Annotated in this window: 101 protein-coding genes and 1 pseudogene (2 of these 102 cut by a window edge); 54 read left to right on the forward strand and 48 right to left on the reverse strand. The window is 64.9% G+C overall.

The window, feature by feature from the left end:
- The 5 genes in view from BUB39_RS17565 to BUB39_RS17585 are tightly spaced (at most 10 nt apart) and all read left to right on the forward strand, a layout consistent with a single transcriptional unit that may run on beyond the window.
- Window positions 1-485: the final stretch of a DUF6282 family protein gene (locus tag BUB39_RS17565; RefSeq protein ID WP_073055995.1), read on the forward strand. The gene continues 523 nt to the left of window position 1, outside the view; only the last 485 of its 1,008 coding nucleotides appear in the window; the start codon falls outside the window, past its left edge; the stop codon is at window positions 483-485.
- Window positions 486-495: 10 nt separating this feature from the next.
- On the forward strand, window positions 496-1,491 hold the full coding sequence (locus BUB39_RS17570; RefSeq protein WP_073055997.1) for a DUF6282 family protein: 996 nt from the start codon (window positions 496-498) through the stop codon (window positions 1,489-1,491).
- Window positions 1,488-2,882, forward strand: coding sequence for an allantoinase AllB (gene allB / locus BUB39_RS17575; protein WP_073055999.1), 1,395 nt, complete (start codon window positions 1,488-1,490; stop codon window positions 2,880-2,882). Before BUB39_RS17570 ends, allB begins: the two co-directional genes overlap by 4 nt.
- Window positions 2,882-5,155, forward strand: coding sequence for a GAF domain-containing sensor histidine kinase (locus BUB39_RS17580; protein ID WP_073056001.1), 2,274 nt, complete (start codon window positions 2,882-2,884; stop codon window positions 5,153-5,155). Before allB ends, BUB39_RS17580 begins: the two co-directional genes overlap by 1 nt.
- Window positions 5,136-5,783, forward strand: a complete 648-nt coding sequence (locus BUB39_RS17585) for a response regulator transcription factor (RefSeq protein ID WP_073056004.1) — start codon at window positions 5,136-5,138, stop codon at window positions 5,781-5,783. Before BUB39_RS17580 ends, BUB39_RS17585 begins: the two co-directional genes overlap by 20 nt.
- A gap of 45 nt (window positions 5,784-5,828) precedes the next feature.
- Here BUB39_RS17585 and BUB39_RS17590 read toward each other — a convergent pair whose 3' ends face one another.
- The 12 genes from BUB39_RS17590 to BUB39_RS17645 all read right to left on the reverse strand — a co-directional run bounded on the left by BUB39_RS17590 (window position 5,829) and on the right by BUB39_RS17645 (window position 19,906).
- Entirely contained in the window at window positions 5,829-6,749 is a 921-nt protein-coding gene (locus tag BUB39_RS17590; RefSeq protein ID WP_073056006.1) for an ABC transporter permease, read from the reverse strand.
- Window positions 6,739-7,764: an ABC transporter permease gene (locus BUB39_RS17595; protein WP_073056008.1), complete on the reverse strand. Its 1,026-nt coding sequence runs from the start codon at window positions 7,762-7,764 to the stop codon at window positions 6,739-6,741. Before BUB39_RS17595 ends, BUB39_RS17590 begins: the two co-directional genes overlap by 11 nt.
- Window positions 7,761-9,263 carry an ABC transporter ATP-binding protein gene (locus tag BUB39_RS17600; protein ID WP_084527580.1) on the reverse strand — a complete coding sequence of 501 codons (1,503 nt, stop codon included), beginning with the start codon at window positions 9,261-9,263 and terminating at the stop codon, window positions 7,761-7,763. Before BUB39_RS17600 ends, BUB39_RS17595 begins: the two co-directional genes overlap by 4 nt.
- Window positions 9,260-9,742, reverse strand: coding sequence for a RidA family protein (locus tag BUB39_RS17605; protein ID WP_073056010.1), 483 nt, complete (start codon window positions 9,740-9,742; stop codon window positions 9,260-9,262). The genes BUB39_RS17600 and BUB39_RS17605 overlap by 4 nt, the downstream gene beginning before the upstream one ends.
- Window positions 9,739-10,554, reverse strand: coding sequence for a cysteine hydrolase family protein (locus BUB39_RS17610; protein WP_073056012.1), 816 nt, complete (start codon window positions 10,552-10,554; stop codon window positions 9,739-9,741). The genes BUB39_RS17605 and BUB39_RS17610 overlap by 4 nt, the downstream gene beginning before the upstream one ends.
- 63 nt (window positions 10,555-10,617) lie before the next feature.
- Window positions 10,618-11,706 carry a BMP family ABC transporter substrate-binding protein gene (locus tag BUB39_RS17615; protein WP_073056014.1) on the reverse strand — a complete coding sequence of 363 codons (1,089 nt, stop codon included), beginning with the start codon at window positions 11,704-11,706 and terminating at the stop codon, window positions 10,618-10,620.
- Window positions 11,707-11,938: 232 nt separating this feature from the next.
- A complete protein-coding gene (locus tag BUB39_RS17620) occupies window positions 11,939-12,610 on the reverse strand; it encodes a TetR/AcrR family transcriptional regulator (protein ID WP_073056016.1) in 672 nt (223 codons plus the stop codon).
- A 182-nt stretch (window positions 12,611-12,792) separates the two neighbouring features.
- Window positions 12,793-13,653, reverse strand: a complete 861-nt coding sequence (gene ppk2 / locus BUB39_RS17625; protein WP_073056018.1) for a polyphosphate kinase 2 — start codon at window positions 13,651-13,653, stop codon at window positions 12,793-12,795.
- 28 nt (window positions 13,654-13,681) lie between these two features.
- Window positions 13,682-13,924 (reverse strand): hypothetical protein, encoded by a 243-nt coding sequence (locus tag BUB39_RS17630; protein WP_073056020.1) that lies wholly within the window; start codon window positions 13,922-13,924, stop codon window positions 13,682-13,684.
- On the reverse strand, window positions 13,921-15,735 hold the full coding sequence (locus tag BUB39_RS17635) for a SulP family inorganic anion transporter (protein WP_073056022.1): 1,815 nt from the start codon (window positions 15,733-15,735) through the stop codon (window positions 13,921-13,923). The genes BUB39_RS17630 and BUB39_RS17635 overlap by 4 nt, the downstream gene beginning before the upstream one ends.
- On the reverse strand, window positions 15,732-18,884 hold the full coding sequence (locus BUB39_RS17640) for an efflux RND transporter permease subunit (RefSeq protein WP_073056024.1): 3,153 nt from the start codon (window positions 18,882-18,884) through the stop codon (window positions 15,732-15,734). The genes BUB39_RS17635 and BUB39_RS17640 overlap by 4 nt, the downstream gene beginning before the upstream one ends.
- Window positions 18,881-19,906 carry an efflux RND transporter periplasmic adaptor subunit gene (locus BUB39_RS17645; RefSeq protein ID WP_084527584.1) on the reverse strand — a complete coding sequence of 342 codons (1,026 nt, stop codon included), beginning with the start codon at window positions 19,904-19,906 and terminating at the stop codon, window positions 18,881-18,883. The genes BUB39_RS17640 and BUB39_RS17645 overlap by 4 nt, the downstream gene beginning before the upstream one ends.
- Window positions 19,907-20,310: 404 nt before the next feature.
- Between BUB39_RS17645 and BUB39_RS17650 the strand changes: the two genes are divergently transcribed.
- The 14 genes from BUB39_RS17650 to BUB39_RS17715 all read left to right on the forward strand — a co-directional run bounded on the left by BUB39_RS17650 (window position 20,311) and on the right by BUB39_RS17715 (window position 34,303).
- Window positions 20,311-21,657 carry a V-type ATP synthase subunit B gene (locus BUB39_RS17650; protein ID WP_073056028.1) on the forward strand — a complete coding sequence of 449 codons (1,347 nt, stop codon included), beginning with the start codon at window positions 20,311-20,313 and terminating at the stop codon, window positions 21,655-21,657.
- A 2-nt stretch (window positions 21,658-21,659) separates the two neighbouring features.
- Window positions 21,660-22,265, forward strand: coding sequence for a V-type ATP synthase subunit D (locus BUB39_RS17655; protein WP_073056030.1), 606 nt, complete (start codon window positions 21,660-21,662; stop codon window positions 22,263-22,265).
- Window positions 22,262-24,055, forward strand: a complete 1,794-nt coding sequence (locus BUB39_RS17660; protein ID WP_073056032.1) for a V-type ATP synthase subunit I — start codon at window positions 22,262-22,264, stop codon at window positions 24,053-24,055. The genes BUB39_RS17655 and BUB39_RS17660 overlap by 4 nt, the downstream gene beginning before the upstream one ends.
- Window positions 24,052-24,498 carry an ATP synthase subunit C gene (locus BUB39_RS17665; protein WP_073056034.1) on the forward strand — a complete coding sequence of 149 codons (447 nt, stop codon included), beginning with the start codon at window positions 24,052-24,054 and terminating at the stop codon, window positions 24,496-24,498. Before BUB39_RS17660 ends, BUB39_RS17665 begins: the two co-directional genes overlap by 4 nt.
- A 10-nt stretch (window positions 24,499-24,508) precedes the next feature.
- On the forward strand, window positions 24,509-25,201 hold the full coding sequence (locus tag BUB39_RS17670) for a hypothetical protein (protein WP_073056036.1): 693 nt from the start codon (window positions 24,509-24,511) through the stop codon (window positions 25,199-25,201).
- On the forward strand, window positions 25,198-25,887 hold the full coding sequence (locus BUB39_RS17675) for a DUF2764 family protein (protein ID WP_084527588.1): 690 nt from the start codon (window positions 25,198-25,200) through the stop codon (window positions 25,885-25,887). Before BUB39_RS17670 ends, BUB39_RS17675 begins: the two co-directional genes overlap by 4 nt.
- Entirely contained in the window at window positions 25,884-27,680 is a 1,797-nt protein-coding gene (locus BUB39_RS17680; RefSeq protein ID WP_073056039.1) for a V-type ATP synthase subunit A, read from the forward strand. Before BUB39_RS17675 ends, BUB39_RS17680 begins: the two co-directional genes overlap by 4 nt.
- Before the next feature lie 294 nt (window positions 27,681-27,974).
- Window positions 27,975-28,877, forward strand: a complete 903-nt coding sequence (locus tag BUB39_RS17685; RefSeq protein ID WP_139251527.1) for an ABC transporter substrate-binding protein — start codon at window positions 27,975-27,977, stop codon at window positions 28,875-28,877.
- A 23-nt stretch (window positions 28,878-28,900) separates the two neighbouring features.
- On the forward strand, window positions 28,901-29,770 hold the full coding sequence (locus tag BUB39_RS17690) for an amino acid ABC transporter permease (protein ID WP_073056043.1): 870 nt from the start codon (window positions 28,901-28,903) through the stop codon (window positions 29,768-29,770).
- Window positions 29,771-29,775: 5 nt separating this feature from the next.
- Window positions 29,776-30,552, forward strand: coding sequence for an amino acid ABC transporter ATP-binding protein (locus BUB39_RS17695; RefSeq protein ID WP_084527703.1), 777 nt, complete (start codon window positions 29,776-29,778; stop codon window positions 30,550-30,552).
- Window positions 30,553-30,574: 22 nt separating this feature from the next.
- Window positions 30,575-31,681: an L-tyrosine/L-tryptophan isonitrile synthase family protein gene (locus BUB39_RS17700; protein WP_073056047.1), complete on the forward strand. Its 1,107-nt coding sequence runs from the start codon at window positions 30,575-30,577 to the stop codon at window positions 31,679-31,681.
- A complete protein-coding gene (locus BUB39_RS17705; RefSeq protein ID WP_073056049.1) occupies window positions 31,678-32,553 on the forward strand; it encodes an ROK family protein in 876 nt (291 codons plus the stop codon). Before BUB39_RS17700 ends, BUB39_RS17705 begins: the two co-directional genes overlap by 4 nt.
- Window positions 32,550-33,398: a FadR/GntR family transcriptional regulator gene (locus BUB39_RS17710; protein ID WP_073056051.1), complete on the forward strand. Its 849-nt coding sequence runs from the start codon at window positions 32,550-32,552 to the stop codon at window positions 33,396-33,398. Before BUB39_RS17705 ends, BUB39_RS17710 begins: the two co-directional genes overlap by 4 nt.
- A 134-nt stretch (window positions 33,399-33,532) precedes the next feature.
- Window positions 33,533-34,303 carry a 6-phosphogluconolactonase gene (locus BUB39_RS17715; RefSeq protein ID WP_073056054.1) on the forward strand — a complete coding sequence of 257 codons (771 nt, stop codon included), beginning with the start codon at window positions 33,533-33,535 and terminating at the stop codon, window positions 34,301-34,303.
- A 125-nt stretch (window positions 34,304-34,428) separates the two neighbouring features.
- Here the strand turns inward: BUB39_RS17715 and BUB39_RS17720 are convergent, their stop codons facing one another.
- The 4 genes from BUB39_RS17720 to BUB39_RS17735 all read right to left on the reverse strand — a co-directional run bounded on the left by BUB39_RS17720 (window position 34,429) and on the right by BUB39_RS17735 (window position 38,391).
- Window positions 34,429-35,181, reverse strand: coding sequence for an RraA family protein (locus BUB39_RS17720; RefSeq protein WP_244540294.1), 753 nt, complete (start codon window positions 35,179-35,181; stop codon window positions 34,429-34,431).
- A gap of 117 nt (window positions 35,182-35,298) precedes the next feature.
- On the reverse strand, window positions 35,299-36,183 hold the full coding sequence (locus tag BUB39_RS17725) for a carbohydrate ABC transporter permease (protein ID WP_073056058.1): 885 nt from the start codon (window positions 36,181-36,183) through the stop codon (window positions 35,299-35,301).
- The gene (locus BUB39_RS17730; protein WP_084527596.1) at window positions 36,180-37,106 is read right to left on the reverse strand and encodes a carbohydrate ABC transporter permease; all 927 of its coding nucleotides are present in this window, start codon (window positions 37,104-37,106) and stop codon (window positions 36,180-36,182) included. Before BUB39_RS17730 ends, BUB39_RS17725 begins: the two co-directional genes overlap by 4 nt.
- 1 nt (window position 37,107) lies before the next feature.
- The gene (locus BUB39_RS17735) at window positions 37,108-38,391 is read right to left on the reverse strand and encodes an ABC transporter substrate-binding protein (RefSeq protein ID WP_175561898.1); all 1,284 of its coding nucleotides are present in this window, start codon (window positions 38,389-38,391) and stop codon (window positions 37,108-37,110) included.
- An 839-nt stretch (window positions 38,392-39,230) separates the two neighbouring features.
- Here BUB39_RS17735 and BUB39_RS17740 point away from each other — a divergent pair.
- The 4 genes from BUB39_RS17740 to BUB39_RS17755 all read left to right on the forward strand — a co-directional run bounded on the left by BUB39_RS17740 (window position 39,231) and on the right by BUB39_RS17755 (window position 43,518).
- The gene (locus tag BUB39_RS17740; protein ID WP_073056061.1) at window positions 39,231-39,938 is read left to right on the forward strand and encodes a FadR/GntR family transcriptional regulator; all 708 of its coding nucleotides are present in this window, start codon (window positions 39,231-39,233) and stop codon (window positions 39,936-39,938) included.
- Between the two features lie 231 nt (window positions 39,939-40,169).
- Window positions 40,170-41,147 carry an aldo/keto reductase gene (locus BUB39_RS17745; protein WP_073056072.1) on the forward strand — a complete coding sequence of 326 codons (978 nt, stop codon included), beginning with the start codon at window positions 40,170-40,172 and terminating at the stop codon, window positions 41,145-41,147.
- Between the two features lie 235 nt (window positions 41,148-41,382).
- Window positions 41,383-42,540, forward strand: coding sequence for a mandelate racemase/muconate lactonizing enzyme family protein (locus tag BUB39_RS17750; protein ID WP_073056074.1), 1,158 nt, complete (start codon window positions 41,383-41,385; stop codon window positions 42,538-42,540).
- A 72-nt stretch (window positions 42,541-42,612) separates the two neighbouring features.
- On the forward strand, window positions 42,613-43,518 hold the full coding sequence (locus BUB39_RS17755) for an NAD-dependent epimerase/dehydratase family protein (protein ID WP_073056077.1): 906 nt from the start codon (window positions 42,613-42,615) through the stop codon (window positions 43,516-43,518).
- Window positions 43,519-43,560: 42 nt separating this feature from the next.
- On the opposite strand, the gene BUB39_RS17760 is transcribed toward BUB39_RS17755, so the two are convergent.
- Both BUB39_RS17760 and BUB39_RS17765 read right to left on the reverse strand, forming a co-directional pair.
- Window positions 43,561-44,970, reverse strand: coding sequence for a UdgX family uracil-DNA binding protein (locus tag BUB39_RS17760; RefSeq protein WP_073056089.1), 1,410 nt, complete (start codon window positions 44,968-44,970; stop codon window positions 43,561-43,563).
- Window positions 44,967-46,181, reverse strand: coding sequence for a putative DNA modification/repair radical SAM protein (locus tag BUB39_RS17765; RefSeq protein WP_073056091.1), 1,215 nt, complete (start codon window positions 46,179-46,181; stop codon window positions 44,967-44,969). Before BUB39_RS17765 ends, BUB39_RS17760 begins: the two co-directional genes overlap by 4 nt.
- Before the next feature lie 237 nt (window positions 46,182-46,418).
- On the opposite strand from BUB39_RS17765, the gene BUB39_RS17770 reads away from it, so the two are divergent.
- The 5 genes from BUB39_RS17770 to BUB39_RS17790 all read left to right on the forward strand — a co-directional run bounded on the left by BUB39_RS17770 (window position 46,419) and on the right by BUB39_RS17790 (window position 50,579).
- The gene (locus tag BUB39_RS17770) at window positions 46,419-46,634 is read left to right on the forward strand and encodes a hypothetical protein (protein ID WP_073056093.1); all 216 of its coding nucleotides are present in this window, start codon (window positions 46,419-46,421) and stop codon (window positions 46,632-46,634) included.
- Between the two features lie 6 nt (window positions 46,635-46,640).
- Window positions 46,641-47,075, forward strand: coding sequence for a DUF1801 domain-containing protein (locus BUB39_RS17775; protein ID WP_073056095.1), 435 nt, complete (start codon window positions 46,641-46,643; stop codon window positions 47,073-47,075).
- A 198-nt stretch (window positions 47,076-47,273) separates the two neighbouring features.
- The gene (locus tag BUB39_RS17780) at window positions 47,274-47,978 is read left to right on the forward strand and encodes a GntR family transcriptional regulator (protein WP_073056097.1); all 705 of its coding nucleotides are present in this window, start codon (window positions 47,274-47,276) and stop codon (window positions 47,976-47,978) included.
- A gap of 31 nt (window positions 47,979-48,009) precedes the next feature.
- On the forward strand, window positions 48,010-49,335 hold the full coding sequence (locus BUB39_RS17785; protein WP_244540295.1) for a mandelate racemase/muconate lactonizing enzyme family protein: 1,326 nt from the start codon (window positions 48,010-48,012) through the stop codon (window positions 49,333-49,335).
- Between the two features lie 47 nt (window positions 49,336-49,382).
- Complete coding sequence (locus BUB39_RS17790) at window positions 49,383-50,579, forward strand: mandelate racemase/muconate lactonizing enzyme family protein (protein WP_073056100.1); 1,197 nt, start codon at window positions 49,383-49,385, stop codon at window positions 50,577-50,579.
- A gap of 16 nt (window positions 50,580-50,595) precedes the next feature.
- Here the strand turns inward: BUB39_RS17790 and BUB39_RS17795 are convergent, their stop codons facing one another.
- Window positions 50,596-51,645 (reverse strand): mannonate dehydratase, encoded by a 1,050-nt coding sequence (locus tag BUB39_RS17795; protein ID WP_210187103.1) that lies wholly within the window; start codon window positions 51,643-51,645, stop codon window positions 50,596-50,598.
- A gap of 514 nt (window positions 51,646-52,159) precedes the next feature.
- Here BUB39_RS17795 and BUB39_RS17800 point away from each other — a divergent pair.
- From BUB39_RS17800 to BUB39_RS17905, 22 genes are all read left to right on the forward strand, one after another.
- Entirely contained in the window at window positions 52,160-53,959 is a 1,800-nt protein-coding gene (locus BUB39_RS17800; protein WP_073056103.1) for an ABC transporter substrate-binding protein, read from the forward strand.
- A gap of 105 nt (window positions 53,960-54,064) precedes the next feature.
- Window positions 54,065-55,063: an ABC transporter permease gene (locus BUB39_RS17805; RefSeq protein WP_073056105.1), complete on the forward strand. Its 999-nt coding sequence runs from the start codon at window positions 54,065-54,067 to the stop codon at window positions 55,061-55,063.
- 12 nt (window positions 55,064-55,075) lie between these two features.
- Entirely contained in the window at window positions 55,076-55,984 is a 909-nt protein-coding gene (locus BUB39_RS17810; RefSeq protein ID WP_084527602.1) for an ABC transporter permease, read from the forward strand.
- A gap of 5 nt (window positions 55,985-55,989) precedes the next feature.
- Entirely contained in the window at window positions 55,990-57,024 is a 1,035-nt protein-coding gene (locus BUB39_RS17815; protein WP_084527604.1) for an ABC transporter ATP-binding protein, read from the forward strand.
- A gap of 1 nt (window position 57,025) precedes the next feature.
- Window positions 57,026-58,030 (forward strand): ABC transporter ATP-binding protein, encoded by a 1,005-nt coding sequence (locus BUB39_RS17820; protein WP_073056107.1) that lies wholly within the window; start codon window positions 57,026-57,028, stop codon window positions 58,028-58,030.
- A gap of 68 nt (window positions 58,031-58,098) precedes the next feature.
- The gene (locus BUB39_RS17825; protein WP_073056861.1) at window positions 58,099-59,061 is read left to right on the forward strand and encodes a mannonate dehydratase; all 963 of its coding nucleotides are present in this window, start codon (window positions 58,099-58,101) and stop codon (window positions 59,059-59,061) included.
- Between the two features lie 22 nt (window positions 59,062-59,083).
- Window positions 59,084-59,971 carry an NAD-dependent epimerase/dehydratase family protein gene (locus BUB39_RS17830; RefSeq protein ID WP_210187104.1) on the forward strand — a complete coding sequence of 296 codons (888 nt, stop codon included), beginning with the start codon at window positions 59,084-59,086 and terminating at the stop codon, window positions 59,969-59,971.
- A 48-nt stretch (window positions 59,972-60,019) separates the two neighbouring features.
- A complete protein-coding gene (manD, locus tag BUB39_RS17835; protein WP_073056109.1) occupies window positions 60,020-61,231 on the forward strand; it encodes a D-mannonate dehydratase ManD in 1,212 nt (403 codons plus the stop codon).
- A gap of 39 nt (window positions 61,232-61,270) precedes the next feature.
- Window positions 61,271-62,017 (forward strand): ribonuclease activity regulator RraA, encoded by a 747-nt coding sequence (locus BUB39_RS17840; RefSeq protein WP_073056111.1) that lies wholly within the window; start codon window positions 61,271-61,273, stop codon window positions 62,015-62,017.
- Between the two features lie 42 nt (window positions 62,018-62,059).
- The gene (locus tag BUB39_RS17845) at window positions 62,060-63,211 is read left to right on the forward strand and encodes a mandelate racemase/muconate lactonizing enzyme family protein (RefSeq protein WP_073056113.1); all 1,152 of its coding nucleotides are present in this window, start codon (window positions 62,060-62,062) and stop codon (window positions 63,209-63,211) included.
- Complete coding sequence (locus BUB39_RS17850; RefSeq protein WP_244540296.1) at window positions 63,205-64,131, forward strand: SMP-30/gluconolactonase/LRE family protein; 927 nt, start codon at window positions 63,205-63,207, stop codon at window positions 64,129-64,131. The genes BUB39_RS17845 and BUB39_RS17850 overlap by 7 nt, the downstream gene beginning before the upstream one ends.
- A gap of 21 nt (window positions 64,132-64,152) precedes the next feature.
- Window positions 64,153-65,328 carry a galactonate dehydratase gene (dgoD, locus tag BUB39_RS17855; RefSeq protein ID WP_073056115.1) on the forward strand — a complete coding sequence of 392 codons (1,176 nt, stop codon included), beginning with the start codon at window positions 64,153-64,155 and terminating at the stop codon, window positions 65,326-65,328.
- A 4-nt stretch (window positions 65,329-65,332) separates the two neighbouring features.
- Window positions 65,333-66,109, forward strand: a complete 777-nt coding sequence (locus BUB39_RS17860; protein ID WP_073056118.1) for an SDR family oxidoreductase — start codon at window positions 65,333-65,335, stop codon at window positions 66,107-66,109.
- A 331-nt stretch (window positions 66,110-66,440) separates the two neighbouring features.
- On the forward strand, window positions 66,441-67,766 hold the full coding sequence (locus tag BUB39_RS17865; RefSeq protein ID WP_073056120.1) for an efflux RND transporter periplasmic adaptor subunit: 1,326 nt from the start codon (window positions 66,441-66,443) through the stop codon (window positions 67,764-67,766).
- Window positions 67,763-70,909: an efflux RND transporter permease subunit gene (locus tag BUB39_RS17870; RefSeq protein ID WP_073056122.1), complete on the forward strand. Its 3,147-nt coding sequence runs from the start codon at window positions 67,763-67,765 to the stop codon at window positions 70,907-70,909. Before BUB39_RS17865 ends, BUB39_RS17870 begins: the two co-directional genes overlap by 4 nt.
- A gap of 181 nt (window positions 70,910-71,090) precedes the next feature.
- Window positions 71,091-72,701 (forward strand): peptide ABC transporter substrate-binding protein, encoded by a 1,611-nt coding sequence (locus tag BUB39_RS17875; protein ID WP_139251528.1) that lies wholly within the window; start codon window positions 71,091-71,093, stop codon window positions 72,699-72,701.
- 61 nt (window positions 72,702-72,762) lie between these two features.
- Window positions 72,763-73,743: an ABC transporter ATP-binding protein gene (locus BUB39_RS17880; protein WP_073056126.1), complete on the forward strand. Its 981-nt coding sequence runs from the start codon at window positions 72,763-72,765 to the stop codon at window positions 73,741-73,743.
- Window positions 73,740-74,669 carry an ATP-binding cassette domain-containing protein gene (locus tag BUB39_RS17885; RefSeq protein ID WP_073056128.1) on the forward strand — a complete coding sequence of 310 codons (930 nt, stop codon included), beginning with the start codon at window positions 73,740-73,742 and terminating at the stop codon, window positions 74,667-74,669. The genes BUB39_RS17880 and BUB39_RS17885 overlap by 4 nt, the downstream gene beginning before the upstream one ends.
- A 2-nt stretch (window positions 74,670-74,671) precedes the next feature.
- Complete coding sequence (locus BUB39_RS17890; protein ID WP_073056130.1) at window positions 74,672-75,604, forward strand: ABC transporter permease; 933 nt, start codon at window positions 74,672-74,674, stop codon at window positions 75,602-75,604.
- Window positions 75,601-76,503, forward strand: a complete 903-nt coding sequence (locus tag BUB39_RS17895) for an ABC transporter permease (RefSeq protein WP_073056133.1) — start codon at window positions 75,601-75,603, stop codon at window positions 76,501-76,503. The genes BUB39_RS17890 and BUB39_RS17895 overlap by 4 nt, the downstream gene beginning before the upstream one ends.
- Window position 76,504: 1 nt before the next feature.
- Entirely contained in the window at window positions 76,505-77,713 is a 1,209-nt protein-coding gene (locus tag BUB39_RS17900) for an aminotransferase class V-fold PLP-dependent enzyme (RefSeq protein WP_073056135.1), read from the forward strand.
- Window positions 77,710-78,471 carry a FadR/GntR family transcriptional regulator gene (locus tag BUB39_RS17905; protein WP_084527606.1) on the forward strand — a complete coding sequence of 254 codons (762 nt, stop codon included), beginning with the start codon at window positions 77,710-77,712 and terminating at the stop codon, window positions 78,469-78,471. The genes BUB39_RS17900 and BUB39_RS17905 overlap by 4 nt, the downstream gene beginning before the upstream one ends.
- 39 nt (window positions 78,472-78,510) lie before the next feature.
- On the opposite strand, the gene BUB39_RS17910 is transcribed toward BUB39_RS17905, so the two are convergent.
- The 9 genes from BUB39_RS17910 to BUB39_RS17950 form a co-directional block, all read right to left on the reverse strand.
- Window positions 78,511-81,114, reverse strand: coding sequence for a glycoside hydrolase family 38 N-terminal domain-containing protein (locus tag BUB39_RS17910; protein WP_073056137.1), 2,604 nt, complete (start codon window positions 81,112-81,114; stop codon window positions 78,511-78,513).
- Between the two features lie 41 nt (window positions 81,115-81,155).
- The gene (locus BUB39_RS17915) at window positions 81,156-82,394 is read right to left on the reverse strand and encodes an enolase C-terminal domain-like protein (RefSeq protein WP_073056139.1); all 1,239 of its coding nucleotides are present in this window, start codon (window positions 82,392-82,394) and stop codon (window positions 81,156-81,158) included.
- A gap of 37 nt (window positions 82,395-82,431) precedes the next feature.
- On the reverse strand, window positions 82,432-83,280 hold the full coding sequence (locus BUB39_RS17920; protein ID WP_073056142.1) for a carbohydrate ABC transporter permease: 849 nt from the start codon (window positions 83,278-83,280) through the stop codon (window positions 82,432-82,434).
- Window positions 83,277-84,203, reverse strand: coding sequence for a carbohydrate ABC transporter permease (locus tag BUB39_RS17925; protein WP_073056143.1), 927 nt, complete (start codon window positions 84,201-84,203; stop codon window positions 83,277-83,279). The genes BUB39_RS17920 and BUB39_RS17925 overlap by 4 nt, the downstream gene beginning before the upstream one ends.
- Window positions 84,204-84,348: 145 nt before the next feature.
- Window positions 84,349-85,596, reverse strand: coding sequence for an ABC transporter substrate-binding protein (locus tag BUB39_RS17930; RefSeq protein ID WP_073056145.1), 1,248 nt, complete (start codon window positions 85,594-85,596; stop codon window positions 84,349-84,351).
- Window positions 85,597-85,676: 80 nt separating this feature from the next.
- The gene (locus tag BUB39_RS17935) at window positions 85,677-88,310 is read right to left on the reverse strand and encodes a glycoside hydrolase family 38 N-terminal domain-containing protein (protein WP_139251529.1); all 2,634 of its coding nucleotides are present in this window, start codon (window positions 88,308-88,310) and stop codon (window positions 85,677-85,679) included.
- An 81-nt stretch (window positions 88,311-88,391) separates the two neighbouring features.
- Window positions 88,392-89,081, reverse strand: a complete 690-nt coding sequence (locus tag BUB39_RS17940; RefSeq protein WP_073056149.1) for a GntR family transcriptional regulator — start codon at window positions 89,079-89,081, stop codon at window positions 88,392-88,394.
- A gap of 233 nt (window positions 89,082-89,314) precedes the next feature.
- Window positions 89,315-89,683, reverse strand: coding sequence for a DoxX family protein (locus BUB39_RS17945; protein ID WP_073056151.1), 369 nt, complete (start codon window positions 89,681-89,683; stop codon window positions 89,315-89,317).
- Window positions 89,684-89,809: 126 nt separating this feature from the next.
- Window positions 89,810-90,313 (reverse strand): DUF4142 domain-containing protein, encoded by a 504-nt coding sequence (locus BUB39_RS17950; RefSeq protein WP_073056153.1) that lies wholly within the window; start codon window positions 90,311-90,313, stop codon window positions 89,810-89,812.
- Window positions 90,314-90,461: 148 nt separating this feature from the next.
- Between BUB39_RS17950 and BUB39_RS17955 the strand changes: the two genes are divergently transcribed.
- The 3 genes from BUB39_RS17955 to BUB39_RS26015 all read left to right on the forward strand — a co-directional run bounded on the left by BUB39_RS17955 (window position 90,462) and on the right by BUB39_RS26015 (window position 92,692).
- Window positions 90,462-90,665 (forward strand): hypothetical protein, encoded by a 204-nt coding sequence (locus BUB39_RS17955; RefSeq protein ID WP_073056155.1) that lies wholly within the window; start codon window positions 90,462-90,464, stop codon window positions 90,663-90,665.
- Window positions 90,658-91,095 carry an NUDIX domain-containing protein gene (locus BUB39_RS17960; protein ID WP_073056157.1) on the forward strand — a complete coding sequence of 146 codons (438 nt, stop codon included), beginning with the start codon at window positions 90,658-90,660 and terminating at the stop codon, window positions 91,093-91,095. The genes BUB39_RS17955 and BUB39_RS17960 overlap by 8 nt, the downstream gene beginning before the upstream one ends.
- Window positions 91,096-91,168: 73 nt before the next feature.
- Window positions 91,169-92,692, forward strand: a complete 1,524-nt coding sequence (locus tag BUB39_RS26015) for a phospholipase D-like domain-containing protein (protein ID WP_073056159.1) — start codon at window positions 91,169-91,171, stop codon at window positions 92,690-92,692.
- 52 nt (window positions 92,693-92,744) lie between these two features.
- Here the strand turns inward: BUB39_RS26015 and BUB39_RS25810 are convergent.
- The 19 genes and pseudogenes from BUB39_RS25810 to BUB39_RS18060 form a co-directional block, all read right to left on the reverse strand.
- Window positions 92,745-93,521 (reverse strand): annotated as a pseudogene (locus tag BUB39_RS25810) (lysylphosphatidylglycerol synthase domain-containing protein); the annotation flags it as partial.
- Window positions 93,522-93,699: 178 nt separating this feature from the next.
- Window positions 93,700-94,449, reverse strand: a complete 750-nt coding sequence (locus BUB39_RS17975; RefSeq protein ID WP_175561899.1) for an endonuclease/exonuclease/phosphatase family protein — start codon at window positions 94,447-94,449, stop codon at window positions 93,700-93,702.
- Window positions 94,450-94,511: 62 nt separating this feature from the next.
- Window positions 94,512-95,978, reverse strand: a complete 1,467-nt coding sequence (locus BUB39_RS17980) for an NAD(P)-binding domain-containing protein (RefSeq protein WP_073056166.1) — start codon at window positions 95,976-95,978, stop codon at window positions 94,512-94,514.
- Window positions 95,979-96,111: 133 nt separating this feature from the next.
- The gene (locus BUB39_RS17985) at window positions 96,112-97,098 is read right to left on the reverse strand and encodes a LysR family transcriptional regulator (protein WP_073056168.1); all 987 of its coding nucleotides are present in this window, start codon (window positions 97,096-97,098) and stop codon (window positions 96,112-96,114) included.
- 174 nt (window positions 97,099-97,272) lie between these two features.
- Complete coding sequence (locus BUB39_RS17990) at window positions 97,273-98,283, reverse strand: LLM class flavin-dependent oxidoreductase (RefSeq protein ID WP_073056170.1); 1,011 nt, start codon at window positions 98,281-98,283, stop codon at window positions 97,273-97,275.
- Between the two features lie 14 nt (window positions 98,284-98,297).
- A complete protein-coding gene (locus BUB39_RS17995) occupies window positions 98,298-99,143 on the reverse strand; it encodes an ABC transporter permease (RefSeq protein ID WP_073056172.1) in 846 nt (281 codons plus the stop codon).
- A 12-nt stretch (window positions 99,144-99,155) separates the two neighbouring features.
- Entirely contained in the window at window positions 99,156-99,989 is an 834-nt protein-coding gene (locus BUB39_RS18000; protein WP_073056174.1) for an ABC transporter permease, read from the reverse strand.
- Between the two features lie 100 nt (window positions 99,990-100,089).
- Window positions 100,090-101,133 (reverse strand): ABC transporter substrate-binding protein, encoded by a 1,044-nt coding sequence (locus BUB39_RS18005; RefSeq protein WP_073056176.1) that lies wholly within the window; start codon window positions 101,131-101,133, stop codon window positions 100,090-100,092.
- A gap of 9 nt (window positions 101,134-101,142) precedes the next feature.
- Window positions 101,143-101,973, reverse strand: coding sequence for an ABC transporter ATP-binding protein (locus tag BUB39_RS18010; RefSeq protein WP_084527612.1), 831 nt, complete (start codon window positions 101,971-101,973; stop codon window positions 101,143-101,145).
- A 351-nt stretch (window positions 101,974-102,324) separates the two neighbouring features.
- Window positions 102,325-103,233, reverse strand: a complete 909-nt coding sequence (locus BUB39_RS18015) for a S1C family serine protease (protein WP_073056180.1) — start codon at window positions 103,231-103,233, stop codon at window positions 102,325-102,327.
- Between the two features lie 107 nt (window positions 103,234-103,340).
- Complete coding sequence (locus BUB39_RS18020; protein ID WP_073056183.1) at window positions 103,341-104,450, reverse strand: Gfo/Idh/MocA family protein; 1,110 nt, start codon at window positions 104,448-104,450, stop codon at window positions 103,341-103,343.
- On the reverse strand, window positions 104,447-105,529 hold the full coding sequence (locus tag BUB39_RS18025) for a Gfo/Idh/MocA family protein (RefSeq protein WP_073056185.1): 1,083 nt from the start codon (window positions 105,527-105,529) through the stop codon (window positions 104,447-104,449). Before BUB39_RS18025 ends, BUB39_RS18020 begins: the two co-directional genes overlap by 4 nt.
- 30 nt (window positions 105,530-105,559) lie before the next feature.
- The gene (locus tag BUB39_RS18030; protein WP_073056871.1) at window positions 105,560-106,546 is read right to left on the reverse strand and encodes an ABC transporter permease; all 987 of its coding nucleotides are present in this window, start codon (window positions 106,544-106,546) and stop codon (window positions 105,560-105,562) included.
- Between the two features lie 13 nt (window positions 106,547-106,559).
- A complete protein-coding gene (locus BUB39_RS18035) occupies window positions 106,560-107,534 on the reverse strand; it encodes an ABC transporter permease (RefSeq protein ID WP_073056187.1) in 975 nt (324 codons plus the stop codon).
- Window positions 107,531-109,063, reverse strand: coding sequence for a sugar ABC transporter ATP-binding protein (locus BUB39_RS18040; protein WP_073056874.1), 1,533 nt, complete (start codon window positions 109,061-109,063; stop codon window positions 107,531-107,533). The genes BUB39_RS18035 and BUB39_RS18040 overlap by 4 nt, the downstream gene beginning before the upstream one ends.
- A gap of 88 nt (window positions 109,064-109,151) precedes the next feature.
- On the reverse strand, window positions 109,152-110,189 hold the full coding sequence (locus tag BUB39_RS18045; RefSeq protein ID WP_073056876.1) for an ABC transporter substrate-binding protein: 1,038 nt from the start codon (window positions 110,187-110,189) through the stop codon (window positions 109,152-109,154).
- 100 nt (window positions 110,190-110,289) lie between these two features.
- On the reverse strand, window positions 110,290-111,204 hold the full coding sequence (locus tag BUB39_RS18050; protein ID WP_073056190.1) for a sugar phosphate isomerase/epimerase family protein: 915 nt from the start codon (window positions 111,202-111,204) through the stop codon (window positions 110,290-110,292).
- Between the two features lie 19 nt (window positions 111,205-111,223).
- The gene (locus BUB39_RS18055) at window positions 111,224-112,732 is read right to left on the reverse strand and encodes a mannitol dehydrogenase family protein (RefSeq protein ID WP_073056192.1); all 1,509 of its coding nucleotides are present in this window, start codon (window positions 112,730-112,732) and stop codon (window positions 111,224-111,226) included.
- A 136-nt stretch (window positions 112,733-112,868) separates the two neighbouring features.
- Entirely contained in the window at window positions 112,869-113,810 is a 942-nt protein-coding gene (locus tag BUB39_RS18060; RefSeq protein WP_073056194.1) for a MurR/RpiR family transcriptional regulator, read from the reverse strand.
- 149 nt (window positions 113,811-113,959) lie between these two features.
- Here BUB39_RS18060 and BUB39_RS18065 point away from each other — a divergent pair, with 149 nt between their 5' ends.
- On the forward strand, window positions 113,960-115,150 hold the full coding sequence (locus BUB39_RS18065; RefSeq protein ID WP_073056196.1) for a Gfo/Idh/MocA family protein: 1,191 nt from the start codon (window positions 113,960-113,962) through the stop codon (window positions 115,148-115,150).
- Window positions 115,151-115,258: 108 nt separating this feature from the next.
- Here BUB39_RS18065 and BUB39_RS18070 read toward each other — a convergent pair whose 3' ends face one another.
- Window positions 115,259-115,343: the final stretch of a hypothetical protein gene (locus BUB39_RS18070; RefSeq protein WP_139251530.1), read on the reverse strand. The gene runs 623 nt beyond the window's last position; 85 of the gene's 708 nt are visible here — the last part of the coding sequence; the start codon falls outside the window, past its right edge; its stop codon occupies window positions 115,259-115,261.

Here is a 115,343-nt window from a genome sequence, read left to right on the forward strand (position 1 = left end):
ACCATCCCGACGTCTATCTCAACACCGGCCATGTCTCCGGACCGGAGGTGATGCGCATCCTTGATCTCGCCGAGGAATTTGGCATCCGCAAGGTCCTGATCGCCCATCCGGCGCGCCAGCAGCTTTCGATCGAGCAGCAGAAGGATGCCGCGCGGCGCGGCTTTTTCCTGGAAGGTTGCCTCGTCGACTGGCTCTATCCGCATGCGCCGCGCACGCATTATTACGTCGAGAAGAAATACATGGACCGCTCAGGCGATATCCCGCGGCCGCGCCGCACCGCCGCGCAGTGGATGGCTGATATCCGCGAGGTCGGACCGGAGCATTTCGTGCTCGGCACCGACTACGGCATCCGCGCCGCCTCGACGCCGGTGCAGGGCATGCGCACGCTGATCACGACGCTGCTCGACTACGAATTCAGTCCGGACGAAATCCGCACCATGACGGCGCACAACCCGGCCCGTCTCATTGGCCTCGACCCGGTCTAGGAGCAAAGCCGTGGCAACCTACGAGCCCTTCTACAACCGCACCATGGAACTGCCCGAGGAACTCCTCGTCGGCGCCATCGACAGCCATGTCCATGCGGGGCCGGTGCTCCGCTCCAATCCCGGGCATTTCGACCCGATCCAGGTCGCCGAGATGGCCCGCGCGGCCGGCATGCGAACCATCCTTTACTACGATGTGTTCGGCTGGGCCTCCGGTACCGCCTGGATGGTCAACCGCTACATGAAAGATTTCCGCACCTATGGCGGATATCTGATGAATTCCTCGCATGGCGGAATGAACCCACGCGCGGTGCGCACGGCGCTCAATCTCGGCGAAGGCTGCCGGATGATCTCGTTCGGCTCGCATTGCACCTGGCATTCGGCGACGACGGAATCGACTCTGGTCGACGGCAAGCTCGTCCCCTTCAAGGATGCGATCCCCGGCTTTGCCGAGAAGGAACTGTCGCGTGCCATCCGCATCCCGCTCGACGGGCCGGTGCCGGATGCACTGAAGGAGATTCTCGACATGGTCGCCGAGCGGCCCGAGGTCTATCTCAACACCGGCCATGTCTCGGGACCTGAGGCGATGCGCGTCGTCGATCTGGCCGAGCAATGGGGCATCCGGAAGGTGCTGGTCGCCCATCCAGCCCGGGCGCTTCTCACCGTCGAGCAGCAGAAGGACATCGCGCGCCGCGGCTTCTTCCTCGAGGCTTGCGCCGTCGACTTCGGTGGGCCATGGATGCCTCAGACGCACTACTATGTCGAGCGTGAGCTGATGGATATGAGTTCGCTCGTGCATGGCCGAGCCATGAGCTGGCTGCAGGGCATTCGCGATGTCGGACCGGAACAGTTCGTACTTGCGACCGACTATGGCGTCAGGGTGTTGCCCTCGCCGATCGAGGGCATGCGGATGATGATCTCGATGCTTCTTTATTTCGGCTTCTCGATCGAGGAGGTACAGACGATGACGGCGACCAATCCGGCCCGGCTGATCGGGCTCGACGGATGAGCGCAGCGTTCGACCTCGTCATCCGCAATGCACGCGTCGTGACGGCGGAGCATGACTTCACGGGCGGGGTGGGGGTAAGCGGCGGACGCATTGCCTCGGTCTTCGAGGGCGAGAGCGCTGCGTTGGCCAGCGAGACCATCGATGCGGGCGGGCGCGTGCTGATGCCGGGCCTCGTCGACGCGCATGTGCATTTCTCCGAGCCAGGGCGCGGTCATTGGGAGGGGTTCGAAACCGGCAGCCGCGCCGCGGCGGCCGGCGGCATCACGACTTTCGTCGAGATGCCGCTCAATGCCCATCCGCCGACCGTGAATGCCGAGGCCTTGCGCCTCAAGCAGCAGGCCGCGGCGACAAGCATCGTCGACTATGCACTCTGGGGCGGCCTCGTCGATGACAACCTGTCCGACCTCGCCGACCTGCAGGCCGGCGGCGTCGTCGGCTTCAAGGCCTTCATGTGCACGGCGTCGGATTTTCCGCGCGTCGATGCACGGCTGATGCGGGCCGGCATGGGCGCGATCGCGACATTCGGTTCCTTCCTCGCCGTCCATGCCGAGGACGAGGCGATGACCGACCGCCTCACCGCGACGCTGCGCGCCGCCGGCCGCACCGACCGCGCCGCCTGGGGCGAAGCAAGGCCGATCGACGCCGAGCTTGCCGCCATCGATCAGGCGGTCGCCATCGCCGAGGAAACCGGCGCGCGGCTGCATATCGTTCACGTCTCCTCCGCCGCTGGGATCGACCGGATCAGCGCCGCCAAGGCTCGCGGCCTTGCGGTCACCGCCGAGACCTGCCCGCATTATCTTTTCTTTGACGAGCGCGATCTCGAACGCATCGGACCGCTCGCCAAATGCGCGCCGCCACTGCGCGCGCCCGCCGAGCGCGAGGCATTGTGGGAGCGGGTATTGGCGGGTGCCGTCGATGTCATCGCCTCCGACCATTCCCCCTGTCTGATCGCGGACAAGACCGCCGGCGATGCCGACATCTTCAAGGCCTGGGGCGGGATCTCCGGGCTGCAGTCGACACTGCCGGTTCTGCTCACCGAGGGATCGAAGCGCGGCCTCGCCCTCTCCGACATCGTCCGCATGACCGCGACCAATCCGGCCCGTCTGTTCGGCCTGTCGCCCCGGAAGGGCTCGCTCGCTATCGGTGCCGACGCCGATCTGGTGCTGGTCGACCCCGATGCCGAATTCACGCTCGCCGAGGAGGATTTGTTCTATCGCAACCGCCACAGCGCCTATGTCGGCGCGGCGCTCCGCGGCCGCATCGAGCGGACCATCAGCCGGGGCGAGACCGTTTTCGCAGCGGGCGCCGTGACGGCGGCTGCAGGACGTGGCCTCCGTCTGGACGGGGTCGGTGTCGCGGCCGATCACCAGCTGCTGGGCGAGACGGCCTGATGGGCTTCTCGGTCGGTGATATGGCGGAGACGGCGGACCAGCCGCTGGCACGGCCGCTCTATCGCGACGATGACGGCACCCACATGCTGCGCCTGCAGCGCATCTTGGCCGTTGACCTCGCCGCCACCGATCGCGCCCGCCTCGACGAAAGACTGCAGCGCGCACTCGCCGTCACCGGCGCCGGCTGGATCGCCGTGCTGCTGTCGAGCGAGCGCGGTGCCGAAATCTTCGTCGCCGGCGAGATCCCGCCGCTGATCCACCGGCATCTCGGCGATCTGCGCCTGCAAGCCGCCGGCGCTGTGACGATGCCGACCTTCATGGTCAACAGGGCTGCCAGCCAGGGTTTTGCCCTGGAGGCCGCGCCGCTTGCCGGCCGCGACGGGCCGCGCGGCCATGTGCTGCTCGGCTTCCCGCGCTCGGAGCGGGCGCGACCTCAGCGCGCTGAGCTCGTGCGCCTCGTCGCGGACGATCTCGTCGGCTTCCTCGACAGCAACAGCCTCTCCGCCCAGATCGAGCGGATCAAGAGTCATCTCGCCTTGGTGCATCGGCTTGGCCAGCAGGTGACGGCGATCCACGACCGCACCGAGCTCTTTGGCGAGATCACGCGCCTCATCCATCATTCGCTCGGCTACGACCATATCCAGCTGCTGCTGATGGACGAGGAGACGCGCCGGATCGAGCTGGTCCACGCCTCCGGCCCCTTCGCCGGCCAGTTGCTTGCCGCCGGCTTCAGCGAAGCGGCCGGGCGCGGCATCATCGGCCGCGTCGCCGAGACGGGGCAGTTGCGCATCTCGGCCGACGTGACAATGGATAGCCATTTCGTCTCGCATGTGATGCTGCCCAACACGCAGTCCGAGCTGGCGCTGCCGCTCCGCCTCGGCCAGCGCGTTATCGGCGTTCTCGACATCCAGAGCGACCGTCGCGACGCCTTCCGTCGCGACGATGTCATCCTGCTACAGACCATCGCCGACCAGATCGCGCCGGCGATCGAGCAGCATCGCCTGTTCGCTGCCGAGCGGCACGAGCGCGCGCTCGCCGATACGCTGGCCGACGTGTCGCGCATCATCTCGTCCAGCCTCGATCCCGATCAGGTGCTGGAGGCAGTTCTGAAGGAGCTCGAGCGCGTCGTGCCGCATCGCGGCTGCCGCGTCACGCTGCGCGGCGAGGACGGCATGATGCGGGTTGTCGCCGCCAAGGGCTATCCCGACAACGACAAGGTGCGCGCCGTCACGTTCGATCCGGCCGAGACCCCGCTGTCGCGCCCGGTACTGGAGGAGCATCGCACCATCATCCTCCCCGATGTGCGCCGGGAGCCGGACTGGGTGGTGCAGGCCGGCACCGAGCAGGTCCGCTCCTGGTGCAGCGCGCCACTCGTCCTCGGGGGCGAATGCCTCGGCTGGCTCTGCATCGACTGGCCAGAGCCTGGCTTCTATGGACCCGAAAGCGGCCGCATCGTCCGCACCTTTGCCGACCAGGCCGTAGTCGCGATCGCCAATGCCCGCCTGTTCACCCGCGTTCGCGATCTTTCCGAAGCGCTGGAGCAGAAGGTCGCCGACCGCACCACGGAGTTGCGTGCCGCGCGTGACGAGATCGAGCGCAAGGCTGTCGAGCTGCGCGCGCTGCTGCGCCGTCTCGTCGGCGTGCAGGAAGAGGAGCGGCGCCGCATCGCCTATGACCTGCATGACAGCGTCGCGCAGTCGATCCTCGCCTCGACCTACGAATTGCAGGCCCTGCGCCGCCGCGTCGGCGACCGCCCCGATCTCGACGCGCGGCTGACCGAGTGCCAGCGCATGCTCGATACGACGCTGCGCGAGATGAAGCACATCATCTATGCGCTGCGCCCCACTGTGCTCGACGAACTCGGCCTCATCCCGGCCCTCGAGAACTATCTCTCATCACTGCCTTCCAACGTGCCGCTTGTTGCCGAAATCCGTGTCGACGGCACGCCCTTCGCGCTCGGCCCCGACGTCGATCTCGCCATTTATCGCATCGTGCAGGAGGCATCGCAGAACGCTGTTCGTCACGCCGGTGCGCGCAACCTCAACCTCACCCTCGCCTTCCGGCCGTCTCGCCTCGATGTCGCCATCCGCGACGATGGGCGCGGCTTCGTTCTCGACGCCGCGGAACTTGGTCTCGGCCTCGTCGGCATCCGCGAGCGCGCCCATGCCGTCGGCGGCGATGTGGCGATTGAGAGCCGCCCCGGCGGCGGAACGACCATCTTGATCGGGATCGGAGGCATTATCGGAGCATCGGATGGAACAGCCGCGCATTAGGGTCATGATCGTCGACGACCACGAGATCTTCCGCCGCGGGGTCAAGAGCCTGCTGCAGGACGAGGAAGACATGCGCGTGGTTGCCGAAGCCGGCAACGCGTCCGACGCGCTCAACGAGCTCGCGGGCAAGCGGCCCGACGTCGTCACCATCGACATCCGCCTCGGCACCATGGACGGCATCCAGTTGACGCGGCTCATCAAGAGCCGGCCGGACGCGCCCAAATGCATCATCCTGTCGACCTATGATGACCGGCAATATCTGGTCGGTGCGCTCGAGGCCGGCGCCGACGCCTATCTGCTCAAGACCAATTCCTACGAAACCCTCGCCAAGGCTCTGCGCGCCATCCATGGCGGCCAGCGCATGCTCTCCGCCGAGCTGATTCCGACCATGATGGAGGAATACAAGCGCGTCGCGGCCCAGCAGATCCAACGCGACAGCGGACTGACCGCGCAGGAAGTGCGGATGCTGCGGCTCCTCGCTGATGGCGCCCGTACGCAGGACATCGCCGACGAGATGGCGCTGACCGAGATCACCGTGAAACGCAAGGTTCAGGAGATCACGACCAAGCTCAACGCCAGCAACCGCGTCCAGGCAGTGGCCGAAGCGGTTCGTCGCGGCGTGATCTAGCGGCCCGGATTGCCTTTCGGCGATGCGGGCACAGCCGCGCACCGCTCACGAGAAGATCGACCTGAGATCGGCCGGCATCGTCCGGCTCCTTCGGGCGCTGCGATGCCCGACGACGAGCACGATCAGGACGGCCGCATAGGGGGCGGTGGCGATCAGATAGGACGACGCCTCGACGCCAGCCGCCTGGACACGCAACACCGCGACCTCGGCAAGGCCGAACATCAGGCACACCGGAAGGACCAAGATCGGCCGCCAGCGGGCTACGATGACGAGGCCCACCGCGATGAGACCGCGTCCCTTGGTGATTTCCTGGGCCCAGGTCTGCGTGTAGTCGACCGAGAGCACCGCGCCGCCGAGACCGGAGAGCAGGCCGCCGAGCACGATCGCCTGCAGGCGTATCCAGGTCGGCCGCAGACCATTCTCCGCCGCTACGCGGGCGGATTCCCCGGCGACGCGCCAGGCGAGGCCGGCGCGGGTGTTGGCCAGCCACCATGCGGCCAGCACCACGGCCAGGAAGGCGAGCGGTGCAGGCGCGGTCAGCTGACGAAACAGAACCCCAAGCAACCCATCTCCGGCACCCGGCCCGACGAGCTGCGGCAGCGGTGTCACCTTCTGGCCGACGAAGCCGCGGCCGACATAGGAGGTCGTGCCAAGCGCGATCATCCAGACCGCGATGCCCGAGCCGATCTGATTGGCGCGAGCCCCAAGCACCAGCCCGGCATGCAGCAGTGAAAGCGTCCCGCCCGCCAGAGCGCCTGCGGCGAGGCCGAGCCACGGGCTGCCGGTGGTGACCGCGACTGCAAAGCCGAAGCAGGCTCCTGCCAGCATCTCGCCTTCGACGCCCAGATTGATGACGCCGGTTCGCTGGGTCAGCGTCTCGCCGAGCGTCACGAAAAGAAGCGGCGTCGCGCTGCGCAGCGTGGCAACCAGCCAGCCGGCGAGCAGAATCCAGAGATCAGTTTCCATCGGAGCGCCTCCAGCGGGCGATGAGGCCGGGGACGGCGAGTGCCGTGGCGAAGAGCAGACCTTCAAGGATGGTCGCACTCGCCGCCGGAACCTTCGCGAACAGCTGCAGCGCGTCGCTGCCGGCGAGGAGGCCTCCGACGAGAAGAGCGATGGGCAGTATGACCAGCGGCCGGTGGCGCGCGAGCCAGGAGACGAGGAAGCCGGTGAGCCCGTAGCCGAGCGAGATCGAAGGTTGCAGCCGGCCCTGGATGGCTGCGACCTCAATGATGCCGCCGATCCCCGCGATCGCGCCACCCGTCGCCATCAGCGCCGTCACCCAAAAGGCGAAGTCGAGGCCGAAGGTGCGCCCCACCTTGCGATTTCCAGCGAGGATCCGGATATGCACCGCTGCGCGGCCGCGCGTGAAGAAGACGTGGAGGGCAAGAGCGAGAAGAACGCCGATCAGCAGCCCGAGATGAACCTTGCCGTCCACTGCCGGTGGCACGGCTGCGGGTGGAAATGGCGCAGTCGCAGGCCATCCCTGATTGGCAGGGTCGCGCCACGGCCCAAAGACGAGGGCCGAGGCGAACAGAACGGCGCAGTAATTGAGGATGAGGGTGACGATCGTCTCGTTGATGTCGAGACGCGCTCTGAGCAGACCGGGCACGAGCCCCCAGGCCGCGCCGCCAAGCGCCGCCGCCGCGAGCATCAGCGGGATCATGGCCAGCGGCGGCAGCTCGGGAAAACCGAGGACCAAAGCCGTGCCGGTGATGGCGCCGATATAGAGCTGGCCCTCGGCGCCGACCGAGATCAGGCCGAGGCGGCCGGGAACCGCGACGGCGAGCGCGCAGAACAGGATCGGCGAGGCCTTGGCCAGTGTTTCGGAAAGCGAATAGGCGTCGCCGAACGCGAACTCGACCAGGGAAAGACCCATTTCGAGTGGCGGCTTACCGAGGAGCAGGAAGAAGATCGCCGAAAGCATCAGGAAGGCGGCGAGCGTCGCCGCGAATGTGATCCAGCCCTCGCGCGCGCTCATGCTGCCGCCTCCGCCGGAGCGCCGGTCATGAAGGCCCCGAGACGATCGCGCGTCAGCGTTCCATCATTCTCGACGAGCGCGACGATGGCGCCGCCGCGCATCACCGCGATCCGGTGCGCACGGGCGAGCAGGTCATCGAGATCCTCCGAAATCCAGAGAACCGCGGCGCCGGCCGCCGCCTGTGCGAACATCGCCTCATAGACGGTGCCGACCGCCCCGAGATCGAGGCCCATGGTCGGATAGCAGGCGAGAACAGCGGGGCGCGGCACGCCGAGTTCACGTGCCGCCACGAGCTTCTGCAAATTGCCGCCGGAGAGCGTGCCGGCGCGGCGCGTCGGCTCGGACGGCGCGATGTTGAAGCGGCGGATAAGCGCCGCGACGTCATAGGCCCCATCTGCCTCGCCGGCCGCCAGCGCGCGGAGGCGAAGATTGGCGGAAAGGTCCATCGTTTCAACCACCGCATTGTCGCGCGGCTGCTCGGGAATATAGCCGATGGGCGTGGCGTGCGGCTCGTCGCCTCGGCGCGCGATGCTCTCACCATCAAGCAGGACATCGCCGCCGGAAGGCGCCTCGACGCCAGCCACCACTTCGGCGAGCAGGGTCTGGCCATTGCCGGCGACGCCGGCAATTCCAAGCACCTCCCCGCCTGCGATCTCCAGCGAGATGCCCTTGAGCACATGGCCGGCGGCGCTGGCGGTGATCTCGCGCAGCACAAGGCGCGCCGGCCGGCCGGCAAAACGGTCGGGCGCTGGCTCAGCTGTCGCGGCCGGCCGGCCCATCATCAGCGCCACGGTCTCGGCCGTCGTGCGCTCGCCCTTCGCGAAATCCGCGACGAGCATTCCGCCGCGCATCACCGCGATGCGATCCGCGCACGCCTCGACATCCGCGAGCTTGTGCGTGATCAGCACGACCGCCCTTCCCTCGGCGGCGAGGCGGAGGACGAAGTCGTAAAGCCGCTGCGCCTCGGCCGGCGTCAGCACGGAGGTCGGCTCGTCGAGGATGACGACACGGGCCTCGAGATTGACGACCTTGCACAGCTCGACAAGCTGCTGTTCGCCCACTGACAGCGTGTCGACGCGGCGCTCGGGATCGATGTCCGGCGCGATGACGCTGAGCCTGTCGAGAACGCGGGCCGCGCGCTTGCTGCGGCGGCCGATATAGGCCGGGGTCGCCGGCCAGGCGGCGAGCAGATTGTCGCGCACGGAGAGCGCGGGCAACAGGGAGAAATGCTGGAACACCATGCCGATGCCATTGCGCATCGCATCGGCGGGTCCGCGGATCGGGCTCTCGCGCCCGTCCAGCAGAATTCGCCCGGCGCTCGGCGGATGGATGCCGTAGAGCAGCTTCATCAGTGTCGACTTGCCGGCGCCGTTCTCGCCGAGCAGCGCCAGCACCTCACCAGCGCGAATGTCCAGCGACACGTCGGAGACGGCCGCCAGCTCGCCGAAGCGGCGCGTCAGATGCTCGAAGCGAACAAGCGGCTCTCGATCCATGATCATGCCACTGCGAAGATCGCGTCGACCTCGACCGAGGCGCCCTGCGGCAGTTGCGCGACGCCAATGGCGGTCCTCGCATGCGCGCCGATGACGCTGCCGAAAAGCGCATGGAAGAAGTCGGAGGCGCCGTTCACGACATGTGGCACGAAGGGGAAGTCCGGCACGCAATTGACGAAGCCACCGATGCGGACGCAGGCGCGCACACGGTCGAGATCGCCGCCGAGCGCCTCGCGCAGCGCCGCCGTCAGGTTGAGCGCGCAGATCCGTGCGGCTTCCTGCGCGGCGACGAGGTCGACGGCATCCCCGACCTTGCCTTTGTGCGTGACGCGGCCATTCCATTCACAGACCTGGCCGGCAAGGAAGACGAGGGCGCCGTCTCGCCGCCAGGGGACGAAATTGGCTATCGGCTTCGGAACATGAGGCAGTTCTATGCCAAGCTCGGCGAGGCGCCGCTCGGCCGTGGTCGCGATCGGAGGCGTCATAGCGTTGCTCCTTGCGAAAGCGCCTCGATTACGGCTTCCGACCGTGTCACGAAGCCGAAGAGCAGCTTGACGTTGTAGAGAACCGCTTCGACGCAGAACCGCGGCGACGTGGTCGCCGTGCAATCCTCAATGAGGACGACGTCGTAGCCGAGGAAACTTGCATCCTCGAGCGTCGTCATCACGCACTGATCCATGTTGACGCCCGCGATCATGAGCGTGGTGACACCGAGATTGCGCAGCACGGAATCCGTCTCGCAATCCCAGAACGCACTGAACCGATGCTTGGTGATCTGGATGTCGGCAGTGCCGGGATTGATCTCATCGACGACCTCGGCACCCCAGCTGCCCTTGGCGATGACTTCCGAGCGCGTGCCGGGAACTGGTTCCGCGAGGCCGGGCTCGTCACCGCGCGGGCTGTGCGCATGGCGCAGCGACGGGAAGATGTTGAGAAGGTCTTTGCGGACGCCCCAGTTGACCCAGACGACGGGGACCGCGGCGGCGCGGCAGGCCTTGATCATGCGCTGGAGCGGCGCGATCGGCGCGCGATTGGGCGTGATGTCGATGCCGCGTGAGGACAGCCAGCCGCCGACCGTGCAGAAGTCGTTCTGCATGTCGACGATCAGCAGCGCGGTCTTGCCTGCATCGATGGTGACTGACTGCGGCTCGGCGGCGAAGACGGCTGGTCGGTAGGGCCGCGGCGGCCGGCTCATGTCGACATGGTCGCGGCCGACCAGCCAGCCCTGTGCCGGGGACGTGCCCTGCAGGACGGTGCCGTCTGCCGGGGCGTCCGGCCTCCTGGTATTCGTTGTCATTCTTGTCCGGTCCCGATGCGGGTTCAGGGGCCGACGGCAGGGCTGCCGCCGGCCGGATCCATCTCAGTTCGTCGAGCCGACGACGCCCTTGACGAGAAAATCCATCGTCTCCACGGCTTCCATCCCGAGGGCTTCGCCTGATTTCACGACCTCGGTGCCGTCCTGGCGGACGATCGGGCCGCTCCAGATGTCCTTCTTGCCGGCAATGATCTCGGCTTTGATGGCCAGCACCTTCTCGCGGACCGGCTCTGGCACCGCTTCGCCGAAGGGATCGAGCACCGCAGCCCCGCTGGCGAGATCGCCTCGCACATGGGAGGGCTTCCAGGTACCAGCGTCGATCTCCTTCACCAGCCCTTCCATCATCGGGCCCCAGTTCCAGGACACGCCGGTAAGCCAGGCCTTCGGGGCGCGATCCTTGACGTTGACGTCCTTTCCGACGATGTGGATGCCGCGCTTCTCGGCGGTCTGGGCAATCGTGATCGGGCTGTCGACCTGTTCCGCGACCACGTCGATGCCCTGATCGGCGAAGGCGCTGACCGCTTCGGTCTCTTTCTGCGGCTCCCACCAGCCGCCGGTCCACACCACGGTGACGGTCGCGGCCGGATTGACGGACTGGGCGCCAAGCGCGAACGCATTGATCGAACGGAAAAGCTGCGGGATCTGGAAAGCGCCGACAAAGCCAAGCTTGCCGTTCTTCGAAACCGACGCGGCGGTCATCCCGGCCAGATACATTCCGTCATCGCTGTCGGCCCAATAGGTGCCGACATTGTCCGACGTCTTGAGGCCGCCCGCATGCAGGAAGCGGACGTCAGGATATTTCTTGCCGAGGGCAATCGCGTAGTCGAGATATCCGTAGCTGGTGGCGAAGATGATCTTCTGGCCGGACCGGATCATCCGCTCCATCACCCGCTCGACTTCGGCCGTTTCAGGCACAGCCTCGAAGAAGGAGGTCGACACGCCGGGAACATGCTCTTCAAGATATTTCCGGCCGAGATCCATCGACATGTTGTAGCCCTCGTCGGCAGCCGGTCCGACATAGATGAAGCCGATCTTCTGCTCATCGGCGGCGGCGGAGGCGGTTGCAGTCAGGGCGAGGCCGAAGGCGGCGCACGCGAAGCGTCGGATCGAATTTGCAAGGCTCGGGCGGGACATGGCGGGCTCCGGCAAGGGTTAATAGTAATTGCCCACTTACTAAAGCAATCAGCGTGCCATGTTTCCTGGCCGCCACGCGGCACCCATCTTCAATTAGTAAATGTTCACATACTTTATGGGATTGGCTGTCGGCGCCGCGGCGCATGCAGACGCGCGGTGCCTTCAATGGCGACGACGTGCGATCGTATTTGCGCAGAAATGCGGCAGTCTGCGCCCGTGAACTAGGCTGACTTCAGTGCTGAGCCGGCGGCGCCAGATAAGCGGCGAGGACGGCGCGGGCCATCGCGAAATGCTGCTGCTGCCAGTCCTCAGCGCCGATATCGGTTCGGAAGATCGCGCTCAGCGTGTAGGCATTCGACTTGTGGAAATAACAGAGCGCGACCATCGTCACATAGAGATGCACCGGATCGAGGCCCGGCCGCAGGGCGCCGGTGGCCTCGCCGCGCGCCAGCAGCGTGCCGATGTGCCCGATCACCGGCGAGGCGACCATCGGCGTCGATTCCGATCCCTTCAGATACTGCCCTTCCAAGAGGTTCTCGGCGGACAGCAGGCGCACCAGTTCGGGATGCCGCGCAAAATGGCGGAACGTGAACTCGAACATCGTCAGCAGCCCGTCCAGCGGCCGGCTTTCATCGATCTCGAGCTTCAGTTCCTCGATCCGCAGATCGCCGAGCACGCGCTCGAGAACGGCAACATAGAGGCCAGCCTTGTCGGAATAGTAGTGGTAGATCATGCGGGCATTGACGCCGGCCTCGGCGCAGATGACGTCGATGCGTGCACCGGCAAATCCGTGGCGCGCGAATTGGCGGATGGCAGCCTGCAGGATGCGTTCCCGCGTCTCCGCCACATTCGCCGCCCGGGGGCCTGACGGCGCGCCAAGACGCCTCGCTACCTGCTTCACCATGGTCGTCGCTACCCCTTCGCCCCGGTGGATAGCGTCAATTCGCGCGGGGCCGCAAGTCCTTGGTCGGGACAGAGGTCGAGCGAGCGGTGCCGTCAACGAGGCGACAGGCTCATCGGAGAAACGGCCACATCCAGTCGCGTCCTGAACTCAGGCCGACACTTCATGGATAGTCCCGGATGGCGTCAGAAAGGCTCCGGAATCTTGTGCAACGGCATGTCGGGCTCGACATAGCCGCCGGCCTTCTGGCGCTTGGGCAGCTTGACCTTCTCGCTCTTGATGCGCTCGTAGGGGATCTTCGACAGCAGATGGCTGATGATGTTGAGGCGGGCGCGCTTCTTGTCATCAGACTGGGCAACGAACCAGGGCGCCCATCCGGTATCGCTCGCCGCGAACATCGCGTCGCGAGCCCGGGAATAGTCGTACCAGCGCTCATAGGACAGCACATCCATCGGCGAGAGCTTCCAGACCTTCTTTGGATCATCGATGCGCGCTTCGATGCGGCGCGTCTGCTCCTCCGGGCTTACCTCCAGCCAGTATTTGAGCAAGATCATGCCGGATTCGACCATGGCCCGCTCGACGCCGCCGACGCCGCTGAGGAACTTCGTCACCTGGTCCTCGGTGCAGAAGCCCATCACGCGTTCGACGCCAGCGCGATTATACCAGGAGCGGTCGAAGATCACGATTTCGCCCGCCGCCGGCAGATACGGAAGATACCGCTGGATATAGAGCTGCGTTTTTTCGCGTTCCGTCGGCGGCGGCAGGGCGATGACGCGGAAGATGCGGGGATTGACCCGTTCCATGATCGCCTTGATCACGCCGCCCTTGCCGGCCGCGTCGCGGCCTTCGAACAGGATGCAGATTCTGGCGCCTGACTGTTTCGCCCATTGCTGCATGCGCACCAATTCGGTCTGCAGCTTTTCCAGCTCCGTCTCATAGACCTTCCGGCCGAGCTTGCCGTCCGCATTCTCCGCCGGGTCTCTTAAGAAGACAGCCGGATCGGCCCTCTTGTCGTCCTTCTTGTCGACCTTGTGCTTGTTGTCCATGGCGGCTCTCCCCTGAACCAACGCCGCGTCAGGCGGCGTGCAATCCTGTGCCCTCCAGCATCGCGAAGGCGGCATCGAACAATCGTGATGTGACGGCGCCGTCTTTCCGGTTGGGATCGGTGACGGCGAAGAAGATGGCCCGGCGCAGCATCGAGATCGGCTCGTCGGGATAGCGGCGGCGGAGCGCATCGGCCAGTTCGTTGGCGCTCCGCGCCTGGCTCGCCATCGTCTCGATGGCCGCCGAAAGTTCAACGACATGCGGCTGGATCATGCTGATGTCCTCCCGGACGGAAGCGAGGCCGCGCGCGGCAGCTCGCCCTCTCCCTCATTGCCGTTGTCCCCGTCCTCTTTGGGAAGGTCGGCGGTCGTCCGCGTCAGCGCGTGGACGGCGCTGCGCAGGGTCGGAAAGATCTCGAACCCGAGTTCGTCGAAGCCGTGTTGATCGCGCCAATGAAGCCACTCCGTGCGCCGGCCAGCGCCAACAATCCGGATGCCGCGGGAGCCGAGCGCGCCAGCGATATCGCGCAAAGTGAACAGGCCGCTGACGTCGATCCGCGTCATCGGCAGCAGGTCGATCACCACCGCGCGAGGCGGCGTGGGACTTGCGGCCACAGCCGCCAGAAGCGCCTTGCGGAAATGCCCGGTGTTGAAGAATACCAGCGGCCCGTTGAAGCGCAGGATCACCACCCCCGGCACCGGGCGCGCCGTCGCGTGGCGGGAGAGCGCATGGAAGCCGGCCATCCCCGTCATGAGGCCGAGCTCATCGAGGCTCGGGCGCGCGGTCAGATGGATGAAGCGGAGCAGCGCCAGTACGACGGCGAACAGCACACCGCGCGTTATGCCGAGCCCGACGACGCCGAATGTCGCCAACAGCGAGATGGCCGCCTCGACAGGGTCGGCCCGCCAGATGAGACGAAGGGTCTTCAGATCAATCAGCGACAGGCCGGCAAAGACCAGTACCGCGCCGAGCGCGGCCAGCGGCACGTAGCGAAGCGGCGCCGTAAAGACCAGCAGCACGACACCGACGATCAGCGCCGCGATGAGACCGGTAAGCCGCGTCCGGCTGCCATTGGCGTCGCCCACGGCCGTGCGTGAATCCGCTCCGCTGATCGCGAAGGTCTGGCAGAGGCTTGCCACGAGATTGCATGCGCCAAGCGCCGCGAACTCCTGGTCGGCGTCCACCTCATAGCCGTTCTTGGCGGCAAAGGATTGGGCCGAAAAGATGAGGCTCGCATAGCTGACCAACGCGAGCGCGGCAGCATTCGGCAGCAGATCGGGCAAGTCAGCGAACCCCGCATTGGGAAAAGCCAGATCCGGCAGGCCGCTGGGCACGGGTCCGAGCGTGGCGAGGCCCATCCGGTCAAGGCCGAGCAATGCCACGGCGGCCGCGGCCAGCGCCATGGCCACGATGCCGGACGGGAGAGCCGGCAAGATGCGTGGCAGCAGGCCGACGACGAGCAGCGCAGCCAGCCCGATCATGACAGCCATCGGCACAGCCTCATGGGCGCGCCGTATTGTCTCGAGCGCGATCGCCAGGCCATGGCTTTCCAGCTTGATGCCGGTGAGCTTGCCGAGCTGGCCGAGGATGATCGTCAAAGCGATGCCGTTGAGCAGGCCCACCAGAATGGGCTTCGACAGGAAGTCGGCCAGCGCCCCAAGCCGCATCAAACTGGCCACGATGCAGATCAGCCCGGCGATCAGCGTGAGCATGCCGGCAAGCGCCGCATAGCGAGCGGGATCACCAAGTGCGAGTGGCGCGACAGCGGCGGCCAGCACTGCGCAGGTGGCGGCATCCGGCCCGACGATCATCTGTCGCGAAGAGCCAAAGACGACATAAACAAGCGGCGGCACGAAGCAGGCATAGAGGCCATATTCGGGACGGAAGCCGGCGAGTTCGGAATAGGCGATGCCGACGGGAATCGCGACCGCCGCCACGGCGATGCCCGCCCTGAGATCGGCCGGGAAGTCCGCACGATCATAGCGACGGAGTTCGCCGATGCCAGGCGCCCAGCGAGCGAGCAGGGCGGCAGCGCCGGAAGCGTGGCGGACGTCGTCCGCTTTGATCTCGCCGCGACTGATCATGCCGCAACTCCCGCCGGCGGGACCGCTGTCGCAGCGGGCGGAGGCGTCGCTTCGGCTGCCTTCTTGTCCCGCTTCAGGCCATAGAAGGTCGAATAGAGCACCGGCACCAGCACCATGGTGAGAAGCGTGCCGTAGGTGAGGCCCGCCATGATGACGACGGCGAGGCCAACCCAGAAGACGTCCGATAGCAGCGGGATCACGCCGAGAACCGTGGTTCCGGCCGCCAGCAGCACGGGCCTCAGCCGCGAGACGGCGGCCTCGACCGTCGCATCGTAACGTGTCAGCCCGCGGTCGACGCCGGCATTGATCTCGTCCAGCAGCACGAGCCCGTTCTTGATCATCATGCCAGCCAGGCTCATCGCGGCGAGGAGGGCCACGAAGCCGAAGGGCACGCCGGTGATGAGCAGGCCAAAGATGACCCCGGCGAGCGCGAAGGGAATGGTGAGCGCGATGACGAGCGGCGGGCGCAGCGAATTGAACAGCGCGACCATGATGAAGATCGTGATCGCGAGTGCCGGGATGGCGCCTGGCAGCAGCGAGGCCTGGCTCTTTGAGCTGTTTTCCTGTTCGCCGCCCCATTCCATGCCGTAGCCGGCGGGAAGAGGCAGCGCCTCGATCTTCGCCTTCACATCCTGGTAAAGCGTCGGGAAAGTCTGTCCGAGCGCTGGATTGGCCTGCACCGTCAGGGTGCGCCGACGGTCGTAACGGGCGATCACCGCCTCCTGCGGCGCGACGGCCACGCTGTCGACAACCTGCGCCAGCGGCACCGACTGCGTGCTGGCGATGCCGCGCACGCCGAGGACGTCGATATCGCCGGGACGGTCTCGCTCGCTGGCGACGTTGCGCATGACGATCGGGACGAGCTCGTCGCCATCGCGGAATGTACCGATCGGCAGCCCGTCATAGGTGCGGCGGGTCGTGCGGGCGAGGTCCTCCCGGGTGATCCCGGCCCAGGCTGCGCGCACGGGATTGTAGTCGGGGCGGACTTCCAGCACCGCCTGTCGCCAGTCGGTCTGCATCAATCCCGCATAGGGGCTCGCCCTGACGATTGCCAGCACCTGGTCTCCGAGGCCGCGCAATACCGCCGGGCTCGCATCGCCCGGCCCGCTCAGCCGCAGCTCGAACTTCCACGTATCGCCAGGTCCGACGGCGAACTTGCGTAGCGGGGTCAGCGCCGTCGGGAAATTCTGGGCAAGCCAAGGCTGCAGCTCGGCAATCAGGCCGTCGATTTCTCCGAGGTCATGGACGTTGACGACGAGCTGGCCATAGGCCGAATTCTGCGCCTCAGGCTCGACCGGAAGGTAGAAGCGCGGTGGGCCGGCCCCGACGAAGGTCGCGACCTCGGCAACGCGCGGATCGGCACGCAGATGTTCATCGATCGCGGCGAGGTCCGCCGAGACACGCTCGATGCGCGTCCCCTCCGGCATCCAGTAATCGACCATGAACTTGGTCATCGCCGCGTCGGGGAAGAAGAGCTTGGTGACACCGCCGAACGATCCGAGCGCTGCGACAAGCACCGCGAACGCGATGGCGATCGTCGCGAAGCGGAAGCGGATGGCGAGATGCAGCAGACCGCGGAAGGTGTTGAAGAACGGGCCGCCGAAGGCTTCCGCGCTGGCATTCTTGGCCGGCTTCAGCATCGCGATGCATTGCAGCGGCGTGACCGTGACCGAGAGGACCCAGGAGACCAGCAGCGAGATCGCGACGACGGAAAAGAGGCTCGCGCAATATTCCCCGGCGCTCTCCTCGGAGGCGAAGATCGGATAGAACGCCATGACGGCGATGATCGTGGCGCCAAGCAGCGCCATGGCCGGCTGGCTCGCAGCCTCGATCGCCGCGGCGCGCCGTTCCATGCCTTGATTGATCCGCACGGCATAGCCGTCTGCGATGACGATCGCGTTGTCGACCATCATGCCGAGGGCAATGACCAGCGCGCCGAGCGACATGCGCTGCAAGTCGATGCCGAAGATGCCCATCATCAGGAAGGTCGCCATCACCGTCAGCATCAGCGCGGTGCCGATGACGACGCCCATGCGCCAGCCCGACGGGACCGTCAGCACGACGAGAACAATGACGATCGATTCGAGCAGGCTGATGAAGAAGCCGCTCACCGACTGGTCGATGGTTGTCGACTGCCAGTTCACCTTCTCGACACCGACGCCGATAGGCAGATCCAGCGTCAGCTCGGCGAGGCGCTTATCAACAGCCTCGCCGACCGTCACGACGTTCTCGCCGGGGCGGTTTGTGATCGCGATGCCGATCGCCGGTCGTCCGTTGAAGCGCATGATCTGCGCCGGCGGATCGGCATAGCCTTCATAGACGCGGCCGACATCGCGCAGGCGGATGACTTCGTTATTGCCGCCCTGCGACTGGCGGTTTGCATTCTGGAGGAGGTCCAGCGCCGTCGGCTGCAGCGCGAGGTCACCGATCTGTTCGGCGACGTCGAAGGTGCCGGTGGGCGCGATGCGCAGCTTGCTGTCGTTCACATACATCTGCCCGCCGTCGACGACCGCGTTCTGCGTCGCGAGGCCTGCCGCGATGGTCGCCTCGGAAAGGCCGAGCTGCGCCAGCTGGCTCTGCCGCACATCGACATAGATGCGCCGATCCTGCACGCCCCAAAGATCGACGCGGGCGACGCCATCGACGAGGCTGAGTTCACGCTTGAGATCGTCGGCATAGGTCTTGAGCTGGCTCGGCGAATAGCCATCGCTGGTCACGGCCAGCAGCAGCCCGAAGACGTCGCCGAAATCGTCGATGACCTGCGGCTTGCCGGCTCCAGGCGGCAATTGACGCGCCGCCTCGTCGACGCGGGCGCGCACCTTGTCCCAGATCGCCGGCAGCTCCTCGGAGCCATAGGAGGCCTTGATGTTGACTTTGATGCGCGAGCTTCCGGCCTTCGAGAAGCTCTCCAGCGAATCGAGCTCCTTCAGCTTCTGCAGCGACACCTCGATCTTGTCGGTCACCTCCTGCTCGACTTCCTCGGGATTGGCGCCGGGATAGGCCGTCATGACCACCGCGGTCTTGATGGTGAATTCCGGATCTTCGAGCTGGCCAAGCGTGAAAAAGGCGACGAAACCGCCGATGAGGATCAGCGCGGCTCCGAACCAGGTAACCGTCGGACGATCGACCGCGAATTCGACGATCTTCATGATCTGGGTGCCTCCGGCGATGCTTCGCCTTCCGGCGGCAGACGCACGAGCTCTGCCTCGGCGAGACTGTTGGCGCCGGCGGTCACCACCCATTCGCCAGGCTTCAGCCCCTCCTTAACTTCAAGGCCACCCTGCACGACACGGCCGACCTGGACGGGCCGGAGCGCGACCTTGGCCGTCGCCGGATCAAGGACCCAGACAGCGAGCGGCGCCTTGCCGGGCTCCAGCGGCCGCACCGCGGCCGGGGGCACGACAATCTGCTTCTGGGCTTCACCCTCATCGACGGTGGCGACCCGGAAGTTGCCGGCCATGCCGGGGAGAATGACGACCTTGGCATCGGCCGACTGGTCCATCGCGATGGTCACCGGGAAGGTTCTGGTCAGTTGCGACGCTTCGGTGCCGATCTCGACGACCTCTCCCTTCAGCACCGTATCTGGATAGGCGTCGAACCGCGCTTCGATCGAGCCGACGAGCGGCACGAGCGTGATCAGCGTCTCGGGAATGTCGATGACGGCCTCAAGCCGGCGCAGATCAAGCAGGCGGACGATCTGCTGCTGGGCGCGGACTTCCTCGAAAACCTCGGGATAGACGGCGACAACCCGCCCCTCGAAGGGAGCCTTCAGAACGGTCTGGTCAAGGTCGATCTGCGCCCGCTGAAGGGCGGACCTGACCGACTGGACGCGTGCCGTCGCGCCTTCCCGCGCGCTCAGCGCATCGTCGCCGCGCGCCTTTGGATAGGTCCCGCTCTTCACCAGGGGCAGGATGCGATCATACTGGTCCGACTTCAGCTGCAGATCGGCATTGGCCTGATCGAGGTCGGCCTGAAGCCGCGTCACGTCGGAGCGATAGGAACTGTCGTCGAGCGCCGCGACGATCGTGCCGGCCTCGATCTTCTGGCCGACCCGAACGGGCAGCGATGCGATCTGGCCAGAGACGCGGAACGTCAGCATCGCCTCCTGCGCTGCCTTGGCGAGACCCGGAAACTGGCGCTGGCCGAGCGCCGTCGCGACGCCGACCTGCATCGCTGCAACCGGGCGTGGCGGTGGCGGTGCTCCGGCCTTCTTCTCCTCGGAACAGCCGCTGGCGGCGAGGAGCAGCGCGAGGCACGCCGCACGGACGGCAAAACAAGGGACGCCACAAGTCACAAGGGCTTGACCCGCCTCGATTTCAATGTGCCCGGCGCGTCTACGATCATATGGGAAACGAACAATCAGTTCAGCCTCCTGTCGTCCGGCAATACAACCTGCGAAAAGAGAAACAAAACTCCGCACGAGACTTCGATCATTATTGCTGCATTGCAATATCGACTGAAATCTTCGTCCCGTATCCTAGAGGTAGCAATCGATCTATATTTGATGAAGGTCAATGTTATTATCGATCGCGCCCGGTTGATACGAGATGCCCTGCGTGGGGCCGGAGTTCGCCGATGTCCGTCGTTCCCATTCGATATGACCGCGTCCTTTCGATCATCGGCGACGTGCTCCGCGTCGCCCTGCCGGTACAGACCCGCGATGATCCCGCCGGGCCTCGCTTCGGGGACCTGGCGCTGGTTCAGGAAGGCACAGGCGGCCCGAGGCTGGCTCAGGTGGTGAAGATCGCGGAGGGCGAGGCGTCGTTGCAGGTGTTTCCGGGAACGCGTGGCCTCTCGACGCGGGCGCAGACCCAGTTTCTCGGCCACGCGCCCCGCGTTCCGTTCTCGCCAAACATTCTGGGCCGCGTCTTCTCCGGCGCGGGCACCGTCGTCGACGGCGGCCCGGCCCTTGGTCAGGAGCCGGAAGTCGAGATCGCCGGCCCCTCGGCCAACCCAGCCCGCCGGTCGCTCGCCTCGCGCATGATCCGCACCGACGTGCCGATGATCGATGTGTTCAACTGCCTGGTGGAGAGCCAGAAGATCCCGATCTTCTCGACATCGGGCGAGCCGCACGACACGCTTCTGGCGCGCATTGGCATCCAGGCCGATGCCGATGTCGTCGTCTTCGGCGGCCTTGGCCTCACCTTCGACGAATATTGGCGTTTCCGCACGGCCTTCGAGGATGCCGGCGTGTTCGGGCGGACGATCATGTTCGTCAACCAGGCCTCGGATCCGGTCCTGGAGCGCCTCCTCGTTCCCGACATGGCGCTGGCCGTCGCCGAGAAATTTGCCACCGAGGAGAAGAAACGCGTCCTCGTGCTGCTGACAGACATGACGGCGTTTGCCGACGCGCTGAAGGAAGTCGGCATCGCGCTCGACCGCGTCCCGTCCAATCGCGGCTATCTCGGCGATCTCTATTCACAGCTCGCCCGGCGCTATGAGAAGGCGGCCGTCTTTCCGGGCGCCGGCTCGGTGACGATCCTCTCCGTCACCACCATGCCGGGCGGCGACGTCACCCATCCGGTGCCGGACAATACCGGCTACATCACCGAAGGGCAGTTCTACCTTCGGGGTGGCCGCATCGATCCGTTTGGCTCTCTGTCGCGCCTCAAGCAGCACGTCATCGGCAAGGAGACGCGCGACGACCACAGCGCGGTCATGAACACCATGATCCGCCTCTATTCCGGGGCGCGGGATGCACAGCGCAAGCAGGCGATGGCGTTCGAGCTTTCGGATCTCGACCATCGCTCATTGAAATTCGGCGCGTTGTTCGAGGCGCGGTTCATGGATCTCGCCGTCTCCATGCCCCTCGACGAGGCGCTGGATCTCGGCTGGAAGACGATGGCCGAGTGCTTCCCCGCTGAGGAACTGCTGATCCGGCAGGCTCTGGTCGACAAATACTACCCGGCAAAGGCCGCCTGATCATGGCCCGCGTCCCGCTCAGCAAGTCGCAATTGCGCAAGGAGAAGGAAAATCTCGTCTCCTATCGCCGCTACCTTCCGGCGCTCGATCTGAAGCGCCAGCAATTGATGGGCGAGCGCGTCCACGCCGTGAGGGCGATCGGGGAGGCCGAGGCAAAGGTGGCGGGTGCTGCGGAAGCGGCGGGTGCTGCGCTGCCCATGCTGGCCGACAGCCGCATTGACGTCTCCGGGCTGGTCACGCTGGGCAGGGTCGAGTTCGGCACACAGAACGTCGCTGGCGTCAGCCTGCCGGTGCTTCGCTCCGTCGAGATCCTCCGCACGCCCTATGGAAGGATGGTGCGCCCGCACTGGGTCGATGCTGTGGTTGAGCGGCTGGAGGCGGCAATCCGCCTGCGCATCGAGGTCGATGTCGCGCGCCAGCGTCTCGCGAAGCTCGACAAGGCCGTCGCGACGACGACGCAGCGCGTCAATCTCTTCGACAAGGTGCTCATCCCGGAAGCCGAGGCCAATATCCGCCGCATCATGGTCTATCTCGGCGATGCCGAACGGGCGGCCGTGGTCGGCGGCAAGATCGCCAAGCGCCAGCGCGCGGCGGGCGGTGCCGCATGAGCATCGTCCCCATGCACAAGGTCGCGATCTGCGGCCCGCTCGCCGAGAAGGACCCGGTGATCGACGCGCTGCAGCGGCTCGGCGTCATGCATCTGATCCCGCTCAGAGCGGCCGATCCGCTGGCGCCGACCGATGCCGCCGAGCGCAACCGGGCGAGGACCGCCTTTCGGCATCTTGTGGACTCGCCCGAGCAGCGCCGCCCCTATCGTCCGGGCACCGCCTTCAATCTGGCCGACATTGTCGGGAGGATCGCCGAGAACCGCCGCACGCTGCGGCGCCTTTCTGATCGGCGCGACGAATTGGTGGCGCGGATCGGCGATGTCTCGCTATGGGGCAACGTCGCATTCCCCGCCCTCGACGCGCTCGGCGGGGAACGGCTGTGGTTCTACGTCCTGCCGATCAGACAGCGGGAGACGCTCGATAACGTCTCGCTTCCCTTTGCGATCGTCGGCAAGGACTCGACACGGCTCTTCGTTGTGGTCGTGACGGCGGAGGAACCGGCCGCAGACCTGCTGCCCGTGCCGCGCACGCATTTCGGCGCTGTGCCGTTGCACGCTTTGACGGCCGAACTCGACCAGTTGGAGATCGACCTCGACAAGGCGAAGGCCGAACGCGGCGAGCTGACCCGCTGGCGCCTGCTGCTTGGAACCGAGCTCGCGAGCGCCGAGGATGCCGACGAACGCCACGACGTCGCGGGCAAGACGCTGGACACGGATGGGCTCTTCGCCATTCAGGGCTGGGCGCCCAGCGAGAGCGTTCCGGCGATCGAGCGGATGGCCGAGAGCCAGAACCTCGCCGTCCTCGCAGAGCAGCCCACGGCAATCGACAAGCCACCGACCCTGCTCCGCCCGCGGGATGCCCGTCTCGGCGGCGGCGCCGATCTCACCAATTTTTACACAACCCCAGCCTATGGCGCCTGGGATCCGAGCTTCATCGTCTTCACGTCCTTCGCGATCTTCTTCGCGATGATCATGGCCGATGCCGGCTATGCCGCAGTGATCGGGCTGATCGTCCTCTGGCTCTGGAAGCGGATGGGCAAGACCGATGGTGGCCGGCGCACGCGGGTGATGCTGGCAGCGATCACCGTGGCGTGCCTCGTCTATGGCGTCCTGGCCGGCTCCTATTTCGGCGTCGCGCCGCGCCCGAGCAGCTTCCTCGCCCGCATCGCGATCGTGCACATCACGAATTTCGACGAGATGATGAAGCTTTCGGTGGTCATCGGCGCCGTCCATGTCGGCATCGCGCTGGTGGCGACGGCCTGGCTAGCGCGGGCAAGCGCCGGGGCGCTGGTACCGATCGGCTGGCTCGCCGTCATTATCGGCGGATTGTTGACTTGGCTCAGCGCCGGAAGCTTCGCGCGTGGCGGCACGGCCTTCTTCGTCGCCGGCCTCGTCGCGGTCTTCGTCGGCTCCGCTGCCGGCCGCCCCATATCGCGGCCGACGGACTGGCTGCTTCGCGTGACGGACGGCCTGATGGGGCTCACCTCGATCACCAAGCTCTTCGGCGACATCCTGAGCTATCTGCGGCTCTTCGCGCTCGGCCTTGCCAGCGCCTCGCTCGCCGAAACCTTCAACGGCATGGCGGCCGGGCTACAGATTTCGCGTCCCGGTCTCGGCCTGCTCGCCTCGCTCCTGATCCTCGCCTTCGGTCACGCCATCAACTTCGTCATCGGCATCATGGGCGGCGTCGTCCATGGCCTCCGGCTCAACTACATCGAATTCTTCGGCTGGGGCCTCTCGGAAGAGGGCTATCCGTTCCGCGCATTTGCCAAGAGGGAGATCCCCGAATGAACGAGCTCATGGTCATTCTAGGCTGGCTGGGCGTCTTCGCGCCGGTTGGCCTCGGCGCGATCGGCAGCGCCATCGGCGTCACCATCGCCGGACAGGCCGCGATCGGCGCGATGCTGGAAACCGACAGCGGCTATGGCCGCTTCGTCGGCGTCGCGGCGATCCCCTCCTCGACCGTGATCTATGGCATCGTCGTCATGTTCTCGCTGCAGCGGACGATCACCCCGGAGAACGGCGCTGGCCTGTTCGGCATCGGGATCCTGACGGGCCTCGCCCTCGCTTATACCTCGGTCTGGCAGGGCAAGGCCTGCGCCAGCGCCATCGCCGCCTCGAAGTCAAAGCCCGAGATCTTCGGCCTTTCGCTGGCGCCCGCCGCGATCGTCGAGGGCTTCGCGGTCTTCACCTTCGTCTTCGCGCTCGTCCTCGCCGGCAACATCAAGGGCTGAGGAGGCGATCATGGCGGCAGAGACAAGAGTTCAAAAGACCGAGTCGGGGGTCGAAAGCCTGATCGCCCGGTTGCGTGATCAGGGCGTCACCGCCGGCCGCAGCGAAGCCGAGCGCATCCGGGCCGAGGCCGAAGCCGAGGCACGCGCCATCGTCCAGGCCGCCGAGAAGGAGGTAAAGGCAAAGCTGGACGCCGCCCGCAAGGAGGCCGACGCCTTTCGCCGCGCCGGCGAGGACGCCCTGAAACAGGCGGCGCGCGACGTGGCCCTCGAGCTGAAGCAGCGCCTCGCACGCCGCTTCGCCGATGATGTCGGGAAGGCCGTATCGGATGCCGTGCGCGATGAGGACATGTTGAGACGGATGATCCTGACACTGGTCGGCCGCGTGCGCGCAGAAAGCGGCGCGGACCAATCCGCCGATATCGAGCTGCTGCTGCCGCGCACGGTGGTCGGTCTCGACGATCTCCGTCGCAAGCCGGGGGAGCGGCGCGACGATCCGCTCAGCCATCTCGTTGCTGCCTTTACCGGCGACATGCTGCGCGAGGGTATTCGCTACGGCCGTGCCGAAGACGATGCCGGCGGCATCACGATCGTGCTCGGCGACCGCGGCGTCTCGGTCGACGTCACCGACAAGGCGGTTGCTGATGCCCTGCTCGCCCATATGCAGCCGCGATTCAGGGCATTGCTCGAAGGGGTGGTGACGTGATCCTACACACCGAACCCTATGTGATGCTGATGGCGAGCCTGCCCTCGATCAGGCTCCTCGGCGAGAAGGCGTTGCCGATCAACCCGGCCCGGCTTACCGAACGAATGAAGATGTTGGAGCCGGCCGATCGTGACGAGCTTTTTGCCATCGCCTCCATCCTCTCCTGGAACCGCATCGACACGGGCGATGACGATGCCGCCTATGTGGCGCGCGCCGAACGCATCCTTGCTTCGATCCGCAGCGACACGCTGCGCGAGGCAGCGCTGGAGCGACTCGAAATCCGCACGCTCATCGCAGCTCTGCGCCGCCGCCATGCCGGCGAGAACACACCAGTCTCCGGAACGGCCTGGGGCATCGGCCGGCATGTCGAGACGATCCGCCGGAACTGGACGCAGCCCGATTTCGGCATGGCGCGATCATTCCCATGGATCGCGCAGGCGCGGGAGCAGCTCGAATCTGGCGACAGCGCCGGCCTGGAGCGGCTCATCCTCGACGTGACCTGGCGGGCGGCAGGGCGGCACGAATTCGGCCATGAATTCGATTTCGAAGCCGTCGTCTTCTATCTCATGCGCTGGCAGCTTGCCGATCGCTGGGCGCGCTACGACGCCGACGCCGCGGCTGTCCGCTTCGCGCAATTGCTCGACGTCGCGCTCCCCCCGGCGGCATCCATCCAGGAGGCGGCATGACCCAGTCCCCCACTGCCAGCATCACCGCCGTCCAGGAAGATATCGTCCGCCTGAGGCTCGACGATGCCGCCACAGGCCGTCTCGTCAAGAACGAGGTCGTTTATATCCGTCCGGCGCGTGAGCCCGAGCAGCGGTTGAAGGCCGAGATCCTGCGCGTCGAGGGCAACCAGGCCGATGCGCAGGTGTTCGAGAGCACCGGCGGCGTCGGCCTCGGCGATCCGGTCGAGCAAACGGGCCGCCTCCTCTCGGTCAGGCTCGGGCCGGGCCTGCTCGGCCGTGTCTATGATGGGCTGCAGAACCCACTCGAGGCGCTCGCCATCGGCCACGGCATCTTCCTGCCACGCGGCGTCGAGGCGCCCGGCCTCGATCCGGATGCAAAATGGTCGTTCACCGCCATGCGGCGTTCAGGCGACAGGGTCCGCGGCGGCGACACGATCGGCACGGTTCCCGAAGGCCCGATCACCCACAAGATCATGGTGCCCTTCGATCTCGACGAGAGCCTCGAAATCACCTGGATCCGCGACGGCACGGTCACCGTCAACGAACCGGTCGCTCGGCTGAAAGCGGCCTCCGGTGCCGAGCGCGAATTGACGCTCGCGCAGGATTGGCCGGTGCGGGAGCCGCTGCCGCGCCGCATCGTCAGCGCGGGCTATTCGAGCCGGCTCTATCCCGATGCGCCGATGATCACGACGCAGCGCATCATCGACGTGTTCTTCCCGATCGCGCAGGGCGGCGCGGCCTGCATTCCCGGCCCGTTCGGCGCCGGCAAGACCGTGCTGCTCAACCTGATCGCCCGCCATTCCGACGTCGACATTGTCATCCTCGTCGCGTGCGGCGAACGTGCGGGCGAAGTCGTCGAGACGATCTCGGAATTTCCGCGCCTCAAGGACCCGCGCACCGGCGGTTCGCTGATGGACAGGACGGTGATCGTCTGCAACACCTCGTCTATGCCCGTCGCCTCGCGCGAAGCCTCGATCTATACGGGCATCGCCATCGGCGAATATTACCGCCAGATGGGCCTCAGGGCGCTGGTCATCGCCGACTCCACCTCCCGCTGGGCGCAGGCGATGCGCGAAACCTCCGGTCGGCTGGAAGAAATCCCCGGAGAGGAGGCGTTTCCGGCCTATCTCGACAGCTCCGTGAAGAGCGTCTACGAGCGCGCCGGCGTCGTGAAGACCAATGACGGGACCGTGGGCGCGCTCACGATTATAGGCTCCGTCTCGCCGGCCGGCGGCAATTTCGAGGAACCAGTGACGCAGTCGACGCTGGCGGCCGTCAAATGCTTCCTCGGCCTTTCCTATGACCGCGCCTATCGTCGCTTCTATCCGGCCATCGATCCGCTGATCTCCTGGTCGCGCTACCGAGACCAGCTCGCCGCGTGGTCCGCGCAGAACCTCGCGCCCGACTGGAACGAGAAGGTGGCGGCGCTGACCGGGCTGCTCGCGCGCGGCGACGAGGTCGCCCGCATGGAGCAGGTCACCGGCGAAGAAGGCATCAGCCTGGAGGACTTCGTCGCCGCCGAGGCCGCACGCTTCCTCGACATGGTCTTCCTGCAGCAGGACGCGTTCGACGCCGTCGATTCTTCCTCGCCGATCGAACGCCAGCACGCACTGTTCGACCAGGTGCACAGCATCGTCACCCGGCGCTACGCCTTTGCCGACAAGGAAGCAGCGCGGCAGCATTTCACCAAGCTGACGGGCCTGTTCAAGAACCTCAACTACGCCGCCTCAGGATCGGGCGAGGCTCAGAAGCTGGCCGCCGAGATCGACACTCTCGACAAGGCTGCCGCATAGAGCAGGCGGAGAGACCGGGGAGCCGCGGAGGCCGAGATCCGGCCGGCGTGCCGCCTTGCCTCCGGGGAATGGCCGACAACAACTTCGCAGATCGACTCCAACGGACATCACCGTCCGGCGCAACCCCGTCTGCACCGGATCGAAGCGCGGGATTTCGCTCGGCCACGACCCCGTGCACACCTCCGCCCGGCATCACTCCATACGCAAATATCCTAAGAGAAACTCTATTGCACTTTAAAGAGAAAACGGGTTACCTTTTTGCTGCCTTCCCAATGAGCTCAAAGGAGCCTTCCCGTGGATTTTCTCGCTAAACGAGCCGGCTTGGTCCGGATTCTGGGTGCCGCCTCGCTTGCCCTGATGTCGGCAGGCGCCGCACTGGCGCAGACCGTGACGATCACGCCGAACATGCCGGCAACCCCCGACATGGTGAAACACCTGCCGGAGGCGGTGAAGAGCCGCGGCGCGCTCAATGTCGCCACCACTGATGGCAACGCCCCCTGGGTGTTCGTCGACGCGGCGAGCGGCGAAGTGAAGGGCGTCGATGCGGATCTCGTTAACGAGGCGGCCAAGCGGCTCGGCCTCAAGGTCAAATGGGACGTCATCCAGTTCACGGCCGGCATTCCGGGCGTCGAGTCCGGGCGCTATGACTTCTATCTGAGCGCCATGGCCGATACGAAGAAGCGCGAAGACGTCGTGAACTTCATTGCCTATTCGCAGGAAGGTTCGGGCGTCATCGTCCCGAAGGGCAATCCCCTCGGCATCAAGGTGATGGACGATCTCTGCGGCAAGCGCGTCGCGATCGTCACCGGCTCGCTATTTCCCGACCTCGTCGAGAAGTTGAACAAGACCTGCCCGAGCCCGGTCGTGCTGTCGGAGACCGCTGATCAGACCGGCCCCTATCTCGCCGTTGCCAGCGGTCAGGCCGATGCCACGATGAATACCTATGGCGTCAGCAACTACACGCTGAAGACCGCGACGGAAGGCATCCAGACCCAGCTCGAACTCTCGCCCGTTCCGCTCTTCGCGCCGGCCAACCAGGGCATCGCTTTCTCCAAGTCCCAGACCGACCTGATGGCCGCCGTCGGCGGCGCCATGCAGGCGATGAAGGAAGACGGCAGCTACCAGAAGATCATGGACAAGTGGAATGTCGGCGACGGTGCCGTCGCGGCCTTCACCTTTAACGCCCCGCTGTTCTAGCCTCACGCCAGCGCAGCGTCGTGATGAATTCCGTGAATTCAGCCAATACGAGCCTGCGGATTCACCGCAGGCTCGGCCCGCGCATTGCCAATGCCGCCCTGGCGGTATTGGCAATGGTCATCGTGCTCGGCATGGCGCAGATCGTCATCGGCAGCGGCCGGATCCGGTGGAACATCATCGTCGACTATCTCTTCGCTCCGGCCGTATTGAACGGCGTGGCGATGACGCTGATGCTGACGCTCGTCTCCCTGCTCGGCTCCATGGTGCTGGGAACGGTTCTTGCGGCGATGCGCATTTCACGCAACCGCGTGCTGGAGACGATCGCCGCCGGCTATGTCTGGTTCTTCCGCGGCACACCGGTCCTCGTTCAGGTCGTGTTCTGGTTCAATCTCGGCCTGTTCCTGCCGCAGATCAGCATTGCCGGCCACTCATTCCCGATCAACAGCCTCATCACGCCGACGACCGCGGCCTTGCTTGGACTGCTGCTCAATGTCAGCGCCTTCATGTGCGAGGTGATCCGCGGCGGACTGATCGCGGTCGACAACGGCCAGAGCGAGGCGGCGCTGTCGATTGGCATGACGCCGACGCAGGCTTTGCTGCGGATCGTTCTGCCACAGGCGATCCGGGTCATTGTTCCGGCGGCCGGAAACCTCGCCATCGACCTGCTCAAGGCAACCTCGCTGGTCTATGTCATCGGCACGCGCGAGATCCTCGGAACAACGCAAAGCATCGCCTCGCAGACCTTCTATGTGATCGAGATGCTGATCGTCGCCTCGCTCTGGTACCTGTTCCTCGTCTCCATCGCCTCCTTCGGCCAGTCCCGCCTGGAGGTCTATCTTGCCCGGGGCCTCAGCACCGCCAGCCGCGAGCTGCCGCGGCCGAACCTCGGATGATGGTCATGCAGGACAAGCATCAGGATGACATCGTCAGCATGAAGGGACTGACGAAGTCTTTCGGCGCCCATCACGTGCTGAAAGGCGTCGATCTGACGGTCCGCCGCGCCGAGGCATCGTTCATCATCGGCCCGTCCGGATCCGGAAAAAGCACGCTGCTTCGCTGCGTCAACAGCCTCGAAAGCTACAATGACGGCGAACTCTGGGTCGAAGACTATCTGGTCGGCGCCGAGAAGCGCGGCGAGCAGTGGTATGAGGCGCGCCAGCGCGTCACAGCGGCACGACGAGCGCGCATCGGCATGGTGTTTCAGCGCTTCAACCTCTTTCCAAACATGACGGCGCTGGAAAATGTCACCGCCGGCCTGCGCATGGTCCTGAAGCAAAGCCGCCGCGAGGCGGATGATCGCGGCCGCGAATTGCTGGACCGGGTCGGTCTCCTCGATCGCGCCGGCGCCTATCCGGCCCAGCTCTCGGGCGGCCAGCAGCAGCGGGTCGCCATCGCCCGCGCCATCGCCGCGCGCCCATCGATCATCCTGTTCGACGAGCCAACCTCCGCGCTGGATCCGGAACTCGTCGGCGAGGTGCTGGCCGTCATGCGCGATCTGGTGCGTGAAGGCATGACGATGATGGTGGTGACGCACGAAATCCAGTTCGCCGAAGAGGTCGGCGACACCGTCCATTTCATCGATGGCGGCCGCGTTGCCGAATCCGGCACGCCCGCTGAAGTCATCCGTGCCTCCCGACACGCCCGCACGAGCGAATTCCTGGCCCGCATCCGATAGACCGATGCCTTCCGAGCAGAGAATGACCAGCCCCTATATCTATGTGAATGCCGCCCTTCCGCGCCGCTTCGAGGCCCCGGTCATCGCATCGCGGACCGATCTTGACGCTGCGGCGTTGAACCGGCTGTTGCTCAGCAATGATGCGCCGATCACGGCGCAGCCTGGCGGCACGATCGCGGAACGGATCCTCTCGATCTTCGAACATCCGGAGGTCTTGTTCGGCGACCCAACCTTCATTCCTGCGCATCGTGCGGCCTGGCTCGACCGGCTGAACTATTTCATCGGCCGCGACGAACCGATCCAGTTCGTCTCCATGGCCTTCCCCTACAAGGTGCCCAATCCGCTCAAGAACGAGCGCGCGGCGCCGGACCTTGGCGAGGCGCTGATGCTGCGCCGCTTCCAGGCGGTGCTCGATGCGATCGCTGCCGTCTATCCGCCCGGCGGCGTGCTGACGATCCTCGAAGAGGGAATCCTTGGCCGCTGCCAGGGCGTCGATCCGCGCCGGATCGCGGCCTATCGCGCCGGCATCGCCAATGTCGTAGAGGTGTCGGGCGTCGATCCGGAGCGGGTGACCTTCCACAGCCTCGACGACATGGTCACCGAAATCCCCAATTTCGAGGCGCGCTGGATCCACGAGCAGGAACGGCTGCGCGAACTCTGGCAGCAGGGCGACTCGGCGATCCGTGCCGCCTATGACACGACGACTGCCGCATCGCGCACCTCGGTGCCGACGCTCGACTATGATCCGCATGTTCTGGCGGCCGCCTATGACCGCGAACAGACGGATTCGGCGCTGCGCTATCCGCGTGATTTCATCGACAAGGTGGCGCACAGGCAGTTCTTCGCCTATCGCGCGCTGCTCGCGCTCAGGGATTCGACTGGCTATCTGCACGATCTCAGGCCCTATGCGCTCAAGCTGACCGTCTCGCCGAAGCCCGAGAACCTCGCGGTATTGCCGGTCAATACGTGGTCGCGCATCCTGCCCTATCACGGCATTCCCGTGCTGGACCGCGATGGCCGCTGGGCGATCGTCTACCGTGCCGCCATGGGCCAGCTCGGCCCGGTCGAGGCGCTCCACCTTGCCGGCGATAGCGATCCGGCCCCGATCGGCTACCGGGTGAGCGCATGAGCGTAAGCCTCGGAGTCGATATCGGCGGTACCAAGATCCAGTTCTGCACGATCGATGCAGAGCTGCGTGCTACCCCGCTCGGCATGACACCGACCGCCCTGATGCGGCGGGGCACCACCGCCTTTGCCAGCGACCTCGCCGCGCTGATCCGCACCATGTGTCCGCCGGATGTGCAGCGCATTGGCCTGACGCTGAACGGCATCCTCGATCGGGGCGACGTGGTCTACAGCTCGCTGATGGGGGGCCGGGTCGGCTTCCCGCTGCAGCCATTCCTCCGTGAGAAACTGGGGCTGCCGGTTTTCGTCGATGACGACATCCACGCCATGGCGATTGCGGAAGCTGCCCTCGGCGCCGGTCGCGACGGTGCCCCTTTCGCCATGCTCAATCTCGGCACAGGTATCGGCGTCGGCGTCTTCGAGGACGGCCGCGTGCTACGCGGTGCCTATGCCGCCGGCCTCATTTCCGAACAGACGGTCTATGTCGAGGAACTCGGTGCCTACCGCTCGCTCGATCGCACGGTGTGCGGGCGCGGGCTGCGGGAAGTCTATGCGGAGATCGCAGGCGAGATTGCCGATGGCGTGACGATCTTCGAGCGTGCCCGGACCAGCGAGCCGGCGGCCCTGCAGACCGTCGCAATCTTCTGCCGCTATCTCGGTGAGGCCATGCAGATGATCTCGCGTTTCTACCATCCAGCCCGCATTGTTCTGAATGGTTCGATCAAACGTTCGGCAGATGTGTTTCTCGAGCCGGCATTGCAGCGTTATCACAGCGGTCTGGAACCATCATTTCGCGCCGAGATCATCGTTTCTGAACTCGAGCACGCCGCAGAACTCGGTACGCTGGCGGGAAGAGAACTGCGAGACCTGCAATGAACACCAACGCACCTGAACGAAAACGGGCCAAGGATCCGGAGGACAGCAACTCCTCGGCGCGCATCTTCGCACCCATCAAGGCGCATCGCACCTTCGAGACGGTCATCGAGCGGATCATCGACGCCATCGATGCCAAGGGGCTCAGCGAAGGCGATCGCCTGCCGAACGAGACCGAGATGGCGAAGCTGCTCGAAGTCTCGCGCCCGACGCTGCGTCAGGCGCTGCGCATCCTCGAGAACTCCGGCGTGCTGCGTATTCGAGCCGGGCAGGCGGGCGGCGTCTTCGTCGCGACCGGGATGATCCCGCTCGACCTCGTCGGCAAAAACATCGCGCATGAGGCGCATCACGCGGCCGAGCTCATCGCCACGCGTCGCATGCTGGAGCCGATCGTCTATCACCTCGCCGCCGAGAATGCCTCGGAGGAGGAACTCGACCAGATCGCCGACACGATCCGCCTCATGGAGCGCCATCTCGGCGATCCCGGCATGGTGCAGCGGGCGGACGGCATGTTCCATCGCCGCGTCGCCCACGCCGCCGGCAACCAGTTTCTCCTGCGGACGATGACGTCGATCTATCGCGACCTCAATCCGCTCCGCGGCGCTCTGAACAATGACGCCGAACACGGCCGCCACATGATCGATGTCCACAGCCGCCAGCTTGCCGCGATCCGCGCGCGCGACCATGACGCGATCGAGCGCCTGTTGCAGGAGACTTTTGTCGACCTCGAAGAGGAATTCCACGTCGCGACCCGCTTCTCGGTGCGCTGGACAGCCATCGAAGGCGCGCCGCGTCCTCCCTCCCCCTCCGCAGGAAAAAGTGGCGGGAAGCGACCCCTGAGATCCTGAAGCCCTGATCACCGGCTCGGAGTGCGATCCGAGCCACCAAGGCCACGCCGCAGCGGACCCGCCTCCGCAGCGAACGATGCTGGTCGTGGCAAATCTGGCGCCGTTCGATGCGCCGCAAACAAGGAACTCCGACCATGGAACAGCTGAAATACGGTGAATTGGAAGTCCTCGTGGCTCCGACGGACGAGGCGCTCGGCGAAGCCGCTGCCGAGGCGCTGGCCGCGGTCTGCAAGGCGGAACTCGCCAAGAAGGACGAGATCGCCATCATCATGGCGCTCGGCGCGGCACAGGCGCCCTTCTACACGGCGCTGCGTGCCCGCACCGACATCGAATGGTCGAAGATTACGGTCCTGCATGTCGACACCTATATGGGCGTCGCTGAAAGCCGGGTTGAAAGCGGCGCGTCGCGCATGCGCAAGCACCTGCTCGATCACGTGAAGCCCAAGGCTTTCTTCCCGATGCAGGGCGATCACGAGCCGGTCGAGGAAGAACTGGCCCGGTACACCAAGCTCTACAACGAACTCCAGCCCGTCCTGTGTGTCGTCGGGATCGGCGACAGCGGCCATCTCGCCTTCAACGATCCGCCAGCCGACTTCGACACCAAGGACATCATCCGCGTCGTCTTCCTCGATGAAGTCACGCGCAACCAGGTCAAGAAGGCCGGCATCTTCAAGTCGATCGAGGAAGTGCCGCATTACGGCCTTTCGCTGACGATGCATGCGCTGCTGAAGCCCGGCCGCGTCCTGGCGCTCGTCCATGACGCTGACAAGGCGCCGGTGATCAAGCGCCTCCTGGAAGGCCCGGTGACGTTCATGTGCCCGGCTTCGCTGTTGCAGACGGCGCCGCATGCGACGCTCTACCTCAACCAGCCGGCCGCCTCGCTGCTCGATCGTCCGGCAACCTGATCGGCGCCTATCGCCCTCAGCGCTCGCGCGAGGTATCCGAAAACCGGAGGCGGCGGCATCCTGCCGCCTCTGGAGCCGTCATTGACGGCGACCAGGGTGCCGAGCCCCCGGCGCGTTACGCCGGGTCAGTCGTTGGACTGCGCACGACGCCAGGCTTGGTATTCGGCTTCCGCCTCGACGCTCAGCGGATAGTATTTCCTGAGGTCGCCGCCTTCGGAGAGACGGATGCGGGCGAACTCCTCCCATTCGGCATGCTGGCCGGCGATCGCAACGAGCTGTTCAGCGAGCGCCGCGGGAACGACCACCACGCCGTCGTCGTCGGCGACGATGATGTCGCCCGGAATGACCAGCACATTGGCGCAGGCGATCGGCACATTGACCGCGAAGGGAATGATGTTGGTCTGGGCGTGATAGTTGGGCGTGACGTCCTTCACCCAGATTCCGATGTCGAGTTTGGCGGCCTCCGCTGAATCGCGAATACAGCCGTCGATGACGACGCCGGCACCGCCCCGTCCCGCGAAGAAGGTCAGCATCATCTCGCCGAAGATGCCGCTGCCGAGATCGCCCCGCGCATCGACAACGACCACGTCGCCGGGCTGGGTCGGATAGAGCACATGCCGGTGCAGCTGCTTTTCGGGGTCCTCATATTCAGCAGCGCCGTAGAGATCCTCGCGCTTCGGCATGCATTGCAGCGTCAATGCGGGGCCCGCGACCGTGCGGCCCTTGACCAGCGGGCGTGGCCCCCGGATCTGCGGATCGCGAATGCCGAGATGCTGAGCGAGTTCGCTGCTCAGCGTCGCCGATCCAATCCGCGCCAATGCATCGACGAGGGCGCGCGGCGGCCGAACGATGTCCTTGTAGTCAAAGGGATTATCCAATCTCTTCTCCATCTCTTCGGCTGCCGCCGGCCACTCTCACAATCAAGAGAGAGGCCAGCAGCCGCACTGGCATGTCTTGGCGACCGGGGAAGACCCGGTCGCGGTGATGTGTCGGGATCAGCCCCGCACGGCGCCCGAGACGAGGCCCTTCACGAGCAGTCCCTGGGCGAACCACACGAAGATCAGGGTCGGGATCACCATGAGCACGCCGGCTGCCGACATCGCACCCCAGTCGATGCCGAACTGCGACACGAAATTGGTGAGCCCCACGGGCAGCGTCTGCGACGCTTCGGACGAGGAGAGCGTCAGCGCGAGGAGAAGGTCGTTCCAGGTGAAGAGGAACGTGATGACGGCCGTGGCGCCGATGCCGGGCGCGATCAGCGGCGAGACGATCTGCACGATGATGCGCAGCGTGCTCGCCCCGTCCATCTGAGCCGATTCCTCGATTTCCTTGGGCAGATCCTGGATGAACCCCATCAGCAGCCAGATCGCGACCGGCAGCTTCGAGGCCGTATGCGCCATTACAAGGGCCGTCAGGGTGTCGAGCAGTCCGATCGACGCGAACACTGCGAAGAGCGGGATAGCCAGCGCCACGACCGGGATCATCCGCATGATGAGCAGGATGCTGACGATCACCTTCGCGCCCGGCAGACGGAAGCGGGCCATCGCATAGGCGCAGGGCACGGCGAGCAGGATGACCAGCACCACCGTGGCGATCGACACGATCACCGTGTTCCAGAGATAACCATTGAGGCCGTATTGGCTGAAAACCGCAATATACTGACCGAATGTGATCGCTTCCGGCAGCACGCGCACCGGCACCGCGAAGATGTCCGCCGAGTTCCGCAGTGATGTCAGGACGAGCCATGCCAGCGGGAAGACCGTGAGCAGGACCGTCCCGATCAGCACGAGATAGCGGATGACGAGGCCGGGCGTGATGCCGTCCCGAAGCTTCGCGCGGCGCCGACGTATTCTCGGGCGATCCTGCACGGTGTCCGTCATGAGTTCCTCCTCAGCTTCCTGGCGGCCCATGGCGCGCCATAGAGCACGGCAAGGAACAGCAACGACATGGCAAGGGCGACATAGGACACGGCCGCGGCATGGCCGAAGGACGCGCTCTGGAAGGCCAGTTGATAGGCGTTGACCGTGATGAGACTGGTGGCCCCGCCCGGTCCGCCCTGTGTCATCAGCCAGACGACATCGAAGGTGCGGAACGTATCGATGATCCGCAGCATCAGCGCGATCATGAGGATCGGCCGCATCAAGGGCAGCGTGATGTGCCAGAAGATCCCCCAGGGCGACGCGCCATCGACCTGTGCCGCCTCTATCGGATCCTGCGGCAGTGATTGCAGTCCGGCGAGAAACAGCAGCACCAGCAGCGGCGTGTTCTGCCAGATATCGGCGATCATCACGGAGACCAGCGCCCAGTTCGGATCGGACAGCCACGGTGCCTCGGGCAGGCCCAGATAACGCAGAATGCCGTTGACGAGGCCGTACTGGCCATTGAAAAGCCAGCGGAAATTGAGGCCGACAACTGCGGGTGCGATCATGGGCGGCACCAGGAGCAGCGTGCGCGCCAGCTTCAGTCCGCGCAGTTTGCTGTTCACCAGGACGGCGACGCCCATCCCAGCCGCAACCTCGATGATGATCGTGACGGCCGAAAAGATGAGCTGGACACGCAGCGTCTGCTTGAATCCGAGCGAGTTGAACGTATCGCGATAGTTGGACAGGCCGACGAAATATTGCGACGGCGCGCTGAGATCCCACCGATAGAAACTCATGACGAATGAGTAGATCAGCGGGTAGATCAGGATCGCGATCATGACGATCAGCGCCGGACTGGCGAAGAGGTATCCCTTTTGCCAGGAAGGAGCCAGTGGCGAACGTCGCCACCGGCGCCCCGCCGGCTGTGCGGCGGCTGTCATGCTAGTTGTAAGCTCCCGCCTGCGTCATGATCTGCAGGGCTTCGGCAGATGCCTGATTGAGCGCGTCTTCGGGCGACTGTTGGTTGCTGAGCGCGCGCTCGATGGTCGAGAACATGAGCGTGCAGACACGCGAGAAGCCGGGAAGCTTCGGCCACTCCTTGCCGGTGGCAATCGTCTGCTCGAGCTGGGCCAGCCATTCCGCCTTGGCGCCGGTCGCCTCCGAAACGACTTGCTTCGCGACGGACAGTCGGCTCGGGAAGTTCGAGTAGTCGTTGAAGTTGAGAAGCTGCGCTTCCGAGCCGACAGTGTATTTGATGAACTCGACCGCCGCGTCCTTCTTGCTGGACATGCTGTTGAGCGCCATGGCGTGCGAAATCGCGCAGGAGATCGCGGTCTTGTTCCGGACGTAAGGCGCCGTCGACCACTTGCCCACGACCTTCGACGTCTCGGGATTGGAGAGCGTCGAGAAGGCGCCCGGCCAGTCGAACGTATCCATGACGGCGCCGGACGAGAACTGTGTCGAATTCTCGTTCCACTGATAGGAAACGGCGTCCGGCGGGACCACCTTCCACTTCTGGATGAGGTCGCGGTAATAGGTCAGCGCCTCGATGCCAGGAGCGGCATTGAAGGACGGCTTGCCCGCGTCATCGACCCAGTCGCCGCCCGCCTGCCACAGGAGGTCGGAGAAGGTGCGCTGCGCCGGATCGCCCTGCCCCGGCACGACGAGGCCGTAATAGCCGTTGCCGGTCAGCTTCTGGCTGACCTCGACAAGGTCTTCCCACGTCACCGCGGCCTTGAGACCGTGTTCGGCATAGACATCCGAGCGGTAATACTGCGTGCGCGCGTCCATGTTGCGCGGAATCGCGGCGAGACCCTTGGTCTTCGGATTGACGAGATAGTCGACGCCGACCTGGTAGAAATCCTTGAGCTCGTCTTCGGTGAAATACTCGTTGAGCGGAGCGAAATAATTGAAGAACGAGTCGATCTGCGCCGTATGCGTGCTGAACACATCATAGAGACCGCTTCTGGCCGCGCCGAGGGTCACGATCTTGGTCGTTAGGGGCGTGAACTCCAGCAGGTCATACTTGACCTTGATGCCGGTCTTCGCGGTGAAATCGGCGACCACCTTCTCCCAATATTTCGGATAGAGCGGACCGCCGGTGATCAGCAATGCACGGATCTCTGTCGTCTCGGCACGCGCAATCCGCGGGGCAAATGTGCTTGCCCCAAGAACGGCTGCGGAACCACCTAGAAATCCGCGCCTGGAAAGTCTGTCAAAAGCCATTGTTACCTCCCTATTTTGGTTTTCGTTGCTTATCGTCATCGCCGACGCGCTCCTCCGCGGCGATGACGTCGTCCTATGACGCCCCGAAACCGGCCGTGTGCATCAAGGCAAATTCGATCTGCTGCCGGCCTGGGACGTTGCTGGGATGTGTCGCAGATGATCGCGGAGAAGGCGGCGATTGGCGCGCCTACCGTTCAACCTGCGGAATGTGGTGGACGTGCCGGGCGCCCGGCGGACCGAGTCGCCATCGCGGATTGCAGCCGCATGAGCGACCACGCAGCACGCGACGACCGCGGGCCTTCGCTGTGCCGGCATCTGAATATGAAGGGTCACTATCGACGAACATCAGGCATTGCTCCTCCCCACCGTGCCAAGGGCCAGTGCGAGCGACGGACAGCGTTGCGCTCAAGCGCTTATATGCTTATCGACTTGTCCGATAAGATGATGCTACTATCGCAACGAGCGGCGGTCAAGTATCACAAGCCCATGAACTGTCCCGGATCGCGGATCCGGCAGCGCCGGGGGGCGGATGATGCGGGAAAACGACAGCGAAAGACGATCTGTACGGAGCGCACTGATCGCTGTGTGCCGTCTCATATTCGTCTCGGGCTGCGCGCAGGCGCGCTGCGAACAGGCAGCCCTTCCCGACGAACACGGCAATTTCTCTGAGGCTCGGTCGGCCGATTCCGTGCTGGCGCCGTTGCTGTCGCCCAGCGCGTCGCGATCGCGTGCTTCTCGCCAAACTCTGTCCAGCCTGTTTCAGCCCGTGACGCGCGTCCCGCGTCGCCGTAGTTTGGTTCGTTCAGCCATTCCAAGCGTTTGAGGCTCACCCATTGCCGATGAAGGTCCAGCTCCGTACCCTGCCGACGCAAGTCGCCGGCGTCCTGATCCAACGCATCGCGACCGATGCCTATCCGGACGGTCTGGTGCCTTCGGAATTGCAGATCTCGGTGGAATTCAGCGTTTCACGCGCAGTGGCCCGCGAGGCCCTGAAAATCCTGAGTTCGCTGGATATGGTCGACATCGCCCAGGGCCGCCGCGTGACACTGCGCCCGATCGCTGAATGGGACTATCTTAGTCCTCTCCTGATCGAGTGGTTGCCGAAGGCGCAGGTCCGTGAATTGCTACACGAATTGCGCGATGCGCGTCTCATTCTGGAGCCTGCGATTGCCGCGGAAGCTGCGGTGCGCGTTACGGGAGACGACCTCGCCCGGTTGAGCGCCGTGCTCGATGCGATGCCCCGGAATGAGAACGATCCCGACGACTATCTGCGCCTCGATCTCGAATTCCACATGGAGATCTGCCGCGCGACCCGCAATCGGATCCTCGACCGCTTCATGTATTCCTCGCGCTGGTGGCAGCTCGCCAGCCGGCGCGTCAGCAACCAGGCGCCGGACGCCTTGCCGATCGCCACGCAGCAGCATCGAGCCGTCTTCGACGCGCTCGCCGCGCGCGACCCCCGCCGCGCGGAAGACGCCATGCGGGTGCACCTCGAGGCAAACCTCATCGGCATCATGATGGTCGACGAGGTTCCCAACTTCCGTTAGCGGCGCGACGAGCGGCTACCGAGCCGCCGATCTTCTCTTCGCCTCAAGAGCGATTGGCTTGGCCGATCGACCGCTGCTGCATGGCAGCTGCCCTCTCTCGCAGCACTTCATATCGCGATACGCGTCAGCGTAAGGATTTTACGCAACTCCACTTGTCAGATAAGTCGATCAGCGTATAAACCTATCACAAAAGCGGCGCCAGAAACGGCCGCGACACATGGGAGGATCACTATGCAGCAGCGTCGTCTTGGGTCGTCGCCTGTTTCCGTCTCGGAGATCGGGCTGGGCACCTGGGGAATGTCCGGCGCCTTCTGGGGGGCCGCCAACGATGCGGAATCCGTCCGCGTCATCCATCGCGCACTCGAACTCGGCGTCACGCTGATCGACACGGCCGAAGCCTATGGCAATGGGCATTCGGAAGAGGTTCTCGGCGAAGCACTGGCGGACCGCCGCTCCAAAGCCGTCATCGCCACAAAGGTCGCACCGAACCATCTCGATCCGCGGGAACTTGAATCCGCACTCGAAGGATCCCTGAAGCGGCTCAGGACCGACTATGTCGATGTCTATTTCATCCACTGGCCCAATCCGGATTTTCCCGTCGGACCGACCATGGAGGCAATGGAGCGCCTGCGCGCTGCGGGCAAGATCCGCGCCGTTGGCGTCTCCAATTTTTCGCCCGCTGAAATGGACAAGGCGCGCGAATATGGCACGATCGATGTCCTCCAGCCGCCTTACAACATGCTCTGGCGCGAGATCGAGGCGGCGACCCTTCCCTATTGCCGCAAGCACAATATCGGCGTCATGCCCTATAGCGGCCTCGCGCAGGGCCTGCTGACGGGAACGCTGACACGCGACACGGTCTTTGCCGAGGGCGACCAGCGCCGCACGACCCTGCTGTTCCAGCCGGGCACCTATGAACAATGTCTCGATGCGGTAGCGGACCTGCGGCCCATCGCGGCCAGATATGGCAAGTCGGTGCCCCAGCTTGCGGTGCAGTGGCTGACCAGTCGGCCCGGCGTCAGTTCCCCGCTGCTTGGCGCGCGCACGCTCAGTGAGATGGATGAGAATGCGGCCAGCGTCGGCTGGACGATCTCGGAAGAGGATATCGCCGAGATCGACCGCGTGACGAAGCCAATCTGGGCGTCGATCGCCGGAAAGGGCAACATGTTCGGCTACATCGTCAGCCCCAACCAGGCAAAGCCGGCCTGACTGGATCCGCAGCCGGAGTTGCCGCCTCGTTTCCTCCAAGCGAGACGGCTTCCCTCCCTCCGGCCGCGGATGCGCCAACCCGCGACGGCGGATGATGCGAAGCCCCTGACCTCGCCATTCGCCGTCGCGGGAGCTGCGCCGAGGCGGTTCGCCGCCCGGAGACGAACCCAACAAACCATACCGTTCCAAGAGCACCAATGCGTGCCGGACAGGGCATCAAGGGAGAGAGCAAGAGATGAAAATCGTCGACATCAAGACGGCCGTCGTGGCCTATCACGGCCATGCGACGTTGGTCCGCATTGATACCGACGAGGGCATCGTCGGCTATGGCGAGGCCAACCCGGACGCTGGCGCCGGAGCGATCGTCGGCCTGATCAACGATCTGAAGCGCGAACTGATCGGCGAGGATCCGCGCAATGTCGACTATTGCTGGGACAAGCTGCGCCGCAACCATGTATTCTCCGGCGCGCAGTCGGGCATCTTCCTGATCGCTCTATCCGGCATCGAGATCGCGCTCTGGGATATCGCTGCCAAGGCTGCGGGGCAGCCGCTCTACCGCATGTTCGGTGGCAAGTATCGCGACAAGGTCCGCCTCTACGCCGATTGCGGCGACGGCGACGACGCGTCTGGCTCGCCCGAAGGCTGTGCTGCCCGGGCACAACGCATGGTCGCCGAGGGCTTCACAGCGCTGAAGTTCGATATCGACAATCTCAAGCATCCGGCGAAATTCGACGAGATGAATCCGACGGCCAATGCCGCCGAAATCCGCACCATGGTCGATCGCGTGGCAGCCGTCCGCGAGGCTGTCGGGCCCGATATCGACCTCTGCATCGACTTGCATGCCCGTTATGACGTGCCGAGCGCCAGTCGGATCGCCTGGGAGATGGAACCGTTCAACCTGCTCTGGCTGGAGGAGCCAATTCCGGCCGAGAATGTCGACGCCCTCCGCCAGGTACGCAACCGCAGCCGCACGCCGATCTGCATCGGCGAAAATCTCTACACGCGCTGGGGCTTCCGCGAGGCGCTGCAGCAGCAGGTCTGCGACGTCATCATGCCGGACGTGCCGAAATGCGGTGGCCTTTCGGAGAGCCGCAAAATCGCGCAGCTCGCCGAGACCTACTACATCCCGTTCGCGCCGCATCTCGTATCCTCGCCGCTCGGGACTATGGCGACCTGCCATGTCTGCGCGTCGGTGCCGAATTTCCTCGTCCTGGAATGGCATGCACTCGAGGAGCGCGAGGTTTGGGACAGCTATGTCAAGCTGCCGAACGGCGCCAAGTCGATCGTCGAAAACGGCCACATTGTCATCCCGGACGTGCCCGGCATCGGCGTCGAACTCGACATGGACAATGTCCGCCGTCATGCCGTTTCGGGCTACGGCGTCTTCGAATAGCCAGCCGGCCGGCTGGAAGCGCCGGGGCATCAGCTCCGGCGAATTGCATTACATTCCATATCGGAGCCAGCCATGGGCAAGCGCGTGGTGTTCACCGGCGGCAGCGGCAGGGTCGGCCGCGTCGTTCTTCCCTATCTGCAGTCGCAAGGTCACCAGCTCCTCAATCTGGATCTCGCGCCCGTCGATATCCCCGGCATCAACACGATGATCGTCGATCTCGCGGACAGCGGTCAGGCCTTCAACGCGCTCTCGACGCATTTCGGCTTCGATGAGTATTTTGCGGGCGGCGGGCGCGCGCCCGTCGATGCGGTCGTCCACTTCGCTGCGATCCCGCGCATCTTCGCCCGGCCGGACAACACGATGTTCGCGTCCAACGTCCTCTCGACCTACAACGTCATCGAGGCCGCCACCAAGCTTGGCATCCGCAAGGTCATCATCGCCTCGAGCGAAACGGTCTATGGCGTCTGCTTCGCCGAAGGCCAGCGCGCGTTCAACAGTTTCCCGGTCGACGAGGATCACGACACGGACCCGACGGACAGCTACGGATTGTCGAAGGTCGTCGGCGAGAAGATCGCCCGCTCCTTCGCCTCGCGCAGCGGTGCCGACATCTATGCCCTCCGGATCGGCGCCGTCACGCTTCCGGAGGACTATGAGCGTTTTCCGGCCCAGGCCCTCGACCCGGCCAAACGGCATCGCGACGCGTGGAGCTACACCGATGCCCGCGACCTCGGCCAGATCGTCCATCGCTGCCTCCTGACCGACGGGCTCGGCTTCCAGGTCTTCAATGCGACCAACGACCGGATCATCGCCAACGAGCCCACCGAAGCGTTCCTGGCGCGCGTGGCACCGGAAACGCCGGTCACGCGAACCATGTCCGATTATGAGGCGCCACTTTCGAACCGCAAGGCGCGCGAGTTGCTGGGCTTCGAGGAACAGTATCGCTGGACGGAAATCGTCTCAAAGAACGAACCCGGCTGAACGAGCAGCTTCGAGGCGCTACCCATGCACCGTAGCGCCTGATTACTCACGCGTCCGTTGAGCCAGCGCCTTGATGGCGCGGAGATCCTGAAGAAACAGCGCCAACGCCGCCTCTTTCGCCTCGGCATCGGGCAGACGCAGCAGATAGGCCGGGTGGACGGTGATGAAGCCCGGATGCTCTCCGAGCACAGCCGGACCGCGCATCTTCGTGACGGGAAGGGCCTTGCCGGTCAGCGCAAGGACGGCGGTTGCCCCGAGCGCGACGACCAGCCTCGGATGGACGAAACTAAGTTCCTTTTCGAGCCACCAGCGATAGTGCTTCACCTCTCCCGCGGTCGGCCCGACATGCAGCCGCCGCTTGCCGCGCTGCTGGAATTTGAAGTGCTTGACTGCATTGGTGAGATAAACAGCGCGACGATCGATCCCGGCCTCGTCCATCATGCGATTGAGCAGCTCTCCGGCGGGTCCGACGAAGGGACGGCCCTGGAGATCCTCCTGATCGCCAGGCTGCTCCCCGACAAAGGCGATGTCGGCCCTGTCAGGACCCTCGCCGAGGACCGCGTGTGTCCCGCCCGGAACCATCGGCTCCGATGCCGCGATGAGCTGGTTGAGCTGTTCGAGCGTCTTTGGTTCTTGATCGGTCATGGCGGCAACTGCCTTGTCCGGGTTGCGTTTGACGGCGGCCATCGCCTCGCGTTCAGTCATATCCTTGACGCGCTGCGGCGCCGCTTGAAGGAGGCCGGGGATCAGCTGCGCCTCGGGAAGATTGTGCCAATAGCGCGTCGGCATTTCAGCGCGCATCATCGACGGATTGACGCGTGCCGGATTGAACGTGCTCTCGTAATAGCCGAGCCAGCTTTCCTCCATGTCGTCATTCGTGGCGGCGTCACCCTTCACCGCGGCAGGCCCCGTCGTGAGCTGGTCGCCATCCCAGCGCAACGATCCGACCGGTGTCAGGATCGACCAGCGCATGCTGCGAAATCGGTCGATGAAGAACGAGGAAACGCGTTCGACGATAAGATGATCCGGCTCGAACCACGCGACGAACCATTCGCCGTCCGAGGCCTCGACGCGGCGGAAGCGGACGAAAGCGTGCATCTTGTGAATGTCGCGCCGGATGGCCTTCGCCATTATGTGCAACCGGTGGACCAGCGGGTCGCTTGCAATCTCCAGGAGGCTGCGCTCGCCCTGGAGAACCCGCCAGATGAGGTTATAAAGCAGCGCGTAACGCTCGGGATCGCGGTGACAGACGACCAGGCCGACAAGTTCGGCAACCGCCTTGGGCAAGGCGACCGGTGGCGCGCCAGCCGCAACGGCCTCGCCGAACAGCGCCGGGCTGTTCGAGCTGCTCCACACGACCTCCGCGGGTGGAATGAGCTCGGCAACGAGGAACCGCACCGCCTGCCTGAAGCCTTCGGCATCGGCGCCGTCGCAAAGTTCGATCCGCTTCATTCGAAGAGACCGAGCTGCCGCGGAGGCGGTGCAAGGCGCTGACGGAGATCGAGCCGATCGGTCAGATGCGAAGGGTGATGGTCCGCGGTGACGAGGAAAGCCTTTGCCCGCTTCATGCCGCCACTCAAGCGACCGACATCGTCCCATCGCAGCCGCGTATGACGTCGGCAGGCAATGATCTTATCGACGGCGCGGCTGCCGAGGCCGGGAACGCGCAGCAGCAGCTCGCGGTCGGCGCTGTTCACGTCGACCGGAAAGCGATCGCGATTTTTCAGCGCCCAGGCGAGCTTCGGATCGATTTCGAGATCAAGCATGCCGTCTTCACCACCTGCCGCAATCTCCTGCACGGTGAAACCGTAGTAGCGCAGCAGCCAATCGGCTTGATACAGCCGGTTCTCGCGCTTGAGCGGCGCAGCCTTCACCGGCAGGACAGGACTCGCCTCGGGGATGGGACTGAAGGCCGAGTAGTAGACCCGCTTGAGGCCAAAGTCGGAATAGAGGTCCGAGCTGGTCCTCAGCACCGCTTCGTCCGTGACGTCGTCAGCCCCGACGATCATCTGCGTGCTTTGCCCCGCCGGGGCGAAGGACCGGCGCTCCTCGCGCGCCTCGACGATGCGCTCGCGCATCTGGCCCATGGCCGCCCGGATCGAGCCCTTGTCCTTCTCCGGCGCAAGCTTTTTCAGGCTGATATCCGAGGCCAGTTCGACATTCACGGAAAGCCGGTCCGCCCACAGGCCGGCTTGCTCGATCAGCCACGGGCTAGCTTCGGGAATTGCCTTCAGATGAATATAGCCTGCAAAGCCATGCTGGTGGCGAAGCTGCTTCGCCACCAGCATCATCTGTTCCATCGTGTAGTCGGGCGACCGGATGATGCCGGAGGAGAGGAACAGGCCCTCGATGTAGTTGCGCTTGTAGAATTCCAGCGTGAGGCGAACGACCTCATCGACGCTGAAGCGCGCCCGCCTGACATTCGATGAGCGACGGTTGATGCAGTATGAGCAATCGAAAAGGCAATAATTGGTCAGTAAGATCTTGAGCAATGACACACAACGCCCGTCCGGCGTGTAAGAGTGGCAAATACCGCTTCCCGTTGTCGAACCAATACCGCCAGGCTTCGCAGTGCGTTTCTCAGCGCCCGAAGAAGCACAGGATGCGTCGTATTTCGCGGCATCGGCGAGGATGCGAAGCTTTTCAAGGCTCGTGAGTGCCATGCGTCACCTTCAGATGTTCATGATTTGTTCTAAACAGTTATGGTGCTCGGATCGAGTCAATTCAACGCGGGGGATCAACAAGGCCGAACAGTTCCGACGCGAAGCTTGAACTTGGCAGCATGTCGTTCGTAGGCGGGATCGCACGGACATGCCGCGCATTGACCCGGCGCCGCCCCGGCTTAAAAATCGATCGGCTTCGCACAACCGATGCACCTGCGAAGCGGATGGAGGACTATCATGACCGTCACGGAACTGATCGCTCGGCTCAACGCACTCAACCTGCCAAATGCGGAGGTGATGATCGCCGGCGAGGACGACGGCTTCGACCTCGTCCGCCGCGTGGATACCCGCAGCGTCAAGGAAACACCCGTCGAGACATGGACAGCGAGCGACCTCGAACTCGCGGATGCCTCTGATGGCGTGACCTTTGCCTATTTGAGCACGAGCGCGTGAATCGCGATGACGCGCAGCGATGACAATGACAGCAGCGCAGCGACGCGGCTGATCGATGGGCGCATCAGCGAACTGGCCGATTGGCGCGGTGAGAGGCTCGCTTATATGCGCATGCTGATCCGGTCAGCCGGCCCCGCCATCACCGAGGAATGGAAATGGCGCGGCGTGCCGGTCTGGTCGCATTCCGGCATCATCTGCACCGGCGAAACCTACAAGGACGTCGTGAAGCTCACCTTCGCCAAGGGCGCATCCCTCGCGGATCCATCCGGTCTCTTCAATGCGAGCCTCACGGGCAATACGCGCCGGGCGATCGATATCCACGCCGGCGACACGATCGACGACGAGGCCTTCAAGGCGCTCGTCCGCGAAGCAGCGGCGCGGAATATCGCCGCCCGCCCGGCCCGCTCCAAGACTGAGACCGGCTTTTCCACGACGAAATGACCGCGACGCTGCCTGGCTGATTGCGGGCGGGGGTTGCCCCGGTCATGCATCCCGGCGCCGATCATCGTCCGTTTTCCTCGAAATTGTGAGCAGGGCCTCGACGACTGCGAGCAACTCCGCTAGAAATCGTACACGAAATGCAGTGCATTATGCGCTAACCCGCCAGAGCGCGAATTCCAAGGGCATGCGAAGCGGTTGATGAACACTTTTGCCAGCCTCGACGTCCCCCTGTTTCCCACGCTCGACCGCGAGGCCTCGGTTTATGAGGCGATCCGCGAGGACATCATTTCAGGTCGGCTGCCGGCCAATGCCCGCCTGATCGTCGCCGACCTCGCCGCCCAGCACGGCACATCAACAAATCCCGTGCGCGAGGCCCTGCAGCAACTGCGCGGCGAAGGCTTCGTCACGATGGCGCAGAACCGCGGCGCCCGCGTCCGGCCGATCGACGAAGAGTTCATTCGCGACATCTATGAGATCGAGGTGCTGATCGAACCAGCGCTGACGCGCTGGTTTGTCGGCATCGCCACCGAGGCGGACATCGCGGCGCTCGAGGCGTTGCATGCCGAGATGGTAGCGCTGAACTACGCCGACCCGATCCGCCACGGGCTGCTCGACACGCAATTCCACCACACGATGTATCAGCGGCACTACAACCGCCATGCCGTCGATCTCTGGTGGAAGCATCGAGAGATCCTCCGGGCGATCAGCCGCCGCCATCGCACGTCGCTCGGTCGCCAAGCCGCCGTGATGCGCGAACATGGCGAGGTCCTTGAGGCGATCAAGGCCCATGACGACCAAGCAGCCGCGGCAATCATCGCCCGGCATGTCGAAGGATCAGGCAGGCACATCATCGAGCAGATGCGCGCCTCGCGTCACAATATCCATAAAGACAAGGTGGAATAACCACCATGATTTATCCTTTGGAGGGAATGTCTTGTCTATTGCGTCAGAGCCACTGGAGCTAGTTGAGAGCGTCGAGAACGGCATCCGTACGTCCTCTCAGCCGTCAAAGCTTCGAATTACCGATGTTCGCGTCGCGACGATCGTCGGCCACGGCTATTATCCGATCCTTCGGATCGATACCAACCAAGGCATTTACGGCCTCGGCGAAGTGCGCGATGGCGCGCATCCCGATACCGCGCTCCGCCTGAAGCACCTGCTGGTCGGCCAGAACCCGTGCAATGTCGACTACCTGTTCAAGTCGATCAAACGCTATGGCGGCGACAGCCGCGAGGCAGGCGGCGTTTGCGGCATCGAGATCGCGCTGATGGACCTTGTCGGCAAGGTCTATGGCATCCCCTGCTATCAGCTGCTCGGCGGCAAATATCGGGACAAGGTCCGCCTCTATGGCGACACGCCCGCCCCGCGCAACCAGACGCCGGAGGGCTATGTCGAGGTCGTGATGAAGCGCAAGGCGCTCGGCCTTACCTTCATCAAGTTCGATCTTCCCGCCCGCCTGTTCGAAAAGACGCCGGGCGCTCTGGTCGGCAGCGCGACCAAGCACGAATACCATCAATATAATCAATGGTATGTTCCGGGCCGTGGCGCCGGTCCGCGGATCAGCGAGCGTGGCGTCGAACTCGCGGCAGAGATTTGCGCTGCGGTGCGCGGCGCCGTCGGCGAGGAGATCTCGCTCTGCACCGACCATTTCGGCGAAGGCTATGTCACGGCCGACGAAGCGATCCGCATCGGCAAGGCGATCGAGCCCTATAATCTTGCCTGGATCGAGGACGTCATGCCCTGGCGCGACATCGCCGGGCACAAGAAGGTGGCCGATGCGCTACTGACACCGGTCGCGGCCGGCGAGGACCTCTATCTCTGGGAAGGCTTCCGCGAGGCGATCGAGACGCGCGCCTTCGATATCATCCATCCCGACATGCTGTCTTCGGGCGGCCTGATGGAAACGAAGCGCGTCGCCGACCATGCCGAGCGCTTTGGTATTCCGACCGCGCTGCATGCGTGTTGCTCGCCGGTTGGCTTCATGGCCAATGTCCATCTCGGCGCGTCGATTGCCAGCCTTGTTGCGGTCGAGCATCACGGCCTCGACCTCCCCTTCTTCCGCGATCTCGTGAAGGGTCTCGACGCGAACTACATGGCCGACGGCTATGTGACGGTGCCGGACGCGCCCGGTCTCGGCATCGACCTCAACGAGGACGTGATCCGAGAGAACCTCCGCAAGACCGCCAGCTATTTCAGCGACACCACCGAGTGGAACGATCTGCGCGTCGGCGCCGACTTCCGAGGCCACGAGGACGACTGAAGGGCCGTCTCGTCTACCCCAAAGCCCTCTGTGCGCGAAAGACGCCCATGAAGATCAAGGATCTGAAATGCGCGGTGATCGGCCGTCATCCGATCGTCCGCATCACCACCGATGAAGGCCTGTACGGGCTGGGTGAGGTCGAATGGACCAAGCCTTACCTAAAGCCGTTCGTGCTGCAGTTCCGCGAGGCGCTGATCGGCGAGGACCCGACCGATGTCGAGCGGTGCATGCTGAAGATCCGCCAGCGCGGTAGCTTCAAGCCTTATGGCGCTGCCGTCAGCGCCATAGAGCATGCGCTCTGGGATATCGCCGGCAAGGCAGCCAACGTCCCGGTCTACAAGCTGCTCGGCGGCAAGGTGCGCGACAAGGTCCGCGTCTACAACGGCTTCCGGCGGCGCCCGATGTCGGGCACCAGCCCCGAAGACTATGCCTCCGAATGCAAGTGGATGATGGAACAGCCCGAGCAGTTCTTCATGGTGAAGCAGGGCATCAGCTTCCACTCCTCGATGAAGCGCGATTTCCCGGACTTCCACTACGGCATTCCCCAGAACAGCCGCTTCCACGGCGCCATGGATACAGGCCTCATCAGCGAGCGTGGCTTCAACCACATGCTCGACTGCGTCGCGGCGATGAAAGAAGTGCTCGGCGACAAGGTCAGCCTGGCGCTCGACTGCGGGCCCGGCTGGATGCTGCCCGACGCAATCCGCTTCGCCCGCGCGGTCGAGAAATACCATTTGATGTGGCTCGAGGACATGCTGACCGGCGACTACACGCCCTGGGTCAACCCGCAGCTCTACCGCGAATTGACGACATCCACGTCGACGCCGATCCATACCGGCGAGCAGATCTATCTCCGCAACAATTTCAAGGAGCTGATCGAGACCCAGGCGGTCAATGTCGTCGGCCCCGATCCTGGCGATGTCGGCGGCATCGCAGAGCTCAAATGGATCGCGGAGCATGCGCATATGCACTCGATCCTGATGGCGCCGCACGGCATCGCCAACGGCCTTCTTGGTCTTGGCGCACTCGTGAATGTCTCGGCGACTTTGCCGGCGAACTATGTCGGCTTCGAATATCCCGGCGCCTCAGACCCCTGGTGGCACGACATCATCGAGGGCCTCCCCGAAAAGATCGTCACAGACAGCATGATCGATCTGTTCGAGGCGCCCGGCCTCGGCCTCGATATCAACGCAGACGCCGCAAGGAAATATCTCCATGAAGACGACGCGGCCTTCTTCGACTGAGAAGGCCGCGCCTTTATCAGGCAGCGGCGCGTTCGGCCATGCGCAGGAGACCCTGCATGTAGCCGATCGCATGCGCACGGCCGCGATGGTTCCAGGCCGTGTCGCCATCCATCTGCGGCACGTGGTCATCGAGCAGGAAGCCGGTGAAGCCGCTGGCATGCAGCAGCGCCATGACCTCGGCGGGATCGAAATTGCCTTCGCCGATGAAGCACTCGGTGAAGTCCGGCACCGTGCCCTGCACATCGCGGAAATGGACGTAGAAGATTCGGCCCTTCGGTCCGAAGAAGGTGATCATGTCGCGCACATTGTCGGCTCCGCCGGGCATCTCGGAGCAGCAGCCGAGGCAGAGGTCGAGGCCCCAGGCGGGGCTGTCGGCATAGCGGGCATAGGCGCGGCGGAAATCCGTCGGCTCCTTGAAGATGCGGGCGACACCGCCCAGCATTGGCACCGGCGGATCATCGGGATGCAGCGCGATCCTGACGCCGGCCTCGGCCGCCACGGGCAGGACTGCATCCATGAAATAGAAGTAGTTCGACCACATCATCTCGGCGGTGATGATGCCGTCGGCGTCATCGAAGACAGGCATCGAATCCGGACGCCCAAGCGTCGTCGGCATGAAGGCGCGCCAGGCGTCCTTGCCGGCCGCCTCGACCTTCGCCATCTCGAAGCGCGTGTTGCCGGCGCCGCCGCGGCCAGGAGCACTCCGATCGGTGCGCCAGACGGAATTCGGCATGAAATGCAGGCCAAGGATCGGCACGCCGGCGCGCCCGACATTCACCAGCGTCCGGCAATAGTTCTCAATCTGCTCGTCACGTCCCGGCAGGCCGAGCATGGCCTTGTTGTAGAAGTGGGTCGGAACATTTTCGATCGCCTCGAAGACAAGCCCCGCCGCCTCGACTTTCTCGACGAGCCGGCGGATGTCGGCCTCCTCCCAGAAGTGATCGCCCGGCAAGGTCGGATTGTTCATCTGGATACCGCCCACCCCGATCTGGGCCGCAAAGCGGAGCTTCTCGTCGGTGAGCTCATGAAACTGGCCCACGGCGATGCGCATCGCGGGTTTCGACATCGTTCTTCTCCACTTCATCGATAAGGCGGGAGGGATTTTTCAGTAGGCGAAAGAGACACTTTGAAACACGTTTCGCGATTGACCAAGTCGTCAAAGTGACGTAACCGTGTTGGAAACAATAGATAATAAGCGGATTGCTTTAAGATGGGCAATATCGCCAGGGAAGGAAAAGAAGACAAGTTCGAGACAGCGCTCTTCGCGCAGCGGATTCACGTCGATCGCGATACGAATACTGTATCGCGTGATTGATAATCTGTTGCCGAACGATCGCATGTGCTGCATCAGCCCTCTGTCTGTGGGCAATCATTCGCAGCCAACTCGACGCTGAAGGAAATGCGCGACATCGCTGGATGACGCGCCGGCAAGATCAGATCCGAACAGGCGAACAAGATCCCGGCAGGGACACAGCCTTTCCGATTTTGTTTCTGGTGTGAGGAGGACACGTTCAACTGCGCCGATCGAAGCACGTCACGACGTTTGCTTCATTCAACAGACAAGGGAGGAGTTTTGTCATATGGTCAAACTGAGACATATTGCCGGCATCGTGCTGGCCGCGGCGGCGCTTCTTGCCCCAGCCGCATCTTTTGCTGAAAGCCCCGGCCTGCCGGCGGCTCAGGAAATCGTTCCGAAGGGCCCGTTGCCCGATGTCCCGCGCAATCAGACGCTGAATCTCGCATGGGGCGTCTCAGGCGGCACGTCGATCGGCACCACCAATCCCTGGGTGCTGCCAGGCTACACACATCAGGAGGGCAACAACCTCCTGTTTGAGCCGCTGATGTATTTCGGCATCTTCAAGGATGGCGGCCAGTTCATTCCGTGGCTCGCCGACAGCATGGAATACACGAAGCCTGATTTCACCGAGCTCGAGATCAAGCTGAACAAGGACGCGAAGTGGAGCGACGGCAAGCCGGTGACGGCCAAGGACGTCGCCTACACGTTCGAAGGCCAGATGAAGTATGAAACGCTGCCATATCACGCGCATTTCACGCAGTTCGTCGACAGCGTCACGGCCAAGGACGATCTGACGGTCGAGGTGAAGTTCAAGCAGCCGGCGCCCCGCTTCAAGTTCGAGGTGCTGACCGAGAAGTTCGACACCGGCCTGCCGATCGTGCCTGAGCACTGGATGGCGGCGCAGGCCAACCCGACCGCTTCTGTCGGTCTCGACGAGATCCCGCATTCAGGCCCCTACAGCGTCGTCGCCTGGAACGCCAACCAGAAGATCCTCGACCTCCGGCCCGACTGGTGGGCGGTCAAGGCCGGCCGCTCGCCTGAGCCGGCTGTCAAGCGCGTCGTCATCGTCAACATCCTGAATCAGCCCATCGACACCGTGGCCCAGCGGCTCGTGAACAACGAGTTCGACTCCTCGGTCGACATGCGCGCGCAGGTCATCGGCAACATCCTCGAGCAGAACAAGGACGTGCAGTCCTGGACCGGCACAGAATCGCCTTATGGCTATCTCGACTGGTGGCCGAACTCGCTGTGGATGAACACGCAGCTGGCGCCCTACAACGACGTCAAGGTCCGCAAGGCGATCAGCCTCGCCATCGACCGCGATCGTATCAACGAAGTCCTTTATGACGGCGCCAAGATCGCGACGATCTATCCGTTCCCGCTCTATCCGAACCTACAGAAATTCGCCGATTCGGACGCGGTGAAGGCCGAAGCCGCCAAGTACGAACCCGGCAAGTTCGACGTCGAGGAGAGCGCCAAGCTCATGACCGAGGCGGGCTGGACGAAGAATGGCGACGGGCTGTGGGAGAAGGACGGCAAGACGTTCGATGCCACGATCCAGGCCTTCGAGACCATTCATGGCGACATCGCTCCTGTGCTGGCCGAAATGCTGCGGCAGGCGGGCTTCGATTCGAATGTCAATTTCGGCACCGACGCCTACCAGAACATGGTCGACGGCAAGGCCGGGCTCTATCTCTTCGGCCATGGCGCCAGCCTCTATGATCCCTTCGAGGCGCTGAACCTGTTCCACGGCAAGTACAGCGAGTCGATCGGCTCGGCCGCAGGCAACAACCGCTTCTCGCGCTACAAGAATCCCGAGTTCGACAAGATTCTCGACGAGATCTCGCCGCTCGGTTCCGACGATCCGAAGTTCCAGGAAGGCGCCGCGAAGGCTCTCGGCATCTACTGGCGCGATGTGATCGACGTGCCGGTCATCCAGTGGTTGCATCGCATTCCTTACAACAACCACTACTGGAAGAATTGGCCGAGTTCCACGAATGTCGCCGCCGGTGAGAACGGCGCGTTCTGGGCCCATACCGGCGCCCTGGTGATCACGGGTCTTCAGCCCTCCGGCGCGAATTAGCGCAGGAGCCGCGGATCACTGTCCGCTTTGCGACAAAGGTGCGCGCCCCGCGGCGCGCACCGCACCACCGCAAACGATACGGCAAGCGACGTCAGGGACCATCACGTGAGCCTCAAACTCGTCATTCGGCGGCTACTATTCCTCGTCTTGGTGATATGGGCCGCCTCGACCATCGTCTTTTTCATTCCACGCCTGTCGAGCCGCAACGCGCTACGCGAACGGTTTGGCGAGCTGGCGCGGACAGGCGGTTTTTCGCCAGCCGACCTCGAGAAGATCATCGCCTCGATGAACCGGCAGTTCGGCCTCGACCGGCCGCTCTACGAGCAGTACTGGACCTATCTCGGCAACATCCTGCACCTCGATTTCGGCTATTCGCTCTATCGCTATCCGACGACCGTTACCGAGTTGATCGCGCAGTCGCTGCCCTGGACGCTCGGTCTGCTGCTCGTCACGACCATCCTCAGCTTCATCATCGGCAATTTGCTCGGCGCAGTCGCCGCCTGGCCGCGCGCGCCGCACTGGCTGCGCGCCTTCGCGACGCCGTTCATCCTTCTGACGGGCGTACCGCCGGTCATCATGGGCATCCTGCTGCTGTTCTTCATCGGCTTCCGACTCAAATGGCTGCCGCTCGGTGGCGCCTATTCGGTCGGCGTGGTGCCGACCTGGACCTGGACCTTCTTCTTCGACCTAATGCGTCACCAGATTCTGCCGGGGCTCGCGCTCATCCTCGGTTCGGTCGGCGGGTGGGTGCTGTCGATGCGTGGCATGGGCGTCACCATCCAAGGCGAAGACTATGTGAACTTCGCCGAGCACAAGGGGCTGACCGGCGGCCGGATCTTCCGCGACTATTACCTGCGCAACGCCATGCTGCCGCAGGTGACGGGCCTCGCGCTGGCGCTCGGCACGATGGTGACTTCCGCGATCATCGTCGAAGGCCTGTTCGGGCTTCCCGGCATCGGGACGATGCTGAACCTCGCCATCCGCGCCAACGACTTCCCGACGATCTACGGCATCGTGCTGTTCATCACCATCGCGGTCGCGGTGCTCATGACCATCGTCGAGTTCATCTATCCCCTGCTCGACCCCCGCGTCCGCAGTTCATAAGGAGCGAAACGCATGTCGACTGTCGCGCTGTCGCCCCCGATTTTGAAGCAGGTTGAGCGGCCCAGCCGTTTCGTCCTCTTCCTCCGCTATCTGCGCCGCAACAAGGGCCTGGCCTTCGGCGTCCTGATCCTGCTCGGCCTCGTCGCCTTCACCGTCATCGGCCTGATGACAGTCGATCTCAAGCAGGCCTATCCGCTGTCTGTCGCCGCCAAGAAGCCACCGAGCTGGAAATATCCGTTCGGTACAGACTTCTTCGGCCGCAACCTGCTCGCCGCCATGGTGGTGGGCATGTGGCAGACCGCGTTCATCGGCGTGTTCGCCGGCGGCCTCGGCACGCTTATCGGCGTCGTCCTCGGCTTCATCTCGGCTTATTTCGGCAAGTGGATCGACGGCACCATCCGTACCGTCTGCCAGATCCTGACGCCGATTCCGGTTCTCCTGATCCAGGTCGTCATCGCCGGCTCGCTCGACAAGCGCGACGTCACGATCGTCACCATGGCGCTGATCGTCGTGCTTCTCGCCTGGATGGGACCGACGCTGGTCATCCGCTCGCAGGTGCTCACCATGAAGGAGAGGCAGTTCGTCGCCGTCGCCAAGCTTTCCGGCGTCAGCGATCTCGGCATCATCTTCAAGGAAATCCTGCCCTGCCTGCTGCCCTTCATTGCGGCCGCTTTCGTGGCGCAGGTCTTTTCGGCGGTGTTCGCCGCCTTCTATCTGGCGGTACTCGGCCTCGGACCGCTGCGCGAGCCGCTGCTCGGCAACATCATCTGGGCCGCGCAGTCGCAAGGCGCCTTCTTCAATGGCTGGTGGTGGTGGCCGATCATCCCGTCGATCGCGATGATCCTCATCCTCGGTTCGCTTGCGCTCATCAATATGGGCCTTGACGAGCTCGCCAATCCCCGCGTGCGCAGGTCGGAGTGACCACGATGAACACCATTCTCGTGCAGGATCCGGCACGGCCGGTAGAAGCAGTGCGCCTCCGCGCGGTGGGGGACGGGGGACCCATCCTTCGCGTCAACAATCTCGAAGTCACCTATTACACGGACTCGGGCCGCGCCAAGGCGCTCGACGATGTCAGCTTCACGCTGAACTCCGGTGAAAAGCTGGGCATGGTCGGGGAGTCAGGCTCGGGCAAGAGCACCCTCGCTCTTGCCATGATGCGCATGATCAAGGCGCCGGGACGCATCGAAGGCGGCTCCGTCGTCGTTGGCGGCGGCGATCTCATGACGCTCGACGCGGAAAGTATGCGCAAGGCGCGGCTCTCCCGCATCGCCTACATCCCGCAGGGCGCGATGAACTCGCTGAACCCCGTGACACGGATCGGCGCGCAGATGGTCGATGCGGTCAAATCGCATCTGCCGCGCGAGGGCCGCGCCGCGATCGAGGCTCGTTGCAAGCGCGCGCTTCAGTCGGTCGACCTCGATCCCGGCGTCTATCGCATGTACGCGCATGAGCTTTCCGGTGGCATGAAGCAGCGCGTCTGCATCGCCATCGGCATCCTGCTCGATCCGCATGTGATCATCGCCGACGAGCCGACAAGCGCGCTCGACGTCGTCACGCAGCGGCAGGTGATGGAGACGATCGACAATGTGCAGAAGGCGATCAACGCGGCCGTCATCCTGATCGGCCACGACATGGGCCTGATGGCGCAGTTCGTCGACAAGGTCGCGGTCATGTATGCCGGCCGACTCGTCGAGGTCAGCACCGTCCGCGAGATGTTCACGGACCCGAAGCACCCCTATTCGCAGGCGCTTATCTCCAGCCTTCCGAGCCTCGGCAACAAGGGCGTATTCCAAGGCATTCCCGGCCTTGCCCCGTCGCTGCTTCGCCTGCCGAGCGGCTGCGCGTTCCATCCGCGCTGCGCCAGCGCGATGCCCCATTGCACGACGATCCGGCCGGAGCCGCAGGTCCTGCCCGGCGGCAGGCGCGTGACCTGCCATCTCTATGACGGAGAAGCATGACATGGCCGACTTGCTGCGCCTCGAGAACGTCTCGAAGGTCTATTCGCACGGCATCATCAACGCCCATTCAACCATTGCGCTTCGCAACTTCTCGCTGACGCTGAAGGAAGATGAGCCAACCATCCTCACCGTCGCCGGCGAGAGCGGCAGCGGCAAGACGACGCTCGCCATGCTGCTGCTCGGCTTCATCACGGCCTCGGCGGGACAGATCATCTACCGCGGCAAGAACATCGCCTCGCTGCACGGCGCGGAAAAAATGGCCTATCGCCGCGAGGTCCAAGCGGTGTTTCAGGATCCGTTCGCGGTCTTCAACCCGTTCTATACGGTCGACCACCTGCTCACCGTCCCGATCAAGCGTTTCGGCCTCGCGAAATCAAAGGCAGATGCCCGCAACAAGATGGAGGAGGCCCTGACGGCAGTCGGCCTTCGCCCGGAGGACATTCTCGGTCGCTTCCCGCACCAGCTCTCGGGCGGGCAGCGGCAGCGCATCAATGTCGCCCGTGCCCTGCTCTTGAAGCCGCGCCTGCTTATCGCCGACGAGCCGGTTTCGATGGTCGACGCCTCTCTGCGCGCGACGATCCTCGAGACGCTGCGCAACCTGCAGCGCGACCATGGCGTCTCGGTCATCTACATCACGCATGACCTCACAACGGCCTATCACATCGCGAAATCGATCATCGTGCTCTATCGCGGCTCGGTGATGGAGGCCGGCGACGTCGACCGCGTGATCAAGGAACCGCAGCACCCCTACACGCAGCTCCTGGTCGACTCGATCCCCTGGCCCAATCTCGACCAGCGCTGGGGGGCGCAGCCGATCAAGGCGCGCGAAGTCGGTGGCAATACGGATGGCTGCCGCTTCCGGACACGGTGTCCGATGGCGATGGAGATCTGCAAGCAGGATCCGCCCTTGTTCCGCATCGACGAGCGGCACGCGGCGTCCTGCTTCCTCTACGAAAAGCGCCCCGAAATCGCCAAGGCCCAGCTTTCCGAACTCCTACCCGTCTGAACCCACTCCGCATGCGCGTCCACCACAGCCGGTCCGCGATCGGCGCCGATCATGGGAATTACTTGCCGATGCTCGAAATCGCTGAATTCATCAGCCCGACGCCGACGCCTGTCTGGCGGCTGGCGCAGCAGGCCGGCGTCAGCCTCGCGGTTGGCGGGTTGCCGCCCGAGGATCTTCTCGAAGGCGAGGCACCCTGGGACTTTGCGCCACTGAAGCGGCTCAAGGAGCGCTACGAGGCCGGCGGTTTCAAGCTCGTGGTGATCGAAGCGCGGCCGCCGCTCAACAAGGCGAAGCGTGGCCTGCCAGGGCGCGACGCGGAGATCGAGACGGTCTGCCGGCTGCTGACCAATATGGGCCGGCTCGGCATTCCCGTCTGGTGCTACGAGTGGATGACCGACTTCAACTGGGTCAGGACCAATCTCGCGACGCCCTCGCGCGGCGGTTCCGTGGTGACGAGCTTCCGGCTTGAAGACGTGCCTGAAGACCTGACCACCAATCCGCCAATCGACGAAGAGGCGCTCTGGGCCCATCTCGAATATTTTCTGAAGAAGGTCCTGCCGGTCGCCGAGAAGGCAGGCGTCAAGATCTCGATGCATCCGGATGATCCGCCGTTGTCGCCGATCCGCGGTGTCGGGCGGATCATGCGGTCGATCGACAATTATCAGCGTCTGATCGAGCTCGTCCCGAGCCCGATGAACACGATCACGCTCTGCCAAGGCAACTTCACGCTGATGACGGACGACCTGCCGGCCGCCATCCGTAAGTTCGGGAAGACAATCTCCTTCGTTCATTTCCGCGACGTGCGCGGCACACCGGAGGCCTTCGAGGAAACCTGGCACGACGCCGGCAAGACCGACATGCTGGCCTGCATGAAGGCCTATCGCGACATCGGCTTCGACGGCGTCCTGCGGCCCGATCATGTGCCGACCGTCGAGGGCGACAGCAACGACCATGCCGGCTACTCGGCCTTCGGGCGGCTTTACGCCATCGGCTATATCCGCGGCCTGCACCAGGCCGTCTACGCATCATGAAGCATCAGGAAGGAACGCGCCGATGAGCGCGACGAGCATGGCGAATGACCCATCCGCCCCCGCGGCCGGAGGCTCAATCAGGACGATCGCCGTCACAGGCGGCAGCGGGCGCATCGGGCGGGCGATCACCGATGAGGCGGTGCGTCGCGGGCACCGCGTCATCAGCATTGACCGGGTCGCGCCGCCCGCTAAGGCCGACTTGACGGGCGTCCACTTCGTCGAAGCGGATATTGGCGACTATGACGCGCTGGTCGAGGCCTTCCGCGGCGCTGACGCCCTGATCCACATGGCGGCGATCCCAGCGCCGGGGCGCCATCCCGATCACATCATTCATAACAACAACGTCGTCGGCAGCTACAACGCACTGCGTGCCGCCGTCGAAGTCGGCATCACCAGGATGGTGCAGGCGTCAAGCGTCAATGCGATCGGGCTTTCCTTCAGCCGCGAAGCGCATTTCGACTATCTCCCGCTCGATGAACAGCATCCGAACTATTCCGAAGAGCCCTACAGCCTTTCGAAATGGATCTGCGAGCAGCAGGCCGACAGCTTCGCGCGCCGCTACAGCGAACTCGGCATCGCCTCGATGCGGTTTCACTATGTCTGCGAGGCCCGCGCCAAAGCCGCCGAAATCTATGCTCATGCGACGCCTGAGATCGCCAAGCATCTCTGGGCCTATACGACGTTCGATGCCGCGGCGCGTGCCTGCCTGCAGGCGCTCGATGCGCCGTTCACCGGCCATGAGGTTTTCTACATCGTGGCGCCCGATACGGTGGTCGATATACCGAGCCTCGAACTCTCCGCACGCTTCTTCCCGGATGTGCCGGTTCGCGGCGACCTCAGCGGCTATCGCAGCTTCTTTTCCTCCGCCAAGGCCGAGCGGATGCTCGGCTGGCGCCATACTCTCGACTAGCCCGCCTGTCGCCCGCCGTACCCCCGCCCCGTCTCAAGGTTGCCTTCCATGAAAATCACCGACGTCAAAGTCATCGTCTGCTCGCCGGGGCGGAACTTCGTCACCGTCAAGATAATGACCGACGAGGGCCTCTACGGCATCGGCGATGGCACGGTGAACGGCCGCGAGCTCGCGGTCGTCAGCTATCTTCAGGACCACGTCGCGCCGCTGCTGATCGGCCGCGATCCGGCCCGGATCGAGGATATCTGGCAGTATCTCTATCGCGGTGCGTATTGGCGGCGCGGGCCGATCACGATGGCGGCCATCTCGGCCGTCGACATGGCGTTGTGGGATATCAAGGGCAAGGCGGCCAACATGCCGCTCTATCAGCTGCTCGGCGGCGCCTCCCGCGAGAAGGTGATGGTCTATTCGCATGCGCAGGGCATGACGATCGAGGAAGCGGTCGATGCAGTCGGCAAGAAGCGTGACGAGGGCTACCTCGCGATCCGCGCCCAGGTCGGCATTCCCGGCCTGCCCGCCATCTACGGCACCGGCAAGGGCTCGGTGCAGGGTACAGGCGGGATGGTCGACGCGCTGCCGAACGAGGAAGTCTGGTCGACCTCGAAATACATGGTCCACATCCCCAAGCTGTTCCAGCGGCTCCGCGACACCTATGGCGATGAACCGCATCTCCTGCACGACACGCATCATCGCCTGACGCCGATCGAGGCGGCGCGGCTCGGCAAGGATCTGGAGCCGTATCGCCTGTTCTGGCTTGAGGATCCGGTGCCGGCCGAATTGCAGGAGGGCTACCGCCTCATCCGCCAGCACACGACGACGCCGATTGCGCTCGGCGAGGTGTTCAACACGATCTGGGACGCGAAGCTGGTCATGGAGGAGCAGCTCATCGACTATATCCGCGCCACATCAGTTCATGCTGGTGGCGTCACCGGGCTCCGGCGGATCTTCGACTTCGCGTCGGTCTATCATATCCGCACCGCCTGCCACGGGCCGATGGACGTCTCCCCGGTCGCCATGGGCGCCAATGTCCATATCGATCTCTGGGTGCCGAATTTCGGCATCCAGGAATTCTCCGGCTACACGCCGCTGATGCATGAGGTCTTCCCCCATGCCTGGCAGCAGGACGGCGGCCATCTGCATCCGGGCGAAGCGCCCGGCCACGGCGTCGATATCGACGAGGATCTCGCAGCCCAATACCCCTATGAGCGCGCCTATCTGCCGGTCAACCGGCTCGAGGACGGCACGATCTGGCACTGGTAGCGCCACGCGGCGCATCGCGGAATTTCGGAGGAGAACACCATGATCGAGACGAAGGACATCGTCCGGCCGCCGGTTGAACTGGTTCGCGCGCTGCAGGCGCTTGGCTGCGCGACGGCCTGCAGCACGCTGCACCATATGGGCGTGCGCGACACCTTCATCGAAGGCCCCGTCGCCTGGACACCGGGACGCGCGGTCGCCGGACCAGCGCTGACGCTGCAATTCATGCCGAAGCGCGAGGACCTCTACGGCGACGGCGAATATCTCGATCCCGAGAAGCAGCTGCACCGCCATGTGCTCTATCACACGCAGCCCGGCGACATCGTCGTGGTCGATGCGCGCGGCGATATGCGCTCAGGCATCTTCGGCGAGATGATGCTGACCTATTTCAAGGGCCGCGGTGGCGCCGGCGTCGTCATCGACGGCTGCATCCGCGATTTCCCGCACGCCAAGCAGATCGATCTCGGCTATTGGCTGCGCGGCGTGACGCCGAACTTCCACACCCAGACCAAGCTGATGCCCTTCGCCGTCAACACGCCGATCGCCTGCGGCGGCGTCACCGTGATGCCAGGCGACATCATCGTCGCCGATGATGACGGCGCCTGCGTCGTTCCGGCGGCGCTCGGCTACCAGGTGCTGGAACATGCCGGCACGCATCACGACTGGGAGGACTTCTCGCGCGAGATGCTGCTCAAGGGCGGCTCGCTGCAGCGCTATTATCCGTTGTCCGACGAAGCGCGCCCCGAATATGAGGAGTGGCGCAAGAGCAACCCCCTCCCCACGCTCTGAGCCGTTTCCTCGCTTCTTCCTCGAACTGTCGGACCACTCGCGATGAAAATCACGGAAATCCGCGCCTATCCCGTCTGGGTCGGCACGCGCAACCAGCTTCTGGTCAAGATTGAAACAGACGAAGGCGTGTTCGGTTGGGGCGAGAGCGGGCTCTCGGGCCGCGAGAAGGCGGTGGTCGGCGCTCTCGAGCACTATCGGGAATTCCTCATCGGCCGCGATCCGTTCCGGATCGGGGCCCTGTGGCAGGAGATGTATCGCAGCCAGTATTTCGAGGGCGGGCGCGTGCTGCAGGCGGCCATCTCGGCCATCGACATCGCGCTCTACGATATCCTCGGCAAGGCCCTTGGCGTACCGGTCCACCAGCTTCTTGGCGGCAAGCAGCGCGATCGCATTCCGACCTTCGCGTCGACGACGGCCGCGCCCGGCGAGGCGATGATCGAGCAGGCAAAGGAGTTGGTGGCGGCAGGCTGGGTCGCCATGCGCCTGTCGCCCTCCGGCCACGCCAACCCGACGGTGTATGAGCCGCGCGAGCATATCGCGACGACCGCCAAATGGTGCGTCAAGGCGCGCGAGGAGCTCGGCGGCGATGTTGTGCTCGGCATCGACTATCACCACCGCCTATCGGTCGCCGAGGCGGCAAGCTTCTGCCAGAAGATGCCGTCCGGCACGCTCGATTTCCTGGAGGAGCCGATCCGCGACGAGACGCCGGAAGCCTATGAGGCGCTGCGGCGGATGGTCGACATCCCCTTCGCCATCGGCGAGGAATTCGCCTCGAAATGGCAGTTCCTGCCCTTCATCGAGCGCGACATCCACCAATTTAACCGCATCGACATCTGCAATGTCGGCGGACTGACCGAGGCGATGAAGGTCGCCGGATGGAGCGAGGCGCATTATGTCGACATGATGCCGCATAATCCGCTCGGGCCGATCTGCACGGCGGCAACCGTGCATTTCGCGGCAGCCGTGGCGAACTTCTCCTGGCTGGAGACCCGCACCTCGACCGCCGAACAGCTCGGCTTCGACAATTCTGATTTCTTCCCCGTCCAGCCGCGCATCGAGAACGCGCATTATGCGGTCACGGATACACCAGGCCTCGGCGTCGAGGTGAACGAGACGCTGATCCAGCAGCAGAGCTTCAAGTTCTGGGAAGCACCGCACCTGAAGCGCCACGATGGCTCGGTGACGAATTGGTAGCGCTGCCGCTGAAAGAGATCGAGACGCCGGCCTTCGAGGTCATCGACCCGCGTTTCGAAGCCTGCACCGTCCCGGACGCCGGCGCACGCCGCATCTGGAGCGGCGGGCGCTGGGCGGAGGGACCGGCCTGGCTGGCGAGCCAGGGCCTGCTCGTCTGGTCGGATATTCCCGGCGATACGATCTGGTCGTGGCACGAGGCCAGCGACACGGTTTCGACGTTCCGCTATCCGGCCAACAGTCCGAACGGCAACACGGTCGATCGTTCGGGCCGGCTTGTCTCTTGCGAACAGACGCCGCACCGGATCACGCGAACGGAGACAGACGGCAGCATCACATCGCTTGTCGACCGCATCGAGGGGCGTCGCTTCCAGTCGCCGAACGACGTCGTCGTTAAATCCGACGGCTCGATCTGGTTCAGCGATCCGAGCTATGGCCGCAAGGCCGAGCGCCCTGCAGGCGCCGATGTCGAGGGCTGCCATGTCTACCGCTTCGATCCCGCGACAGGCGCAGTGCGACAGGTGACGCATGACTTCGTCATGCCGAACGGCCTCGCCTTCTCGCCGGACGAGAGCTTGCTCTACATCGTGGACACCGGCAGCACGCATCTGGCGGACGGCCCCAACCATCTTCGCCGCTTCCGGGTCGGCGCCGATGGCGCCCTTTCGGGCGGCGAGGTGCTGATCGCCGAGCCTGGCGGCCATTTCGACGGACTGCGCGCCGATACGGAGGGCCGCCTCTGGATGGGGACCGACGACGGTGTCCGCTGCTACTGGCCGGACGGGACATTGATCGGTCGTCTGCGGCTACCCGAGCGCGCCGCGAACCTCACCTTTGGCGGCGCCGACGGCCACCTCCTGATGATGACGGCGACGACCTCCGTCTATGTCTGCCGTGTGAATGCAGCCGGCGCAACGCCCTAGACGGCGGATCGGAGCCCAGTCATGAAGATCACTGCGATCGAAACCCACATCGTCAATGCCGATCTGCGCAACTGGGTGTTCGTGCGCGTGCTGACAGACGAGCCCGGCCTGTACGGCTGGGGCGAGGCGACGCTCGAATGGAAGGCGCGCGCCATCGTCGGCACCATCGCCGATCTCGAGCCGCTGGTTCTTGGACGTGACCCGCGCGACATCGAGCAGGCGGTGCGCGCCATGAAGAAGCACGGCTTCTGGCAGCCACTCGGCGTCATCGGCATGACCGCATTGTCCGGCATCGAGATGGCGCTCTGGGACATTTTCGGCAAGTCGCTCGGTGTTCCTGTCTGGCGCTTGCTCGGCGGCAAGGTCCGCGACCGCGTCCCCGTCTACACCCATCTTGGCCTCGGCGAGATGGACGCCGTCTATAATTCCATGGATGCCAGTTCGCTCGTGGAGCGCGGGCTCGCCGTCAAGGAACAGGGCTACAGGGCGATGAAGATCGTCAACGTGCCCTACACGCACTACACGGCGACGCCGCGTGCTATCGACGACTTCGCGAACAGCATGGCGGCGCTCCGCGATGCCGTCGGCCCCGAGATCGAGTTGATGGTGGATTTCCACGGCCGCTGCGCCTCCGCCGGCGCGGCGCTGGCCTATCTCCATGCGCTCGAGCCGTTCAACGTGATGTTCGCCGAGGAGCCGATCCCGCCTGGCGACGTCCCGTCGATGAAGGCGATCGCCATGGCCTCGCGCGTGCCGATCGCGCATGGCGAGCGGCTGACCAGCGCGGCGGAGTTTGCACCTTATATCGAGGCACGCACCATGACGGTGGCGCAGCCCGACCTCTGCCATTGCGGCGGCTTCAGCGAGGCGAGGCGCATTGCAGCGCTCGCCGAGGTCGCCGGCATCGGCCTTGCGCCACATAATCCGCTCGGACCGATCGCTGGCGTGGCAGCCCTGCATTTCGACATCGCGACGCCGAATGTCATCATCCAGGAGGAGATGACCGGCGCCGTGCCTTGGTATTTCGAGGTCGTCGACGGCCCGATCCGGCGCGTAGACGGCGCCTGGCAGATCCCCGAGCGGCCCGGCCTCGGCATCGAGGTCGACCTCGCGGTAGCGGCGCGGCACCCCTGGAAACAGGAACCGTTCCCGACCCGCGCGGCAGCCATGCCCGATGGCACGATCGTGGATTGGTAAACCGATGACAGCCCGCCTTCAGGACAAAGTCGCGATCATCACGGGCGCCGGACGCGGCATCGGCGCAGCCATCGCCCATGCCTTCGCGCGCGAGGGCGCCGCGGTCGTCATCGCAGAACGCGACGCAGCGACAGGCCGGGCAACCGCCGACACTATCGCGGCGACCGGCGCGAGCGTCCTGTTCGTCGAGACCGACGTCACGTCCGATGCCGCGGTCCAGGGCGCCGCCGAGGCGACGCTGGCCCGCTTCGGGCGGATCGACATCCTCGTCAACAATGCCGGCATCAATGTCTTCCACAAGCCGCATGAGACGACGGAGGCGGAGTGGCGACGCTGCTTCGATGTCGATCTCGACGGCGTCTGGCGCATGTCGAAGGCGGTCCTGCCGGCCTTGCGGGCGCAGCGCTCGGGCGCGATCGTCAATATCGCCTCCTCGCATTCCTTCTCGATCATTCCAGGCTGCTTCCCCTACCCGGTGGCAAAGCACGGGCTGCTCGGCCTGACGCGGGCGCTCGGCATCGACTATGCGGCGGAAGGCATCCGCGTGAATGCTATTGCGCCGGGTTATATCGAGACGGATCTGGCGATCGACTACTGGAACACCTTTCCAGACCCGGCGGCCGAGCGGAAGCGCGTCTTCGACATGCATCCTCCAAAACGCATCGGGCGACCCGAGGAGGTCGCAATGACCGCACTGTTCCTCGCCTCCGACGAGGCGCCCTTCATCAATGCCGCCTGCATCGTCATCGATGGCGGCCGCTCGGTGCTCTATCACGAGTAGCCGACGGCCCGGCCGTCAGGGGCAGACCATCCCGCAGGCCATGCAAACCGCTGCCGCAACGCGATTTTGAAGCGCGGAAGCAGTGCCTAGCGGCACTCGGACTCAAACCTCCTCTCACTTTTTCGTGACGACAGGAGTGACAGCCGCCGCGACGGATTTCCGGCGTCGTCGGAACCCCATGTCCGGCGCAGGCCGCTTTACGGCGACTTTGTGTCGGCCGCATCACGCGCCGCAACATGCCCTTTTCCGCACCGCGCAACCTTACGCGGATTTAATGGATCGGCCCCGCATAGCCGGTTCATAGCTGGCAGCAGTAACAGGGGATCTCGTCATGCGGAAAGCAGCTGTTCTGGCTGTCGGCGTCGCTGCAATCGTAGCCGCGGGTGCATTGGGGTTGGGCTACTGGCGCCAACAGCCGCCGTTCCTCTTCGGAACGGCACGGGCCGCATCCGCGACAGACGGCACGACCTCGCCGGCCACGGAGGCAAAGGGCGGCGCGCCCGCCGGCGGAAAGGGTGGCCGACATGGCGGCGGCGCCGTTTCTGTCACGGTAGCGACGGCAGTTGCAGGAGACCTTCCGGTCCGGCGCTCGACGATCGGCTGGATCGCCTCGACTGCTTCGACAACCGTGACGACCCAGCAGCAGGGGATCGTAACCCGCTTGCTGGCGGCCAACGGCCAGGAGGTGAAGACTGGCGACGTCTTGGCCGAGCTCGACGACCGCGCCGCGCAGGCGACGCTTGATCGCGACACGGCGGCGATGACGCGCGACGAGGCCTCCGTCACGTCGACGAAGGCCGATCTGACCCGGGCACAAGATCTCTTCGGGCGGAAATTCGACAGCCAGCAGCAGCTCGACCAGGCGACCGCCTCGGCCGCCAGTGCCCAGGCGGTTGTGACGCTGGACGCGGCCAATATCGCCGCCGACAAGGTCGTGCTCGACGAGATGCGGATCAAGGCGCCGCATGACGGCCGGCTCGGGGCCTTCGCGATCACCGTTGGCAGCCTGATCCAGCCCGGCAACGCGATCGTCACACTGACCGATATTGACAACATCGAGGCGCTCTTCGCCGTCTCGGATGCCGATGTCGATCTGTTGCGCCAGTCGCTGACAAAAGGCCCCGTATCCGTCCAGGTGTCGGCCGCCGATCCAGGCGCCGCGCCCTCCAACGGTACCGCTCAGGCGGCGAAGCCCGACGCAGTCGCGACGGCAGGAAATTCCGTTTCCGCCGGGCAGGTCGATTTCATTGACAGCACGATTGTTCAGGGCTCGGGCACCATGTCGGCCCGCGCCGCGGTCTCGAACAAGGATCGCGTGTTCTGGCCGGGTCAGGCAGTCAAGGTTGACATCGACCTTGGCACCAACAGAGGCATCGTCATCGTGCCGACGGTCGCGCTGCAACAAGGCCAGGGCGGCTCGAACGTCTTTGTCGTCAAGCCGGACAAGACCATCGATGTCCGGCCCGTCACGGTAGCTGGCATCGTCGGCGACAAGGCCGGCATAAGCGCGGGCCTCAGCGCTGGTGATCAGGTGGTCACTGAGGGCCAGCTTTCGCTGGCCGAGGGCATGACCGTCAATGTCCGCGACGGCAAGGCTGCCAAGCCCGGCGACCACGCGTCGAAGTCCAGGCCCACCGTCGTTGGAGACGCGTCGTGAACATCTCCGAATTCTGGATCCGCCGGCCGGTCGCCACGACGCTCTTGTTTCTCGGCATCGCGATGGGCGGGGTGTTCGCCTATCAGCAGCTGCCGGTCGCGGCCCTGCCGGAGGTCAGCTTCCCGACGATCAGCGTCAGCGCGCAGTTGCCCGGCGCCTCGCCGCAAACCATGGCGACGGCGGTCGCGACGCCGCTGATCAAGCAGTTCGAGACCATCTCCGGCATCGATACGATCAGCGCCACGAGTTCGCTTGGCAGCTCGCAGATCGTGCTGCAATTCGCGCTCAGCCAGAACATCGACACGGCCGCAGGCGACGTTCAGGCTGCGATCGACCGCGCCCAGCGGCAGCTTCCCGCGAACATGCAGAACCCGCCGAGCTATCGGAAGGTCAACCCGGCCGATGCTCCGGTGCTGTTCCTGGCGGTCCAAAGTCCGACGCTGCCGATGTCGACGATCGATGACTTCGCCGAAAACGTTATCTCGCCAAGCCTCTCGACACTGCCGGGCGTCGCGCAGGTGAGCGTCTATGGCGGCCAGACCTATGCGGTGCGCGTCCAGGTCGATCCGAGCAAGCTGGCGACCCGCGGCATCGGGCTCGACCAGGTCTCGACGGCGCTCGCAGGGGCCAACGACCAGACCCCCGTCGGCACGTTGACCAACAAGAGCCAGGACCTCGTCATCGACGCACCGACGCAGATGACCAACGCCGATCAGTTCAAGCAACTGATCATTGCCAATCCGAATGGCAGCCCCGTCCGCCTGATGGATGTGGCCAACGTCGTCGACAGCGTCGAAAACACGGAGACGGCCGGCTGGTACGATGGATCCCGCTCCATCGTTCTCGCGATCCAGCGCCAGCCGAGCGCCAACACGGTCGCAGTCGTCGATGCGGTCAATGCCGAATTGCCGAAGCTCGAAGCCTCGATGCCGGCCTCGATGACCGTTCACGTCATGAACGACCGCTCGACATCGATCCGCGCGGCGATCTCGGACGTGCAGATGACGCTCGGCATCACCATCCTGCTGGTGGTGCTGGTGATCTATCTGTTCCTCGGCAAGCTTTCGGCGACGATCATTCCGGCGCTCGCCGTGCCACTCTCGCTCGTCGCGGCTTTCGGCGGGATGTATTGGCTCGGCTTCAGCGTCGACAACATCTCCTTGCTCGGCCTGACGCTCGCGGTCGGCCTCGTCGTCGACGACGCGATCGTCATGCTCGAAAACATCATGCGCCATGTCGAGGAGGGCGAAAAACCCTTCGCGGCAGCCTTGAAAGGCAGTTCCGAGATCGGCGCGACGATCATCTCGATGACGCTTTCGCTCGTCGCCGTATTCCTGCCGATCCTGCTGATGGGCGGCGTCGTCGGCCGGCTCTTCAACGAGTTCGGCATCGTCGTGACATTGGCCATTGGCGCGTCGGCCGTCGTCTCGCTGACGCTGACGCCGATGCTGGCGGCCCGGTTACCCAAATCGGCCGCGGAACCCGGCCGCTGGGGACCCGCCGCCTGGTTCGAGAAGGCCTTTCTCTGGATCGAGCGGCGCTACGACCGGGGGGTCGGCTGGTGCCTCGCGCATCGCTTCATCATCATCGGCGTCTTCCTCGCGACCGTTGCGGCATCGGCCTGGCTCTTCATGACGCTACCGAAGGGCTTCTTCCCGCAGGAAGACATCAGCCAACTTTCGGTCTCGACGCAGGCGCGTCAGGATATCTCCTTCGACGCCATGAGCGGGTTGCAGCGGCAGGTCGAGGACGTTCTCCGCGCCTCACCCTATGTCCAGCATGTGGCCTCCTTCGTCGGCGGCGGCCCGGGCTCCCAGACGATGAATGCGGGCTCGCTTTCGGTACAGTTGAAGCCGAAAGACGAACGCCCGCCGCTCGATGTGCTGACGGCCGATCTCCGCCAGCAGCTCGGCCGCATTGCCGGCATCCGCAGCTATATCGTGCCTGTCCAGAATCTCCGCGTCGGCGGCATGAGCTCGCAGAGTCAGTACCAACTGGTCGTCCAATCGCTCGACCAGCCGACGCTCAACGACTGGACGACCAGGCTGACCGACGCAATGCGCGCCGATCCGCACTTTGTCGACGTCGCCAACAACCTGCAAAACAACGCGCTCCAGGCTCGCCTGGTGATCGACCGCGACAAGGCGTCGTCGCTCGGCATCACCGCCGCAACCTTGCGGCAGACGCTGGAAGATGGCTTCGGCACGGAGACGGTCGCGACGATCCAGAGTACCGGCTCGAGCTATGACGTCATCCTCGAATATGACCCCGACCTGTCCTGGTCGGACGATCTGCTGTCGACGATCCGCATCCGCGCCTCATCCGGCACGCTCGTGCCGCTTTCAAGCATCGCGCGGATCGATCGCGTGTCTGGTCCGGTGACGGTCAATCAACTCGGGCAGCTCCCGGCTGCGACCATTTCGTTCAATCTGCCTGAGGGCGTCGCACTCGGCGAAGCGACAGACCAGGTGACGATCCTCAAGCAGGACATCGGTCTGCCGGCGAATGTCTACACGTCCTATGCCGGCACGGCGCAGGTGTTTCAGGATTCGCTGTCGACGCAGGGGATCCTGATCCTCGCGGCAATCCTGACGATCTATGTCGTGCTCGGCATGCTCTATGAAAGCTTCATCCACCCACTTACCATCCTGTCCGGCCTGCCGGCGGCGGCGCTCGGCGCGCTGGTGGCGCTGAAATTCGCCGGGCTCGATCTGTCGGTCATCGCGCTGATCGGCATCCTGATGCTGATCGGCATCGTGAAGAAGAACGCGATCATGATGGTCGACGTCGCGATTGCCGGCCAACGCGAGGAGAATCTCGCGCCAGCCCCGGCGATCCATCGCGCCGCCGTCCGCCGCTTCCGCCCGATCATGATGACGACCTTCGCGGCGCTTCTCGGCGCATTGCCGATCGCGCTTGGCACGGGTGCCAGCGCCGAACTCCGCCAGCCGCTCGGCATCGCCGTCGTCGGCGGCCTGATCGTCTCGCAATTGCTGACGCTATTCATCACCCCGGTGATCTTCGTCGAGATGGAGCAATTCAGCCGCTTCCTCAGCCGCCTCGTCCACGGCCGGACGGCGACACCGCGCGCGGAACAGGCCGAACCCGTGGGCGACGCAGCGCTGCAGCCGGCAGGCGAATGAGCAGGCGCGGACGGGGGAGGTCGGCCGCCGCGGCGCCAAGGACCGCCTCCGTTCAAGAAATTTCCCCTTCTTGCCGATAAGGCCGGCAGAACCGCTTGTGCTGTCTCGCAGACTTTGTCAGTCATATGTCATTGGGCCACCGGACGGGGAAACGCCGGTGCCCATCAACAAGGAGGACTGGATGAACGCGCTGCATAGATTGCTCGGTGCGGTTCTCGTGGCTTCGAGCCTGTCGCTGCCGGCGGTCGCCCATGCCGACAGCACGGTGACGGGGCCCGGCGGCACCACCAGCGGCACCTACATGGACTACATGAAGACCGTGTATGACCGCGCCGGTGCACCCGAGATCACGTCGCTGCCGCTGACCGAATTCGACAGCGAATACAAGCTCAACCCGATGGGTGCGAAGAGCTGGTCGCAGTCGGCCGATGGCCTGACCTGGACCTTCAAGCTTCAGGATGGGCTGGTCTGGAGCGACGGCGAGCCCCTGACCGCCGAAGACTATGTCTTCGCGCTGCAGCGCGCCGCCAAGGAAGGCTACGACTTCAACTGGTACTGGTCGTTCGCCGGCGGCATCAAGGGCTGGTCCGACGTGACCGACAAGCATGCGGACCCGTCGACGCTCGGCATCAAGGCCGTGGACGCGACCACCATCGAGGTCACGACCGATGCGCCGAAATCCTACTTCCCGGGTGTCGCCAGCCTCTGGTACCCGGTTCCCAAGCACGTCGTGGACAAGATCGGCGACGACTACGCCCTGAGTGTCGACACGCTGGTCGCCTCCGGCCCCTTCATGGTGAAGAGCTGGGAGAAGTCCAACAACACGATGACGCTCGTCAAGAACCCGAAATATAACGGACCCTGGCCGGCGCAGATCGAAACGCTGGTCCTCGACACCCAGATCGGACCGCCTGAAGTCGGCTTCCCCGCCTTCATGGCCGGCGAGGCGGATTGGACCACGCTGAACGCAGGCCAGGTTCCGGTCGTCCAGCAGCAGTTCCCGGACGGCATCCGAAAGAACGCGGTGTTCGCGCTTTACTACCTAGCCTTCGATCCCGAAAAGGCGCCCTTCGACAACATCCATGTCCGCAAGGCCTTCCAGGCAGCCATCAATCGCGATGAACTGACCTCGACGGTGCTGAAGGATACGGCCGTTCCGGCGAAGTCGATCCTCGCGCCGAGCTATCCGGGCTACCAGCAGTCGATCGCCGACAAGACGGTGTTCGATGCGAAGCTCGCCAAGGAAGAATTGGCCAAGGCCGGCTATCCAGACGGCAAGGGCTTCCCGCCGATCGAGATTTGGTATCGCGAACAGGGCGGCTACAACGCGGCCATCGCCGCGCCGATGCTCCAGTACCTGCAGGCGCAGTTCAAGGACATCCTTGGCGTCGACATGGGCATCAAGTCGATGCCGACCAAGGATTGGACGGCGGCGCTCAAGGCGCGTTCGAACGGCTTGTTCCTTGCGCCCTATGAATATGACTATCTCGACCCGTCAAATTTCTACGATCTGTTCAAGTCGGGCGGACGCCATCACTACGCGTTCCCCGAATATGACAAGCTCGTCGATGCGGGCGATGCTGGCGCGGATTGGGACAAGCGCCTCGCCGACTATGCCAAGGCCGAGCAGGTCCTGACGGACAACGCCGCTCTGGTACCGCTGGTCCACCCTGTGACCATCGCCGCCGTCAGCGACAAGCTGAAGGGCGAAGGCGTGACGCCGAACTCGAAGGGCTTCACCCCGCTCGATCGCCTCTCCGGCTATCTCTACACGCACGTCACCAAAGAGTGAGGTCAAGGGCGGGCGCTTCCGGGCGCCCGCCTTCCTTTTCCGTTAATGGAGACGCGTGCAGATGCGGCTGGTCGAAATCGACGATCTCACGGTGAGCTTTCGCCAGTACGAGGGCGTCGTACAGGCGGTTCGCGGTGTCAGCTTCGATCTCGAAAGCGGCGAAAGCCTTGGCATCGTCGGCGAATCCGGCTCTGGCAAATCCGTCACCTGCTCGGCACTGCTGCGCCTCTTGCGTGAGCCGCCGGCGACTATTGCCGCCAAAAGGCTTTCGCTCGGCGGGCAGGATATGCTCCGCGCCGACAAGAAGGCCCTCGCTTCGATCCGTGGCCGCGTCGCCGCCATGGTTTTCCAGGATCCGATGACGTCGCTGGACCCGGTCTTCACCATCGGTCACCAGATCGTCGAGACGATTACGGCGCATCGCGATGTCTCGAAAAAGGACGCGATGCAGCGGGCGATCGCGCTTTTGAAGCGCGTCGAGATCAAGAACGCTGAGGCAGTGGTTCGCTTCTATCCGCACCAGCTCTCCGGCGGCATGCTGCAACGCGTGATGATCGCGATGGCGCTCTCCTGCGAGCCGGCCGTCCTCATCGCCGACGAGCCGACCACGGCGCTCGACGTTACCATTCAGGCGCAGATCCTGCAGCTGATCAAGGACATCCAGGCCGAGACCGGCATGGGCCTCGTGATGATAACCCATGATCTCGGCGTCATCGCCGAAACGGTCGACCGCGTCGTGGTCATGTATGGCGGTCGCGTGATGGAGACGGGGCCGGTCGAGGCCATCTTCGAGGCGCCGCTGCATCCCTATACGCGCGCGCTGCTCGCCAGCATCCCGGGTCAGAAGCCGGGCAAGCAGCGGCTCACCGAAATCCCGGGCGCCTCGCCCAATCCGGCCGATCCACCGCCCGGCTGCCCCTTCCATCCGCGCTGCCCCATGGCCATCACCGCCTGCAGCACGACGACGCCGGAGCTCGAGACCAAGGCGCCCGGCCGTACGGCTGCCTGCATTCGCGTCGCCGCAGAACTGGCCGCTGCATGACCGCTCCCGCTCTCGAACTTCGCCAGATCACCAAACGCTTCGACGCGCAGACGGTCGTCGACCGCGTCGATCTCATTGTGCCCCGCAACGAGGTCGTTGCTCTCGTGGGAGAATCCGGCTCGGGCAAGACCACAACCGGGCTGATGGCGCTACGTCTCGTCGAGCCAACGGCCGGACGGATCCTGCTTGGCGGCCAGGACATCACCGACCTGAGCCAGAAGGCGATGAAGCCCTTTCGCCGACAGACGCAGGTGGTGTTCCAGGACAGCTATTCATCCCTCGATCCAATGATGACGCTGGGCGAAATCATCGCCGAGCCGCTCGCGATCCATGCGATCGGCACACCGTCAGAGCGGCGCGACCAGGCGCGGCACTGGCTTGAGCGTGTCGGCCTTGATGGCAGCTATGCGACGCGCTATCCGCACGAGCTCTCCGGCGGCCAGCGCCAGCGCATATCGGTGGCGCGGGCGCTGATCCTCGGTGCGTCGGTGCTTGTCGCCGACGAGCCGACGTCAGCGCTCGACGTGTCGGTCAAGGCGCAGATCGTCAACCTGCTGCAGGACCTGCAAGGCGAAATGGGACTGTCGATGCTGTTCATCAGCCACGATCTTTCCGTCGTGCGCTCGCTCGCCGATCAGGTCGTCGTCATGCTGCGCGGACGCGTCGTCGAGCGCGGGCCGACCGACCGGATCTTCGCGGCCGCCCATCATCCCTATACGCGCGCGCTGCTCGATGCCGTACCGGTCATCGATCCGAAGACCCGCCGACGCCGGACATTTCTCAGCGCCGAGGAGCTGGCCGCGGGAACGCCGCGCTTCCGGCCGCATGAGATCGAGCCGCAGCCGCTGGTCGACACCGCCGACCCCCAGCTTGTCGCGCTGGTCGGCAGTCATTTTGTCGAAGCGATCGTGACGGAGGGGCGCTGACCATGCTGCAGTTCATCATCCGCCGCACGCTCTCGATGCTGGCCACCTTCTTCGTGGTGTCGGTCATCATCTTCCTGATGATGCACGCCATTCCTGGCGGTCCGTTCGACGGCTACGAGATGCCGCTGCCGGACAATATCAAGGCCAAGCTGATGGCCCAGCTCGGCCTCGACAAGCCGCTGTGGGAACAATATGTCCGCTACATGTGGGGCGTCTTCCATCTCGATTTCGGGGTGCCCTACCAGAGCCCGGGCGAAACGGTGATGGGCCTGATCGCCCATGCCTGGGTGCCGAGCCTCGTGCTTGGCGGGCTCGGCGTTCTGATTGGCGCGCCGATCGGCATCCTGCTCGGCATGGCTGCCGCCCTCAATCGCAACAGCTGGATCGACTATCTCGCCTCGGGCATCGCGACGCTCGGTCTGACGATCCCGGTCTTCGTGATCTCGACACTGCTGATCCTCGTCTTCGCTGTCTGGCTGCATTGGACGCCGGCGAGCGGCTGGGGCGAGCCGCGGCGCTGGATCCTGCCGATCATGGCCTATGCGGCGGTGCCGCTGGCGACCTATGCCCGCTATGCCCGCTCGGCGATGCTCGACACGCTGAACAAGCCCTTCGTGACTGTCCTCCGTGCCAAGGGCCTCAGCGAAAGGCGCATCATCTTCCAGCATGTGCTGCGCAATTCGGCGATTCCGATGATCACCATCTTCCTGCCGATGTTCGTCGGCATTGCCACCGGTTCAATCTTCGTCGAGGCGATCTTCCGTGTGCCGGGTCTCGGCGCCTATTTCGTCTCGTCGATCCAGAAGCGCGACTATCCGCTGGAAATGGCCCTGATGCTGATGATCAGCGCGCTCTTCTGCATCTCCTACCTGATCTCCGACATCCTCTACGCGCTGCTTAATCCGCGCATCCGCCTCGGAGGGAAGGCCCGATGACCGATCTCAGCGCAGCCGGCCCCGCTCTTCCGCGTCCGGGAAGCGCCAAACGACGCAGCCCGCTCTATCTCGCCTGGCGCCGCTTCGCGGCCAACAAGGCAGCGCTTGGCGCTGGCATCATCCTCCTCGTCATCATTCTGATGGCAATCTTCGCCCCGCTGGTCTCCAAGACCGGGCCGAACGAACAGGCTTTCCTGACCAAGGCGCTGGCGTTTCCGTCATCCGAACACTGGTTCGGCATCGACGATCTCGGCCGCGACTTCTTCACGCGCATCGTCTATGGCGCCCGCGTCTCGCTCGGCATCGGCTTGTCGGCGGCAGTGTTCAGCCTGCTGCTCGGCCTGCCGCTGGGGGCGCTCGCCGGTTATCTCGGCGGGCGGTTCGACTGGGTGATCATGCGCATCATCGAGCTGTTCTCCGTGGTGCCGCCGCTGCTCGCCGCTCTGCTGCTCGCGACGCTGACGCGAGGCGGCGTCTGGGCGATCGTGCTGATTGCCGGCCTGTTCGGCTGGGTCAATGTCTGCCTGCTGGTCCGCGCCCAGGTGAAATCCTTCCGCGAGAAGGAATTCATCATGGCGGCCCAGGCGCTTGGCGCGTCACCCTGGCACATCGTCTGGCGCCATCTGATCCCGAATTCCGTATCGCCCGTCATTGTCGGCTTCGTGCTCGCCATCCCGCTCGCCATGATGCTGGAGGCCTCGCTGAGCTTCCTCGGCATCGGCGTTCAGCCGCCAACGCCGAGCTGGGGCCAGATGATCAATGTCGGCATGAACTTCATGTATTTTTACTGGCACATGGCCGTCTTCCCGGTGCTGGCCCTCGCCGTCACCATCCTCGCGGCGTCGCTGCTCGGCGACGGCCTGCGCGATGCTCTCGATCCGACCCTGAAAGGGCGCTGACGTGACCACCAACCTGACCCAGCATTTCCTGCTCGATCCCAAGGTCGTGTTCCTGAACCACGGCTCGTTCGGCGCCTGCCCCCGTCCAGTCTTTGAGGAGTATCAGCGCTGGCAGGCGAAGCTGGAGCGCCAGCCAGTCGAATTCCTCGATTCCCGCCGCGGTCTCGAAGCCAATCTGCGTGTCGCCCGCACGGCACTCGCTGCCGAACTCCGCACGGCACCCGACAATGTCGCGCAGGTCTCGAATGCCACGACCGGCCTCAACATCGCCCTTCAGTCGCTGCCGCTGAAGGCTGGCGACGAAATCCTGACGACCAACCACGAATACAGCGCGCTTGAGAAGACGCTCCTCTTCATCGCCCGGCGCACTGGCGCGAAGATCGTTCAGGTCACGGTCCCGCTGCCGCTGACCTCGGCCGACGCCTTCCATGACGCCGTCCGCGCCGGCATCACGCCGCGCACGCGCGTACTCTTCCTCAGCCACATCACCTCACCGACCGCGCTGTTGTTCCCGATCGAGACGCTCGTCGCGGAGGCACGCGCGCAGGGCATCTGGAGCGTCATCGACGGCGCGCATTCGCCGGGTCATACCCCTCTCGATCTCGATGCACTCGGCGCCGACTTCTATTCCGGCAATTGCCACAAATGGATGATGTCGCCGAAAGGATCGGCGTTTCTCTATGTGCGGCCCGAACTGCAGGCGATGATCGATCCGCTCGTGATCAGCCATGGCTGGACGGCCGACAATAAGGAACCGGGTGTGCGTGGCCCCTTCGGCGCGTCGGCCTTTGTCGACGAAATCGAAATGCAGGGAACCCGCGATCCCTCGCCCTGGCTCGCCGTGCCGGCCGCTCTCGAGTTCCGCCGGGCGCATGACTGGTGGCGGGTTGCCGCCGAGTGCGGACGCCTCGCACAGGAAACGGCGGCGCGGGTCAGCGATCTCTTCGGTCTGCCGCCGCTGTCGAGCCCCGAATTTTCCGCTCCGCAGATGGTGGCGATGCCGATCCCGGCCTGTGATCCACTCGCCATCCACGACGAGCTCTATCGCGACTATGGCATCGAAATTCCTGTCTTCGAATGGCAAGGACACCATATCGCGCGATTGTCGTGCCAGGGCTATAATACCCGCGAACAGATGGATCTGCTGGTGCGCGCGCTCGGTGATTTGCTGGCGCAGCGACAGCCGCGCAGGAAGCAAAGCCAAGGGTGACTCCCATCGACGACCTCCTGATCGAGCCCGGCCGCCGCGATGCGGTCGAGTATCTCGAACGCATCAACACGACGACGCGTGGCGTCGCCGTGCTCGATGCCCTGGCGGAGATGATCGAGCGCGCCGGCCTTGGGGTCGGCGATCGCATTCCGCCCGAGCTTTCGCTCGCCGAGAAGCTCGGGGTTGGCCGCACGACGATCCGCGAGGCGCTGAACCGCTGGGAAGGTCTCGGCATCATCCGCCGCCGTCGTGGCGCCGGCACTTTCCTCGTGGCGCGCGTGCCCTCGTCGCGGGGCCACGCCCCGACCATGATCCGCCTCGAAGGCGAGGCGCTGCTCCGTCTCATGGAGGTGCGGCGCGCGCTCGAACGCGAGGTCGTGCGCAAGGCAACGATGAATGCCCACACCGCGCAGCGGCGTCAGATCTCGCGCCTTTGCGATGTCCTGATCGACGATGTCGATGCACGCCGTCCGTGGCGCAAGGCCGACGCCGCGTTTCATGGCGCGATCTACGAGGCGTCCGGCAACCCGATGTTCGGACAGATCCTGCTTAGCCTCGATCACGCGCTTGAGCGCTCGGCGGAGTCGCCGTTCGGCCGCGACGGCTTCGGCATCGCGTCGTTCCCGCCGCACCGTACTCTGGCCGATGCCATCCTCGACAGCGACGTCGAGGCGGCCGTCGCGGCGATCAACCAGATCCTCGACATCGTCGAGGGCGAGATCCGCGCCGTCATCGCGGGCGACCCGTCGCTCGCCTGAGGCGCCCCCGCCTAAGCGGCGGGAGCGCTCGTGCTTCGGTCAGGATGTCACGACGACACGCGTCCAGGCGCGCGGTCCGACCGTAAACCGCAGCTCGCCATTCGCCACTGCGACATCCTCGATCACCGCGCCCGAAAGCGATGTCCGCTTGGCCGCCGCTGGCGCCATGCGCCCGGCGCGGATGCGTGCCTCGGTGGCTTGATCGTCCGGATTGAGGAAGGTCAGCGCGACGCCGCCGTCGGCCGGCTCGAGCCGTGTCAGCATGAGCGGACCGGCATCGATGTCGAGAAGCTGGCCGCGCTCCGCCGCCAGCGGGCCACGCTCGGCATAAACATGCGCGGCAAGCGGTTGGGTATAGGCGAGTGCCGCCTGCACGGCAGCACCGAGCGGACGGCCGGACCCCGGCAGCAGCGTGAATCGGAAGCTGAAGCGGCCGCCCTGGTCGGCCTGGAAATTGGTCGACCAATAATTGTTGGTGAGCCAGGCATTCAGAATGGGCGCCGGCCGCACAACGCTGCCATCAGGTTCCCGCCAGCGCCCGAAGGTGAAGCCGCCGACCTGCCACAGCGGCGCGTCCGGCGTCGCCACGGTGAGGTCGGCGTTGCCGTCGGCGATGCGGATATAGCGCTGTGTGGTGATGTAGTGCCGGCTGGCGAAGGGAAGTTGTTCGTCGTCCAGCCGGACATTGGCGCCTGCCGTTTCATAGTCGCAGTGCCAGGCGCCGGCGAGGCGAACGGGAAGCGGCAGATAAATCCCGTGCGGCGACGCCAACGGCGCCTTGTCGACGATCGCCTCACATTCGAGCGCCGCCTGATCGGCGACCAGCCGCCAGACCACCGTGACGCGATCGCCGGTGGAAAAGGTGAAGCTCTGACGGATCTCAGCCCGGCCCTGCCCCGTGATCGCCTCAGCGTCCTCCGAGACCTTGCCCGCCTCCCGCACCGCGGACCAATCGGTATGCCAGGATTTGTTCCACTCGGCCGCTTCCACGTCGACACGGTCGAAGATCGCCTCACGTGTTCCGCCCTCCGGCCGCTCGAGCACCGGCACGCCGAAGGTGACACCCTCCGCCTTGCCGACATAATCGATACCGTCGAGCGTCAATGACGTCAGCCCGCCGGCCGGATCGATCTCGGCGCGAAGACGCCCATTCGAAAGGACCATGCTGTCCGCAGTCGGCGAAGCGGCGGCTCGAACACTTGCCGCAGATACGCTGAGATAGCCGAGCGCCGGAAGCTCGAACGGCTCGGTCCAGATCGCATGCCGGTCGGGCAAGTCGGAAAAGATCACGTCCTGGCGCTGGACACGATGCGAGGACGGTCCATGGGGAACGATCGCCTCGATCCCGAAGCCATCCCTGACCTCGCTGACGCCACCGACCGGCGGCAGAAGCGGCAGCTTCACCGACTGCCGCACGGCGAAGGGATGCGGATTATAGACAAGGAGCCGCGGCTCTTCGCCGCCGATCTCGCCGGCCAGCCTCTCCAATCCGTCGCGACGGAGCATGCGGGCGATGCTCGCCCCCTCCGGCGCCAGAGCGAGCTTCAGAAGCTGCTGAGTCCGCGTCTCCGGCGAAAACGGCTGGTTGATCGATCGATCGGCCCCCCAGGTATGCTCGGCATAGAGCCCGAGCGCCCGCCGCGCCGCTTCGAACAATTCGTCCTCGCGCTTCAGCGTCGCGCCGGGCACGAAGGCGCGCAGCCCCTCGGCGGCGGCGAGGTCGCGCTGGCCTTGCAGCGCCTGGCGCGTTTCCTGCGCCGTGCTGCCGGCGCCGAAATTCCACCAGTCCGTCCAGTCGCCGCGCATCAGCGGCAAGGTGTCGAGCGGTTCGTCGCGCAGCCGGTCGAAGAACTCGGAGATGGTGACGAAGCGGAGGCGCACCGCCGGATCGGTCGCGTTGAAGCGGCGGATAAATTCCGGCAGGGCACGCTGCGGCGCGCCGTTGTCATGATAGCGGATATTGGTAATCTGCATCATCAGGAAGGGATGCGGATAGCCCCGCTCCTCCCAGCTCTTCGCCCATTGCGGCACGCGGACCAGCGCCTCGTCGAAATCGACGGGAACGCGCATGCCACGGTCGCTGGTGACGCCATAGATGAAGCCATTATAGGCGATGATCTCGCGGCCAGCGGGCGACTGCCAGCGGAAAGCGCGCGGCCAGGGCCGCAGCGCATGGCCGAAATGCTCGTTGATCGCCATCGAAATGCCGCTGATGCCATGGTCGAGCAGCGCATCGACCATGCCCCAGGGCAGGCCGTTGACATCGGTATTCATCGCCGAGCGGACGGGAATGCCGAGGTCGCGGAAAAACTGGATCGGCTTCAGGACGTCGAGCGCCATGGAATGATCCATCAGCGGCGTCATGTGCCACTGCATGCCGGCCACCTCGAACTGACCGCGCCTGACGGCAGCAAGGAAGCGATCGCGGTCGCCGTTCGAGGCTCGGTTCCACCAGTCCATGGTCACGCCGGTAACCTCGCAGGTCCAGCGGAAGCGCGATTCATCGTCGAAATCGGCCGTGTCATCTGCGATGTCGAGCGCCTCGTCGATGAAGCGCCGATGCAGCTCCATCACCACAGGCTGCGGGTGCGTGTAGCCAATGTCGGTGTGCGAATGATGGACGAACAGAATTTCCCTGATCATCGGGCGCTCCGGTCAATCTAAGATGGAATGGATGTTCGATTTCAGCGCGGGAGACGGCCGCCCTTCCGGGGGTCGGCATAGTTCGTCTCGGGCATGACGCAGTACCAGTCAGGCCGCCCCGGATCGCGGTCGTAGAGATAGCCGCCCATCTCGCGATAATAGGCCGCGTATTGGGCGAGCTTGTCGCGATCGAGTTCGACGCCGAGGCCCGGCCCCTTGGGCAATGCGATCTTGCCGTCCTTGTAGGCGAGCTTGCCACCCGCGATAACGTCATCGGTCAGGTGGTGGTAATGCGCGTCCGCGGCGAAGCCGAGATTGGGCAGCGCAGCGCCGAGATGCAGCATCGACGCGAGCTGGATGCCGAGTTCGCCCGAGGAATGCACCGAAGCGCCATACTGGAACGTCTCCAGCACCGTGCCCGCCTTATGCGCCTGCCGAAGACCACCCCAAAATGTCGTGTCGAGCAGCACGACATCGACCGCTTCGAGGCGAATATTGGCGGCGAGCTGTTCGAAATTCACGACCACCGTGTTGGTCGCGGTCGGGATATCGATCGCCTTGCGCAGCCGCCGCATGCCCTCGAGGCCCCAGGTCGGGTCCTCGAAATAGTCGTTGTTGAGGTTGCCGATCGCCTTGGCGACGCGAATTGCCTCCTCGACGGTCCAGACGCTGTTCGGGTCGAGCCTGAGCTTCGCTTCGGGAAAGGCCTCGCCAAGCGCCTGCATCACCTCGATGTCATGCCCGGGCGGGAAAACGCCGCCCTTCAGCTTGTGCACCGTGAAGCCGTAGCGCGCGACGAGATCCTTGGCGTGGGTCACGATCTCGTCCGGTGTCGTCTCGCCGCCGAGACCGGTCTTCTCGTCGCGGTAGCGATAGAAGATGTAGCTCGCGAACGGGATCTCCTCGCGCAGCGACCCGCCGATGAGATCGCAGGCGCGAATACCGAGAAACTTGCCCGCGACATCCATGCAGGCCATCTCGATCGCCGCATGCAGCTGCAGCCGGTTGTTATAGAGCGAGGCGGTCGGGTTCATGATCTTCCACCGCAGCTGTTCGAGCTGCAGCGGATCGTGCCCGACCAGATAGGGCTTGAGGCCCGCGATCGCGGCCTCGGCCGACTGCCCGCCGCCGCCGAGCTCGCCGAGGCCGATGAGCCCCGCGTCGGTCTCCACCTCGACGATGGTTCGCACGAAACGGCCCCAATGCGCGCCATTCGAATGGCGCAGCGGTGCTTCGAGCGGGACGGCCACGGTCGTCGCCCTGAGATCGATGATCTTCATGAATGCATTTCCCTCGGAACGAAACACCCGCGCGACATCACCGCTCTCCCATCCCGAGCGTCAGGCCGCGGACGAAATAGCGCTGCAGCGCAAGGAACAGGATCAGCGTCGGCGCACTGCCGACCAGCGTCGCGGCGATTACCGACGGACCGTCGCTGGCGCCATAGACGCCCTGCATGCCGGCCAGCGCGACCATGATCGGCCGAACGCTTTCGGACTTCGTCAGCACCAGCCCAAACAAGAGGTCGTTCCAGATCCAGGTAAACTGGATGAGGATGAGCAGGATCAGCGGCGCCCGCGCCATCGGCATCATGATGCGCCAGAAGGTCTGCCAGGAGTTGGCGCCATCGAGCGCGGCGGCTTCCTGGACCTGCCATGACACTGTCAGGAAGAAGCCTCGCATGACAAACATGCAGAACGGGATGGTGATCGCGACATAGAAGGCGATGATGCCGATCCGCGTGTCGTAGAGCCCAGTGTCGAGATAGAGATTGAACAGCGGGATCAGATACATTTGGAACGGGAAGATGGTGCCGCTATAGATCAGCAGGAACCAGAACATTCCCTGCGGGATGCGCAGCCGTACGATGCCATAGGCGGCCATCGCGGCGAGAATGACCGAGATCACCGAGGCGACGACGCCGTAGATCGCGCTGTTGACGAAGCCGGACGCCATGCCCTTCGCCCAAGCACGGGCAATGTTGTCGAAGAGGTGGAAAGACTGCGGCAGCGCCAGCGTCGAGGTGCTCGAGAATTCGATGGGCGTCTTGAACGCGCTCATGATCAAAAGAGCGATCGGCAATACCCAGAACACCGTGAGGATCAGCGCAGAGGTGAACCGCGCCTCACGGACGACGCCGGTCGTCTCGCCGATTTCAGCGCTCATTGACGTGCCTCCTGTTCGAGGACGGAGCGGAGATAGAAGTAGGAGAAGGCAAGCGCAACGACCGAGATGACCACCGCTATGGCGGCGCTGTAGCCCTGCTTGAACAGGATGAAACCCTCGCGATACATCGTGACGGCGAGCGTCTCGGAGGCGCGGCCGGGGCCGCCCTGCGTCATCACCCAAATCAGGTCGAACACCTTGAAGCCGTTGACGATGGCGAGCAGGGTCGTGATGACGACATAGGGCATCAGCATCGGCAGGATGATGCGTCGGACGAGGTTCCAGCCCGTGCAACCCTCGATTTTCGCCGCCTCGATCGGTTCGGGGGGGAGCCCCTGCAGGCCGACCAGGAACAGCATCATGTTGAGGCCGGTCTGCTGCCAGGTATAGGTCGCGATCATCGCGAATGTGTTGGTCGGCACGTCGAACAGCCAGCGGCTTGCAAGGCCCGAAAGGCCGATGCCGCGCAGGATCATGTTCAGGATGCCGTTGTCGTAGTTGAAGACGAAGCTGAACAGGATGCCGGCTGCGGCAGCCGAGATCGTCGCCGGAAGATAAATCACCGTCTTGAAGAATCCGCCCCAGCGCACGCGACTGAAGGCGAGTGCGAAGACGAGGCCAAGCGTCACGGGGAAGATCACCGCCGCGACGGTCCAGATCACCGTGTTGCGCAGCGACAGCAGGAAATGCGGGTCGGCGAAGAGGTCGCGGAAGTTGTCGAGCCCGGCAAAGGTCGGGTCGGAGATGCCGTCGAAATGGGTGAGGCTCCGCCAGGCGGTCAGGACCATCGGATAGAGCAGGAACGCCGCCACGAACAGCGCTGCCGGCAGCACATAGAGATAGGGCACCACGAGTTGCCTGAGCGGTCGGCCGGCCGGGCGTCGGATGAGCGGCGCGGCGGTGTGGTCGAGGGTTGCGGTCATAACTTTCTCCTGCGCGTCCTCGCGACGGCGCGTCGTCATCGCAAAAGCCCACGCGCCGCGACCTGCGGCTGGCAGACTTGGCGAAGGGCCTCGCGCCGGCCGGACGACCGGCGCGAGGCTTCAGGCACCACATGGCGCCGCGGAACTACTGCGGATGGGCTGCCCAATACTTGTCGGCGAGCGCCTGCAGGTTCTGCTGGACCTGCGCCGCCGTGTCGGGGTGCAGCATGAAGTTGCCGAGCTCATCGACGGCGGCCTCGGCGATCTCCGGCGGCGTCGCCTCCCAGAACCGGTTGATCGAGGTGTAGCCGCCGTCATTGATCTCCTTGACGAGATTGGCGATCAGCGGCGACTTCGCCTTGACGTCCTTGTTGATCGGCGGGAAGTCCTGCGCATCGACCCAGGCCTGCTGGGCCTTTGCCGACATCCAGTAATCCGCGACCTTGAGGGCGTCGTCCTTCTGCGAGGATGCCGAGGCGATGAGCAGCGGGCCGGCTTCGAAGATCACCGATTTCGACAAGTCCGGCTTCTCGTTCGGCATGATGAACGCGCCGAGATCATTGGCGTCGAGACCGGACTGGACGATCGTCGTCGCATACCAGGTGCCGACGAGTATCATGCCGAGCTTGCCCTGCGCCAGTTGCCCGGCCATGGCGTTCGAGCCCGACGTGCCGAAGGCGATCGAGGGGTCGGTGAAATAGCCCTTGCCAATCCAGTCGGCCCAGGTCTTGAGCACCGCCGTGACCTCCGGATCGGTGTATTTCGCCTTCCCGCTCATCAGCTTGGCATAGAATTCCGGATTGCTGCGCACCAGCAGTTCCTGAAACCAGATGAAGCTCGGCCAACGACCCTCAACGGTCTGGCCGAAGGGCGTGATACCTTTTTCCTTGAGCGTCGCGGCGACCTTCTCGAGTTCCGCCCAGGTCGTCGGCGGGGTCAGCCCATTCTCGGCGAAGGTCTTCTTGTTGTAGAGAACGACCCAGTAGGCGACGAGGTTCGGGATGCCGTAGATCTTGCCGTCGAACGTAAAGGCCGAGGCAAGCGACGGGCTCACCAGCCCAGCGTCGGTGTATTTCTTCCAGACATCGCTGACATCGGTGACGAGCTTGGCGTCAACGAGATCCTTCATGCGATAGCCGGACCACCAGGCGAAGACGCCCGGCGCGCTCGACGTCCGGAGCGCGGCACGCACCGCGGCTTGGTAGGTGCTGGTGTCGGCATAGGGAACGGGGGTGACCTCGACGCCCGTCGCCTCCTTGGCCGGCCCGAGCACCGTCTTGTAGGCGTCGTTCCAGTTGCCCTTGTCGTGATAGAAATCGACGCTCTGTGCCAGTGCCGGCGTCGCCAGCATGGCCAGAGACAGGGCCATCAGGCCCAGTTTCCGGATCTTCATTCGACGTCCTCCTCGTCCTGTCCTGCATTCCGGTCCGGCGGTGCCGGATCGGTCCTCCACGTCTCCCGAGCCCTCCCGGCTCAGCCCTCGCCGAACCGCACCAGGATGGTGGCGGTGGCGAGTGGATCGAGATCGATGGCGAGCGAAGTCCCCGATACGGCAAGCGGCTCGCCCGGATGCTCGATCGGATCGCTGCGCCGCGCCTCTGCTGGCGCCTTGGCAAAGCGGATGGTCGCCAGCGTGGGCGCCTTGGCGAGATTCTGCAGGCGAAGCGCGATCCAGCCGGGCGCCTCGCCAGACTTCGCGGTCGCCAGGATCGGCGCGGCGGGATCGATCGCGTAGAATGATCCGCTACGCGGCCCTGTCGGCGCGATGTCGCGCAGCACCACCGGCGGCATTGACGCCTCCGCCGCGAACCGAGCCGCGGTCGCGGGATCGACGTCGCCCTCATGCGTCGTCAGCCGATAGCGCAGCGGAATGCGGCCATCCTGGCTCGCTTTGAAATTGACCATCCAGTGATTGTTGAGCGCCCAAGACATGATCGTCGGGCCCTCCGGCGTGAGCGTCCGCGCCCATTTGCCGGTGGTGATGCCACCCAAATGGACGAGCGGCGCGTCGAGCGGAACGACGGTGACGCCGCGCGCGCCATCGCCTACATCGACCCAGCGCTGGACCGGATACCAGTCCTTGGCAGCGCCATCGAGCTGATCGATGTTGGGCTCCGAGGGAATGCCGTTCATGTCGAGCATGAAGCGCGGAGCGCCGAGATTGAACGGAAAGGCGATGAACACGGCCTCCGGCGCCTCATGCGCCAGCTTGTCGAGCATCCAATCGACCGCAAGCTGCTTCACGCCGCTATCAAGCGCATAGGTGACCGCCGCGGACGCAACGCCTCCCGCCTGGATCCGAACCGTGATCGAGGCACGACCGTTCTCGACGACCGCCTCTTCGATCACGACCTCACTGGCGCGGCTCCGCCGCCAGGGCGTGTCCTTGAAGCCGGTGAAGAAATCGGGGTTCGAGAAGTCGAAGCTTGCGATCGCGTCGCGTCCCTTGTCGGATTCGACGACCTCATAGACATATTCGCCCGGCCGCCAGCCCTCATAACGGCCGGCGAAATCATGCCCGAGATCCTTGTCGAGAAATCCCTTGAGTCCGCCGCCCTCGGGATCGATCTCGATCCGGTAATGCGCATTCTCGATAAAGCCAGGGCCGGCCCTCAGATCGGAGCCCGCCGGAGCCGTCGAGAGCGGCAGGAAGGCGAAGCCCATGGCGGGCACGCGGCCCGCGACGCGCCGGATGGGCGGAACCGGACGGTTCCCACCCCAACCGCTGCGCCTGTTGAAGAAGCAGTCGAGCATCCCGGCCGGCGCCGCCCCGCCTCGCGGTTCCGGTTCCTCGACGATCACGTCGCGGTCCCAGGGCAGCGTGTTGATAACGAGTACGTCTTCGATGCCGGATGGCTTGAACGCCTCTTCCGGCGCTAGGTCGCCGAGATTGAAAACGCCTTCCGGGCCCGGCGTCCCGAGCGGGGCTGCAAGGGCACGCGCAGCGCCAGCGAGGCGGTCATGCCCCTCCATCACCGCGGTATAGGCAAAGCTCGCCTTGCGGTTCCACTGCGCCTTGGTGAACAGCGAATCCGGCGCCTCGATCGAGGAATAAGCCCCCCAGGTATGCTCATCGAAGAGGATCGCCTGCTCATAGTCATGCGCTGCACGGACAGCGTCGTAACGGTCACGGTCCTCGCTGCGCAGCCAGGCCTCGATCGCCTCGGCGGCGCCGAGAATCTCGTGCGCCTGCCGGTTGATGCCCGTCTCATAGGCGCTCGATCCTGGACCATCCATCCAGTGGTCGGTCCAGTCGCCGCGCTGCATGCCGAGCGTCGCGCCATGCTCCGCTTCAAGCAGGCGCCCGAATTCTGTGACGGTCTTGAAGGCCATGCGATAGGGACGGTCTTCCTCGTTCCAACGCTTGACGAAGTCAGCCATGCGCCGGTCGGGCGGACCGTTGTCGACGCGGACCGGATGCGTCGCCTCGCAATAGAGGAAGTCATAGGGATAGGTCGGGTCGGCTTCGAGGCCGCTCACCCAGCGCGGCAGCAGCCGGTCGACGAGTTCGAAATTGCCGAGGCCAGCCTGGCTACGGCCAAAGAGATAGTGATAGCCATTCCAGGCAAGCACCTCGCGTCCGCTCGGACCCTGCCAGCGGAAGGCGCCCGGAAACGGCTTCGGCCGCGCGCCGCGGATGGGATTGATGGCGGCCGAATAGAACCAGACGCCGAGCTCGGCGAGAAGATCGGCGAACAGCCATGAAATGCCGTTGACGTCGTCCTGCATCGCGCTCTCGACCGTGAGGCCGAATTCGTCGCGAAGCGCCCGAAGCGGATAGAGGCTGCGATGCATCTGCTCGACATTGAGCAGCGGCGTCAGATTGTAGTTCATCGCCGCGACGTCAATGCGGCCGGCGTGATGCCAATGTTGAAAGCGGCGGAGCTCATCCGGACCGGCGCTGCGCAGATAGCGGAGCAGCGGTCCAGTGGTCTCGCAGGTCCAGCTATACCGCGCCTCTTCCGGATAGTCCTCGGTCGCCTCGATGAGATCGAGCGCCTGGCGAATGAAGTCCGCGTGCTGCCGAAAGCAGACGTCCTGATAGTCCGTGAATCCGATATCGGTGTGCGAGTGATTGCACACATAGATCGTCTTGATCGCCGGCATCGCTTCCTCCGCTTCCTCGCCTTTTTGCCCGCCGCTCTTCGTCGGCTCGGCCACGCCGCCGGACCGGCGGCCACCCCTCCATCACATCGCGGGCACGGGATCGCCCTGCCCTTTGTCGATCGCTTCGAGAGCCTGCAGGATCGTCCTCAGATGCTGCGTCATTACGGCGGCGACCGCCGTCTCGTCGCGCGCGGCCATGCCCGCGACGATCCCGCCATGCTCGTCGAGAATGGTGCGCGTGCGGTTCGGCCAGTTGACCGTCACGAACCGCATCCGGTTGAGATGAACCTTGACGTCCTCGAGTTCGTCGGCGACGGCGAGACAGTTGGCACTGGCGAAGATCCGGCGATGAAACGTCTCGTCGAGCTCGTAGAAGCGGCGGATGTCCAGGCGCCCGGCGGCGAACTGCTGCTCCTCGAAGATCGAGCGCAGCGCCGCGATATCAGCCTCGGTCGCCAGTCGCGTGGCCCGGCGGGCCACCTCGACCTCGACCGCCTCGCGGATCAACTGCGCAGCCCGCACCTTGGCAACGCGGATCGGCGCCACGACGGTTCCGCTCTGCGGATAGATGTCGACGAGCCCGAGATTGGCGAGACGCAGCAGCGCCTCGCGCACCGGCGTGCGTGAAATCGACAACCGCTCAGAGATCGCCGCCTCGCGGATCGGCTGAAGCGGCTTCAGGATTCCAAGCACGATCTCGCCACGCAGCAGCTCATAGACATTGAGCGCCGTCGATCGCGGCCGCACCACATTCTGCTCGATATCCGCCATGCAGCGAGCCTTCGTTCGCGCTATACCGTACTAATATACTACTGGATGTGATTGGCCTGTCAACGCCGTCCCACCAAGCGGCCAGCGCGGTGCAGAGTCACGATCGATGGGTGTTGGGGAATCAGCGGCCGACGCGTGGGCATACGCGGCAGCCATCAGCAGCCGACGACGTTCAGGCCGCGATCAGGCGCAATCGGCCATTCGCACCGATTTCCGCATCAACAGCGCGAAGATCAGGCGGTGGCGATGACCATCAGGCAATAGCCAACGAGGGCGCAATTCACGAGGGTGAAATAGAGATGCGGCTGCTGCGCCTCGCCGCGGAAGAGTGCGAAATTGTGGAAGAACGCCGTCGCCGCGATCAGGAACAGGATCAACCCGATGGCACCCCAGACGGTGAAAATGCCGGCCACCAAGGCCAGTCCGCCAAGCAACTGGACGGCAAAGCCGAGCGCCGTTGCGGCGGCCGGCAGCTTGAAGCCGTAATTCGTCTCCATCGCGCAGCGATCGGAAAAATGCATGAAGTTGCGGATGCCGGCGATGACGAAGAAAAGGCCGAGCACCACCCGGCCGATCACGATCAATGTCGCTGCAGTTTCCATCTCGCTCTCCCCCTGATGCCCTCCCTGCCTACCGGATCATCAGGGATTCGAGAAGAGCCTCTCGATGGAGAAAGCATCTTGGCCGGACGAGGCGCAGATGGGCCGCATCCGGCATGGCACGCCGCACTATTTGAGTTCGGACTTCAGCGTATTGGCCATTTCCTGGTGATGCTTCAGCACCGGGAGAGTCTTGGACGCGAAATCCTTCAGAGTCCCATCCGGCGCATCGTCTGCAAACTGCGAGAACAGCGTGACGGCGCCGTCATGGGCGGCGACCTGCTGGTCGACATAAAGAACGTCGAACGCCTGGCCTGAAGCTGCGGTCAGGGCGTCGAGCTTCGCCTGCGCTGCCTTGTCGACCGTCGCGGGGACCGCAACGGAACCGGCGCTCGCCTTGAGCGCAGCGGCGATCGCGGTGTGATCCTTCACCATCTCGGCCGCGAAGGCGCGGATGTCGTCTCGCGTCCCCTTGGACATCGCGATCCCCGCCGCATTGATCTCGTAGACGCCGGCAACACCGGCATCATGGACAAATGTCTGCGGTGTGATCGGCTCGGCTGCCACGGCAGCAGAGCATGCGATCAGGGCCGAAAGGCCGGTCGCCGCGAAGAAACCTGATACTGCGCGCATGGATCGCTGTCCTCCTGTAGGGCATGGCCTTGCCCGAACGCCGACCGTCTTCGAAGCAACAAGCCTGGGCCCGGGATGTTCCGGCATCGGAACCGCCGCGGGCCAGAAAAGTTGCATCCTGGCACACCAGACTGTCAGGAGATTGGCCATGCCGCTCGCTCGCTATGAGATCGTCGGGAGGGAAGATCACTTCGTCGTGCGTCACGATGAGGACGTGACCGGCCCCTATGTCACCAAGGAGGCGGCCTTCGAGGCGGCTGTCAGCACGGCGGGCCATGCCATGGCCGAAGGCTACGCCGTCGAGGTGATTGTCCCCGCCGGCGCGGAAGGGCGACGGTCTGGCAATGCTTGACAAGGCATCACCGCGGACCTGCTGCGCCCTGCCCTACCGGATCCGGTCGCCACACGTGGAGGTGCTGCTCGTCACCACTTCCTCCGGTCGGTGGGTACTGCCGAAGGGCCGCATGCTGCCATCGGAAGCCCCCTTCGAGGCGGCGGCGCGGGAGGCTTGGGAAGAGGCCGGCGTCCGCGGCAATATCGATGAATTGCCGTATGGCGGTTTCGATCACATCAGGAATGGCACGACCGAGCACATTCTCGTCTACCCCCTGGCGGTAGTGGACGAGGCGGCACGATGGCCGGAATCGTCTTGGCGCCAGCGGCGCTGGGCGACCGCCGCTGAGGTGGCGAAACTCGTCGATAGCGATCTGGCCGGGCTCGTCGGCGATTTCGCAGCCGAGGCAGATGCGATGATGGGAGATAGCGGCGTGCGTCAGGATTGAACTGACGGCGCCTTCGCGCGTTGCGCCTGCGCGATCCGACCCATCGGCCGGACCAGCCTGCACGAGGCAAGCTTTGTATTTCGACCATTGGCGCTCAGGACCAGCAGATCTCCGCGACCGTTCGGGGGCCCTGTTCAAGCCGGGATATAATTGCTGGCGTGTCGACCAAGCGCCTCGCTCGGCCGTCATCATCGACGGCGCGGAGTATTTTCGGCATCTCGACGACTCGCTCAGGCAGGCGCGCCGCTCGATCTGGATCATCGGCTGGGATTTCGACGGCTCGATCCGACTGAGCGATGATCCCGGCGCGCCCTCGCTCGGCCCCTTCCTCCGCAGTCTCGTCGACGCCCATCCGTTGCTCGAAGTTCGCGTGCTCGTCTGGAGCCTTGCGCTCGTGCATGCGCCGAGCCCGGCCTTGCCACTTCTCCTCGGAGAACCCTGGCAGCAGCATCCGCGCATCGCTGTGAAACTCGATACGCAGCATCCGATCTATGCGGCGCACCACCAGAAGATCGTCGTGATCGACGACAGCCTCGCCTTCGCGGGCGGGATCGACCTGACCGGAGGTCGGTGCGACACTTGCTGCCATCATGCGCATGAGCCGCTGCGCGCCAAGCCCGACGGAACCCCCTGCGAGCCGGTCCATGATGTCCAGATGGCGGTGACAGGACCGGCGGCAGCGTCTCTCGGCGCGGTCGCCCGCGAACGCTGGGCGATTGCCACGGGCGCCCCCACGGTTCCCGTAGCGGCACGCGCCGAAGATGGCAGCGCGCCCTGGCCGTCCGATCTTCCCGTCGATTTTGCCGGCGAATGCATCGCGATCGCCCGCACCCTGCCGCGCTGGAAGGCGCGTCCGCCGGCGCTGGAGAGCCAGGCCATGATCCGCGACATGCTGATGTCGGCGAAGCGCCATCTCTATATCGAGGCGCAGTATGTGACGGCGCGCTATGTCCGGGCGGCGCTGCGCAAGCTGCTCCGCCGTCCGGAAGGCCCGGAAATCGTCATCATCCTCAACAAGATGTCCGAGGTCCTCGTCGAGCGCATCGTGATGGGCGAGAACGGCGCTCGCATGATCCGCGCGCTGCGCCGCGCCGATCGCCATGGCCGTCTACGCATCTATTACCCCGTGGTGCCTTCCGAGACCGGCGAGGTGGCCGTTCATATCCATTCGAAGCTGATCATTGCCGATGATCGCCTGCTTCGCGTCGGCTCGGCCAACCTCAACAACCGCTCCGTGGGGCTCGATACCGAATGCGACCTCGCTGTCGAAGCTTCCGACGAGGCCGCGCGGGCAACGATCGCCGATTTCCGCAACCGCTTGGTGGCCGAACATATCGCGGCGTCGCCTGAAGCTGTGGCGGACGCGCTTTCGGCGACGGGCTCCCTGATTCGCACGATCGACACGCTGAACGACGGCCCGCGCGGCCTCAGGGCATTTCCGGCAAGCCCTGGCCCGGCGCATTTCGTCGCCGGGACGCGCTTTCTCGATCCCGAAGCCCCGTTTGAGCCCGGCTGGCTGCTGCGTCTTCGCCCCTATCGGCGTCACCCCGGCGCCTGGCGCGCCACTCCGCGCCCGCAAGCAGCGCGCATCCCATGAGAAGCGGCAGCAGGAAATAGACGAGCCGGAAGAGCAGCACGGGTCCGACCACCGCCTCTCCCGGCAGCAGCAGGATGACGACGCCCTCGATCACGCCGACACCGCCGGGCACATGGGAGACAATGGTTGCGATATTGGCGATGACGAAGATCGCGACGAGATCGAGATAGGACACCGAGCCTGCGGTCCGGACCAGCACATAGAGGCAGGCCGAGACGATGGCGAAATTGACGGCGCCAACGACCGTCTGGCCAACGGCCATGCCGAGCGAGGGAACCTCAACCTGCCATCGCCACAGCGTCACGGGGCCGGTGCGCCACCAAGCGAGCAACCAGTAGCCAAGCACCAGGACCACCCCTGCCGCCGCGAGAGCATAGCCGAGCCCGGCGCTCCCGAGGAGGCGAGCCGTCAGCTCAGGCCGGCTTGCGAGCGGCAGAATGGCGAGCGCCACCAGCCCGAATGCCACGGTCATGCCGCACATCACGGTGAGCCGCGCGATTTCGGCAAGGTGAACGCCGCGCCTCCGATAGAACCGATAGCGGATTGCGCCGCTGCTGAGACCGGCGAGGCCGACACTGTGGCCAATCGAGAGACTGACGAACGAGGCAAGCGCGACCGCGCGATAAGGCAGGCGGTGGCCGATATAGCGCAGCGCGATCACGTCCGACAATGTGAGGCAGGCATAGCTCGCGGCTGCGAAGACAAGCGCGAAAAGGATGCTCCCGGCAGGAACCGCGGCGATCGCGCTGACGATGTCGGCCAGGCTGTGCTGACGCAACGTTAGCCAGATCAGCACCCCTGCAAGGCAAAGGCCGCCGAGCCAGAACATTCGGCTGATCCAGGGCTTCCATTTCCGCCAGAACGCTGTCCATCGGCCGGCGCCGTCGTCCGAACGCGGCCGATTCCGTTCTGAGGTCTCGATTGTCGGTGAGAATGTGCTTGTCACGCCTTCGCCCTTTTTGCACGAACGGCGAAGCGGCGTGCCCGTTCCCGGCCGCGACGCTGTGTCAGACGGCAAACTCGAAATCGGCAACGAGCGGCAGGTGATCGGAGGCACGGCGCGCCAGCGGCGAGGCGACGACAAACGCGTCGCTCACGCGAAGCGGGCCGCGAAACCACAGATGGTCGAGACGCAACCAGGGCCGAAGGCTCGGAAAGGTCGCGCCGCGCCCTCCCGCCGGCTTCCGGCGATAGGCATTGGTCCAGCCCTGCGCGATCCGGCGAAAGCTCGGCGTTCCGGGAAAGGCGTTGAAGTCGCCGCCAAGCACCACCGGGCCGACAAGCGCGGGATCGCCCGCCCAGAACGGCCCAAGGAGATCGCGGATCTGGGGCGCCTGCTCATGCGGCAGCAAGCCTAGATGCGTGTTGACGACGGTGAGCGCATGGCCCTCGACCTCGACCGAGACACGAAGCGCACCACGCGGCTCGCCGGCAAGACGGCGCGGACCCGTCAGGGCACCCGCCTTGACGAGGGTCATGGGCAGCCGTGTCAGAACGGCATCGCCATAGTGCTCCTCGGCGAGGCTGAGCGCCGGATGGAAATGCCGCTGCATCGCCAGCGCTTCTGCGATCTGATGCGCCTGGTCGAGCCCGCCGGTCCGCAGCCGCCCGACATCGACCTCCTGCAGGAGGACGATGTCGGGAGCGCTTTCGGCGATCACGGCCGCGATCCGCTCGGGTGCGAGCTGACCGTCCGTGCCGATGCAGCTGTGCACGTTGTAGGAGAGAATGCGGACCACGGGGCTCCCGGGCGTCATGGGCGATGCTGACCCAATGACCGGCGCCGAAATTGGATGCCGAGGACGCGCTATGTGCCGCGTCAGTCCTCCGCCATGCCGAGTGCGGCGCGGATGCGCGACTCGATCCGGATGGAAGGCGGCCGCTCCCGCGCGAGGCTGGAGAGGATGCCGGCCTCCTGCTCGCGGAAGAGAAGGCCGGTGATCGCGCGCACCAGCCGCGGCAGGCCGAATTTATGGCTTGAGATCGACACCTGCGAAATCCCGCCCATGCTCATCGCGCCAAGCGCATTGAAGGCGAAGATACGCTCGATGCCCGGAGCCTCGCCGGGAATACGTGGCTGGAACTGATAGCTGCGATTGAGATAGGGAAATCCGAGGCGACCCGGCGCCGGATCATCCGCCGGCGGCACGAAGCGGTCACGCCAAAGCGCGGCATGGGCCGCGATGCGCCGCAGCTCCGGCCTGAGCGCCATGTCGACCGTGACTCCGGTGGCCGCCACGACATGATCGAAGCGGAACGTCGCCTTGGGCGTCGTCACGGTGATCGCGTCGCCGTCCATGCCGATCGTCTCCCAGGGCGAACCGAGATGCATGCGGAAATTGTCGAAGCTCCAGGCCTTGTTGAAGTGATGCTCGGCCGGCGACTGGCTGAGACCGCCGAGCAGGCTGGAGAGCGCCCATTTGGTTTCGTCGGAGAGTTCGTGCGCATGGCCGAGATGTCCGGCGGTTTCGAAATCGCGCACGAGATCGACGAGCGGCAGACGTGGCCGCCGCATGAACATGTCGACCGATGCAGCGCCCGCGACCAGCGCGGCCACCGCCATGTCGAACGCAGCCGCTCCGGCGCCGAGAATGCCGATCCGCTTCCCCACCAGCGCCTTGACGTCGATGATGTCGCTGGTGTGGTTGTAGCGCGCCGGCGGCAACGCATTTTCGATGAAGCTCGGCACCGTCCAGCGGCCGCCGCCGTCCATCCCGGTCGCGAGCACGACGAGACGCGCCCGCACCTTGCCGACAGCCCCGGCCTTGCGTGTCTCGAGCGTCACGCCATCCGCATCGAAGTCGATGTCGGTGACAGCGATATCATTCTCGATGGGCACGTCGACGACGCTGCGATACCAGCGCAACCAGGCCATCCAATCGGTTCGAGGCACGCGCTCGATCGCGTCCCATGCGGCGCGGCCATGGCGGGCGATGAACCAGCTTCGAACCGAGAGGCTCGGAATGGCGCCCTCCCCGCCGGAAACCTCCTTCGGCGACCGGATCTCGTGCATCCGCGCATAGGTCTCCCAGACGCCCTCATAGCCCTGCGGGCTGCGGTCGAGCACGGCGATGTTGTCGACGCCGGCCCGCGCCAGCGCGTGGCCGAGGAAGAGGCCGGACTGGCCGCCGCCGATGATGGCGACATCAGCGATCCTCTCGCTGTTCTCGTAGCGGGGCGTCACCCAGGGCTTGGTCGCGAAGGCGGTGGCGGCGAGTTCATCGCGCGCCCGTTCGGCAAGCGCGGCAAGCCGCGCCTCGGCGGCGGAATCGAATATGGCTGTCATGTTGCGTCCCTGATCGGCGACCCCGCTCGAGCGAGGCAATGGCGGCGCGGGACGCCGAAGCGTCAGGGACGCGGTATTCCCGAACCATGCCGCCATTCTGCCCGCGGCAGGCTGAAGGAGAAGCGGCGAATACTCAGCGATCCGTTGCCGAAGCGGCAACGATCGCTGCCTCGCCGCGGCCTGAGCCCGCCAGGACCTCGACGACTTCGGCAGCAAAGCTCTGCATCGCCTTCTTGATCTCTTCCAGCATGATCGCGCCGGCTGTCGGCAGCGTCCGGCCGAGCTTGGCATAGACAGTCAGCAGCGGCGGCTCGATCACAGGGTCGTTGATCGGGATGAACACCAGTTCGCGGGCACGGATCTCGCGCATGATGCCGATCGGCGTGCGGACGCCGACGCCGAGCCCGGCCTTCACCAGATTGGTGACCGCATCGGAGGCATTGGTCTCGATGAACGAATGGCGCGAGGTCCAGCCATTGATCAGCGAATAGAGTAGCGTGCCGCCACCGCTGCCCTCGCGCATCTGCACCATCTGTTCCTGCACGAGGTCGGACATCTTGAGGCTCGTGCGTGCGGTGATCGGATGACCGGGCGCCGCGATCGCGCCGATCGGCATCGCAGCCTCCCGCTCGACGGCGATGTCGGTGCGACGCGGCGGCGCCATCGCGATGCCGATATCCGCCGTGCCGTCGACGACGCTGGCCATGACGCCGAGCGCCGCCATCACATCGACGGAGAAGGTCACCATCGGGAAGTCGGCATGGAAGGCCGCGAGGATCGTGGGCAGGAAATCCCGGGCGATGCCGTCCTCGCAGGCGAGCGCGACATGGCCGCGCCTGAGGCCGCGCAGGTCGTCGATCTCCGACATCGCGCGGTCGAGATCGCGCTCCAGCCTCAGAACATAGCGATAAAGCACTTCCCCGGCCGCCGTCAGCCGAACGCCCTCGGCAAGCCGCTCGAACAGCTTGCACTCCATCTGGTCCTCGAGCTTAAGGATCTGGCGGTTGATCGCCGACGCCGCGACATGGAGATGCTCGGCGGCCTGGCGCATCGACCCGCACCGCACCGTCTCGCGGAAATAGCGCAGCGCCACGAGATGGACATGCATGAATGCGGACATGGCGACCAATACTGGCCGGCAGACCGGCCCGTTGGAGGGGCGTGCCACGACTTCTATGGCTGGTGGACCGCCCCCGCAAGGCGGCGTCCGCCGCCGTCCATCGGCTCGTCACGCAACTAGAGCCATCGGTGATCGATGACGACTTCGACGGCGGACCGCTGAGCCCGTGTTGGATCAGGCGACGGAGCGCGTGAGGGCGGTTCTGTTGAGCGCGAGGCGCGGGCGAACCTCGTCCTGGACGAGCGACATCGACCGCCGCACATCCTCGGTCGCGAGGCCGGGGATCTGCACCATGACGTCGAGCTGGTCGATGCCGGTGGTCTCGACATAGGCGTCGAGTTCAGCCGCGACCTCCTCGGGCGACCCGATGATGAAGCTGGCGAGCCGCCGCTTTTCCTCGTCGGTCTGCGGAGCGGCGGACGCGGCGCCGCTCTCGACGGCCTGCTTGTGATAGCCCTTGCCGAGCATGAGGCGGAAATAGCTCTCGCCCGCCACGCGGCTGCGCTCGATGGCTTCGGCCCGCGTCGGAGCGACGAAGACGAGCCGAACGCCGCGTGTCAGCCCCTTGCCGCCAGAGGCACGGTAGCGCGCCACATAGGGCGCCTGGACATGCGGCATCTCGGCCTGTCCGATGACGAGATTGACGCCCCGCGCCGCGAGATGATCGATGCTGCCTTCATCCCGCGCGGCGGCCCAGATGTTGCGGAGGATCGAGGGATCGGGGCGCGGCGCGATCGCCGGCCCGATCTCCCCTGAAAGAATGCCGATCAGTTCGTCGAGCAAGGCGCGGAAACGCGCCGCCTTGGTGGCGCGGTCCTCCTCGACGATCTGGTTGGCGCCGAGCCCGACGCCGAATTCGACCCGGCCCTCGGTGAGGAGATGCAGCAGGCTCATTTCCTCGGCGGTGCGCTGGGCGCTGGTCGTCGAGAGCACGCGAACGCCAGTTCCAACGCGGATCCGCTTCGTGAGGGCCGCGATATGGGCCAGGAAGATTTCGGAGGCCGGGATACGGCCATAGAAGGGATTTTCGGGGCGCACATGATGATGCTCGCCGATCCAGACCGAGGAAAAGCCGAGCGCGTCGGCATGGACGATCTCGTCGAGCGCGGTGCGGATGGCGTCGCGATCGCTGACATCGTTCGCCGCCCACATCTGATTCATGATGCCCATCGGCGCGAAAGCCATGGCGTTCTCCTCTCCTAATCTGAAATAGGGCGCTGCCGGGTCAGCCAGGGCGCGAGACGCGCTTCGGCGAGGACGACCAAGCCGTAGACGGCCATGCTGACGACGGTGCCGATCAGCACCGCCGCCCAGACCTGCGGCATGCGGTACTGGCTGCCATAGAGCACGATGAGATGGCCGAGCCCGCGATCAGCCGCGATCCATTCCGCGACGATCGCCGCCACGAAACAGGCGCAAGCCGAGATCTTCAGCGCGTTGAAAAGAAACGGCACGGAGGCCGGCAGGCGCACCATGACGAGTTCCTGACGGGGCGAGGCCGAGAGCGTGTAGAGCAGCTCCATCACCTCGGCATCGGCGCTTCGGAGGCCCCTGAGCGCATTCACCAGCATCGGGAAGAAAACGAGGAAGACGGTGACGAAAACCTTTGGCGCCATGCCGTTGCCGAACCACAGGATCAGCGCTGGCGCGATGGCGACGATCGGCACGGCCTGCGCGGCCATCGCGAGGGGATAGACAGTGCGGCGCGAAAGATCCGAATAGAGGAACGCCACCGCGAGTGCGAGGCCCAGCAGATTGCCAAGCACGAAACCGCTCAGCGCCTCCATCGTGGTATAGGCGGCATGGTAGAAGAGGTTGCCCCCATCAATCGCGAAGGCGCCGGCGATGGCGGTCGGAGACGGCAGGATCAGCGGCGAGATCGCGCCGGATGCCGCGAGACCCTGCCAGAGCGCCAGCACGATGATGAGCACGGCAAGCGGCGCCAGGACGGCGCGTGGCCGGCTCGACAGTGCCCGCGCGGTCGGCCCGAGCCCGGGCCATGAGAGACTGCCGGACTTGGCGATGGCTTCAGTTTGCAGGGCCATGTGCCGCCTTCCCTAAAGCTCGGCCGCCGTCGCGGTCCAGCGATGCAACAACCGCTCGAGGATCACGACGATGGCAAGGAGAAGCAGTGTCAGCACCGCCGCGACGATGATCGCAGCCCAGAGCGTCGGCAGCTTGAAGTACTGGCTGGAGATAACGACGAGATAGCCGAGCCCCTGATTGGCGCCGATCCACTCGGCGACCAGCGCGCTGATGAAGGCGATCGAGGCGCTGACCTTCAGCGCCGCGAAGAGATAGGGCAGCGATGCCGGCCAATCGACTATTCTGAGGCGCTGCCAGCGGCTCGCCGAAAGGGTGTGCAGCATCTCGTGATAGTCGACATCCGCCGAGGCCAGGCCACGCATCATGTTGAGGAAGGCCGGGAAATACACGGCGATCGACACCACCGCGATCACCGGCGGCTGGCCGCGTCCGAGCACGATGACGAGAAGCGGCGTGAAGGCGATGATCGGGATGGCGCGCGAGATCAGCGCGAAGGGATAGAAGGCATCCTTCAGCAGCCCTGAATAGGAAAAGAGGATCGCCATCACGACGGCGACGATATTGCCGATCAGGAACCCGGCGACCGCCTCGCCCATCGTCGCGAGCGCGTGCTTGGTGAGCACGGGGTAGTTGCGGATGAACTCGTTGAGGATCGCGTCCGGCGCCGGAAGGATATAGCGCGGGATGACGCCCGTGGCCGACAGCACGGCCCAGAGCCCGACAAGCGCGATGACGAACAGCGCCGGCGGCAGGATCAGCCCGAGAGGGACATTGATCTGCGGCCGCGTCCTCGCGCTTTCGCTTCGTTCAGTCGCTCCGGCATCGGCGAGCGAGAGAGAACTCATGATCCTGCTCCGCGGCTAAGGACATCGCGGCCGGCGGGCCGGCCCATGGAAAAGGTGCGCGAAGGTCAGTGAACGCTCGCGCACCCTGGCTGGACGCCGGCTACATCTTGGGCGGCGCGACCTTTTCGAGGATCTCCGTGGTCAGGAGCGGGGTCGGGTCGATCTTGGTATCCGTGACCTTGGACAGGAAGGTGTTCTCCGCCGTCTCGGCCCAGGTCTTCGGATTGATCCAGAAAATGCCCTTCTCGGCGGTCAGCGCGTCCTTCATGTAGAGCGCCTGCTTCTGCGCCTGGTAGGTCTGCTGATCGATATCGAGACCATCGGTGAAGCCGCCATCGACCATGAACTTGGCCGCGGCATCAGGATCCTTGAAGAAGGCTTCCCAGGCCTTGATCTCAGCGCGGAGATACTTGACCAGCAATTCCTTCTTGGCCGGATCGTTGAAGAAGCTCTCCTGCACGAAATAGGAATCGTTCTGGGAGTTGAGGCCGAATTCGCCAAACGAGAACACGTTCACCGGAACGCCGGCGGCCTCGATGAGCCGAGGCTCGTTGAAGGCAAAGGTCGTGACCTCGCAGTCGATCCGGCCGGCGATCAGGACGGAAATGTCGTTCGGGCCGATCGTCGTGGTCTCGACCTTCGTCGGATCGATGCCGTTCTTGCTCATGAAAAGATCAGCGAAGGGCTTGGCCGGCGTCTTGATGCCGAGGCGTTTGCCCTCAAGGTCCTTGGCCTTCTCGACGCCAGAATCCTTGCGGCAGGTCATTGCGACCGGCGTCTTCTGGAATTCGGCTGCGAAGACCTTGAACTTACCGCCCTGCGCGGTGCCGGCGAGGATCAACTCGGGATTGGAGATGCCGATATCGACGGTGCCGGCGGAGACCATCTGCACCTGGTCAACGCCCTGTCCCGCCGGAACGACGGCGACGTCGAGGCCCTCTTCCTTGAAGAAGCCCATCTTCAGCGCGTATTCGGGGCCGAAGGATTCGACATTCGGCACATAGCCGAGGACGACGGAGAGCTTCTGCAGATCCTCCGCGTGGGCAGCGCCGCTCGCGAGCGCCATGAGGCCGAGGCCGAGCGCCGCGCCGGCGATGCGCCGAGGACGCTTGGTTTCGAGGAGCGGGGACAGTCCGGTAGTCATCAGCGTCTCCTAGTGGATGGCAAAGGCGGGGATGGGATGGGATGCGGGGCGAGCGCTGCTGGCAGGCCCGTGCAGCGCATGGCGAAGCTCGGCCTCGTAGGCACCGAAAGCAGGATCATCGCGCATGGCGTTGGTGCGATCGTGGCCGAAGCCGATCTCGACCCGGTGCGAGATTCGTCCGGGCCGCGGCGACATCACGGCGACAGTGTCAGACAGGATGATGGCCTCACTGATCGAATGGGTGACCAGCAGGAGCGTCGCCGACGTCTCCTTCAGGATCCGCAGCAGCTCGAAATTGAGCTTCTCGCGCGTGATCTCGTCGAGCGCGCCGAACGGCTCGTCCATCAACAAGAAGCGCGGCTTCAGAGTCAGCGCTCGGGCAATGGCCGCGCGCTGGCGCATGCCGCCGGAAAGCTCCGACGGGAATGCCTGCTCGAAACCCTTGAGGCCCACGAGTTCGATGGCTTCCTCGGCGCTGCGGCGCCGCGCTGCCTTGTCGACGCCCGCGACCTCGAGCCCAAGTTCGACATTGGCGAGGATCTTGCGCCAGGGCAGCATCGTCGATTGCTGCGAGACGAGCGCAAAGGTGCGGGCCGACCGCGCCTCGGCCGGCGAGACGCCGCCGACGAGCGCAACGCCGCTTGTCGGCTTGACGATGTCAGCCAGAATGCGAAGCAGAGTCGATTTACCACAGCCGGAGGCGCCGATCAGCGACGCCCATCCGCCTTCAGGAATATCGAGCGTGCAGCCGGTGAGCGCCGTTGTCACCTGGTCCCGCCGGCGATAGACCATGCCGACATCGCGGATCGTCAGGCCGCCGCTGCGCGAGGATGAACCCATCAGACTACACTCCATCGGGCCGTCTTGGCGGACGGTTCCGGCTGGACGTTCAGTGATGGCCCTCGAACGCCGTCTTCCGACGGAGATGGTCGTTTTTCCCTGCGCGGCCCTCGATCTTCTGGACCAGTCCGCTGTTCCCCTTCGGGACCAGCGGATTGACCGAGATCAATTATCGGGCTCGCGGGACGAACTCTGACGGGGGTGCAGCAAGGGCAGAAGAGCCGTTTTCGATACGGAGCGTTGCGATATCGGCAACGCCCCCGTTGCCGATAATTGAAGGCTGCGGATCATGGCGCGGCAATGCTCCGCGCAACCGCGGAGATCAGCGGCATGGCGCCGTCGGACGCCGTGTCAGTGCAGGCGCGGCTTCTTGAGGAAGTCGGCGCGGTTGGCGGACTTGATCCGGATCGTGAGGGGGCGATCGTCGCGTACGAGGTTGAATTCGACGTCCGTGCCAGCCGGTCCGCTAGCCCAAAGGGCTCGATAGAGATCGGCAAGACGCTCAACACTGCGGCCGCCAATGCCCGTGACGATGTCGCCGGGCCTGACGCCGGCCTGCGCCGCCGGGCCATCATCGGCAAGGCTCACCACGACGATGCCGCCTTCATGCTCGGCCGAAAACATGCCGAGCCAGGGCCGCGGCGGCCGCCGCACTTGGCCATAGGCAAGAAGATCGTCGAGAATCGGCGGCAGCAGGTCGATCGGCACCACCATATTGGCGTCGCGGGCCTCGCCGTCTTCGTCCATCTGCTGGACCAGCAGCGAACCGATGCCGATCAGGCGTCCGTCAGCATCGATGACCCCTGCACCGCCCCAAAGCGGATGCGCCGGCGCCGTGAAAAGCGCCTCGTCCAGGAGATATTCCCAGTAGCCGGCAAAGGTCTGCTTGGCGACGATCTGGGCGCGGACATACTGGCCGGCCTCGCCGCCCGCGACGACGACCGGATCGCCGATCTCGGCATGTGCGGCCGAACCAAGCTCGAGCGCCGGAAGATCGAGCCGGCCGAGCGCCTGCACGAGGCCGAAGCCCGTGTCCTGATCATAGGCGAGTGCATGCCCCGGCGTCAGCCGGCCGTCCGAGCTGCGCAGCCAGATCCGGTCGGCTTCCGTGATCAGATAGCCGATCGTCAGCACGAGACCGTCGCGGATGACGACGCCGCTGCCGGCCCGCTCGGTTCCGAGCGCTCCGGCCGTGAAGGCATCGTCCGGCACCAGCGCATGAATGGCGACGATGGATTTAAGCGTTTGCGCGAGGTCCAATGATCACTCCCTGACATCGGCGACGGCGGCGTCTAGCCTCGTCCTGTCGCCTCGCTCTATAGCTAAAGCGATGCGGCGCCTTCGCAAGCCCGCGCATGCGACCGTGATCATTCCTCGGGGTCGATCCGGATGCGAATTCCAGCCTCCAGCGCGCTTTCGACAGCCGCGCGACCAAGTCGCAGCGAGCGGAGATTGTCGCGTGCGGCATGGATCGGCGGCTCGCCGGTTTCGATGGCGACCAGCAGCGCGCCCATCGCACCCGCAAAGCCATCATTGAACCATGTCCCCTCCAGCCGCGGCCGCGCCACGCCGGCTTCGGTGAAGAGGCTGACCTGCTGGTGTCCAAGATCGGGACCTGAGCTGCGCAGCGTCCCCTTCGTGCCGATGATCACGGTCTCGTCCCTCGCGCCGAACTTTGTGGCACCGTCGAAGACCAGCGAGGCCTGACCGCCCTGGAAGGCCACCAGCGCCTCGGCCAGGAGCGGCGCCCGCGCCGCCTGATCCGCCGCCTGTGCCGACCGGGCGATGACGGAGGTCGCGCGGTCGCCGATGATCGAAACCAGGAAATCGAACCAGTGAATGCCGAAATCCTCAAGGATCAGCTGGTCGATCTGGTCGAACGGCGTGCCGGCGACCCATCCGTGATCCCACTGGATCGAAACATGCACCCCGGTGACGTCGCCGACATATCCGGCGGCCACCGCTGCGCGCATCCAGGCCATATGCGGCGCGAAGCGGCCGTTCTGGTTGACAGCGAGCTGAAGTCGGCGCGCCGCCGCGAGATCGGCGAGCTCTGCCCCAAGCGCCAGGCTGCGCACGAACGGCTTCTGCGACAGCACATGCTGCCCCGCCTCCAGCGCGCGGCGCATCAGCGGCGCGCGTCCCTCGGGATGCAGCGTGATGTCAAGCACGGCAATGTCCGGATTGCCGATCAGGTCATCGACGCGGTTCGTCGCCCGTGCGTGCGGAAAATGCTGGTCGCGCCGCATCATGGCCCGGTCGAGATGACGATCGGCAATCGCGACGACATTGAGACCGTAGCGGCGATAGGCCTCGAGATGGGCAAACGAGATGCCGCCAGCCCCGATCAGCCCGATCGGGATCGACCGATCGGCCGGCATTGGCGGCCGGTAGTCGAGGCTAGGCGCCGCGATTTCCGGCGCTTCTCGCGCCACCAGCGCGTAGGACTCCTCCGCCGGCAACTGGTCCGCGGTCATGGCAGCAGTTCCAGAGTCCGCCCTTCATCGGCGGAGCGGCGGGCCGTATCGACGATGCGCTGCCCGATGCGACTGAGCGCCGGCGACAGCGGCCCCTCGACATCGAGACCCGCGCGCCAGCGCGACAGCACATATTCAACCGGGCGGCGATGCGGCGCGACGAGGTCGTGCACCGGCATCGGGTGGATGGCGGGATGCTGACGCGTCTGCAGATGGACGTGATGCTCGAAGTCGTAACTCGACAGCGTTCCCTCGCTGCCGACGATGACGAAGCCGCATTTCGGCTGCGGCTGCATCACCCATGGGTCGGTGAAGGTTCCCCAGCGCGTCTCGAGCTTGGAGAGGCCCGTTTCGTATCGAAGAACGGTGATCGAATGCTCGTCGACCTCGAGCCCGGCGGGCCGGTCGACCGTGCTGGTGACGGAGAGCGGAGCGCGACCATTCATGAACCAGGTGCCGAGCGTCGCTCCGTAACCGAGATAGTCGAGCAGGCTGCCGCCGCCGCTGGCGCGCTTGTACCACCAGGAACCCGGCTTCTGCCGGTGCACCTCTGCGTCCGATACCTCGACCTTGTCGGCGAGGTGGTAGAGCGGACCGCGATTGCCGTCATAGAAATGCACCTCCAGCACATCGCCGATCGCGCCCTCGTCGATGAGGCGCTTGGCGGTGACATGCGGCGGATACCAAGCGAGCGGCCAGTTGATCGCGAGCCGCACGCCGGCAGCCTTCGTCGCCGCGATCATCCGGTCTGCGTCCTCCAGCGAGGCCGCGAAAGGCTTCTCGACCAGGATATCAGCGCCATAGGGTGCGACTGCTTCCACGGCCGCCGCGTGATCAGCCGTCGCCGGGCAGAGGATCACGAGATCGGGCCGCGTCCTGGCGAGGCAGGTGGCGACATCGGTAAAGACGCGATCGCGGCCAATGCCGAACGAGCCGATCGCCGCGCTCATGCGCTCGGGCTGGACGTCGCAGATCGCGGCGATCTCGGCATCTGGATGTTCGTCCACCTCGCGCAGCAGATCGCCCATATGCATGTGATCGAAATTGATGCCCGCGATCCGCCAGCGTCGTCCTGCCATGGTCCCCTCCCGATCGTCCGCCAGGTTGGTTCAGCGATCCTCGATGATGCGGAGATAGGCCGCCGTCACCAGCAGCACGATCAGCCCGAACAGGATCCGCCTCGCGCCTTCGGGCATCTGCAGGATGGTGAGGAGCGTCGTCAGCACGGTGAGGATCAACGCGCCGACGATCGTGCCCGTATAGCCGCCACGCCCGCCGAAGATCGAGGTTCCGCCGATGACCGCCGCCGCCACGGAGGGCAGCATCAAGGGGTCGGCGAGCGATAGCGACGGTGCCTTGATCAGCCCGACATAAAGCAGCCCGGCGATGCCCGAGAGCAGGCCGGACAGCACATAGAGCGCGGTGATGACCTGCCAGTAGGCGACGCCGGCGAGCCGCGCCGCGCGCTCATTGTCGCCGACTGCATAGAGCAGGCGGCCGAAGCCGGTCCGATTGAGCAGGAACAGGATGAAGCCCGCGACAGGGACGAAGAGCAGCAGCGCGTTCGGCACGCCATAGGTCAGCCCCGTCCCGAGCCAAGCGAGACCTGGGGGAACTGACGTCCCGGTCGCGATCACGGTGCGCTGATAGACCTGCAGGAAGCCGGAACCGATCAGGCTGGTGCCGAGCGTCATGATCAGCGGATGAACGCGGAAAACGCCGATGCCGATGCCGTTGGCAAGCCCGATCAGCACTGGCGGAACCAGGGCGATGGCGATCGCGACCGAGGGATCGTGATTGACGACCTGCGTCGCCATGATGAATGCCGCCATGGTAGCGGAGGTCGACACCGAGAGATCGATGCCGCCGGTCAGCATCGCCATGGTCTGGCAGCCGGCGAGGATCGCCAGCGGAATGGCGAACTTGATCGTGTTGGCGATCCAGCGCTCGTTGACGATGCCGGGGCGCAGTATCTGCAGCACGACGACCAGCAGCACGAGAAGCAGAATGAGCGGAATGAGCGGACGGTCGCTCATCAGTCGCCTGAGGCGTCGCCCGAACGGAACCGGCGCATCGGCAGTGAGAGAGTTGCTCATGGCGACCATCCTTTCATGAGCGGCGTCCTTTCATGGCGAGGAAGGCGCCAAGCATCACCACCACAACCATGATCACGCCCTCGATGATGGTCGTGACATTGGGGTCGAGCGCCATCAGCGTCAGGTCCGTGCGCACGAGGCGGAGCACGAAAACGGCGACGATGGGGCCCACTAACCCGCCGCGACCGCCGCCGAGTGTCACGCCGCCCAGCACCACCGCCGCGACGCTGGCCAGCAGATAGGGGCCGGGGATCGGCGCGCCGATGCCGGTGCTCATGGTGAGCGCCAGTCCGCCCATGGCGCCGAAAAGGCCGGAAAAGGCATAGGCGAGAATACGGGTCCGCGCGACCGGGACGCCGGAGCGGAACGCGGCGAGCTCGCTGGAGCCGATCGCATAGAGCGACAGGCCGAGCTTCGAGCGCTTCAGTGGGATCCAGACGATGCCGAGGCAAACGACGAGCAGCAGCAGCGCCTTCGGAAACCAGGCGGTGACCGCTTCTGGCAACAGCGGCAGCGGCACCGTGCCGACGACCATCGCCTTCAGCCATTCCGCCGCCGAGCCGCCGGGGGCATTGAGCACCAGCAGCGCAGCCCCCTGCAGGATGAAGAGCGTCGCCAGCGTTACGACGATGTCGGGAACGCGGGTGACGATGATCAGGATGCCGTTGATCGCGCCGAGCACGAAGCCGAGCAGAAGCACGAAGGGCACCACGAACAGCGCGAATTCCGGGCTGGCGCCGTTCATCATCGCTGCCGCCGTGACGCTGGTCAGCGCCATCATCGCCGCGACGGAGAGATCGATGCCGCCCGCGATGACCACGACGGTCTGCGCCGCAACCGCGAAGGCATAGGGCAGCACGGCGCGCGAGAGCGAGGCGAAATCGCCGGCGCCATAGCCCGGCTGGATGATCTTGGTCGCGACGAAAAGCAGCGCAAGCAGGACGAAGAGGCCGGCAACCCAGCCGCGGCGACGGAGGAAGCGGGTCACGGCGCGGCGGCTCCATCTTGCGTCCCAGCCAGCACCCCGGCAGGCGCGGCGTCGCGCGGCAGGCCATAGGCGGCCCGCGTCAACGCCGCCTCGTCGGCAAGTGCGACCGGCAAAACGTCGACGACCCGGCCACCGAAGATGACAATGGCGCGATCACAGACGAGCTGAACCTCCTCAAGCTCCGAGGTGTAGTAGAGGACCGAGTGGCCCTGCCCCGCGAGTTCGCGCATCAGTTGATAGATCTGCCGCTTGGTGCCGACATCGATGCCGCGCGTCGGGTCGAAACAGAGGATCGTGCGCGCCCCGGCCGCCACCCAGCGGGCGATCGTGACCTTTTGCTGGTTGCCGCCCGAGAGCCGCTGGACCTCGCGCTGCGCGCGGGTATCGATCTGCAGCCGCTCGATGGCCTTCAGAACGGTCTGCTGCTCGCGGCGCATGTCGATCGGCCCCCAATTGCGCAGCCGCGCACTGAAGGGCAGCGCGATATTCTCGCGCACGGAACGATGGCCGAGCAGCGCCTCGCTGCGATCGCCCGGCACATAGGCAATGCCAGCCTGGATCGCGTCGGCAGGATGGGCGAACGCAACGCGCGCGCCATCGACCAGCACCTCGCCGCCACTGGGCCGGATCGAACCGGAGAGCACAGCGAAGAGTTCGTCCTGTCCCTGCCCTTCGAGCGCCACCACGCCAGCGACTTCACCATTGGCGAGATCGAATGAGACATCGTTGAGCTTGGTGCCGACCTGGAGGTGGCGGACGGCCAGCCGCGCCGGCCCGGCCGCGATCGGGGACGCGCCCGTTGTGGCAGCCGCCCGGATCCTCGTCTTCTCGACCTTCGCCCCCAGCATCAGCTCGACGATCCGCTCCTCGATGCGGGGCACGATGTCGACAACCCCGACCGTCTCGCCGTCGCGCAATATGGTCGCGCGATCGCACAGCGCCTGAATCTCGATGAAGCGGTGGGAGATAAAGATGACCGAGCGGCCGCTGCGGCTCTGCCGCTTGACGACATCGAGCACCCGCTCGGCCAGATTGGCCGGCAGAGCGGCGGTCATCTCGTCGAGCAGCAGCACGTCCGGCTCGATAGCGAGCGCGCGTGCGAGATCGAGAACCCGAAGCACGGCGAGCGGAATGTCGCGCGCGGTCTCGGAGAGATCGAGATCGGGGACGCCGAGTTCCTCGACAAAGGCCCGGAACGGCTCGACTGGCGTATCGGTGAGACGGAGATTGGCAAGGACATCGAGATCGGGGATCAGCGATGGTTCCTGATAGACCGAGACCAGCCCGGCGCGCCGCGCCTCGGCCGGCGAACGAACGGTATGTTCGCGACCCCGGATGCGAATGCTGCCCGCGCTCGGCCGCACTGCGCCGGTCAGGATCTTGACCAGTGTCGACTTGCCGGCGCCGTTGGCGCCCATCAGCGCATGCACCTCGCCCGGCAGGACCGAAAGCGAAGCATCGCGGAGCGCCGCGACGGCGCCATAATGCTTGGCGACGCCAGTGGCGATGAGGATCGGATCGGTCGTCACAGGCTTGCCGCGGCTCTTGCTGGTCGGATCGACTAAAGGGTGATGGAGCGCCGGCAAACCGGCGCTCCACGTCTCATCTCCGGGCGCGCTATTCGCCGGGGCCCTTGCAGGCGACGATCTGTTCCTTCGTGTAGTCGGTCCAGCCTGGGATCGAGATGGAGACAGGCCATTCCGGCGAGAGAGAAGGATCGGCCGCCGCCTTGAGCTTGGCCTTGCCCTCTTCAGTCGCGTTTTCCCAAAGCTGAGGATCGACCAGCACGGTCTGTGTCGCCGGCTTCTTGCCATCGAGGATCTGCAGCGCCAGCGTGACGCCGGCCGCCCCGATCGAGCCCGGATTGGTCACGGCGGCGCCGGTGAAGTTCGGCACCGTGTTGAGCTGGCCGACAAAGCCGGCATTGTCAGCGCCGACGACCGGGACCAGTGGCGTCTGAGACTCGACCAGCGCGTCGACGATCACATTGTCGATGCCGGAGGTCCAGATGCCGTTGAACGGCGTGCCGGTGGCGATGAAGTCGAGGATCTGCTGCTTGCCCTGATCCTGTTGCCAGCCGGTGAACACCTCATGCACGACCTTGACGTCGGGGAACTCGGCCAGCGCCTTCTTGAAGCCCTTGTCGCGGTCGCTATCGGCCGAAGCGCCGGCGGCGCCGCGCATATAGACGACGTCGCCCTTGCCGCCTATCTGCTGGAACAGCCATTTGGCGCCGAGATAGGCGTACTGCTCCTGGTTGTTGGAAACGACATAGGCCGACGGCTCCGTCACGGCCTGGTCGACGGCAACGACAACGATGCCCTTGTCGGTCGCTTCCTTGAGGGCTGCATTGACGCCCGAGGGATCGGCCGGGTTGACGACGATGGCGTTGACGCCGGCGCTGATCAGATTGCGGATATCCTCGGACTGTCCGGCCGCATCCGTGTTGCGATGGGCGATGTTGAGCTTCGCGACCTTGCCGGAGGCGAGCGCCTCGGCCTTGATCGCGCAGATCATTTCCTCGCGCCAGCCATTGCCCTGCACGGTGTTGGAAACACCGATCGTATAAGTGCCCTGCGCCCAGGATCCGGCGACCGAGGCGAGAAGCGCGGCGCCGGCCAAAAGTCCGGTCCGCAATGCATGTGTCTTCGTCATGAACGATTCCTCCACTGTTGTGTCGTTTCGACTTGGTCTTTTCACGGACCGGGTCGGTCTTGTTGCTCTTGTCGGCCCGATCACTGTCGCCTGCCGCCGGTCATTTGACCAGCGGGCTTAGAACGTCTCGTGCGAGCAGGAACCCGCGCTTGACCTTCTCGTCGCTGCCCTCGAACTGCCGGTCCTCATGCTCGATCACGATCGGCCCGTCATAGCCGGCGCGATAGAGGCCGGAGAAGAACCCCGGCCAGTCGACCTCGCCGAGCCCCGGCATGCGCGGCACCTGCCAGCCGATGCCAGCCGACAGCACGCCGTTCTCATAAAGACCGTCGCGATCGATCATCAGGTCCTTGGCATGCACATGCGCCATATGCGGGCCGAACTCCCGGATGAAGCGCGCCTGGTCGATCATCTGCCAGACGAGATGCGAGGGATCGAAATTCATCCCGATCTCGCCGCGAAATTCCTCGATGATCCGCCGCCAGATCCGCGGCGCATAGGCGATGTTATGCCCGCCCGGCCATTCGTCATGGCTGAAGATCATCGGGCAGTTCTCAATAGCGAGCCGCACGCCATGATCGCGCGCATGGGCGACGATTTGCGGCCAGACGGCGAGCGCATCCTCCCAGTTGGCGTCGACCGACTTGGCCGCATCGCCGCCGAGGAATGTGTTGACCAGCGGTACGCCGATGCGCCCGGCGGCTTCAATGACCGTCTTCAGATGCTCGATGACGGCTTGGCGATGGGCGGGATCCGGGTGCAGCGGGTTCGGATAATAGCCGAGCGCCGAGATCGTAACGCCCTTCTCGCCGAGCGCCGCGATGAGCTCTTTCCCTTCCGAGGCCGTGATGGCGGCGACGTCGATATGTGCCGTGCCGGCATAGCGGCGGGTCGGGCCAGAACTCTTGGGCCAGCAGGCGACTTCCAGCACGCTGAAGCCGCTTTTACCGGCCCAATCGGCGACATCGACCAGGGACAGATCCGGAAAGGGTGCGGTCAGAAATCCGAGCTTCATATCTTCAGTTCCTCCACCATCATGCGCCCTCCAACTCCCCCTGCCCCATGACGCGGCGGACATGCTGCATCGGATCGTCCGCCAGCAGCCCACCGAGATGACCCGTCACCGCCGTGCGAAACCGCGCATCGGCGGCGAGAGCCGGTGCGAAAATCGCGTCGATCGCGACGATGCCTTCGACGAGGCGCGCGGGGTCCGAACCGATGCGATCGGCGATCGCCGCGACGCGGCCGGCATAAGGGTCGTCGGCTGACCAGGCGCGACCGAACCGATCCGAAGCGCGGACGAGATAGGCCATCCATCCGGCCACCGCGAGCGCGAGAAGATCGATGCCCGCACCCGCCGCGAGGCGGTCGCGGATCGGATTCAGCAGGCGCTGGACGATCTTCTGCGAGCCGTCGGTGGCGATCTGGTGATTGCGATGCCGGATCGCCGTATTGCGGAGCCGCGCAAGGCTCTGCTCGACATAGACCTCTGGGACGATCCCCGGTACCGGCGCCAATGTCGGGAGGCTTTCCTCGAGCAGCATCCGTCGCGCGAAATGCGCAAGCAGCGGGTCGGCCATGTCGTCGAAGGTGTGCTCATGGCCAGCGAGGACGCCGAGATAGCAAAGTGCGGTCTGTGCGCCGTTGAGGATTCGCATCTTCAGATGCTCGAATGCCGTGACGTCGTCGACAAAGGCCGCACCAACACGGTCATAGGGCGGGAACGGCCCAGCAAAGCGGTTCTCGATCACCCATTGCCGGAACGGCTCGCCGACCACGACAGCCCTGTCCCGATAGCCGAACTGGTTCTCGACAAAGGCATAATCCGCCTCGGATGTCGCCGGAGCGATCCGGTCGACCATCGTGCCGGGGAAGGCGACATTGGCCTCGATCCAGCCCGCGATCCCGCCGCCGCGCCGCGCCGCCAGCTCCCGAACGACAGCGCCGAGAATGTCCCCATTCGCCGGGATGTTGTCGCAGCTGACCACGGTCACCGGCCGGCCGTGGCTCTGCATGCGCAGTTCCAGCGCGCGCAGGATCAGTCCCGGCAGGCTGGTCGGCGCCTCCGGATGTGCGAGGTCATGGACGATCTCCGGCCGAGATGCGTCGAGGGCGCCGGTCGCGGGGGTGTGGCAATAGCCCTTCTCGGTCACCGTCATTGTAATGACGTCGATCTCAGACGCGGACAGGACGGCAAGCGCTGGTGCCGCGCTGTCCTGGCTGTCGACAACCGAGACGATGCTGCCGATCACCCGCGCCGCGACGCTCTGATCCTCCCGGATCAGCCGCGTATAGAGCCCACCCTGACGGCCGAGCGTCTCGCCGAGCTCCGGCGGGCGAATATTGATGCCGGTGATGCCCCAGCGCGTGGAACCGCCAGCCAGAACATCGTCGGTGAATTCGGCCTGATGGGCGCGATGGAAGGCGCCGACGCCGATATGGGCAATACCCGGCGTCACGGCAGCACGGTCATAGGCTGGCCGTGCCACGCTGTCCGGCAAGCGCGCCAGCAGTGCCGGCCGCAACGCCTCGGCTGCGCTCATAGCAGCCTCCCGACCCAAGCCAAAGCGGCTGCGCTCCGGAACCGCCTAAGCGTTCCGCGCCCCTTGAAATGCACGACTCTCCTCCCAGAGAACGCAATTTCTATTTTCTAGAATATGGAACGATAATTTCCGGCCGTCAACCGCCTTGCCGGCGGCCGGCGCTTCGCCGCGCGGCGACGCCGTGCACCAGCGCCATGCCGACCGAAAGCGATGCGGCGAGCGATCGAAAACCGGCAAAATCCGACTCGATGACCTCGATCCAGCGCCTGGATAGAGGGATCAACGGCGAGAACGTGCTGTCGGTGATGGTCACGATCTGCGCCTCGCGCTCATGTGCAACCGCGACGAGGTCGGGCGTGATCGAATTGTAGGGACTGAAGCTGACCGCCAGCAGCGCGTCGCCCCGGCCGATGCAGCCGATCTGGTCGAAGGCCGTCGAGCCGACATTGTCGACGAGCACATTGCGTACGCCCTGCTGCGACAGCGTCAGCGACAGATAGGCCGTGACCGGGAACGCACGCTTGCTGCCGACGAGATAGATGAGGTCCGCGCCGGCGAGCACATCGATCATCGCTTCGAACGAAGCGACGTCGAAGCTTTCGCCGATCCGGTCGAGCGAAGCGCGGGCGGCCGCGACGATCCCACCGAGAAAATGCAGCTCGGCGCGGGTTTCGGCCTTAGGGGATGGCTCGGCCCGCCCGCGCGCCTCCGGCCACGAGCCCTTCACATGGTCCTTGAACAGGCCCTGCAGATCGGAGAAGCCGGCAAAGCCGAACGTCTTGGCGAAGCGCACCAGCGTCGACGGCTGCACGCCCGCCTGCTCAGCGACCTGAACGATCGTACCAAGCGCGACATCGTCGGGATGCTGCCACAGGAAGATGGCCACCTGGCGCAGCCGTTTCGGAAAATGCACCGTACCGGAGGCGAGGACGGCGCGCAGTTCCTCATAGGTTCGCGGCCTGGTGTAGCCGAGTGCCGATTTGCGGCCCGGAGCCTCGCCGTCGGTCTCGTCGAGGGTCGGCTGTGACGAAGCTGGGCCCTCGCCCGCCTTCGCGCCGGCTTCCTTGCGATCCGCCATGCGATCTCTCCTTTCGGCCGAAGGATCGGCCTGGGCGAGCCCAAAATGATCGCGACACGATCATTTCGCAATCTGCAAAATGGAAATCCTCTTCGAAATTTCGGCGGCCCCGGCTATCCTTCCCCAAACAGACACGAGGGAGGTTGAACATGGTCTACGCCACCGCAGATGGCTCTGAGCGGGATCGGCTTCGCGTCGGCATGGTCGGCGGCGGGCGGGGCGCCTTCATTGGTGCGGTCCATCGGCTCGCCATGCGGCTCAATGACAGGATCGCGCTCGTCGCCGGCGCGCTCTCCTCTGACCCGGTCAACGCCACCGCCTCGGCCGCCGAACTCGGCATTGCGCCGGACCGCGCCTATGCCGACTACCGCGCCATGGCGTCGGCCGAGGCGGCCCGGCCCGACGGCATCGAGGCCGTCGTGATCGTCACGCCAAACCATCTGCACGCGCCCATCGCCACCGCCTTCCTCGAAGCCGGCATCGACATCATTTGCGACAAGCCGCTGTCGACGACGATGGCCGAGGCGGAAGCGCTGGTCGCGCTGACGGCCGCCCGCAAGCGCAAGTTCATAGTGACTCTCAACAATACCGGCTATGCGATGGTCCGCCAGGCGCGCGAGATGGTGGCGGCAGGCGAACTCGGCGAGATCGTTGCCATCCACGCCGCCTATATCCAGGACTGGCTGACGCTGCCGATCGATGCCGAGGGCCAGAAGCAGGCCGAATGGCGCACCGATCCGTCGCGGGCGGGCGAATCCGCCGTCCTCGCCGATATCGGCGTGCACGCCTTCAATCTCGCCGCCTTCATCTCAGGACGGCAAGCCGAATCCGTCTCCGCCGATCTGTTCACCGCGGTGCCAGGCCGGCGCCTGGACGACAACGCCCATCTGCTGGTCCGCTGGGTGGATGGCGCGCGCGGCACGCTGATCGCGAGCCAGACCTCGCCCGGTCACTACAACGATCTCTCCGTGCGCATCCATGGCTCGAAGGCCAGCCTCGAATGGCGCGGCACGGCGCCGGAAGAGCTCCGCCATGCTCGCTATGGCGAGGAAGCGCGGACCATCATTCGCGGCGGTTTCGGGTCGGCAGGCGAGGCGCAGCGCGTCTCGCGCATGCCGGCCGCCCATCCCGAGGGCTATATCGAGGCCTTCGCAAACCTCTATCGCGATGCAGCCGAGATCATCCGCGCCCATCGGGATGAGGTGGAGCTCGCGGCCGGCCGCGCCGCCTTCGTGCCGGACGTCGTCGATGGCGCCCGCGGCGTCAAATTCGTCGCCGCCGCGGTCGCTTCGGCCAAAAACGGCGGCGCCTGGACGCCGGCCGCCTTCGACCAAACCTGAACGCATGCCGCCGTCTGGACGGCTTAACGCGCCATCCTCCAGCCATGTCCTCGACGAGGCCGAGCCGTCAACAGCGTCCCACTTCGATTTCTCCGCCAGTGGCAACGCTCAGCGTGACAACGATCTGCGGTTGACGACGGCAAATGCCGACACGAGATCGTTGTCGTCGGCGCGCCAGGCGGCCTGATAGGCC

This window comes from Kaistia soli DSM 19436 (assembly GCF_900129325.1).
In the GTDB taxonomy this organism is placed as follows: Bacteria; Pseudomonadota; Alphaproteobacteria; order Rhizobiales; family Kaistiaceae; genus Kaistia; species Kaistia soli.

What these genes read in the sequence shown, in the direction of transcription:
- allB (WP_073055999.1), top strand. Translation starts at nt 1,488, where the DNA reads ATGAGCGCAGCGTTCGACCTCGTCATCCGCAATGCACGCGTCGTGACG.
- BUB39_RS17580 (WP_073056001.1), top strand. Translation starts at nt 2,882, where the DNA reads ATGGGCTTCTCGGTCGGTGATATGGCGGAGACGGCGGACCAGCCGCTG.
- BUB39_RS17585 (WP_073056004.1), top strand. Translation starts at nt 5,136, where the DNA reads ATGGAACAGCCGCGCATTAGGGTCATGATCGTCGACGACCACGAGATC.
- BUB39_RS17590 (WP_073056006.1), bottom strand. Translation starts at nt 6,749, where the DNA reads ATGGAAACTGATCTCTGGATTCTGCTCGCCGGCTGGCTGGTTGCCACG.
- BUB39_RS17595 (WP_073056008.1), bottom strand. Translation starts at nt 7,764, where the DNA reads ATGAGCGCGCGCGAGGGCTGGATCACATTCGCGGCGACGCTCGCCGCC.
- BUB39_RS17600 (WP_084527580.1), bottom strand. Translation starts at nt 9,263, where the DNA reads ATGATCATGGATCGAGAGCCGCTTGTTCGCTTCGAGCATCTGACGCGC.
- BUB39_RS17605 (WP_073056010.1), bottom strand. Translation starts at nt 9,742, where the DNA reads ATGACGCCTCCGATCGCGACCACGGCCGAGCGGCGCCTCGCCGAGCTT.
- BUB39_RS17610 (WP_073056012.1), bottom strand. Translation starts at nt 10,554, where the DNA reads ATGACAACGAATACCAGGAGGCCGGACGCCCCGGCAGACGGCACCGTC.
- BUB39_RS17615 (WP_073056014.1), bottom strand. Translation starts at nt 11,706, where the DNA reads ATGTCCCGCCCGAGCCTTGCAAATTCGATCCGACGCTTCGCGTGCGCC.
- BUB39_RS17620 (WP_073056016.1), bottom strand. Translation starts at nt 12,610, where the DNA reads ATGGTGAAGCAGGTAGCGAGGCGTCTTGGCGCGCCGTCAGGCCCCCGG.
- ppk2 (WP_073056018.1), bottom strand. Translation starts at nt 13,653, where the DNA reads ATGGACAACAAGCACAAGGTCGACAAGAAGGACGACAAGAGGGCCGAT.
- BUB39_RS17630 (WP_073056020.1), bottom strand. Translation starts at nt 13,924, where the DNA reads ATGATCCAGCCGCATGTCGTTGAACTTTCGGCGGCCATCGAGACGATG.
- BUB39_RS17635 (WP_073056022.1), bottom strand. Translation starts at nt 15,735, where the DNA reads ATGATCAGTCGCGGCGAGATCAAAGCGGACGACGTCCGCCACGCTTCC.
- BUB39_RS17640 (WP_073056024.1), bottom strand. Translation starts at nt 18,884, where the DNA reads ATGAAGATCGTCGAATTCGCGGTCGATCGTCCGACGGTTACCTGGTTC.
- BUB39_RS17645 (WP_084527584.1), bottom strand. Translation starts at nt 19,906, where the DNA reads ATGCAGGTCGGCGTCGCGACGGCGCTCGGCCAGCGCCAGTTTCCGGGT.
- BUB39_RS17650 (WP_073056028.1), top strand. Translation starts at nt 20,311, where the DNA reads ATGTCCGTCGTTCCCATTCGATATGACCGCGTCCTTTCGATCATCGGC.
- BUB39_RS17655 (WP_073056030.1), top strand. Translation starts at nt 21,660, where the DNA reads ATGGCCCGCGTCCCGCTCAGCAAGTCGCAATTGCGCAAGGAGAAGGAA.
- BUB39_RS17660 (WP_073056032.1), top strand. Translation starts at nt 22,262, where the DNA reads ATGAGCATCGTCCCCATGCACAAGGTCGCGATCTGCGGCCCGCTCGCC.
- BUB39_RS17665 (WP_073056034.1), top strand. Translation starts at nt 24,052, where the DNA reads ATGAACGAGCTCATGGTCATTCTAGGCTGGCTGGGCGTCTTCGCGCCG.
- BUB39_RS17670 (WP_073056036.1), top strand. Translation starts at nt 24,509, where the DNA reads ATGGCGGCAGAGACAAGAGTTCAAAAGACCGAGTCGGGGGTCGAAAGC.
- BUB39_RS17680 (WP_073056039.1), top strand. Translation starts at nt 25,884, where the DNA reads ATGACCCAGTCCCCCACTGCCAGCATCACCGCCGTCCAGGAAGATATC.
- BUB39_RS17690 (WP_073056043.1), top strand. Translation starts at nt 28,901, where the DNA reads ATGAATTCCGTGAATTCAGCCAATACGAGCCTGCGGATTCACCGCAGG.
- BUB39_RS17695 (WP_084527703.1), top strand. Translation starts at nt 29,776, where the DNA reads ATGCAGGACAAGCATCAGGATGACATCGTCAGCATGAAGGGACTGACG.
- BUB39_RS17700 (WP_073056047.1), top strand. Translation starts at nt 30,575, where the DNA reads ATGACCAGCCCCTATATCTATGTGAATGCCGCCCTTCCGCGCCGCTTC.
- BUB39_RS17705 (WP_073056049.1), top strand. Translation starts at nt 31,678, where the DNA reads ATGAGCGTAAGCCTCGGAGTCGATATCGGCGGTACCAAGATCCAGTTC.
- BUB39_RS17710 (WP_073056051.1), top strand. Translation starts at nt 32,550, where the DNA reads ATGAACACCAACGCACCTGAACGAAAACGGGCCAAGGATCCGGAGGAC.
- BUB39_RS17715 (WP_073056054.1), top strand. Translation starts at nt 33,533, where the DNA reads ATGGAACAGCTGAAATACGGTGAATTGGAAGTCCTCGTGGCTCCGACG.
- BUB39_RS17725 (WP_073056058.1), bottom strand. Translation starts at nt 36,183, where the DNA reads ATGACGGACACCGTGCAGGATCGCCCGAGAATACGTCGGCGCCGCGCG.
- BUB39_RS17730 (WP_084527596.1), bottom strand. Translation starts at nt 37,106, where the DNA reads ATGACAGCCGCCGCACAGCCGGCGGGGCGCCGGTGGCGACGTTCGCCA.
- BUB39_RS17735 (WP_175561898.1), bottom strand. Translation starts at nt 38,391, where the DNA reads ATGGCTTTTGACAGACTTTCCAGGCGCGGATTTCTAGGTGGTTCCGCA.
- BUB39_RS17740 (WP_073056061.1), top strand. Translation starts at nt 39,231, where the DNA reads ATGAAGGTCCAGCTCCGTACCCTGCCGACGCAAGTCGCCGGCGTCCTG.
- BUB39_RS17745 (WP_073056072.1), top strand. Translation starts at nt 40,170, where the DNA reads ATGCAGCAGCGTCGTCTTGGGTCGTCGCCTGTTTCCGTCTCGGAGATC.
- BUB39_RS17750 (WP_073056074.1), top strand. Translation starts at nt 41,383, where the DNA reads ATGAAAATCGTCGACATCAAGACGGCCGTCGTGGCCTATCACGGCCAT.
- BUB39_RS17755 (WP_073056077.1), top strand. Translation starts at nt 42,613, where the DNA reads ATGGGCAAGCGCGTGGTGTTCACCGGCGGCAGCGGCAGGGTCGGCCGC.
- BUB39_RS17760 (WP_073056089.1), bottom strand. Translation starts at nt 44,970, where the DNA reads ATGAAGCGGATCGAACTTTGCGACGGCGCCGATGCCGAAGGCTTCAGG.
- BUB39_RS17765 (WP_073056091.1), bottom strand. Translation starts at nt 46,181, where the DNA reads ATGGCACTCACGAGCCTTGAAAAGCTTCGCATCCTCGCCGATGCCGCG.
- BUB39_RS17770 (WP_073056093.1), top strand. Translation starts at nt 46,419, where the DNA reads ATGACCGTCACGGAACTGATCGCTCGGCTCAACGCACTCAACCTGCCA.
- BUB39_RS17775 (WP_073056095.1), top strand. Translation starts at nt 46,641, where the DNA reads ATGACGCGCAGCGATGACAATGACAGCAGCGCAGCGACGCGGCTGATC.
- BUB39_RS17780 (WP_073056097.1), top strand. Translation starts at nt 47,274, where the DNA reads ATGAACACTTTTGCCAGCCTCGACGTCCCCCTGTTTCCCACGCTCGAC.
- BUB39_RS17790 (WP_073056100.1), top strand. Translation starts at nt 49,383, where the DNA reads ATGAAGATCAAGGATCTGAAATGCGCGGTGATCGGCCGTCATCCGATC.
- BUB39_RS17795 (WP_210187103.1), bottom strand. Translation starts at nt 51,645, where the DNA reads ATGTCGAAACCCGCGATGCGCATCGCCGTGGGCCAGTTTCATGAGCTC.
- BUB39_RS17800 (WP_073056103.1), top strand. Translation starts at nt 52,160, where the DNA reads ATGGTCAAACTGAGACATATTGCCGGCATCGTGCTGGCCGCGGCGGCG.
- BUB39_RS17810 (WP_084527602.1), top strand. Translation starts at nt 55,076, where the DNA reads ATGTCGACTGTCGCGCTGTCGCCCCCGATTTTGAAGCAGGTTGAGCGG.
- BUB39_RS17815 (WP_084527604.1), top strand. Translation starts at nt 55,990, where the DNA reads ATGAACACCATTCTCGTGCAGGATCCGGCACGGCCGGTAGAAGCAGTG.
- BUB39_RS17820 (WP_073056107.1), top strand. Translation starts at nt 57,026, where the DNA reads ATGGCCGACTTGCTGCGCCTCGAGAACGTCTCGAAGGTCTATTCGCAC.
- BUB39_RS17825 (WP_073056861.1), top strand. Translation starts at nt 58,099, where the DNA reads ATGCTCGAAATCGCTGAATTCATCAGCCCGACGCCGACGCCTGTCTGG.
- BUB39_RS17830 (WP_210187104.1), top strand. Translation starts at nt 59,084, where the DNA reads ATGAGCGCGACGAGCATGGCGAATGACCCATCCGCCCCCGCGGCCGGA.
- manD (WP_073056109.1), top strand. Translation starts at nt 60,020, where the DNA reads ATGAAAATCACCGACGTCAAAGTCATCGTCTGCTCGCCGGGGCGGAAC.
- BUB39_RS17840 (WP_073056111.1), top strand. Translation starts at nt 61,271, where the DNA reads ATGATCGAGACGAAGGACATCGTCCGGCCGCCGGTTGAACTGGTTCGC.
- BUB39_RS17845 (WP_073056113.1), top strand. Translation starts at nt 62,060, where the DNA reads ATGAAAATCACGGAAATCCGCGCCTATCCCGTCTGGGTCGGCACGCGC.
- dgoD (WP_073056115.1), top strand. Translation starts at nt 64,153, where the DNA reads ATGAAGATCACTGCGATCGAAACCCACATCGTCAATGCCGATCTGCGC.
- BUB39_RS17860 (WP_073056118.1), top strand. Translation starts at nt 65,333, where the DNA reads ATGACAGCCCGCCTTCAGGACAAAGTCGCGATCATCACGGGCGCCGGA.
- BUB39_RS17865 (WP_073056120.1), top strand. Translation starts at nt 66,441, where the DNA reads ATGCGGAAAGCAGCTGTTCTGGCTGTCGGCGTCGCTGCAATCGTAGCC.
- BUB39_RS17875 (WP_139251528.1), top strand. Translation starts at nt 71,091, where the DNA reads ATGAACGCGCTGCATAGATTGCTCGGTGCGGTTCTCGTGGCTTCGAGC.
- BUB39_RS17880 (WP_073056126.1), top strand. Translation starts at nt 72,763, where the DNA reads ATGCGGCTGGTCGAAATCGACGATCTCACGGTGAGCTTTCGCCAGTAC.
- BUB39_RS17885 (WP_073056128.1), top strand. Translation starts at nt 73,740, where the DNA reads ATGACCGCTCCCGCTCTCGAACTTCGCCAGATCACCAAACGCTTCGAC.
- BUB39_RS17890 (WP_073056130.1), top strand. Translation starts at nt 74,672, where the DNA reads ATGCTGCAGTTCATCATCCGCCGCACGCTCTCGATGCTGGCCACCTTC.
- BUB39_RS17895 (WP_073056133.1), top strand. Translation starts at nt 75,601, where the DNA reads ATGACCGATCTCAGCGCAGCCGGCCCCGCTCTTCCGCGTCCGGGAAGC.
- BUB39_RS17910 (WP_073056137.1), bottom strand. Translation starts at nt 81,114, where the DNA reads ATGATCAGGGAAATTCTGTTCGTCCATCATTCGCACACCGACATTGGC.
- BUB39_RS17915 (WP_073056139.1), bottom strand. Translation starts at nt 82,394, where the DNA reads ATGAAGATCATCGATCTCAGGGCGACGACCGTGGCCGTCCCGCTCGAA.
- BUB39_RS17920 (WP_073056142.1), bottom strand. Translation starts at nt 83,280, where the DNA reads ATGAGCGCTGAAATCGGCGAGACGACCGGCGTCGTCCGTGAGGCGCGG.
- BUB39_RS17925 (WP_073056143.1), bottom strand. Translation starts at nt 84,203, where the DNA reads ATGACCGCAACCCTCGACCACACCGCCGCGCCGCTCATCCGACGCCCG.
- BUB39_RS17930 (WP_073056145.1), bottom strand. Translation starts at nt 85,596, where the DNA reads ATGAAGATCCGGAAACTGGGCCTGATGGCCCTGTCTCTGGCCATGCTG.
- BUB39_RS17935 (WP_139251529.1), bottom strand. Translation starts at nt 88,310, where the DNA reads ATGCCGGCGATCAAGACGATCTATGTGTGCAATCACTCGCACACCGAT.
- BUB39_RS17940 (WP_073056149.1), bottom strand. Translation starts at nt 89,081, where the DNA reads ATGGCGGATATCGAGCAGAATGTGGTGCGGCCGCGATCGACGGCGCTC.
- BUB39_RS17945 (WP_073056151.1), bottom strand. Translation starts at nt 89,683, where the DNA reads ATGGAAACTGCAGCGACATTGATCGTGATCGGCCGGGTGGTGCTCGGC.
- BUB39_RS17950 (WP_073056153.1), bottom strand. Translation starts at nt 90,313, where the DNA reads ATGCGCGCAGTATCAGGTTTCTTCGCGGCGACCGGCCTTTCGGCCCTG.
- BUB39_RS17955 (WP_073056155.1), top strand. Translation starts at nt 90,462, where the DNA reads ATGCCGCTCGCTCGCTATGAGATCGTCGGGAGGGAAGATCACTTCGTC.
- BUB39_RS17960 (WP_073056157.1), top strand. Translation starts at nt 90,658, where the DNA reads ATGCTTGACAAGGCATCACCGCGGACCTGCTGCGCCCTGCCCTACCGG.
- BUB39_RS17975 (WP_175561899.1), bottom strand. Translation starts at nt 94,449, where the DNA reads ATGACGCCCGGGAGCCCCGTGGTCCGCATTCTCTCCTACAACGTGCAC.
- BUB39_RS17980 (WP_073056166.1), bottom strand. Translation starts at nt 95,978, where the DNA reads ATGACAGCCATATTCGATTCCGCCGCCGAGGCGCGGCTTGCCGCGCTT.
- BUB39_RS17985 (WP_073056168.1), bottom strand. Translation starts at nt 97,098, where the DNA reads ATGTCCGCATTCATGCATGTCCATCTCGTGGCGCTGCGCTATTTCCGC.
- BUB39_RS17990 (WP_073056170.1), bottom strand. Translation starts at nt 98,283, where the DNA reads ATGGCTTTCGCGCCGATGGGCATCATGAATCAGATGTGGGCGGCGAAC.
- BUB39_RS17995 (WP_073056172.1), bottom strand. Translation starts at nt 99,143, where the DNA reads ATGGCCCTGCAAACTGAAGCCATCGCCAAGTCCGGCAGTCTCTCATGG.
- BUB39_RS18000 (WP_073056174.1), bottom strand. Translation starts at nt 99,989, where the DNA reads ATGAGTTCTCTCTCGCTCGCCGATGCCGGAGCGACTGAACGAAGCGAA.
- BUB39_RS18005 (WP_073056176.1), bottom strand. Translation starts at nt 101,133, where the DNA reads ATGACTACCGGACTGTCCCCGCTCCTCGAAACCAAGCGTCCTCGGCGC.
- BUB39_RS18010 (WP_084527612.1), bottom strand. Translation starts at nt 101,973, where the DNA reads ATGGGTTCATCCTCGCGCAGCGGCGGCCTGACGATCCGCGATGTCGGC.
- BUB39_RS18020 (WP_073056183.1), bottom strand. Translation starts at nt 104,450, where the DNA reads ATGACCGCGGACCAGTTGCCGGCGGAGGAGTCCTACGCGCTGGTGGCG.
- BUB39_RS18025 (WP_073056185.1), bottom strand. Translation starts at nt 105,529, where the DNA reads ATGGCAGGACGACGCTGGCGGATCGCGGGCATCAATTTCGATCACATG.
- BUB39_RS18030 (WP_073056871.1), bottom strand. Translation starts at nt 106,546, where the DNA reads ATGAGCAACTCTCTCACTGCCGATGCGCCGGTTCCGTTCGGGCGACGC.
- BUB39_RS18045 (WP_073056876.1), bottom strand. Translation starts at nt 110,189, where the DNA reads ATGACGAAGACACATGCATTGCGGACCGGACTTTTGGCCGGCGCCGCG.
- BUB39_RS18050 (WP_073056190.1), bottom strand. Translation starts at nt 111,204, where the DNA reads ATGAAGCTCGGATTTCTGACCGCACCCTTTCCGGATCTGTCCCTGGTC.
- BUB39_RS18055 (WP_073056192.1), bottom strand. Translation starts at nt 112,732, where the DNA reads ATGAGCGCAGCCGAGGCGTTGCGGCCGGCACTGCTGGCGCGCTTGCCG.
- BUB39_RS18060 (WP_073056194.1), bottom strand. Translation starts at nt 113,810, where the DNA reads ATGGCGGATCGCAAGGAAGCCGGCGCGAAGGCGGGCGAGGGCCCAGCT.
- BUB39_RS18065 (WP_073056196.1), top strand. Translation starts at nt 113,960, where the DNA reads ATGGTCTACGCCACCGCAGATGGCTCTGAGCGGGATCGGCTTCGCGTC.